Source organism: Corynebacterium sp. HS2168-gen11, from assembly GCF_024834075.1.
In the GTDB taxonomy this organism is placed as follows: Bacteria; Actinomycetota; Actinomycetes; order Mycobacteriales; family Mycobacteriaceae; genus Corynebacterium.
Window position 1 is genome coordinate 115,344 of sequence record NZ_JANUXR010000002.1, and the last position, 115,343, is coordinate 230,686.

Here is a 115,343-nt window from a genome sequence, read left to right on the forward strand (position 1 = left end):
CTAAGCATCGCATTTCCCGCACGGTGCCGTATAGAACGCTGTATAGATCGTAAATGTTGCCAGAGTGCATGGGTGTCATCGTGGATTCTAAGAGAGTTGAGCAGTACTATTGCACATGTGAGCCAGTCAGACCCATCTACACAGCCGCAACGCCGACTGTTGTCGCGCTTTGGAACTCCAGGGCAGCATGCCGCGAGTCTGCATAGCGTTGAAGATGAATTTGGAGATGCATTAAGCCGCTACGATCATGCGTCTGGATGGGTGAAAACTGCTGTTGGTGTCGACCTTCTCACCCCTATCCGCAATGGCGGCATTACCTTGCGTGAATCCGATACAGTTGGCGCGCAAGGTTCATTTACTGGCCATTTTGTACTGCCGACCTTGAGCTATCAGGAATTGCGTCGGTTTGCATTTATTCGTTGGTTAGGCACTTTAGGTGCGGTTATGATTGGGCTTGGAGCACTTGGTGCCGGAGCGCTTCCGGTTGTCGAATCCCCGTATCATTTAAACCCGGTTGGGTCCTTACTTGGCCGAATGCTGCAGACCTCTACAGTGATCTGTTTCGTCGGGGTCGGGCTTTTGGTGTTCGCATGGTTGATTATGGCTCCTTTTACTGGAGTGGCGTTACGACATCAACAATCAAAACATGGCGTGATCAGCATGTCTGTTATCAAGCGCACATTTTTGGCGTGGAGTTTGCCGTTGCTCGTCAGTGCGCCAATGTTTACCCAAGATATCTATTCATATCTTGCCAACGGTGCATTAATTCTCCAGGGTCATGACCCGTACAGTGCTGGTCCTGTGGATTTATTAGGTACTGAACATGCGTTAGCGCGCTCAGTGCCTTTTATTTGGGCGCACTCCCCTTCTCCCTATGGTCCTGTGGCGCTAGGTCTTGCCGCAACGATTGCGAAAATCACATCCAATAACATTGTGCTCAGCGTCATTATGCACCGATTATTTGCAATATTAGGTGTCGCATTAGCTGGCTGGGCGGTGGTGCATCTGTCGCGACGCTGCTACGTGATCCCACAAGCCTCATTGTGGCTTGGAGTTTTAAATCCGTTGACAATTTTGCACCTTATTGGCGGTATTCATAATGAATCGATTTTATTGGGATTGTTGCTTGCTGGTGTGGAATTAGGGTTGCGTAGCGTTGATTATCTCAATGTTTTTGCGCGTCGACGCGCTGTGCTGTATCTCACTGCCAGTAGTTTCTTGATTAGTTGTGCAGGTATGGTCAAAGTGACGGGCTTTTTAGGGCTTGGATTTACTGGTATCGCTATTGCCCATGCGCTGCGTAATCTTGGCAGATCGCATATTATTGCCTGGCTCATAGCTATCGTGGCGCAAGTTGTTCTGTTGGTGGTCTCGGTCTTGATGATGACTTGGTTTACCGGCATTTCGCTTGGCTGGTTGACCGTGCAAGGCGGTGCTGTCACCATTCGATCATGGATGTCGTTTTCCACCGCCGTCGGTGTAATTTTCGGGTGGTTCGGCATGCAGCTTCAACTTGGTGACCATACTGATGCTCTGCTCGTCGTCACACGCACTCTTGGCGTAGCCATTACTCTATCGTTTATAGTTCGCATGTTATTTGCGACTTATCGCGGTAGTATTCATCCAGTCGGTGCACTGGGTGTATCTTCACTTGTAATGGTGGTCTTTTTCCCCGTGGTACATCCTTGGTACGTACTCTGGGCAATTTTGCCACTCGCAGCATGGGCGAATCGACCATTCTTTCGGTCTGCAGTAATCCTCTATTCCACACTGTTAAGTTTCTTCATTTTGCCACGTGGTCTTGGATTGCCGCCCGACACTATACTTTCTATTTATCTTGCATCGATCCTTGGATGGATACTGATTATGGTGTTCTCGTATGTCATATTACGAAAACGGGGAATAGTTGGCCTACACTAGACCACTGTGACTTCTTCAACACCTACCGTGCCTGTCCTCGAGCTTCACGACGTCGTCAAAGCCTTTCACTCAAAGGTAGCCGTGAACCATGTCAGCTTGAGTGTGCAGTCAGGCACTATCGTTGCCTTATTGGGGCCAAATGGCGCTGGTAAGACCACCACCATTGAAATGTGTGAGGGTTTTCAAAAACCTACCAGTGGTACTATCTCTGTCCTTGGGCTTAACCCAGTTACAGAACCAGATAAGGTACGCGCCCAAGTCGGCATCATGCTGCAGGATTCTGGTTCGTATTCAGGTATCAGAGTTGAAGAAATGCTGCGGCTATCTGCTTCATATTCTGCAGATCCACTGGATCCAGAGTGGTTAATGGAGTTACTTGGGCTAACGAACGTTCGCAGCACCACCTACCGCAGACTTTCTGGTGGTCAGCGTCAGCGCTTAAGTCTAGGACTGGCGATTATTACGCGGCCAAAGCTGGTGTTTTTAGATGAACCAACCGCAGGTATGGATGCACAATCGCGCCTGTTGGTATGGACGCTGATTCGCCAGCTGCGAGCCGATGGTGTGACTGTCATTTTGACGACTCATCTCATGGATGAAGCACAAAGTCTTGCAGATGAGGTCATTATTATGGATCACGGCAAGATCGTGATGCAAGGCCCACCAGCTCAATTACGACGCGGTCATGATCCACATATGCAGTTTGAAACTGATAAAGATCTCGATCTTGCTACCTCAGGCATGCAAGCATTGGAGGTACGCGCTGTTCGGCCTAACACCTATACCTTAGGTGTTGGTATTACACCAGCAGCAATTGCGCAATTAAGTGCAGAACTTGCGGTGCAAGGAGTATTGATTCTGAGTTTGAATACACATACTCGAAGTCTTGAAGATGTCTTTTTAGAAATTACTGGTCGCTCACTCAGAAGCTAGATTGCAGTTAAGGAATACTATGACTTCATTTGATCCATCTTCCGCGTTTGCGTCTGGTACCTTTCGTCCCCATCCGCATCCAGCACCCATTCTGGCGATGTTACGTTCTCAAGGACGTATTGAAGCCACGTTGTTTTTGCGGCATGGAGAACAACTCCTCCTGAGTTTTATCATTCCACTGTGTATGCTGCTGGCAGCAGCTACATTGCCGTTGCTACCAGATCCAAAATCCTTACAGGCAGCATTTCCCGTGATTCTTGCGGTTGCTGCAATGAGCTCTGGGTTTACCGGTCAAGCGATTGCGCTTGCCTTTGATCGTCGATACGGTGCATTAAAACGCATTGGGGCTTCTGGCGTGCCTGCAAAGGTAATTATCATTGGCAAAATTATTGGTCTGCTCATCGTAGCTACCTTCCAAGTTTGTGTGCTCTCATTGGTGGCCTACGGTTTAGGATGGCATGTTGCTATGCCTGGATTCCTATTAGGATTAGGCGTCTTTTTCGTTGGAGTCGCCAGTTTCACCTCTCTGGGTATGTTTATGGGCGGCACCCTACCATCAGAACTCGTATTAGGCTTAGCCAATTTGATTTGGGTGGTCTTCGTCGGTGCTGCCAGCTACGTTGTTTTTTCTATTAGCGCCTACCCTGCTTGGTTGATCACAATTCCGTCAGTCGCCTTAGCAGAAGGTATTCATGGTGCTTTTCAAGGTTCCATACCGCTATCATCATTTATCAGCTTAGGACTGTGGATGCTCGTAGGAGTGGTATGTGCATCGCGTTGGTTCAAATTTGCTGATTAGCTTTATAAAAGTTCCATAACGTGGGATATCCCACAAACTTAGATGTTTCTGGTGTGCAATCGTCATCCTGACGCCAAGATTACTATGATCAATAATCGTGACTACTACATCATCGAAGCAATCCCAGCGGTTTCTTCCCACCATTGCTTTACAGAAAAAACTTGCCCTTGTGCTGTTAATTGCACAAGGAGGAATTACTGTTACCGGTTCGATCGTTCGTGTCACCGGTTCTGGTCTCGGCTGTAATACATGGCCACAATGCCATGAGGGCTCACTGGTCCCAGTCCAAGGTGCCGCACCTTGGATCCATCAAGCCATTGAGTTCGGCAATCGACTCCTCACCTTCGTGTTGGTGGGGTTTGTTATTGCACTGTTTGTGACAGTCACCAAAGCACATCGACGCAAAGAAATCCGCGTGCACAGCTTGATTCAAGGCTTAGGCGTTGTGGTACAAGCTGTCATTGGCGGTGTGTCTGTGTTATTGGATCTGAAATGGTGGGCAGTAGCGCTACACTTCTTGCCTTCTACACTGTTAGTTTGGATGGCTGCAATGTTGTATTTGCGTATTCAAGAGCCTGACGACGTTCCATCCAAGCGCAGCTATCCAAGCTCATTACGCGCCTTAGCTGTTTTTTGTGGACTCTTGCTCTCAGCAGTGTTGGTTACCGGCACAATGGTCACTGGTGCAGGCCCACACTCAGGCGACAAAGGCGTCGGTATGGACGGTCGTTTACAGGTTGATCTTGAATGGATTGCCCATGTTCATGCCTACACGATGTACACCTACTTAGGATTTTTGCTCTTGCTGTTGTTGTCCTTGGTGCTGCAATCGGCTCCAGCTCGTGTTCGTAAATTCGGTATAGTACTTGTGGTCGTTACGATTCTGCAGGCACTTATTGGCGTGATCCAATTCCGAATGGGAGTACCACGCTGGACCGTTCCAGTACATATCGGCTTGAGCTCCTGCGTGGTTGCTTTCTGTTCGTTTGTGTATACATTGGGTATCTGGCGTGTGCATCAAACCGATCCAACTACCACCACTGGTTCTCTCGAAGGTGATAAGCGCTATCACCTTGTTCAAGAATCGTCCTAATTTATCTGCGTCTACATGTTTGTGCCTGTTCGTGTGTCCTGATGTGCTACACACGAACAGGCACATTGTATTTGACTACCTTGCAACTGTATATGCAACGCACATGGTCACGACGCGTACAAATACGGCGCATCTCGAAGACTTGCAACGTTCAATGAAAACAATTCACACAACCCACAGGTGTGGATCGAGCGGAGACTTTTTGAACATTTAAGCAATCCCTGTAATCGTTCGTGTCAATAAGTCGGAGATTAAGCTCGTGGAGACGATTGCATATGACCTATATTCAATACTTGCGTCCGCATCAAACAGCGTTAATAGTCAAGCTGGAACATTGTGTGTACATTAATTCCACCGCATTTGCGAACAGCATGTGATGACTTTTGGTACGAAGCATGTATCTCTTTGCGGCACGAACAACGCTCGATGCTCAATGCACAATAAAAACTTCAAGCAACCACTCTCACCTGACAGTGGTTGCTTGTTGTGAAATACGGTATCGGAATAGTGAAGGATGATGCCTGGAGACCTTAACCGAGCGCAAACATTGATCCGATGGTTTCAAGTCCCATGACGGCGTCGATTGACAGACCAACGAACAATAACGCGAGATAGTTATTGGACAGAATAAACAGTTTCAGTGGCTTGACTTCTGCGCCGCGAAGTACGCCGCGATGCAACATAATCGCCATTATCAAAAACCAGATACCAGTGGTGATCGAAACAGCTGCGTAGATCCATCCGGCTGCTGGGATTAAGGCAAACGTCGTCAAGACCGTTGCAACTGTATACCATACGATTTGCCAGGTTACTTGAGCTTCGGTACGAACTACAGGCAACATTGGTACACCAGCTGCAGCGTAATCAGCCTTGTATTTCATTGCTAATGCCCATGTATGTGGTGGGGTCCAGAAGAAGATTACCAAGAATAGGACGATTGCTTGCCACCATTGTTCCGGACCAGGCGTTGTCAAGTTGTCCTTAATGACAGCCCACCCAACTAAGACCGGCATACATCCTGCAGCGCCACCCCAGACAATATTCATGTGGGTGCGTCGCTTTAGATATTTCGTGTAGACGAAAATGTAGAACATGATCGTGATCATGACGAACACAGCAGCCAGTAATGAGTCACAGAGCAGCCATAAGAATAAGAAGCTGGTAATCGTTAAAATCCACGCAAAAATTGTGGCATTCCTATTACTCACCGTATGGCGGACTAATGGACGTGCACGAGTACGGCCCATTTTTTGATCAATGTCGGAATCAGCAACCATATTAAAAGTGTTTGCTGCCGCAGCACCCATCCAGCCACCAATGACCGTTAATAAGATCAACGCAATATTGTTTTCACCGCGTTCAGCTTGCAGCATAGCGGGAATGGTGGCTACCAAGAGGAGCTCAATGACCCGGGGTTTCGTCAACGCGATGTAAGCCTTGATCGTCTCCAAGGGTTTCTCCTCCATTAATTCTTGTCTAGCTATCTGTTGCATCATACGCGAGGGTGCGCATAACCATCACTGTCGAACATGAACACCCATAGCAACCATGATAGTGGTTCAAGCCACACGTAAGTGCAACAATGCTGTTTGTGGACCTAGTCTAAGGAAGAAGGGTTGTGACTAAAAAATACATATCCGACTCCACCATGTTAGCCGCCAACGCGCTTTTTCCACATTTCGACACCCTACGTTAGGGAGATTTCCTCCTATAAATGACCATTTCTTTAGCTATAAAGCAAGGTTGTTGCCCCCAAAAGTGATGCGATTGATTTCTCTAGTTTTGTAGCACGAAACCGTAAAAAACAGGCTAAACTGTCTACTGTTAGTAACTATCAACATGTTCGTATGATTCTCGCTTCAACCAGTACATCATTACCTATAAAGGAAGGTTCACCCATGGTGACTCTTAGCCCAGAGCTTGCAAAGTACACTGTTCGCAACTATCCAGCAGACTGGAGTGAGCTTGATACTTTAGCTGTTGACACAGCTCGCGTACTTGCAGCTGATGCGGTACAAAAAGCTGGCCATGGACACCCAGGCACTGCCATGTCATTAGCGCCGTTGGCCTATACCCTATTCCAGCGAGTGATCAATCATGATCCATCTGATACCCGCTGGGTTGGTCGTGACCGTTTCGTATTGTCACCTGGCCATACCTCTTTGACCCTCTATATTCAACTGTTCTTTGGCGGTTTTGGCCTCGAACTTGATGACATTAAGGCATTGCGTACCTGGAACTCTTTGACTCCAGGGCATCCTGAATATGGTCATACCAATGGTGTTGAGATCACCACTGGCCCACTGGGTCAAGGTTTGGCATCTGCAGTAGGTATGGCAATGGCATCGCGTCGTGAGCGCCATTTATTTGATCCGAATACTCCAGCAGGTGAATCGCCATTTGATCACTATGTGTATGTTATTGCTTCTGATGGTGATCTAGAAGAAGGCGTGACAGCAGAAGCTTGTTCTCTTGCTGGCACCCAACAACTCGGCAATCTGATCGTATTCTGGGACGACAATAAGATTTCGATCGAAGAAGACACTACCATCGCATTTACGGAAGACGTCCTTGCACGGTACCGTGCCTATGGCTGGCAAGTATTGGAAGTCAATGGTGGCGAAGATGTAGTCGCATTTGAAAAGGCTGTGGCTGAAGCGCAGGCTGATACCACCCGTCCAACTTTCATCCGGATGCGTTCGATCATCGGCTTCCCTGCTCCAACGATGATGAATAGTGGTGCGGTTCATGGTGCAGCGCTTGGTGCAGAAGAAATTGCTGCGACGAAGCGTGAACTTGGCTTTGATCCAGAAGTTGCGTTCCCAGTCAGTGATGAGTTGTTGGCACATACGCGTCAGTTGGTTGCGCGTGGTGCTGTAAAGCATGCTGCGTGGCAAGAAAAATTCGATGCTTGGGCTGCTGCAAATCCCGAACAAAAAGCATTATTCGATCGTATGGAACGTCGTGAGTTACCTACAGATTTCGATGCTGATCTCCCACTATGGGAAGCTGGCGAGTCAGTTGCGACCCGCAAAGCTTCGGAAGCAGCAATTCAGGCGTTAGCAAAGAGACTTCCAGAGTTCTGGGGTGGTTCAGCAGACCTTGCTGGCTCGAATAATACGATCATCAAGGGCGAATCTTCATTTGGTCCAGCAGCTATTAGCACCGATCACTGGACCACTGAACCAGGTGGTCGTAACTTGCACTTTGGTATTCGTGAACATGCCATGGGTGCAATTGTCAATGGTATTTCCTTGCATGGTGGTACTCGCCCATACTGCGCAACCTTCTTGATTTTCTCTGATTACATGCGCCCAGCAGTCCGTCTCGCTGCCTTGATGGGTACGGATGCCTACTATGTTTGGACGCACGATTCTATTGGTCTTGGCGAAGACGGCCCAACCCACCAACCAGTTGAACAGCTTGCAACCTTACGTGCAGTGCCAAATATGTCAGTACTGCGACCAGCAGATGCAAATGAAACCTCTGCTGCATGGCGTGCAGCTTTGCTGTACAAGGCTAGCCCGAAAGGCATTGCGCTGACCCGTCAAAATATTCCAGTGCTTCCAGGTACGCGCGAAAAAGCTACTGAAGGTGTGGTTCGCGGTGCATACGTACTGGTTGAAGCTTCCAAGGAAGTTCCAGATGTTATCTTGCTGGGTACTGGTTCGGAAGTGCAGTTGGCTGTTGAAGCTGCCAGGATTCTGGAAGCTGAAGGCATTGCAACACGCGTTGTCTCTGTTCCTTGCTTGGATTGGTTTGAGCAACAAGATGCCGCGTACCAGCAAGAAGTACTCCCTGCAGAAGTAACTGCCCGTGTATCTGTAGAAGCTGGTATCGCAATGCCTTGGTATCGCCATCTCGGCAGCCGTGGACGTGCCGTATCCTTAGAACAATTCGGCGCTTCAGCTCCTTATGAGAAGCTTTTCGACGAGTTTGGCATCACTGTTGACGCCGTCGTCGCAGCAGCGAAAGAATCGCTGCAAAGCTAATTTGTTTCACTATGTGTGAGTCACGAGGGCTTTGGAATTTCACCAGCCACTGGTGCGTTGTTTCTAAAGCCCTTGTTTCTTTACACCCAAACTTGTTTCACCATATATCTAAAGGAATCTTATGAACGCCATTGAAAAACTGAAAACAGCCGGCACTTCCACCTGGTTAGATGATTTGAGCCGTGATCGCATTAATTCCGGCAACTTAGCAGCAGTGATCGCAGAAAAAAATATTGTTGGTGTGACCACTAATCCAGCCATTTTCGCAGCAGCTATGAGCCACGGTCATGCCTATGATGAACAGATCGCTCAGTTGAAGGAACAAGGTGTCAATGCTGATACGGCTGTATATGCCATGAGCATTGCTGATGTGCAAGCAGCCTGTGATATTTTTTATGATCTTTACCAAGCTTCTGACGGCGAAGATGGTCGGGTTTCTATCGAGGTAGATCCACGTATTTCAGATGATGCCGAAGCAACCTTAGCGCAGGCACGCGAACTGTGGAAGAGCGTTGATCGCGAAAACGTGATGATTAAGATCCCTGCGACTGTTGGATCATTGCCAGCCATTACCGCTGCTTTGGCTGAAGGTATTAGTGTCAATGTCACTTTGATCTTCTCTGTAGCCCGCTACCGCGAGGTGGTACTGGCATGGGCAGAAGGCTTGCGTCAAGCACACGCTGCTGGTGTCGATGTGACAAAAATTCACTCAGTCGCATCATTTTTTGTGTCCCGTGTTGATACCGAAATCGATGTGCGCCTTGATGCTATCGGTACTCCAGAAGCCTTGGCACTGCGCGGTCAAGCAGGTGTTGCAAATGCACGTCTAGCGTATGAAGTATTCGAGCAGCTTCGCACTACCTTGGAGCTTCCAGCAGGTACTCACATGCAGCGTCCATTGTGGGCATCAACTGGTGTGAAGAATCCGGCCTATCCGGCAACTTTGTATGTTTCTGAACTCGCTGGACCACAAACTGTCAATACCATGCCAGAATCAACGATCGACGCTGTTCTTGCTGCTGACGATATTCATGGTGATACCTTAACGAATACTGCTGCAGATGCGCATGAAGTATTTGAGAAGTTGGTTGCAGTAGGCATTGACCTCGATGATGTTTTCGATGTACTCGAGACTGAAGGTGTAGAGAAATTCGTGGCTGCTTGGTCAGAACTATTGACCAGTATGTCAGCAAAATTGGCGTAAGTTCGCAGCACTTGAATGCAATGCGACGGTGATACAGCGATGCTGTTTGCCATCTGTGTGTCACCACAATTCATTAGAGGTCGATAGGCTCAACGAAACTTCTTAAGGCGCTATAGTCATAGGAAAATAGTTAGGCGAATACGCTCAAGCAAAGGTAAAATTTAACAACGTGAATCATAGCGATACCAACTCATCCGGTTTTTCAACCGCTTCCTTCGAGCATTGGGCGAATCCTTTACGCAATAGTGCTGATAAACGACTCCCCCAGATTGCTGGCCCTTCTGGCATGGTGATCTTTGGTGTGACTGGCGATTTAGCCCGCAAGAAATTGCTGCCAGCTATTTATGACCTCGCATCTCGTGGTCTCTTACCAGCAGGATTTCCATTAGTTGGATACGGTCGTCGCGACTGGTCGAAGCAAGAGTTCGAAAATTACGTCCTGGAAGCCGTAAAAGCTGGCGCTCGCACAAAGTTCCAGGAAAATGTATGGCAACGCCTTGCCGAAGGCATGCATTTTGTTAAAGGCAACTTCGATGATGACCAGGCATTCGATAATTTAGCAGCCAAGCTACTCGAATTAGATCATAGTCGCGGAACAGCCGGAAACTGGGCGTTCTATCTTTCAGTGCCGCCAGATTATTTCTCCGATGTTATCCATCAGCTGCAGCGTTCTGGAATGGCGACAGCTGAAAATGGTGCTTGGCGACGTGTCATCGTCGAAAAGCCATTCGGGCATGATCAGCAAACTGCACGTGAACTGAACAGCTTGATTAATTCTGTGTTCCCAGAGCGTTCCGTGTTCCGCATCGATCATTATTTGGGCAAAGAAACCGTCCAAAATATTATGGCGTTGCGGTTTGCGAATCAGCTGTTCGATCCATTGTGGAACTCTCATTATGTAGATCATGTACAGATCACCATGGCCGAAGATATTGGGCTGGGTGGTCGTGCTGGTTATTATGATGGCATCGGCGCGGCTCGTGACGTGATTCAGAATCACTTGATTCAGCTTTTAGCGTTAATTGCGATGGAAGAACCAATCGATTTCACGCCAGAGCAATTGCAAGCTGAAAAAATCAAGGTTTTGCGTGCCACCCAAGCCGTTGAGCCATTTGCGAAGACTACAGCTCGTGGACAATATGCTGCCGGTTGGCAAGGTTCAGAGTACGTCAAAGGCTTGCGGGAAGAAGATGGCTTTGATCCAGAATCGACTACTGAGACTTATGCGGCTTGTACCCTGCAGATTAATTCACGTAGGTGGGCTGGCGTGCCATTTTATTTGCGCACCGGTAAACGCCTTGGTCGACGCGTGACTGAAATTGCGTTGGTATTTAAAGACGCACCTCATCAGCCATTCAGCGAAGGTTCTAGGCATGCGCAAGGCCAAAATGTGGTCGTGATTCGAGTGCAGCCAGACGAAGGCATGCTGATGCGTTTTGGTTCGAAGGTACCAGGCTCGGGTATGGAAGTCCGCGATGTCAATATGGACTTTTCGTATGCTGAAGCATTTACCGAGGAATCGCCAGAAGCCTACGAACGTCTGATTCTTGATGCGTTGCTGGATGAAGCTTCATTATTCCCAACCAATGAAGAAGTTGAATTGTCATGGAAGATTCTTGATCCAGTCTTAGAGTACTGGTCTCAACGTGGCCAACCAGAAGAATATCCAGCAGGAACATGGGGCCCTGCATCTGCTGATCGCATGCTCTCACGTGATCAGCGTACTTGGCGTCGTCCATAATCAATTCAACAGTACGAACAGGGATACCATGATTTTTCCACTCCATAACACAAGTACCCGCGATATTGTGAAAACGTTGGTGACGCTTCGCGACACTGGTTCGCAAGGCACGACCTCACGTGTGTTGACGCTTATTGCGGTGTTGCACGCCTCCGATGATATCGACACGGTTATTCGAGCAACCACCGAGGCCTCTCGTGAACATCCATCACGTGTAATCGTACTTGTCACCGGTGATGCTCAGGCGGAAGTCCGCCTTGATGCTGAAGTTCGTGTTGGCGGTGATGCTGGTGCTTCTGAGATCATTATCATCCACCTTGAAGGTAGTGTGGTTGAGAATCTCGTGCATGTCGTTACACCACTGCTGCTACCGGATACTCCAATTGTTGCATGGTGGCCATATACTGCACCAGTAAATCCAGCTGAAGATCCACTTGGTGTTATTGCACAACGTCGTATTACTGATGCTGAATATGATTCGCTGGTAGATGCACTCTACAACCGCCGCAATGCTTATACACCAGGTGATTCAGATATTGCCTGGGCACGTCTGACACCATGGCGCGGCGTACTCGCTTCGGCACTTGATCAACCACCACATGAGCCAATTATTTCAGCAAAGGTTTATGGAGCAGCAGAATCTTCCTCAGTTGATCTTGCTGCGGGTTGGTTGGTTGATCGTCTTGCAGTTCCAGTGATGCGGTTGGCGGAAGAACGCGAGCAAGTTCTTGCAACAGCACATGCTATTCCAGTGACCAAAATTGAACTGGAACGTGCATCTGGCACTGTTGTGTTAGAAACTCAAGATAATCCGCATACCATTGCTGTGACATTCCCGAATCGTCCAACTGCCATGGTGGCCATTAATGTGCGAACTCCTGCGGATTGCTTGGCTGAGGAGCTGCGCCATCTTGATCCAGATGCAGCTTATCGAAGTGCGCTTGAAGGACTGACCAAAGTGCACTATCCGGTGGTATAGCCAATCCAACCACGGCTGCTATACTTTTGGGCACTTGGTATTTATTCATCGCTATAAGGAGTGAAAACTTTTTTCATGTTAGAAGTGCTACGCCTCGATTCTCTCGAGCAGGTTTGCCAACAAGCAGCAAGCAAATTTGCGAAGCTGGTTCGTGATGTCAACAAAAATGGTGGTGTCCACGGAGATGGCATTGCTCGTATTGTAGTAACCGGAGGCGGCGCTGGTATTGGCACACTCGCAGCTCTGCGCAATGCTGATATCAACTGGGAACTGGTACATATTTTCTTTGGCGATGAACGCAACGTTGCGGTAACAGAACCAGATTCTAACGAAGGCCAAGCTCGCGCTGCCCTTTTTGATCACGTCGATATTCCAGAAGCCAATATTCATGGCTATGGTCTCGGTGGCGTTGATATGGCAGACGCAGCAGCGGCCTACACTGCAGTATTAGAAGATTTTGCCCCATCTGGTTTCGATCTGCACTTGCTTGGTATGGGCGGCGAAGGCCATATCAACTCGTTATTCCCACACACCACAGCAGTGGCAGAAACTGAACACCTGGTTGTCGCGATTTATGATTCTCCAAAACCACCAAGTGAGCGTGTCAGTTTAACGTTGCCGGCTATTCGACGCGCGGATCAAGTGTGGCTACTGGTAGCAGGTGCTGAAAAAGCAGAAGCTGCAGCACAAGTCGTCAATGATGCTGCTCCCCTCGACTGGCCAGCAGCTGGTGCCAAAGGAATCCAACACACGGTATTATTCCTCGCAGAAGATGCAGCAGTGAATCTGGATACTGACGCATAAGAAAGTACGAACCATATAAATGTGCTGTTGCTTTTGCATACAGCACATTTATTATGTTCAAGGGCAATTCAGCCTTTGCACAAGACTGGTTAGCAGTTTGATCAAGTCTTTCTAGCCTCGCGGAAAGATACATCAGCTACTATCGTGTGTGGGGGATCGTCTTCTCATGTGCTTCACCAACACTCTGCCGCATAATGGGTGTCTGCTTTGACTATCTACTATGCTAGCGCTTCAGAGCATGGTTGAGAATGATTCGTGCGTGCGAGCAGCGATATACCTGCGGCGATAGCTATCGATCACAGTGTCTGAGTAGTGCTTATATAATATCGCGAGTGATCTTCGTTGTCATTGGCGTTGAAACAAATACAAAAGAGATAGAAAAAATGCGTTCAAGTTCAGTACTTGAACGCATTTTTTCTATGGTGCCTCTGAAATATTTAAGAACTGTAGGTTTGCAACAGATTCAGCGCAACGATACAAACGATCCAGATAATACCGGTAATAATGGTAAAGCGGTCTAAGTTTTTTTCAACCACAGTAGAACCAGAAAGGTTGGATTGGACACCGCCACCGAAAAGGCTGGACAAGCCGCCGCCCTTACCACGGTGCAAGAGCACGAAGAGGATCAACAGAATACTGGAAATTACCAGTGTAATCTGGAGGGCGAGAAGAACCATCGAGTTTTAACCTTACATTTCTAAAATTGAAAAAGCTTCTGCTGCACCAAGGACTTCAAACTCCTGACAAAGGTGCGCACAGTGCTTGCTTACATCGTTCTTATACTACTACAGATCTAAATTGTGGGGGAATAACACACAACCATTCCCCCACGCATCGATCGTAGCGACTGTTAACCAGAGTTACGCAAGGCGGTTGCCAAACCATTCATAGTTAAACGAATACCGTAGCCAACATGGGTATCTTCTGAATTTTCGCGGTAACGACGCAGTAATTCAATCTGAATAACGTTCAAAGGCAACAGATACGGATATCGACGGCGTACTGAACGTGCTAGCTGTGGGTTATCCTCAAGCAATGTTTGAGCACCGGTTACAGCATGGAACATTTTCATGGTCAATTCGAATTCTGCCTTAATATCAGCGTAAATTCGTTCAGCTGCTGTTGTATCTGGTACTAACTGTGCATAACGCTCAGCTAAGGTGATCTCAACTTTCGACATGACCTGTGCCATATTTGACAACATTGAGTTGAAAAATGGCCATTGGCGGTAGAGTTCTTGCAGTTGGTGTAAGCGTTCTTCAGGATTGTCTCCTGCTTGGATCCACTGTTGTACGGCCGTTCCAACACCATACCAACCTGGCAGCATGACACGAGATTGTGCCCAGCTTAACACCCACGGAATAGCACGCAGATCGGAAATCGCTTTGGTTTGCTTACGTGATGCAGGTCGTGAACCGATATTCAACGAACCAATTTCCTCCAAAGGCGTGGAGTACTTGAAGTAATCAATAAAGCCTGGATCCTCATGCGCCAAAGAAGAATATTTCTTTTGGCTTAGTGCTGAAAGTTCACGCATGATCTCGTAGGCATCAGCCTGCAGTTCCTGCTCACCTTCTGGTTGCAACAGGCTTGCTTCAAGGGTTGCAGCAACCAGTGCCTCTAAGTTGCGGCGTGCAGTATCAAGGGAACCATATTTCGCAGAAATGATTTCACCTTGTTCGGTAATGCGTACACTACCTTGTACGGCACCTTGCGGTTGCGCCAAAATTGCATCATAGGAAGGTCCGCCACCACGGCCAACTGTGCCACCACGACCATGGAACAGTCGAAGATGAATTGCGTGAGCATGTGAAACCTGAACGAGATCCAGTTCTGCGTCGTAAAGCGCCCAGTTTGCAGCGAAATAGCCGCCGTCTTTGTTCGAGTCGGAATAACCCAACATCACTTCTTGAATATTATTTCGCTGGGTGAGGTAATTGCGATACAGCGGAATAGTCCACAGTTCCTGCAAAATACTTGCGCCAGCTTGCAGGTCATCGATGGTTTCAAACAGCGGAATGATATCGATGGTGCCAATTGGGTATTCGCCATTGGCTTGAATAATGCCGAATTCTTTCAGCAAAACCATTGCTTCGAGCACGTCAGAGACCGACTGTGCCATGGAAATGATGCTGTGCGGAATCATGCGAGCACCGAAATTATCAATCGCTCGCTTTGCTTCTTGGAGCAGTTTGAGTTCGCGGACGGTTGCTTCGGAATAATCCCACTCATAACGTGGCAATAATGGGCGTGGCGACGCTAATTCGCGCAGCAATAACTCGCGTTTTTCAGCCTCGGAAAGCTGCTTATAGTTTTCGGAAACCTGAGCTCGTGCAAAAATTTCGGTGAGCATATCTTCGTAGCTCTCTGAATTTTGACGCAAATCCATTGAGTACAAGTGGAATCCAAACGTGGCAAGTGCTGTCCGAATTCGAGCGAGACGGTCATCGGCAATAATATCGTCATAATGTGCGCGCAATGAGCGATCAATAATGGCGAGATCTGCATCAACTTCAGCGATGTCATGGTATGGTTCATGGGCTAAGAACCAGGTACCTTCAACAGTTTCTTCACCGATTAAATGCGCCAAGGTTTTTAACATACGTCCGCGAATACCGTGGACGGCACGACGATATGGCTCATCGACGCGGCTTGGAATATCATTCAGGCCTTTGTCGGCAAGCTCGAGGAGTTCCTCGGTCACTGGTGTCAAACGATCTGACAAGCTGAGTTCATGCTCGAGGGTATGCAGTTCGCGGGCATAGTACTTTAAAACAGTTTCCGCAGCACGCGTGGTCGCATAGTGCAATGTGTCTGCGGTGACGTATGGGTTACCGTCGTGGTCGCCGCCGATCCAGGATCCAGGCTTGACAATTGCGGAACAATCCAGCGTAATACCGTATTCGCGAGCCAAATGCTCATCGACGGTACGGTTAATTTCTGGAATGGCTTGTAAAAGCGAAAGCTTGTAGTAGCGCAAACCAACTTCGATCTCATCTTCAATGCGTGGTCGAGCAACGCGAATTAAGGCCGTTTGCCACAGCACTGTCATTGCGCGGGTAATTGCAGCATCAATTGCTTGGAGTCGTGTTTCGGTAAGAGCATTGCGCTGTGCACGCAAAATTGCATGGCGTTGTTTGAGCTGCTCGGAAATACGTGTCTGGGAGTCGAATACTGTGCGACGACGCGTTTCAGTTGGATGGGCAGTTAATACTGGTGCGACTTCTGCTTCTTGTAAGCGGTAGGAAATCTGTTCACCTTTGATTTCTGACTCTTGCAACTTCTTCCAGGTAGAAGCTAGTGAAGAGTCTGGTGCAGGCAGGCCTGCTTCCCTATCAGCCAGATAGGATTCATTATCGTGAAGGTCTTCTACCAGGTTTGCTAAAAGCGCAAAGTGGTAAAACCCTCGGGCGATTGGGACGAATTCTTCAGATGGGAGATCTTGAAACAGATTGACAAGTGTCTCTAATTCTTGTTCACCGGTGGCGACGTCGAATGCAGTTAAACGTGCTTGTTCAATTTGCTGATAGACCTTCTCACCTTCTTGTTCTAAGATCACATTGCCTAACAGGCGGCCTAAATAGCGAATATCATCTTTGACATGCGTACTCATCGTTGCGATTCAACCTCTTTCTCCAACGGGAAGACTGTACTGTCATCGTGTTGTGCTATAAAACACAATATAGGACAACATGTCTTGGTTCCTATTTCAAGCAAAAGGTGCTTGTTAGTTCCAGTGTTTGAAACCAACAAGCACCTTTAGCAATTAACTTTCTTTAGAATGCGCCGCCAGCAGCGTTTGCTGCCAACTTTGCAAATGCTTCACCGTCGAGGGATGCGCCACCAACGAGGCCACCATCGACATCTGGCTGACCAACGATTTCAGCAACAGTCTCAGCTTTCACAGAGCCGCCATAGAGAATACGCAGACCAGCAGCGATATCTGCACCAGCCAGCTCAACGATCAGTTCACGAATTGCAGCACATACTTCTTGTGCATCGGCAGCGGAAGCAACCTTACCAGTACCAATTGCCCAAACTGGTTCGTAAGCGATAACAGTCTTTTCCAATTCTGCAGCGGACAGACCTTGCAATGAACCACGAGTTTGCTCAACCACATAAGCCACATGGGTACCTGCTTCGCGAATTTCCAGTGGCTCACCAACACACACAATTGGGCTGATGTTGTGGTCCAAAGCAGCCTTTGCCTTAGCAGCTACCAAAGCATCGGTCTCACCGTGATACTCGCGGCGCTCAGAGTGGCCAACAACGACCCACGTGCAACCAAGCTTCTCGAGCATGGAAGCGGAGATTTCACCGGTATACGCGCCGGACTCATGCTTGGAAACATCCTGTGCACCGTAGGTGATCTGCAGCTTGTCACCATCAACTAAGGTTTGAACTGAGCGCAGGTCGGTGAACGGAACGGTCACTGCGACGTCTACTTTGTCGTAGTATTCCTTTGGCAGTGCAAACGCAAGTTTTTGCACGCACACCGTTGCTTCGAGGTGATTGAGATTCATCTTCCAGTTGCCGGCGATAAGTGGCTTACGTGCCATGGTGAAAGTGGTCCTTTCGTAGGTTCATCCAACGATGAACAAATATGATTAAAGATAGTGATGTGTTGAGACAGTGGTGGTTGACATAGTGCCGAAGATATCGGTCGCTATGTCAACAATAAGCATTTAAGCTTCGAGGATTGCAACGCCTGGGAGTTGCTTACCTTCGAGGAATTCCAAGGAAGCGCCGCCACCAGTTGAAATATGGCTGAAGCCATCTTCTGGCAGACCGAGCAGGCGAACAGCAGCTGCAGAGTCGCCACCGCCGACGACTGAGAATGCGCCAGCTGAGGTTGCAGCGATAATTGCTTCGGCAACACCGCGGGTGCCAGCAGAGAATGCTTCAAACTCGAATACACCCATTGGGCCGTTCCAGAATACGGTCTTTGCAGAGTGCAGAACCTCTGAATAGAGTTTGACAGTCTCAGGTCCGATGTCGAGGGACATCCAATCCGTTGGGATTTCATCAAGTGCAACAACCTTGTTTTCAGCATCTGCGCTGAATTCGGTTGCGGCAACCAAATCTACTGGCAATACAAGCTTGTCACCGAAGGTTTCGAGCAGGCCACGGCACTTTTCAATCTGCTCTTCCTGGAGCAAAGACTTTTGCACATTGATGCCTTGTGCTGCCAAGAAGGTGTAGCACATGCCGCCACCGATAATCACCTTGTCAGCTTTTGCTGCCAGTGCCTCAATAACACCGAGCTTGTCGGAAACCTTTGCACCACCAAGCACAACTGCGTATGGGCGATCAGGATTTTCGACCATCTTCTTCAAAACGTCGATTTCTTTTTGTACCAAGCCACCGGCATAATGTGGCAGACGCTGTGCAACATCATAAACAGAAGCTTGTGCTCGGTGGACAACACCAAAGCCATCGGAGACGAATGCGCCGTTTTCGGAGGCTAACGATACCAGCTGATCGGCAAAGGTAGCACGCTCTGCTGCGTCTTTACTGGTTTCGCGTGGATCGAAACGAACGTTTTCAAGCAACAGTACGTCGCCGTCGTTCAAACCATTTGCTCGCTCGTGTGCATCTTCACCGACGACATCGCCGGCAAGTGCGACATACTGGCCGAGTGCTTCTGAAAGCGCTTCAGCAACTGGCGCGAGTGAAAATTTAGGGTTTACTTCACCCTTTGGACGACCCAGATGAGCCATCAAGATCACGCGAGCTCCAGCTTCGGACAAAGCCTTGATAGTTGGGAGCGATGCGGTGATACGTCCGCTGTCGGTGATTTCACGATTCTCGTTCAAAGGAACGTTGAAATCAGAACGTACCAAGATGTGACGACCTGCGACGCCTTCTTGGATAAGGTCAGCGAGAGTTTTAACGGCCATGGAGATGAAGCCTTTCAGTAGCGATTGAACACAATTAAGGTATCGAAATATTTCACATGTAGTCTGCACGAAAAGAATCTGTAGTAGTCAAGCGCGTGTAGAGTCCCTGTAACTGTGGTCCCTACACCTGCGAGAACATGCAGATCTGTGAAGTGAAATATTGGAGTTTTGAGAAATAAAGCCCCAAAGTATAGGACGAAGTCGTACACTCTGGGGCTTGAATGCTTTGGAATGATTGGTTTTCAAGCGCAATCACTGCAAAGTGACGGCGGCAAGTAGCCTACCTATCGTATTAGAGGCGCTCGCCTACATACTCGGTGATGGTAACGAGCTGGTTGGAGTAACCCCACTCGTTGTCGTACCAAGAAACAACCTTGACCTGGTCGCCCATAACCTTGGTCAGACCAGCATCGAAGATGGAAGGACGTGGGTCGGTAACGATGTCGGTGGATACCAATGGATCCTCGCTGTAAGCAAGAATGCCCTTCAGTGGACCTTCTTCAGCAGCCTTCTTGATGATTGCGTTGACTTCTTCAACGGTGGTCTCGCGAGAAGCGGTGAAGGTCAAGTCGGTTGCAGAACCGGTGATTACTGGAACGCGCATTGCGTAACCATCGAGCTTGCCCTTGAGCTCTGGGAGAACCAAAGCAACGGCCTTAGCAGCACCGGTGGAGGTTGGAACCATGTTCACTGCAGCTGCGCGTGCACGGCGCATATCACGGTGAGGAGCATCGTGCAGACGCTGGTCGCCAGTGTAAGCGTGAACAGTGGTCATCAAGCCCTTCTCAATGCCAAGGCCGTCATTCAGAGCCTTTGCAAGTGGAGCCAAGCAGTTGGTGGTGCAAGATGCGTTGGAGATGATGTTGTGGTTAGCCGGATCATAGTCCTCATGGTTAACACCAAAGACGAAGGTTGCATCCTCATTCTTTGCAGGAGCAGAAATGATAACCTTCTTTGCGCCGGCCTCGATGTGAGCTGCAGCAGCGGTTGCATCGGTGAAGAAACCAGTGGATTCGATCACGATATCAACGTTCAGCTCGCCCCACTTAAGGTTCTTTGGGTCACGCTCAGCGGTAACTACGATCTTGTGGCCGTCAACGGTGATGGACTCGTCGTCGAATTCAACTTCCTTGCCCAGGCGACCCAAGATGGAGTCATACTTAAGCAGGTGAGCCAAGGTCTTGTTGTCGGTCAAATCGTTGACTGCTACAACCTCAAGGTCAGCATTGCGCTCGATGATTGCGCGGAAGAAGTTACGACCGATACGACCGAAGCCGTTAATACCTACACGAATTGTCACTTTATATCTCCTCTAAAGTAGAAGTGCTCGTTGGTAAGGCAGCTATCGAGCCGTTGAATATCGGCAGATGTTTAGGAAATCTAGGTTCCGACCAGCTCGGTGTGCCTACATGTAATAGTGTAGCGCTGATTCCTGCAACGTGCATACACATTGAAGCAAGTTTTTCGAGATATACTCCTGTGAATCTCCCACTTTTAGGGGCATTTTTACGCACTTATATTTACTTGTGTTGTTTTAGATGAAATGCTGAGCAGGCGTAATGAGAATACCTACCCCCAAGGGGGTAGGTATGAATTAGGAGAGCTAACATTTACCTTTCCGTGACTATCAATATAAGTTTCAGAAGTGAAGCTTGTCACAGTTAGGAAATGATGTGAATAATCAAAAGCTACTTATTGAAATATCTTTTAGTTCACAGTTCACATCAGGTTATAACTCATCCAAAAGCTCATCGGTGACTGCTGTTTGGGTATCTGGAATACCTAGTTCTTCAGCACGTTTATCAGCCATCGACAATAATCGACGAATCCGTCCTGCAACCGCATCTTTGGTCATTTGCGGATCAGCCAGGCGTCCTAATTCCTCTAATGATGCTTGTCGATGCGCAACACGCAATTGGCCAGCTTCTGCTAAATGATCTGGTACATCATCGCCCAAAATAATCATTGCTCGCTCAACTCTGGCAGCTGCAGCAACCGCAGCACGCGCAGAGCGTCGTAAATTTGCATCATCAAAATTCGCTAACCGGTTCCCTGTTGGGCGTGCCTCGCGGCGCTGACGTTTCTGATCCCACTCCAATCGTGTGGTGTGTGCACCCATTCGAGCAAGTAATGCCCCAACAGCATCGCCGTCACGAATTGATACTTTTTCGACTCCGCGAGTTTCTTTAGATTTTGCCACCACACCGATCCTACGAGCACAACCAACCAGTGCTAATGCTGCTTCTTGACACGGACATACTACTTCTAATCCGCTCGATCGCCCTGGATCACCTAAAATACCTGCAGCAATAAATGCTCCTCGCCAGGCGGCTTCCGCATCTGCAACAGTGCCACCAATGACTTGTGGCGGTAAGCCCAATACGCGATGGTGCGAGCGGGTGACCAGGCCGAGCCGGCGAACAATCTTCTCAGCACCATCAGTAATACGTAACAAATGCTTCGCAGCTTTATTTGATGCTGAAGCGCCAAGTTTTAACAACGTTACTTCGGTACCAAAAATGTCTTCAATTGCGTATTTCAGATATTCAGCAGTTTCTTGCTCATCAAGTTCAACTTCGATGACAAGATTATTGGCAACCACATTGAAATCACCGGCAAACCGAATAATCGCAGCAATCTCAGCAAGTCGTCCGCTTTGCCGGGTCACTGGCACTACACAGAGTTCGCGCTTGACTTGAGCAGTGAGATTCGTCATGAAGATACCTTTACAAATAGTCTCGGAGCAATCAATACTACTGAAAATTACCTGCTACGCTCGCTAGGCTAAAGTATCACCAGTGTAGAAATGCTTGGATTTTAATGATACTCATTTTCTAATCGATACAACTTTACTCAGCAGTCTGAATGAAGCAAGTATTTCAATCATACAGAAACAACCATATTTCAAACTACGACTGTATATCGATGCTCTTCACTGACGTAGCTGAGTACGTTGGTGTGCCCACTCATTATTCACGGTGAAAATCCGATTTCTACCTGCAGACATAGCCTGGCAGTATGAACAACTGAATTCTTAATACCAGCACAGCGGATCGAGTGCTTGTCGACGCTGAAACCACCAGGTCTACGCTCGCGCGAGACACACATGATGCTCTGCATGCAATCTTAACTTTTCTCTACAAACCTGCAATGCATGCGAGCTACCTGCGCAAAATATACATGTTAGGCTTTCCCTTGCTGATATACCTCGTGTAAGGCAGCTGCCAGTTTTGCAGGATCATGTCGCGAAGTATGGAAGCCATCCACATCTTCTTCACGTACGTCACAGAATTTCACCCACGCGCCTAAACCAGCGACAGCTCGTTCAATATGACCGCGTTCGGAAGCCGATCCAAGTTGCGTGTCATCAACAATGACTGCATCAGCACTAAACGATGCACAGTGTTGTTGCAAGATATGAATATGTCGCTCAGCAGTAAAACCAGCAGTCTCCCCTGGCTCAGCATCAAGATTGAGCACCACAACTTTCATTGCATCTACTGTTGCTAATGTTTCCACTACTTCTGGAACTAATAGGTGCGGCAGCACAGAAGAAAACCAAGAGCCCGGCCCTAAGGTAATCAAATCTGCGTTCCGTAATGCCTGCAAAGCCTCAGCACACGCTGGTGGTTGGTCGGGATGAATACGTACGCGACGAACTTGGCCAACGGTTGATGCAACGGCAACTTGACCTCGTACTTCTCGAATAATACGAGGATCTTCATCAAGTCCTGCAACTTCAGCAGCGATTTGCAAGGGTTGCTCGCATAATGGCAACACGCGGCCTTCAGCTCGAATCATCTGGGCGACTTGATCTAATGCGGCTACTTCACTGCCCAAAACATCATAAAGCCCAGCAATGAGCATATTCCCCACTGCGTGACCAGCCAACGCGCCGTGACCACCATAGCGATGCTGAAGGGTTTGTTCCCAGATATGACCCTGTTCATCAAAAGGCGCCAGCGCTGCTAGTGCCATACGCAGGTCACCTGGAGGAATCTGACCAAGTTCACGGCGAATACGTCCGGAGGAACCGCCATCATCAGCAACAGTGACAATTGCAGTAATCTCTCGAGGTGCTAAGTGACGAACTGCTCGCAACGTTTGAAATAATCCGTGGCCACCACCAAAACATGCCACAGAAATTGGTGGTGTGAGCGCTAAATCATGATCAAGAAAAGACATAATTACCTGACTGTCGAAGCCTGCAAACTAATGGCGCTGAATATCGCGATGGCTCACGCTCACATCAAGATCTTCTTGAGCCGCTAAACGATGACCAATTTCTTCAGCAATTGCAACTGATCGATGGTGTCCACCGGTACAACCGATTGAAACAGTAATGAATCGCTTACCCTCATGCTTAAAGCCGTCACGCATATCCAGCAGCATCTTTTCGAAATTATCTAAGAAATCTTGGGCTGCAGGTGAGGCGAGTACATAGTCCGATACTGGCTTATCGATGCCACGGAATGGACGCAATTCTGGCACCCAGAATGGATTTGGCAAGAAGCGAACATCTACCATGATATCGGTATCACGTGGAGTTCCGTGCTTAAAGCCGAAGGATTGGACAGTCACATGCTGGTGTTTTGCGGCCAAATTGACGAAGTTTGGCTCAATGGCACGGCGTAAATCATGAATCGATAAATCAGAAGTGTCGATCACCACGTCAGCAGATTCTTTAATTGTGGCAATTAATTCACGTTCCCGCTCGATGCCAACCGATAAGGTTCCTGAGCCTTGTAATGGATGGGTGCGACGTAAGTTGTCAAAGCGTTTGATCAACACGTCGTCACGCGCGTCCATGAAGAGCACTAAAGGTTTGAGGTCTTGCGCATCCAGAGCTTGAATAACTGAGGATAAGCTAAAGGAAAAATCTAAGGAGCGCATGTCAGAGACGAGCGCAACCTTATCAACAGGTGAATTTTCTGCTGCACAGAATTCAAAAAATGAAGACACTAACTGTGGCGGTAAGTTCTGAGTGACATACCAGCCCATGTCTTCTAGGACACGAGCAGCAGATGATAAGCCAGCACCAGACATGCCGGTAATAATCACTGGTGGAAATTCGGTTGAGTCGTGATGCTTGCCAAGGGCATTGTGAATATTCATAGGCTTTATTGTAGCCGTCTTATGGTTTTGAAGTCTGCTCTTGTTGCAATTTTTCCACGATAGTACGCGCTAATTGCGGCCCGAATCCTGGTACTGCTTCAATCTCAGCTGCAGTCGCGGCCTTCAGCTTTTTCACGCTGCCGAAAAATTTCACTAATTCTTGACGCCGCTTTGGTCCGAGTCCTGGAATATCGTCAAGCACACTGCGTTTCATGCGTTGTGAGCGTTGTGAGCGGTGGAAATTAATAGCAAAGCGGTGTGCCTCGTCACGAATATGTTGTATTAAAAACATTCCCGGCGAATTGCGCGAGAGAATCACTGGAAATTCCTCGTTCGGCAGCCACAACTCCTCTAAACGTTTTGCAATACCAACGAGAACGACATCGGTAATGCCCAGCTCATCGAATACTTCTTGAGCCGCATTTACCTGCGGTAATCCTCCATCAACAATAAATAATTGTGGCGGATACGCGAACTTCCGCCCAAGTGCGCTATCAGCCTCACACAGCATTTCAGGAGTTTCGATGGCTTCGTCCTCAAATACCTCATCCTCATCATCAGTGCTTGATGGGACAAAACTGGCATTCACATTATGATGCAGAAACCTACGACGCACGACCTCTGCGATACTGGCAACATCATTGGAATGACCATCACCCGCAGCTTCTTTAATTTTGTAGCGTCGATAATCAGATTTTTTCGGCAATCCATCTTCAAACACCACCAACGATGCCACCACATCAGTGCCCTGAATATGGGAAATATCAGTACATTCAATCCTTAATGGGGCATCTGCCATATAGAGTGCGTCTTGAATGTCTTTCAGCGCTGCAGAACGCGTGGTGAGATCTCCTGCACGTTTCAGCTTGTGCTGTCTTAGCGCATCGACTGCATTTTTCCACACAGTTTCCATTAAGGCTTTTTTATCACCGCGCTGCGGGACTCGAATATCTACTGTACTGCCTCGCAACAGCGATAATGCCTGTTGTGTATGCGTCAATGCAGACGGTTCAATGCTGATCAGTACTTCTCGCGGAACAATTTCGGTTGCTTTTTGCTGGAACCCAGCATCAGTAACATTATCGACACCGCGTCGAATAATCTTGCGCTCAGAGGCAAGCATATAGTTTTCTTGCTCCAAAGCATCGGAATAGAACTTGATGAGAAAATTTTGCAGCAATTCGGCAAGTTCTTGTTCAGAGGAATCATTGCGCTCAACAATCCAACCTCGCTGACCACGAATGCGTCCACCGCGCACATGGAACATCTGCACTGACGCCTCAAGTTCGTCAGCTTCTACTGCAATCACATCAGCATCCGTGCCATCACCGAAGACCACAGCTTGCTGTTCGGTAATCTTGCGCACTGCGGCCAAATTATCACGCAAGCGGGCAGCCTTTTCAAAATCTAAGCTTTCCGCTGCTTGAAGCATGTCGCGTTCTAATCCACGGATAACATCATCAGTCTTTCCAGCCATAAAATGGCAGAGCTTATCGACGATCTCCCGATGCTCAACTTCACTTACCCTGCCGACACACGGTGCGGCACATTTGTCAATATAGCCTAATAAACACGGACGTTTGAGTGCTTCATGTCGATGAAACACTGTTTGTGAGCATGTTCGCATGGGAAAAATACGAATCAGCACGTCAAGGGTTTCACGCACTGCCCAAGCATGGGAGTACGGCCCAAAATACCGAATACCTTTGCGTTGCGGACCTCGATAAAAATATGCACGCGGGTACCGCTGACCTACGGAAACAGCTAGAACTGGATAGGTTTTATCATCGCGATATTTAACATTAAAACGAGGATCAAATTTCTTAATCCAGGTATATTCCAGCTGCAGTGCTTCCACTTCCGTAGCCACAACCGTCCATTCCACCCTTGATGCGGTGGTGACCATTTGTTGGGTGCGTGGATGCAGCAGTGACAAGTGCTGGAAATAGCTCATTAACCGGCTGCGTAGGTTTTTGGCTTTGCCAACGTAAACGACGCGTTCGGAAGGGTCGAGAAATTTATAAACGCCCGGTTCTGTTGGGATAGTACCGGGCGCTGGACGATATGATGCAGGATCAGTTGCCATAATTATTGTGACCAACCATAAATGGTGGCATTATTCCTCAGGAAGATATTTAGCTTCAAGTTTGCGGAAAGCTTCAATAGCAGCCACACTCGCTGCGCCATCACCAGCATTAATGGCCCATACTGGGGTGTATTCAAACTCTGGCAATTCCAAGCGTGGCCACATTGCGCCTTCTGGAAAGTTCAAGCCATAAATCACTGCCCATGGATAAAAATGTGAGCCTAAGAAATTGCGCACATCTACCCCATCTTCATTCACCCGAAGACGGGGACGCGATAATGCCACATAGGCCGCAACTGCAAAGATCACGCCGACGAGGAAATACCCCCACTGGTCAATTCTGGTCACTGCAGCACCAGTATCACCAACAGCCACGATGAGTGCTAAGAAAGTGTGCAAAGCAATGATAATGGCAGCAGCTACTATCGCATACAAGCGCATCCGTTTGCTGCTAATCACCAATTCCCACGGTTTTGTGGTGGTCAGTGCAGCTTCGGCTGCGACATATACGTGAATCTCTTGTTCACTCAGCGTTGGTTTTTCTGCCTTATCCACTTCTACGTCCAAACTTTCCATACCTGCACTTCAGGTGTTGCGTGGTGCCCATCGCGTCGATAAGCATCGCTACAGATTGTAGCGAATTTTTAGTAACATGCCAGTTTTACACAACTCATGTACCCCTTGCCATAACGCATCAGCATGCATGCGTGCGTGCAGCTTGCGCGAGGCTGCGCAGATTTTCAATTTCAGCGTGTGGATCATCAGCACCAAACACAGCAGAACCCGCCACGAAACTATCGCAACCAGCTGCTGCTGCTTGGGCGATGGTGCGAGAACTAATACCGCCATCAATTTCGATAATCGTCGAGAGTTGGTGTTGATCGATATACTCACGTAGCACTTTTACCTTTGCAAGCTGCTCAGGCATAAACGATTGTCCACCGAAGCCAGGTTCCACGCTCATGACCAGCACTACATCAATATGCTCGAGATCAGCTAAATACGGATCAATCGATGTACCAGGCTTGACCGAAATACCAGCCTTCACATTCTGGCTACGTAAGTATTTCGCAAGTTCCACATGATCAGGAGTTGCTTCAACATGGAAAATAATTGAAGCAGCGCCAGCGCGAATATACTCATCAACCCAACGTGCAGGATCTTCGATCATCAGGTGCACATCCAATGGCAAATCGGTGCTGCGGAACGTCGCAGCTGTCAGATCTGCACCAAAGGAAAGATTCGGCACGAAATGACCGTCCATAATATCGACATGGATCAGATCAGCATTGGCGACTTTATCCAAATCGCGAGCAAGATGCGCGAAATCGGCAGCTAAGATTGAAGGCGCGATTAAGCAAGGTGGTTGAGCATCATTCATGCTGTTCATTCTACTCAAGATTGTTGATCATGGTGCAGCCATAGCCGCATGCCGAGAAAACAGACGGGTGCTGCGCTCGAGACTTTCACAGCACCCTCGTGACGATTTCGGTGGAAATTATGCTTGACGACGCAATGCTGTGAAGAACATCGCGTCGGTGCCATGACGATGTGGCCACATTTGTACCGATGCATACTCGCCGGTATTTTCCATTCCTGGCACTAATTGAGCAGCATCTAATTCAACAATGTCAGCATGGTGTGCTAACGCGTAATCTACGACTTCTCGAGTTTCTCGCAAATCTGGTGAACAGGTGGAATAGATGACCACGCCACCAGGACGGACCAATTTCAGTGCTGAGTCGAGAAGTTCGCGTTGCAGCTGGGATAGCTCAGCAATGTCGGATTCTTGTTTCCGCCAGCGCGCTTCTGGACGACGTCGCAACGCACCTAAGCCCGAACAAGGTGCATCGACAAGCACACGGTCGTAGCCAGCAGTTACTCCAGGCTCACGACCGTCAGCAGTAATCACCGTTACTGGTAGGTCTTTCACAGCCTTTTGAATCAGTTGAGCACGATGTGGCTGAATTTCAATGGCGTCCACGTGTGCGCCGTCGATACGAGCCAACGCACCCATGAGTGTGGCTTTGCCACCAGGACCAGCGCAGAGATCAAGCCATCGGCCTTGATCTTTACCTTCGAGTGGAGCTTCTACCACTGCGCGGGCGATGAGCTGTGAGCCTTCATCTTGCACACCTGCCATGCCTTCTCGAATGGCATCAATCTGGCCTGGATCACCACTGGGTAAATACACTGCATATGGTGAATATTTACCTTCATCACCACCGGTAATCGCGGCCAGTTCCTCTTGTGAGATCTCACCAGGATGGGCAACCAAATGGACAATCGGTCGTAAAGAGTCAGCTTCTAAGACATCGTCAAGTTCAGCCAATCCGACAACTTTGGCAAAACTATTTGCGATCCATTCTGGATGCGAGTGGCGAAACGCCTTGGCTGCAATTTCACCATGTGGTTCCAATTCTTTCATCCACTGTGCGGGAGCTTTGCGGGAAATAGTACGCAAAATGCCATTGACAAATCCCTTGACATGCTCTTGGCCAATAGCTTCAACTAGACGGACTGATGAGTCAACTGCTGCATAGGGATCAACCCGTGTGTACAGCAATTGGTAGGCTCCCAAGCGTAGTGTTGTGCGCACACCAGGATCCATATCAGCAAGTGGGCGTGAAGAGCACTTGCCAAGGACTTTGTCAATCACACCTTGGTTGCGCAGGCAACCATAGGTGATTTCTGTGGCAAATGCGGAATCACGTCGTTTCAGGTTGTATTGACGCAACATGGCAGGAAGCACCAAGTTTGCATAAGCACTTTCATTATCAACTCGGTAGATCACATCGAAACTCACAGCACGTGCAATATCGACGTTGAGTAATAAACGTGGGTCTTGACCTGGGCGATATCCGGTATGGGAACCATGATTGCTTCGAGTATGTTGCTGCCCACGAGCTCGATTCGAGTGATTGGCAGTAGGTGATTGTGAACCACGCTTCGATTGTCGCTGTGAGCGTTGCGATGCACCATTGCCGCGGCGGTTTTCACCATCGCTAGCGTTGTCACGACGTGACTGACCACGAGAGTCTTGGCTTCGCCATCCACCACTAGTGCTGGTTTGAGGTTGCGCCGCATTGGTGTGTGTGCGGCGTGATCGGGAACGGAATCCGCCGGTTGATTCTAGGCTCATGAAAATAGTAATCCTTCGGTTGTGTGACGGCCTCTTGCCCAGTCGATCGCGTTCATCATTTTTTTGCCAGGAACTTGGATCGTCGTTAAGGCAACGTCCTGGGTAGCTGTTGCGACGACAACGCGGGTTTTCTCAATGCGGATCGTTCCTGGTGCATCTTGCGAGGTTTCCGCTAATGGTAGAACTTTGCCAAGTTTCACCCGGTCAGAGTCTAATGTAGTCCAGGCACCTGGTGCTGGGGTGACCGCGCGAATATTTCGATCAATTTCAGCGGCAGGTGTATTCCACTGAATTTGAGCATCGCTACTTAAGATTTTTGCAGCATGGGTAGATTCACCAACTTGTGGTTGCAAGGTTGCAGTACCTGCAGCAAGCTGATTCATAGTTGCAACCAACAAATCACTTCCTGCATATGCTAAACGGGTTAACAAATCATCTGCAGTATCTTCAGGCATGATCGGCTCGGTCAAACTTGCCAGAATTGGACCTGTATCTAAACCTTCATCAATCCTGAACGTCGTCGCGCCTGTGGTGGTATCACCAGCAGCAATAGCAGCTTGGACTGGTGCTGCACCGCGCCAGCGTGGTAACAGCGAAAAGTGCAGATTGACCCATCCATGCGGCACTGCATCTAAGAGGTCTGCAGGAATAAGATTGCCATAGGCAACCACCGGTGCACAGTCAATATTTAACGCTGCAAGATCACTGCGAAATTGATCACCATCAGGGGTACCAGCCCGCAATGTGCTTGGGGTAAATACTGGAATGCCATGTGTTTGCGCGAGTGCTTTTACCGGAGACGGATACAGACTGCGTCCACGCCCTTTCCTGGCATCTGGCCGAGTTAAGACCGCCACGATTTCATGATCTGAGGCCAAAAGGCGTTCCAAGGCAGCAACAGCTGGCTCAGGAGTACCTGCAAACATCAGGCGCATAGAACTTCTCGTACTTTCTTTTCTAGTGATCAGCTTGGAACCAGGCTGCTTGTCGGATTTCTTTCATGGCTTGCTTGCGCAACTCTGGACGCAATCGACGCAGGAACAATACCCCATCAAGATGGTCAGTTTCATGCTGAATACAACGAGCCATCAAACCTGATGCAACCATTGCAACTGGATTACCATGCATATCGACACCGGCAACACTGACAGTTTCATAGCGTTCGGTTTCAATCGACATTCCTGGGATAGACAGGCACCCTTCAGTGCCGCTTTGCAACGCTTCACCAATTGGTTCCCATACTGGGTTGATAATATGGCCGCGCAGCCCATCTTCGACCTTCGTGCAGTCGAAGACAAAGATACGCTTTAACACACCAATTTGATTTGCAGCAAGGCCCACACCACCACTTGCATCCATAGTTTCGAGCATGTCTTGGACCAGCAGTTCTAGATCATGATCAAAGTTCGTTATTTCTGTGGCACGAGTGGTTAATACTGGATCACCGAACAAACGGATCTCACGAATTGTCACTGTGGTTGTGCTCCTTACCTTACTGTTAAAAGTTATACGCACATTTGATTCCGCGTATTTTCACTCATGCAACTTGCATAAGCGCGGTATATCTATCGGTATATCCATCGTAGTGTCTGAACAAGGAATCTTGCCACTATACAACACATCGTTTCCGTGACCGCCAGTTTTTAACCAATGTGAATTGGGTTAATTTGGATGCGCAACGGTAAAGAGTCACGACGCGCTAACCGCGCTGTTTGAGCTGCGCGAAGTGCCGCACCTAATTGATTGCGCGGTCCCAGCGGGGTGCGAACCAAAATGCGTTGCGGTGGACCAAATTCTTGCTGATCATAATCCCCGGGCAATTTCATACCCAGCGGTAAATCAACTGGCCCTAAAATATCAGATCCTGCAGGTAGTTCGAGCAATTCCATAAACTGATGCAAAGCACGTGCCGGAGCATCCACTGCTGCCATATGTACAGCAGGTGGGAATCCTACTTCGCGTCGGCTCGCTAATTCTTGCTGCGCCATGCCGATCACATCCCAGCGAATGAAGCGCTGGACGACGGCAAGACTGGCATCTGCCACAACAATGACTTCCCCACCTTGCTCGTGTGAAACCACCAAACTTGCGGCGTGCGTCCATTTCGCAAAAGTATCTTCAGTAGCTCGTAAATCTTGTCGATTCAGCAGCGCCCAAGAATCCAATAATACCGCTGCACCGTATGTTGGCCCATCGGTAATAATCGGCTCAGCTCCCGGTGTTGCAACCACAATTCCCGGCCTCGAAGGCAATGTCTCATAGATGCGATTGCCACCTGATGCCACAATCGGGGTTTGTGGAAATGCCACACCAAATTCTTCCAAAGTCCGACGATGTCCTTGTACTACTGCCCGTAATTGGCGATTGCCGCACTGTCCGCAAGAAAAATGGGTATCTGGCGTACCGCACCAACCACAGGTTGGAACATACGCACCAGCGTGTGCTGGTGGCAGAGCTTGAGATTGTCGTTGAGGACCAAGTAAGACTGGCTGTGCACCACTATTGATTGTCTCAGACTGTGGAGGTATGCCAAGTGGGCCATTACAGGCACGACAGCGTGCTGGTGAGGAGCATTTTTTACAGGCTAGCGTTGGTACGTACCCTTTGCGAGGCACTTGTACAAGTGCTGGCCGTCCTTGTTCCAGTGAGCGTCGAATAGCCTGAAAGGCTCGGCTCGGAAGTCGTGAATTCTTCGCAAAGCGATCGCGTTCGAGTTCAAATTCATGTTCACCGGTGGCATGAATGCGCGGCATCCGCTTACGAATCGTGTCACGGTTCGCAGCGAGGCTATACACCCAACCAGCTTCGACTAACACTTGCACTTCAGCTGTACGAGTCAGCCCTGCCAAAATAATCGAGGCGTGTTCTAAAGAGCTACGAGTTGTTAAAACCTCGCGAGCATGGATATACGGTGCTCGTGGATCCACCAAATTATCGTCGCCATCATCTTTGATCACGACTAATCCTAAGTTCGCAACTGGTGCAAACGCTGCACTACGAGTACCGATCACCAAGCGCCCTTGACCATGCAATACACTCAAAAAACGCCGGTAGCGGGCCTGTGGACCTTGTTGCGAATTTAGAACCGTAATCTGTTTCGGACTGACATATTGGCTACATGCTGCTACGAGTTGTTCAATATCTTTCTGGTTCGGCACAATCAACAATGCACCTTTGCCCTGTAACACAACCTTTACCGCCAGCGCAGCAAGCGCATCGGCCCAAGGTTCTTGAGGAGTCATCTGCCAGGCAACCCGTGCAACTTTGCCAGCTAATACAGCATCAACAAACGCTTCCCCATGTTCATAGGCTGACCAGGGGCTTAAATCTGGTTCACTCGTCTTGCCAAGCTCCTCCCATGCAGTTGTAGTATCGGTTTGTTCGGCTTGGGCATGTCGCGATGGAATTGCTGCCCGAATCACGTCTGAGGTAATCGCCCCGTAGCGCAGCGCCAAAGATTCGATTAACGCACGAGTCGCAGGTGAGTAGATAATTTCCGGCGAGATCACACGATCCAGCCAGCGCAGATCGCCTTGATGAATAGGCTCTGCTACTCGCTCCAATAAAATCCCGTTAACCAGCCTGCCGGCAAACCGAATACGCACCAATACGCCCGGTTGAGCATCAGCATCTTGGTCGGTATCAATTTTGTACTCAAAAATTCGATCCAGTTGCGAAACACCCAGCAACGGCAATATTTGTGCAATCGGTGCATGTGGTGCAAGGGTGCGAGTGGTCGGCATACTTTGCAATATACTAAAGAACGCAATGAAGCGTCGAAAAGCAAGCTTGACGACGCCTCATTGCCAACTACGATGATGCTGCTGAGCTTTACAGCCCTAATGCTGCTTTAAGTTCAGTGACTTTATTGAGCTTTTCCCATGGCAGATCAAGATCATCGCGACCAAAGTGACCATAGGTGGCAGTCTGTGCATAAATTGGACGCAACAAATCAAGTTCCTTGATAATAGCCGCAGGACGTAAATCAAATACAGCTGCAACAGCCTGCTGGATGTCGGCATCCGTGAAACCGTGATGCGCTGTACCGAAAGTTTCAACGTACAGGCCAACTGGCTTTGCACGGCCAATGGCATACGCAACCTGGACTTCTGCACGATCAGCCAAGCCTGCAGCGACGATATTCTTTGCGACCCAACGCATTGCATATGCGGCAGAACGATCGACCTTACTTGGATCTTTACCAGAAAACGCGCCACCACCGTGACGGGCCATACCACCATAGGTATCGACAATGATTTTACGACCTGTCAAGCCTGCATCGCCCATTGGGCCACCAAGAATGAAGGAGCCAGAAGGATTCACCAACAACGTAAAGTTGGAAACATCCAAGGTTGCAGCAAGATTGGCATCATCGATCACCCACTGCACGACGTGTTCACGGATTTGCTCAGCAAGCCATGCTTGAGTGATATCTGGCGAATGTTGGGTTGATACCACAACCGTATCGAGTGCTACAGGTACACCATTGCTATCGTAAGCCAGAGTAACCTGAGTTTTACCATCTGGACGCAAGTTTTCGACGATGCCGTTTTTGCGCACGAAGGTCAAACGGCGTGCAAGACGATGTGCCAACGAAATTGGCAGTGGCATATATTCTGAAGTTTCGTTCGAGGCGTAACCAAACATCAAGCCTTGATCGCCAGCACCAGCTTGATCATTATCGTCGCTCTGGGCACCCTCGCGAACTTCTTGGGACACCGAGACTGAGTCACCAATCTCAGCAGATTGTTCACCAATTGCGACATTCACTGCGCAAGTACGACCATCAAAGCCGACAATTGATGAAGTAAAACCAATATTTAACAAGGTGTTGCGGGCAATTGATGCAATATCAACATAAGAAGATGTACGAACCTCGCCAACAACATGCACTTGGCCAGTTGTGACTAACGTTTCGACAGCCACTCGGGCTGCTGGATCTTGGGCCAGCATTGCGTCAAGAATGGCGTCAGAAATGGCATCGCAAATTTTATCTGGGTGGCCTTCGGTGACAGACTCGCTGGTAAAGAGGCGAAGTGCTCCGCCATGAGCGTGAGACATGAATAAATCCTTTATCAATAAAAATTCTGGTTACTCATTACAACTATCATGTTTGAGCACCGTAAATGCTGATATTTCAAACGTGTGTAGACTTGCGCGCACGGAAATATTAGAAACGAACTATCCTCAAAGGATAGACCAAGCTGTCTAAAAAGACAACTTTAGTCCTCACGATTCCACACGTGTTGAATCTTTCATAACAGTGTCAAAGATTTGTTGTGCAACTTCTAGTTTGGAACCATGATGGATCTGGACGACGTGACCATCTCTGGCAAGAAGCCATCCTTGATTGTCAGACCGCCCGAACACTTTCGATTCACCAACCTCATTACACATAAGATAATCGCACTGCTTTTTCTGCAGTTTCGCCTGCGCGTATTCGAGTGCCGTGTGGTGTTTATCGCCAGTTTCTGCAGCAAATCCAATAATCTGCAGAGTTTCCGGCAGTTTATGATCTCTACGATGCTGCACAAGTGTGGCCAAAATATCCGGATTTTCCACCATAGCAATATTCGTAAGTCCAGCTTCAGAAGTGGTGCCCTTTTTCATTTTTGCATCACCTGGTTGTGCTGGACGGAAATCAGCAACCGCAGCCGCCATAATCACTATATCCATTTCCGGAGCAAGGCGCATGACTTCGCCATACAAGTCTTGAGCCGAGCCAATACGAATAACCTCTGCCCCACTTGGCGTCGGTAACGCATCGACTGCCCCTGCCACAATAAAAACCTTTGCGCCCATTTGGCTGGCAGCTTCTGCTAAAGCGAATCCTTGCCGACCAGAAGAATGGTTCCCGATAAAGCGTACTGGATCGAGAGCTTCACGCGTACCACCTGCAGTAATTAAAATATTCTTTCCTGCAAGATCTTGCTTGACTGGCCCATGCGAAACAATCATCTCGGCATACTCGACAATTTGTTCTGGATCTAATAATCTACCAGCGCCAGTATCACTACCGGTAAGTCTGCCATGTGCTGGCTCAAGAACGGTGATACCACGTGAACGCAACGTTGCAACATTTGCTTGAGTAGCTGCGTTATACCACATCTCAGTATGCATAGCTGGGGCAATCACGATTGGGCACGTTGCAACGAGAACCGTGGCAGTCAACAAATCATCAGCACGCCCCATGGCGATACGAGCAATCAGATCCGCAGTTGCAGGTGCGATAACAATCAGATCTGCTTCTTTTCCAACTCGCACGTGACGAACTTCGTCGACAGCATCAAAAACTGAACTAGACACAGGGCTGCCGCTGAGCGCTTCGAAGGTCGGTTTACCCACAAATGCAAGCGCATGTGCTGTTGGAACTGCAATAACATTGTCACCTTGTTCCTTAAACAAGCGGATGATCTGACAGGCTTTATACGCTGCGATACCTCCACCAATGCCAACGACGATATTTCGACCTGTGGAAACCATACTTTGCGACAACTTTCTGTGGAACAATTGCTCAGATGCACTACCAGCTTACATAACAAAAACCTCGGTCTGCATAGTTGCAAGAAACTATGCAGGTACCGAGGATACTTGCAAGCAAAAAGCTTTAGCCTTCTTCGTGGTCGAGAAGACCAGACTCAATTTCGCGCAGTGCGATTGACAACGGCTTTTCTTGAGACTCTGGGGTCACAAGTGGACCAACGAACTCGAACACGCCTTCATCTTCCTGCTGAAAATAAGAGTTAATTTGGCGGGCACGTTTCGCGGCAAAAATCACCAAAGCATATTTCGACGACACGCGAGTGAGCAACTCATCAATTGGAGGAGCTGTGGTGCCGGTTGGCTTGTCATAGACGCCTCTGTTGCTTTCAAGGATTTCGTTCACGTTGGTCACTTCACACCTTAATTCTTTTACTCAAAACATATATACTAGCACACCAGCGTTGTTGCCCTGCATCTATGATACGTGAGAAACAGCGAAGCAACTACTGGTAATACTCATCGGTTCTACACGCGCGGGGTGTTTCCTAATAAGATTTCGCGAATCTCAGCCACTGCACGATCAAGGTCATCATTGACAATAATATGATCGAATTCATCCTGAGCGTCAAGCTCAGTGCGCGCGGTTTGAAGACGACGTTCAATAACTTCTTGCGTCTCCGTTCCTCGACCGGTTAACCGTTCAACTAAGGTTTCCCAACTTGGCGGAGCAACAAACACTGTGCGAGCCTCTGGCATTAACGCGGCGACATTACGTGCACCTACAAGGTCGACCTCTACCAAAACTGGGCGACCAGCGGCAAGTGCGGCTTCAACTGGTTCGGCAGGCGTACCAGAGCGTTGTAAACCTCCGTGAATATCTGCCCATTCCAGCATCTCTCCAGCATCGATACGACGCTGGAATTCTTCAGCTGAGACGAAGAAATAGTCCTGACCATCAACCTCACCTGGACGTGGTGCACGTGTAGTCATTGAAACCGAGAAATACAACGAAGGAAGTTCTTCTCGAAGCCGGCTTACCACTGTGGATTTACCCACAGCGGAAGGGCCGAGCAGAACAACAAGTTGACCGCGAGGACGATCGCCACTCATGGATTAATCCTCAGAAAAACCGAAGCGCTCCAGCAAAGCACGACGCTGGCGGTCACCCAAGCCACGCAGACGACGAGTCTGAGCAATCTCGAGCTCTTCCATGATTTCCTTTGCCTTTACCTTGCCAACTTTTGGAAGAGACTCCAGAAGCGCAGAAACCTTGGTCTTACCAATGATTTCATCAGAAGAAGCCTTCTCGAGAACTTCCTTCAGGGTAATATCGCCGCGCTTGAGTTCCTCTTTGAGCTGTGCACGAGCCTTGCGTGCTTCTGCTGCCTTTGCAAGGGCTTCCTTGCGCTGCTCGTCGGTCAACTGTGGAAGTGCCACGTCGGTGCCTCCAATTCAAATAATTTTAACGGATAGTGTAATTGTTAAATCTAGATAGCCTGCAAGAAGCTACATAGTACATGCGAAAATCTACCACATTTTGCCAGCATTACAATGCTGAAACTTATTGAGAAGATTCCGCTTAAGTGTAGCACTGAAATATAAAACTTGAGGTAATCAGTGTTTTAGTAACAAAACCCGCTGGTCAGAGACTTTCTATCCGGCGGGTCTTGTCTACTGTGAGCTGGGGTTATGCAAATTCTTGGCTTGCTTGTATGCAGGCTTGACGTAATGCTGACACGTTTGGTCCCTGCCCGAGAATCTGCCTAGAAATATTTGCAAATCCAAGTTCATCTACCCCCGTCGTCAAGCGTGCAACATCAGCTGATGTCGCACCTTGCGCGCCTACGCCAGGTAGTAACACCGGGCCATTGAGAGCTGCAAGTGTCGGTGCTGTTGCTAAGGTTGCACCCACAACTACGCCAACATTGCCAATACGGCCATTATTTGCAGCTGGCGCATTCCACTTTGCCGCAGCATCCACGATTTGCTGAGAGATCGTGGCTCCAGTTGCATCGCGATGATCTTGCAGATGGCGTGCCTCAGGATTGCTCGTGGCTGCAAGTACGAACACGCCGGTGCCGGTGGCATCAGCAAGCTCTAATGCTGGACGCAACGAGTCAAAACCAAGATATGGTGACAATGTGACGGCATCGCATGCAAGTGGTGATTCAGGATCCAACCATGCAGTCGCATACCCTGCCATGGTAGAGCCAATATCACCACGTTTGGCATCTGCCACAACCAGGGTGCCAGCTGCTCGCAGCGCTGTGATAGCTTCTTCAAGCACTTGATAGCCTTGTGCACCGAATGCTTCGTAGAAGGCTACTTGAGGCTTGACCAGGGCTACATGGCCGGCAAAAGCCTCCACGCAAGTATTGGTGAAGGTTTGCAGCCCTGCCACTGTATATTCCAAGCCCCATTGTTCCAGCAGCTTCTTATGCGGATCAATGCCCACGCATAAACGACCGTGGGTACGGCCTGCGGCTAAGAGTCGATCTCCAAAACTCAGTGGAGTTGTCATCGCGCTTACTTCCCCGCCTTGGTTGCATGATCAAGTTCTTGCAACGCGCGAACGCTCAGTTCACCTGCGCGTTTTGCTTCAATACCTTGCACTGCAGCAGTGACACCTTGCACAGTGGTCACCGATGGCACACCGCCGTCGACTGCGGCAGCACGAATCTCGTAGCCGTCATGACGAGCACCTGCAGAACCTGCTGGGGTGTTCAGAATCAGGTCAACCTCGCCATGCTTGATCATATCCACAATGGATCGTTTGCCAGCGTGCTGTCCTTCTTGGACTTCTGAGCGCTTAAAGACAGTCTCACACTCAACACCATTACGACGCAGCATTGCAGCAGTACCAGATGTTGCAAGCATCTTGAACCCTAAAGAAGCTAAGCGCTGAATTGGGAAGATCAAGGTACGTTTATCGCGGTTTGCAACCGACACGAATACTGTGCCGCTAGTTGGCAGGTTACTAAACGAACCTTGTTCTGCCTTGGCGTAGGCAGCACCGAAATTATCTGCCAAGCCCATAACCTCACCGGTGGACTTCATCTCTGGAGACAATAAGGTATCCAGCATCGTACCGTCTGGACGACGGAAACGATTAAATGGCAGCACAGCTTCTTTTACCGCGATTGGAGCATCCAATGGCAAAGAACCACCATCATATTCGGTTGGAATTAAGCCTTCTGCCTGTAGTTCTGCAATCGTCGCACCTGTCATGATACGCGAAGCAGCCTTCGCCAAGTGCACGCCAGTTGCCTTGGATACAAACGGTACGGTACGCGATGCGCGAGGATTTGCCTCGATCACATACAAGATGTCATCTTTCAGCGCGAACTGAACGTTCATCAAGCCTTTCACGCCAATGCCATGGGCCAATGCGGCAGTCGATTGACGCACTTTTTCAATATCCTCAGGCCCTAAGGTCATTGGAGGAAGCGCACATGCAGAGTCACCAGAGTGAATACCGGCTTCTTCGATATGCTCCATCACACCTGCAAGGTAAACATCAGTACCATCACAAAGCGCATCGACGTCGATTTCAATCGCATTATCAAGGAAGCGGTCTACCAACACTGGATGATCGGAAGTAATTTCCGTTGCGCGCTCAATATAGTCTGCTAAGGAAGCTTCGTCATAGACGATTTCCATGCCGCGACCACCAAGCACATAACTTGGACGAACCAGGACTGGATAGCCAATTTCTTGGGCGACAGCTTTGGCTTCAGCAAAGGAGGTAGCAGTACCAAATGCTGGTGCTGGCAATTGTGCCTTGCGAAGAACTTCGCCAAATTCACCACGATCTTCTGCTAGGTCAATAGCTTCAGGTGAGGTACCAATGACCGGTACACCTGCGTCGCGAAGCTTTGCAGCCAAACCAAGTGGTGTTTGTCCGCCGAGTTGGACGATCACACCAGCAACTGTGCCGGACTGGCATTCTGCATGGTAGACCTCCATGACGTCTTCGAAGGTCAGTGGCTCGAAGTACAAGCGATCAGCGGTGTCATAGTCGGTCGAAACTGTTTCTGGGTTGCAGTTGACCATCACTGTTTCATAACCCACGCGAGAAAGCTCAAGTGCGGCATGAACACAGGAGTAGTCAAACTCAATACCTTGGCCAATGCGGTTTGGTCCAGAGCCTAAGATGATGATCTTTTCTTTTTCAGTCTGTGGACGAACCTCTGATTCAGCAGCTGGATCGAGCTCATAGGATGAGTAGTGGTATGGAGTCAAAGCTTCGAATTCTGCAGCACAGGTATCAACTGTCTTAAATACTGGACGGATACCAAGTGACCAGCGCAGGCGACGAATGCCATCTTCACCTGCAAATTCTGGACGCAGTTTCGCGATTTGAAGGTCGGACAAACCATAGAATTTTGCTCGACGCAGCAAATCTTCACTTAAGGTTGGAGCGTCGAGAAGCTCTTGCCTAAAGGCAACTAAGTGCTCGAGTTCTGCCAAGAACCAAGGATCGATACCAGAAGCCTCATGAACTTGTTCAACAGTCGCGCCAAGGCGCAGCGCAAGTTCTGCATCATACATACGGCCTTCGGTTGGGCGACGTAAATCTTCAAGCACGAGATTGACATCGTTGGCGCGTTCTCCCGCAAATACTTCATCTGGAACAGTCCAGAAACCAGCTTGTTTGTTTTCCAACGAACGCATGACCTTGCCCAAAGCAGCAATATAATTGCGACCTAAGGACATTGCCTCGCCTACGGATTTCATAGTAGTGGTCAAGGTATCATCCGAACCCGTAAACTTCTCAAAAGCAAAACGTGGGGCCTTGACTACAACATAGTCCAGGGTTGGTTCGAATGCTGCTGGGGTTACACCGGTGATGTCGTTCGTGATCTCATCTAAGGTGTAGCCGATAGCCAGTTTGGCGGCGATCTTCGCAATTGGGAAACCAGTTGCCTTTGATGCCAAAGCCGAGGAACGGGAAACACGTGGGTTCATTTCAATGGTGATCAAGCGACCATCAACTGGGTTTTGCGCGAACTGAATATTACAGCCACCAGTATCCACGCCGACTTCACGGATAATTGCGATACCTTGGTCGCGCATCTTTTGATACTCACGGTCGGTGAGCGTCATTGCTGGTGCAACGGTGACAGAGTCACCAGTGTGTACGCCCAGTGCGTCGACATTTTCAATCGAGCAAATAACCACAACGTTATCTGCCCCATCGCGCATAAGTTCGAGCTCGTATTCTTTCCAGCCCAAGATTGATTCTTCGATCAGCACATTTGCTTCAGGAGAAGCTGCTAAGCCGCCACCTGCAATGCGTTCGAGATCTTCATCGTTAAACGCTAGGCCGGAACCTAGACCACCCATGGTAAAGGATGGGCGGACAACTACTGGTAGGCCAAGTTCTGCGACAGTTTCGCGAACTTCTTCCATGCTGTGACACACGCGGGATCGAGCAGATTCGCCACCGATTTTCGCAACAATATCTTTAAACTTTTGACGATCTTCACCGCGCTCAATGGCGTCAATATCGGCACCGATGAGTTCAACACCATACTTTGCCAAAGAACCACGACGATCGAGCTGGATTGCAGCATTCAGTGCAGTTTGACCACCAAGGGTTGCCAAGACTGCATCAATTGGATGTCCTTGCGCAATCTCTTTTTCGAAGATCTTTTCAATATATTCAGGTTCGATTGGCTCGACATAGGTATGATCAGCAAACTCTGGATCGGTCATAATTGTGGCCGGATTGGAGTTGATCAGGGTAACGCGTAGACCTTCTTCTTTCAGGACACGGCAGGCCTGGGTACCGGAATAGTCAAACTCACAGGCTTGTCCAATAACAATCGGGCCAGAACCGATCACCAGGACGTGATTAATATCGCTACGTTTAGGCATTATCTTCCTTCTTACTTCTTTCTGTATTCCTGGTGACTTAGTTCTTTTGGCTTTCCATCAATGCGATGAACTGATCAAACAATGGATTCGCATCCGTTGGGCCAGCTGCTGCCTCTGGGTGATACTGCACGGAATATGCCAAGCCGTTTTGCAGCGCGACACCTTCCACGGTGCCGTCATTTAAGCAGGTGTGGGTTACTTGTGCTGGACCAAATGGAGTGTCGAAAACCTCTCCTGCATTGCCTTTGAGCGCAAAGCCATGGTTTTGGGAAGTGATGTCGATCTTGCCAGTAACGTGATTGAGCACTGGGACGTTGATGCCTCGGTGACCAAACTTCAGCTTGTAGGTTTCTAAGCCGAGGGCGCGACCTAAGATCTGATTGCCGAAGCAGATACCAAACAGTGGCAATTTTGCGGCCAGAATTTCTTGGGTAATGCCAACCATCACATCAGCGGTTGCTGGATCGCCTGGACCATTCGAAATGAAGACGCCGTCTGGGTTGTACTGCAAAATATCCTTAAATGGAGTATTTGCTGGTACAACTACTGTGCGGATACCGCGACGTGCGAAGTTACGTGGAGTATTTGTCTTAATGCCCATGTCATAGGCAACAACAGTAAACGTATGTGCGGTTTCTGGCTCTACAACATAGACCTCATCGGTCGAAACTTCTTGAGCCAAGTCCAAACCAGCCATGCTTGGTTGTGCTTTGACGATTTCAAGTAATTCTGCAACTGGCTTGGCTGCATCTTCACCAGAGAAAATACCGCCTGATACTGAGCCAAAGTTGCGCAAGTGGCGCACAATCGCGCGGGTATCGACACCTGCAATACCAACAATATTTTGGGCAACCATTTCGTCTTCTAGGCTACGGTTTGCTCGCCAGTTTGAAACACGATTGGACAAATCACGAATGACCAGGCCAGAAACCCAAATGTGATCATTATGGGATTCTCCATCTTCGTCGTTCCAGCCGGTATTGCCGATTTGTGGCGCCGTTGCGACGACGATCTGACCACGATACGACGGGTCGGTCATAGTTTCTTGGTAGCCGGTCATGGCGGTGGTAAATACTACTTCGCCAAGTGTGGCGCCCTGTGCACCGAAGCTTTCACCTTGGAATACGCGTCCATCTGCTAATACCAGCAAAGCTTTGGCGCGAGAGGTGTAGGAAGAAGTCACGATAATACCTTTCGAGTATGTACTTCGAAGTTTGAAGCGAATAAGTAATGGATATTAAGAAGCAGCGTCTACGCGAGTAGGTATTTCTCCATGTTCACAGGTCACATGGCCACGCAACAACGTGGTTGCCACTTTCGCATGGAATTCCATGCCTTCATATGGGGTGTTATTGGCCTTCGAAGCAAGTGCTTCGCCATCGACGGTCCATGGTGCATGCTCTTCAACAATCGTGAGGTTGGCTGGTTCACCCACAGCAATTGGACGGCCATGTCCTGGCAGTTTCACAATCTCAGCTGGACGTTCCGACATTACCTTGGCCACAAATCGCCAGTCAGCCAGACCAGATTCGACGAAGATCTTTGCCACGATTGCCAAAGAGGTTTCCAGCCCAAGCATGCCAGGCTTCGCCAATTCAAATTCACAGCATTTATCTTCGGAACCATGTGGTGCATGGTCAGTCGCAATGCAGTCCAAGGTGCCATCAAGCAAGGCATCGCGCAAGGCGATAGTGTCTTTGGTTTCACGCAAAGGTGGATTCACGCGGTTGACACCGTCATAGGTGTGCAAACGCTCGTCGGTCAGCAGTAGGTGGTGCGGGGTTACTTCGGCAGTCAAAGGAATATTTTGTGCCTTTGCCCAGCGGACTAACTCAACGGTACCTTCCGTAGAAGCATGGCAAATATGGACACGACTACCGTAGTCACGAGCCAGCAACGCATCGCGAGCAACCACAGATTCTTCGGCAACCCGTGGCCAACCACGCAAGCCTAAACGTGCTGCAGTTTCACCTTCATGGGCACATGCACCTTCAGTCAGACGTGGATCTTCACAATGCTGAGAAAGCAGCACATCAAGGCCCTTGGCATATTCCAAGGCGCGGCGCATAATCAATGGATTATCTACGCATTTTCCGTCATCAGAGAACATGCGAACTTTTGCGGCGCTATTGGCCATCATGCCAAATTCGGTGATTTCCTTACCTGCCAGGCCTTTGGTGATCGAGCCTACCGGATGAACATCGCACAGGCCGATGCTTTGACCTTTCATCCAAACCGATTCTGCAATAATTGGCTGATCAAGTACAGGTGTGGTGTTTGCCATTGTGAACACGGCGGTGAAGCCACCGCGGGCAGCTGCTGCCGAACCAGTTGCAATAGTTTCGGTATCTTCCCGGCCTGGTTCGCGAAGGTGTACGTGAATGTCGACCAAACCAGGCAACAGCACGCCATGATTGCCTTCCACAATGCGATCAGCTTCAGTGACAGCGGTATCAAGCTCAGTGATGACACCATCGGTAATCAACACATTCACAGATTCGCCTTCACCGTATGGGCGTACGTTTTTCACCAAGACGGTGCCAGCAGCAGCTGGCGCCAATGTACCAGTGACTGGGTATTCAGGAGTATGAGACATCTGAGTATTCCTTTATGAGTTTTGCTTGATTGACCACTAGAAACCAGGGGTTTCAGTGCCGGCGATGAGGGTAAACAGAACTGCCATACGGGTATGTACACCGTTATTGACCTGCTGTAATACTGCTGTTCGAGGAGCATCAGCGACTGCATAGTTAATTTCCATGCCACGCAACATTGGTCCAGGATGCATCACGATAGTGTGATCTTGTAGAGCTGCAGCGCGCTGCTGACTCATACCGTAAAGAGTGGCGTATTCGCGGTGTGATGGGAAGAATCCACCATGCATGCGCTCTTGCTGGACACGCAGCATCATGACGACGTCAGCATCATAAATCTCTTGATCCATGTCATACGACACACGCACTGGCCAGTTTTCGACACCAGTTGGCAACAACGTTGGTGGAGCAACTAAAACAACTTCTGCTCCGAGCTTTGACAAGAGATCAACATTCGACCGCACCACGCGAGAATGCAGGCAATCGCCTACGATCACGATCTTACGACCAGTAATCGAACCAAGCCGTTGCCGCATTGTTACGGCATCTAATAATGCTTGGGTTGGATGCTGATGCGCACCATCGCCGGCATTGATCACAGATGGACCATCACCATTTGGAGCAACCCACTCAGCAAGTTGCTGGGCAGCACCTGAAGATGGATGACGAATGATCAAAGCGTCGGCACCAATTGCGGTTAAGGTCAGGCCGGTATCTTTCAAAGATTCGCCTTTTTTCACCGAGGACGATGATGCAGAAATATTGATCACATCAGCGCTCATCCATTTACCAGCGGTTTCAAAAGAAGAGCGAGTACGAGTGGAATTCTCATAAAAAAGCGTAAAGATGGTGCGTCCGCGCAGGGTCGGCAGCTTTTTTAATTCTCTGCCTTCCAGTGCCTCGCGGAAGCGATCGGCTTCATCCATAATTCCAATGATCTCGTCTCGAGACAGATCAGCAATAGAAAGCAAGTGCTTCATGGTGGTTAAGCATCCCCTCGGATAAGCATGACGGCGTCGCGACCGTCGATTTCTTGTAGTAGGACGGTGATGTCTTCAGAGCGTGCAGTAGGAAGATTTTTTCCTACATAATCTGCCCGAATTGGTAATTGGCGATGACCACGATCAAGCAATACCGCAAGCTGTACAGTTTCAGGGCGTCCAAGATCGCGCAAGGCATCAAGGGCTGCGCGAATACTGCGCCCAGAGAACAGTACGTCGTCGACAAGCACAATATGTGCCCCGTCAATGCCGCATGTAGGGATAGTGGTTGGTTGTAATGCGCGATGTGGCTTCGAGCGCAAATCATCGCGATATAAGGTGATGTCAAGGCTGCCGACTGGCACTTGCACACCAGTGAATTGCTCAATTTTAGATTGCAGCCGAGCGGCTAATGGGACGCCACCTGATGGGATACCCAGTAAAATCACTGGTGGAGCATCGGTGGAATCAAGAGCCGTTTTCTCAATAATCTGGTGCGCGATGCGTGCAATTGTACGTGCCACATCCTCTGCACTAAGCAGCTCGATTGTAGCAGTTGCATTTTCACTCATCGTGACCTCCTTCCCCGCCTCTCTGTGCGGTCCGTTAAAGGATGTCGAGCTGGCCGAAACCAGCACTTTCTGAGATGTCATGATTCTTGTTCAGAAACAGGTACCAATACTTTGCATGACCTGGGATTTCTAGTATGAAAACTCTGCTAGAAGTAGACCAATCAAATATGGCGACCTATGTCTGGAACCATTACCGACTAACTCTATCAAATTGTCAATCCATTTTCATCACTTTTCCAAAATGAAGTGTCGAAGGTTGCTGACCTGCTTTCTAAGGTGTGCGATACATACTTTCCAGGCGCGACTATTGCCAACGCTCTCCTACCGTTTTCGCTCGGTAAACTCCTGCAGCTACAGCCTGACACGCTCGCGCCGCTACGACTAAGCGCATGAACAACCAACACGCAAGAACCCTAGTAGCAAATATGCTGCATGCGACCAGCACATCCATGCGTTAAAGCGCCTCACAAACCCAATTTCGGAGTGGAAACACTACCGAAGCATCACTATCGCGTAATATTTCCTATACAAAACTATTATTGGTTGCGGCAACAAGACTTTTTGTTAAAGTTGCTACTACAGTTGGCATACGCCAGCGTCAAACGTGATGTTTATCGGATAAGGACTGCCCATGAGTTTAAGCTCATCCCATATTGTGCCAGGTCGTAGAGAAGATGTTTGGGACTGGCACACTCGTCCTGGCGCGGTCCAAAGGCTGACACCACCGTTTATCCCACTAACACCAATCCAACAGGCACACAGTTTGAAAGATGGCACTACTATTTTCAGCCTGCCAGCTGGCTTACGGTGGGAAGCACGCCATGATTTATCTGGCTATGTCAAAGGTTTTAGCTTTACCGACGTTTGCCTCAATGCCCCAATCAAGGCACTTTCCTATTGGCGACACACCCATAGTTTCTTGGATGCTTCGACTCCCCATGCTGTTGCTACAAAAATAACCGACAATGTACACACTCGTGTGCCAGCAAGCACGCTGGCACCAATGTTTGCCTATCGGCAACAGCAACTCATCGGTGACCTCAGCTTTGCTCAACGCCTTCAGGCGCTGAATGCTGCAAAACTTACGGTTGCGATCACTGGCAGTTCTGGATTAATTGGCACAGCACTGCGAGCACAGCTTACGACTTTAGGACACAAGGTTATTCAGTTTGTGCGGCCTGGTAATCAGCCAGCCAAGATCGATCCTGAGACTATGCGGATATGGGATCCGCTGCAGCCAAACCCGGATTTATTACATGACGTGGACGTCGTTGTGCACTTAGCAGGTGCACCAATTTTTGGCCGCTTTACCGAAGCCCATAAGCAATCTTTGTGGCAATCTCGAATTACCCCAACCCAGCAGCTTGCCAATTTAATCGCGGAACATGATCAACCGATAACGTTTATTGCGGGTTCTAGTATTGGCTACTACGGCCATGATCGGACTGATGAGGTCTTAACTGAAACTGCCGCATCTGGGAGAGGTTTTCTTGCAGACTTAACCAAGCAGTGGGAAGCTGCGGCTAACTTGGCACAAGCTGGGCATGCACGTGTGGTTAATCTTCGCACCGGCATTGTACTATCTGGCCGAGGTGGTTTCTTACCTGTGTTACGCACATTATTTTCCGCTGGTCTTGGTGGCCACTTGAGCACTGGTGAGCAGGGATTTTCGTGGATTGCACTGGATGATCTCACCGATATCATCATCACCGCTGCGCTCGATGATGCTCTGGAAGGCCCATTGAATGCAACTGCCCCAGCGCCGGTGACAAATGCTCAAATGGCACAAGATTTAGGTGCACAACTGAATCGACCGGCTTGGTTCCCGATCCCAACCATCGGGGCAAAAGCAATCTTGGGAAGCCAAGGCACTGAAGAATTCGCACTTGCGGATCAACATGTGATCCCTGATGTACTCTTAAAGCGAAAGCATTATTTCAGATACCCAACATTATCAGCAGCCTTTGCACATGAACTCGGCAATGAAACGCTTTTCGACGCACCTGTGCAACCAACCTCAGATCCAACAACACAGCCATATGGAACTTCCTGGCTGCGACTTCCCAAATTCTTCTAACCCAGATACCAATTATGTCCTCACTCCCACCAACAGCAGACCAAACCATCGATCATGTCACGCTTGACCAGGTGGCCATGGTTCTTCGCGAAAATTTACAAACTCTCAACGTTGTCCCGCCTGCGGTGCATTTTAGCCTGGACGCGCTGTTTTGCACTGTCACTGTTGAAGAGCACCGTCTTCGCTGCGAGGCATTATTGTCGCGATCATTTCACGCGACTGAACTTGCATCGGTAGTAGAACTGCTGAATACCTGGAATAGCACCACTACTTGGGTCACGTTGTATTTCACCGTCGAGCAGCAAAATATCGTGCGAATGTATGCTCAAGCTGTATTTGAAACTGGGTGTGGGCTTTCGCATAACCAGTTAGGTTATATGGTGACTTCGCAACTTGAAGCTATGCTGCAGGCTGACGAATTTCTTGCTTCATCATCAGTACCAGCATTTGAGCAGGAGTCTTGATCGCATGTCACAGCATCTCCCACAAGTGACAGGTTTCAGTGTACTTGCAGCATTAGGGCAACTTGGCATACTTGGCGTGCCAACTGCGACACCACATGTCGTCGAGGTTGAGCAAGAAAAAACTCTCGTGACCATCACAGCTTTGCCGATGAGTTTGATCTGCAGCACCACGGTGCCGCTGAAGCATACTGAAGATGAGCGTTTTGTGGCATCACTTGCTGCAGCAATCTTTCATCAACGCAGGCCTGGTGTGCGAGTCAGTGTCCATCATGACACGACCACCTCGTGGTATCGTCTTGAAACTATCTATCCGATTGCAGCTGGGGCAACAGTTGCGCAGCAGTCTCATATTTTGCAATCGAATATCGCAGCACTTGTTGCAGCGGTTCCTCAGGTACTGGCTCAGCTAGAAGCAGCACACGCGTTGCACCGAATGATGACACAATAAATGCCTTGCTGGTATAGATCAGCAAGGCAGAAATTGAGAATATTTTTTAGCGTTGTGGAGAAGAGAACAACGTTGTTTGTGCCTTCTCTTGTAATGCCAGGGTTGGGGCGACAAATGCTGCAGCAGCATCTGGTGCGGTAAAGGTGACATCAATATCGCGCAGCTGGCTTGGGGCTACTTTTAATGCCAGAACGCCTGCATCAATTTTTTTGGCGGTAGGTACTCGCAGTTTTTCTACATCCACACCATTAATGGTGCCTTTCCAGGTACCTTCTTTGTGTGGAGTAATTTCCGTTCCATTGCGTTCCACGAAGCTAAAAATCACCGGTTGTGGTTCATCATTGCCGGTTATTTGGGGGAAATTCGCAACAAGAAAACGAGGAGTGTCTGGGATAGCGTTCAGCGGCGTGCCATTTGGCACAACTGGTGGCGCAACTTGTGGCTCAGCAGATTGCGCAACCTCCGGTGCAGTCGCAGGAGTTGCCTCAACTGCTGGTGCTGGAGCTGGTGTTGCAGTTGCTGGGTCTTGCTGAAGAGTGACAATATCACCATCGCTAATTGTCGAAGGAGCCAATACTTCAGATACTCCGAGAAGTGGTGCTAACGTATCCAACGCTTTTGGTTCAATGCCGTGATCGGCAAGCAATTTTCCACCTACTGTTTTCGCTAATGAAGCAACGCTAGCTGGAACTTCAGGAAGATCACGCTGTTCAGTCAGCCCAACCATACCTCCTACCGCGACAATGACCGATAATAAAAGTTTGGCAATCTGCAGCAACGTGGAGGAATCTACAGCTACTCCTTGAACGCCTGGAATGTTGAACTTCATAATGGTCTTTCGTCCTATCTGTGCGTGGTACAACTGAATAAATATCACGGGTATCTACCAATATTCACATAAACCCCATCAGTCACATAAGTTCATAATAATCCCAAATTTCACAATAGTCTAGGGCAATAAAAAATACCGGTTGTTCATGCTTGTATGAAAAAGCATGAACAACCGGTATTACTTAGTACCAGAGAAACATTCGAGAAATTTTCATCTGAAAGATCTCGCGAATCTCACAGACTATACAGATCATGAAGATCCCAAAGACCTCTGCAGTCCTTAATAGTCTACGTGGTCATGAACCAACGCATCGTCACTGCTATCTGAGATACCAGTGCCATCAAAATCCTCATCTTCATCTGTTGCAAGATCAACACCATCTTCAGCTTCAGCAGCCTCAAGTGCCTCGGCAAATGATTCAGTTGCAGACGCAAACAACTTAGCGTCTTCTTCCTCAGATACCGCAGATTCTAGTTCTAGGACTAGACCTTGTTCGGCTTGTACCTTAATCTCGTCAAGATTATTCATCACTGCATCTAGAACTGCATTGATATAGGTTGGTGAATGGTCTGTTGAATAATGAGCAGCCAACTCAATTGCTTCAGAAACAGCAGTCTTCATCGGAATATCCTCATTGAACATCAGTTCCCAGATCGCAAGACGCAAAATCGCGCGATCAACCGCTGCGATACGATGCAACTCCCAATCCTCAGACAGATAGCGCGCAATCACCGCATCAAGCACATCAAGTTGTTCAGCAACACCATTGACAATCTCTTTGGTGTAGTGATTGACAGGAGCAACATTGCTTTCCTGATGCAGTGCTAAGACAGTGCGATCTTGTACCACAGCAACTGGATCAACGTCACGAATTTCTGCTTCATAAAGCATATCCACGGCACGACGACGTGCGCGAAAGCGCGAGCCGTGACGCTTCCAGCGCTTCTCTACTTCGAGCTCTCCGTCATGTTTTGGCATATCCTTTGCATCACTCACAATTAGTTATTCACGCGAGAAAGGTAAGATCCGTCGCGAGTATCAACCTTGACAACATTGCCGGTTTCGATAAACAGTGGAACCTGAATCTCTGCACCGGTTTCCAAGGTTGCAGGCTTGGTGCCGCCAGAAGAACGGTCACCTTGCAGGCCTGGCTCGGTATGTGCAATGGTCAGATCCAAAGAAATTGGCAGTTCAGCAAACAGTGGCTCGCCCTCATGGAAAGAAACCTGCACAGTGGTGTTTTCCAACAGGAACTTCGCGCCGGAACCAATAATATGTTCTGCCAGTTCGACCTGTTCAAAGGTCTTTTCATCCATGACAACAAAAGAAGTGCCATCATGATACAGGTAGGTCATATCACGGCGATCAACGGTTGCAGTCTCAACTTTCACACCAGCGTTAAAGGTCTTGTCGGTCACCTTGCCAGAAACAACATCCTTGAGCTTGGTACGCACAAAAGCTGGACCTTTACCTGGCTTCACATGCTGGAACTCGATGATCTGCTGGAGCTTGTTTTCGATCTTGAGGACAAGACCATTCTTAAAATCAGCGGTAGTAGCCACGCCGCACTTCCTTTTTTGAGGTGATTGACTTCAATTAACTGTTTGATAATACATGAAAACTCACCCAAAACACAGTAAGGACCACGGCGCGCACAACAAACGGCCATGGTCCTTATAACTCAACGCATGTGTTACACGATGCGAAGTTCCTTTGGAATACGAGTCAGATTCAACGGTTCACCTGTGGTAACCACCAAGGTGTCTTCAATTCGCACACCACCTTTGCCTGGCACATAAATACCTGGCTCGATAGTCACGGTCATATTTTCTTCCAAGACACCCTGACCGGTAGTTGCGGCATACGGTGGCTCATGCAAGTCAAGACCCACGCCATGACCAGTGGAATGCACAAAATATTCCCCATAGCCTGCTTCGGTAATAATATCGCGGCATGCTTTATCAACATCTTGCAAGGTTGCACCTGGAACTGCAGCACGGCAACCAGCAAGCTGTGCTTCGAGCACGATATTATAAATCTCCGTACTAAACGCATCTGCTTCACCCACAATGACCGTACGCGTGGTATCGGAATTATAGCCAAGCAAATGAGCACCGAAGTCGATAGTCACAATATCGCCATGCTCAACTACCCGATCAGCAGCGCCATGGTGCGGCTTCGCTGAATTCGGACCAGAGGCAACAATGGTGTCAAAGCTTGGTTTTTCAGCACCTTTCATACGCATCTTGTATTCCAGATCTGCAGCAATCTCGAATTCTTTGCGACCAGCGCGAATCAAACCTTCGTCGACAAGCTCACGGAATGCGCTGTTGGCAATTTCCGCAACCTCGTCAAGACGACTGAGTTCATAGGCGTCTTTCCTTAAACGAATTTCCTCAATGACGCCACGAACTGGCACCAATACGACACCTTCACCAGCGGCTTCCTTGAGACGCTCGAGCTCAGAAACCGTGACATAGTCTGCTTCGTAGCCAACAGTTGCTGGCCCTGCAATTTCGGCTAACAGATGGGTGGCAACTGCACGAGCGTTCACCGCCTCAATATCTGGAACTTCTTCTGCGATCTGGGTGGTATAACGGCCGTCGGTTGCAATTGATGCTTGTTCATCAGCTGCGATGGTAAGTGCACCGTTTGAGCCAGAAAATCCTGCAAGGTAACGCACATGAAGTAGATGAGTCACCAGCAAGACATCGATCTGCTGATTCGCAAGTGCTGCTGCTACCCTACGACGACGCAACTGGAACCTGGTAGGTTGGGTTGACATAGAACACCGTTCCTTTTCTTTCCATCAAATGATATGCAATTGTGCGGTTGAACACATGATAGTTTTACATCTGCGCAACGCAATAGTCTAGTGCAAGCAAATAGCCTTGAACGCCTAATCCTGCGATCACGCCTTTTGCAATCGGCGAAAGATACGAATGTGCCCGAAATGGTTCGCGGGCATGGATATTCGAAATATGCACCTCAATAAAACCAGCTTGATCACTAATTTCTGCCAATGCATCGCGCAACGCGACTGAAGTATGTGTCAGCCCGCCTGGATTAATAATCACAGGTTGGCCCTTATCAGCTGCTTCATGAATCCATTCAATCAGCTGACCTTCATAATTCGACTGCTTACAACATACGGTAATGCCATATTCGTTGGCTCTGGCATGCAGTAACAGCTCTAGATCCGCCAGTGTAGTCTTGCCATATACCTCTGGCTGCCGTTTGCCTAACCTATCAAGATTCGGCCCATTGAGCACCAAAACACTGCGCGCACCTGCGACGTCATGCTCGCGAATCACAGGCAAGCCGCTGATAGGCATGTTGGAGTTGCGCATAGGTTGCATCCTCGATTCGTGTAGGGTTTCCAGCACTCGTCAGTGCCACAAAGCGAATATTACCGTTTCGGTTTTTCTTATCCCGAGTCATTGCACCATACAAGGCGGCAAAGTCACTGCCAGCATAGGTCGTCGGCAATCCAACTGAGCGAAGAATATTCCGATGTCGTTGCACAAAGGCTTCATCAATAAGTCCTCGTTCCTGACTTAGATACGCAACGAACATCATTCCAACGGCCACCGCATTTCCATGTCTCCAGGAATAGTCCTCTACAAGTTCGACCGCATGCCCAAACGTATGCCCATAATTTAAGATTTCGCGCAGCCCCGACTCTTTCAAATCTTGGCTGACAACACTTGCCTTTACGGCCACGCTACGCGCAATCAATTCCGGCAAATACCCCGAAACATCAAGGCAGGAAGCTGGATTTTCCTCATATCGTGCCAAAATTTCCGTATCAGCAATCAACCCAGTTTTAATAATCTCCGCACTACCAGCAACCAATTCAGCGTGTGGCAGCGTGCGTAAATATGCGACATCGATAAACACCGCTGCTGGCTCATGAAAAGCACCAACCAAATTTTTCCCCTGCGCAGTATTAATACCGGTTTTCCCGCCCACAGCCGCATCAACCGCCGCAAGCAAACTGGTTGGAATATGCACAACTTTCATGCCACGCATCCACGTCGCAGCAACAAATCCCGCTAAATCCGTTGCAGCGCCACCACCAAAACCAATGAGCAAATCATGCCTGGTAAACCCAGCTTCGCCCAGTTCGCCCCAGAGACGTTCACAAACAGCAAATGTTTTGCCCTGTTCAGCATCTGGAATCATAAGCTTGACGACGCTCATACCTAGTGATTCAATCGCTGCAATCAACGTCGCGACCTGTGATTCAAGGCTTGGTTGCACCACAATACCGACGGATGCTACACCTGCATGTTGAATCCATGTGGTGATTTCAGCGGAAAGATTCTCACCAATGACAACATCATAAGGTTGAGCACCGGTTACTGAGATCGTAGAAAAAACTGTCATGTTCAACCTTTAGTACTTGTATGCCAACAGTCAGAAAATACGAGGGCTGCTTGAGACCACTCTTGTCGCATCAACTTTTAATGGGATCTCGCCGCCGTGCAAACTCTTGTTGTGTATCAATAGCAGCTAACACAGCGGTAGCAATTTGTTGCGGAGTACGGCCGTCAGTACGCACGCGCCATGTTGAAACCTCTTGATACAGCGGCAATCGTGGTTGTACCAGGTCTGCATAGCTGGTATCCCGTAACAGTGGTCGATGCGAATCAGCTTGCGTCCGGCGCTGGCCTTCTTCCATACTCACATCCAGCCACACCACAGCATGGCATCGCAAAAGCTCTCTAATCGAAGCAGTTTCCACAGCTCCACCGCCTAAACTTACCACCGCCGTGGTTTCAAGCAGTTCTTCCACCGCGATAGCTTCCAGTTCACGGAATTTTTCAATGCCGTCTTCGTCGATAAGCTCTTGGCAACTACGCCCTTCCTGGAGCTCCAAAAACTCATCAGTATCAACGAATTTCCGATTCAATGCACTGGCGAGGCGCTTGCCGATAGTGGTTTTCCCCGCTCCGGGAGGTCCGACTAAAATGATGACAGGTGCCATTATTACTCCTTAAACGTGAGCTTACGTGCAACATATTCGCGATATGCTTCAATATTACGTTGAGTTTCAGCCAAGCTATCGCCACCGAATTTTTGCAAAACAGCACGAGCTAATACTAACGCAACCATAGCTTCTGCCACGACACCAGCTGCTGGCACCGCACAAACATCCGAGCGTTGATGGATTCCGACTGCAGGTGCACCGGTTTGCATATCTACACTGCGAAGTGCGCGCGGAACCGTGGAAATAGGCTTCATTGCAGCCCGAACCCGCAAGGTTTCACCATTGGTCATACCACCTTCAAGCCCACCGGCACGATTCGTGAGACGCTGGAAACGCTGCTGTTCATAAACTATTTCATCATGGGCTTGGGTTCCTCGGCGACGCGCAAGGTCAAAGCCATCGCCAATCTCAACACCCTTGATGGCTTGGATACTCATCAACGCTGCGGCAAGTTGGGCATCAAGACGATCATCTTCGCTAATATGCGAACCCAATCCAATTGGCAAACCTTCGACAATCACTTCGACGATACCGCCTAAGGTATCCCCTTGTTTTTTCGCAGCCTCGATTTCTGCAATCATGCTGGCTTCGGCATCCGGATGCGCGGCACGCACTGGAGAAGCATCAATGCGCTCAAGATCGGCAAACGTTGGATGAACATCAGCAACAACTTCCGAAGCGCCGATTGAAATCACATGGCTAAAAACCTCAACTCCGAGCGTTTCCCTTAAGAAATTACGGGCAACTGTTGCTGCGGCCACACGAGCTGCAGTTTCACGAGCTGAGGCACGCTCAAGCACTGGACGAGCCTCATCAAAGTCGTACTTAATCATACCGGCAAAATCTGCATGACCTGGTCGTGGTCGCGTCAGTGCTGCCCCACGGCCAGAAGCCATGGCAACCTGAGTCTCTGCATCATCAAGATCAAGTGGATCAGCAGACATAATAGTGGTCCATTTTGGCCACTCAGTATTGCCGATCATAATTGCAATTGGACTGCCCAAGGTCAGGCCATGACGAATACCGGTTAATAACGTGACTTCATCAGCCTCAAATTTCATTCGGGCTCCGCGGCCATACCCCAGACGACGGCGTGCCAGTTGTATGCCAATATCTTCGCGTGTGATCGGAACGCCGCTTGGCATATGTTCAATCATGGCGACGAGCGCTTGGCCGTGCGATTCTCCAGAAGTTGTCCATCTGAGCATTCCGTTATTATCTCATGAGAATGCGCAATTCTGAGAGTTTTTACCCCCATAATATCCATCGGTACGTAAGTGTTATGGCAACCAGACAGTCGCGATCGCTGCTGCGAGCATGGCAGGACCATGTGCAACATGCGTCGTTTTTTTCATAATTATCGCAGCTAAGGTAAATATTTGAGCCCCGATTATCGCAATCAGCACATCATCACCAACCAAGAGTCCCAAGCTGATCGCAAGTTTATAATCACCACCACCGAGCCGAACACGTTTCATGAATGTTGTCGAAGCAATCCTGTTTATCTGATTGACCAAAACATACAGCAACGGCCATGCCAGCCCAAAGACATGCACTGAAACCAATGGCAAACATACGACTGCCGCTGGATACGTAAGCAGATTCGGGATCCGATGAAACCGCAGGTCATAATAGCAAATAGCGCCAGACCAGAGCAGAAATAACCCCTCCATAAATAGGGAGCCTAACAAGAAACAAATAGTTTGTCTTGAGAAACTATTATTGGATCTAGTGCATCACCCTCAGCCGTCCAATGCTAGCTTTTCGACGCACACACGCACACTCAACAGGCCACTGACATTCCCAATTACCAGCATCTGGCTTCACGCATGCAACCTACTGGCGGCTTGCGTGAAGGTTTATAAATATTGAGATGGAAGCTCTAACGCTTGGTACATAACATCGAAACTTGTTGCTTGACCGGTAAATTGAAGAAACTGTCCAAGCGCTTGGTGTACCAGCATGTGGTAGCCATGTGCCACCGGGAAACCGCGTTGCGCTGCAGTTTGCATCAATGGAGTTGGAAACGGATCGTAGATCACATCGAAGACCGGTGCTTGTGCGAGGATATCGGTATATGCCGCAATACCTGCAGCTGGCACAGTGTTTACCACAACGCTACTTTGCTCAATTAAGGCCGGCACCGTGGCGTCGTCAAAGCTTGTGCAATCAACAGTCACCCCTAACGCGTGGGCAAGTTCAATGAATTCAGCGCGTCGATCGGAACGATTCACAATCGTAATTTTGCTAAATCCAAGTTGTGCTAATGCCCAGAACACTGGACGAGCGGTGCCACCTGCACCAATAATGACCGCTGAGCTGTTGGTTGAAGGTAGCGCAAGCTCTAAGGTTTGAAGTGCACCGAGTGCGCCTTCACAGTCAGTATTATCGGCAAACCATCCATCGGCCGTCCGTACCAAAGTGTTGGCGCTACCAATCAGCGCTGCTTTATCTGACACAGTATCTGCGAAGGCAAGCGCTGCAAATTTTGCCGGCATGGTTACCGAAAAGCCACGATAGGTTTCTGGTGCTTGCCGCACAAATGCAGGTAGTTGCTCGGCGGTACACTCATGTGCTGTATACGACCAATCATCAAGCCCGAGTGCGCGGTAACCAGCTGTATGAATAAGCGGTGAACGCGAGTGCGCAATCGGCGAACCTAAAACAGCAGCTTGCGGCATAGAAATCCTTACGATAAATCAGTGCTCAATAATGAAATAATGCCGGACTTTCACACTGCATACACCCGCGATGCACGTGTGATCAGATTATACTCACTGCTCATGTTCGAGGCTTGCCGCAGGGTCATAGCAGCGATCACAAGACTAGGTGTATGCAGTTTCAATGTCAGGAGTCGAACGACCCACCAGCATTGCGCATCAAGCTTAGTGCTACACCTGCCAACCGACAAGCTTGCAAGCAATCCCGCGAAAGGTGAATCCAGCAACGCAAACAGTCACACGCATTGGCAATCAAAACTATAGTCTAGTGCCACGTGGGACTGTCTTACGACGAATGCCTGGCACGTGACTCCACGTTGCCAGGCATTATGCCGATATTTAACGATTCGAATCCAACACGCCATTGGCGATTGATTCTTCAACTGCTATGAGATGATCCTCATGCGTCGAGGTAAATACTGTACGACCGTCTTTGTCGATTGTCACGAAAAACAGCCAGTCACCTTCAGCTGGATGTTCCATCGCAGAAATGGCTTCCATCGATGGCGAAGCAATTGGGGTCTCTGGTAGACCATCTTTTTGGTAGGTATTCCACGCGGTTGGACGTGCACGGTCTTCGTCCGTGGTTGCAATCTCAACTTCAAGTAAGTCGTAATTTACCGTGGAATCGAACTCAAGGCGCATTGGTAGCGCGAGACGATTCAAAATCACGCGGGCAACCTTGTCGAAGTCTCCTGCTGGTGATTCGCGTTCCACCAATGAGGCTGCGGTTAAGAGATCATACGGGTGAAGGTTCAGTTGTGCTGCGCGAGTAGTAAGGTTCTCACGCAGCAGTGCCGTTTCAGAACGCGTGATCAAATTGCGTAAAATTGTGACGGCATCATGTCCTGGCACCACCACATATTGACCTGGAACAATCAAACCTTCTAATCTGCGTGGATCTTCACCTCGTGCCAGCACACGTTCTCGTGCCCATTCTGGCACTCCGAGTTCGTCCATGCTTGCAGTAGCAGCAACGTGTTGCAACTCTGCAACATCTAAGCATTTTGGACTTCCTTCACCACAACTAATCTTGGAAATTTCGCTATAAATACCTGCTCGCGTTGGACCTCCCACCACGGTGACGTCCATCAATGTGGATCCACCAGGAATCTCCAAACGATCGACCATATTGGTTGTATCTAATAACGCCTCGACAGCTGCCGCAGCACTTATATGTGTATGCAAACGATACACACCAGGCTGGAGTTGCACGGAACGCTCATCTGCTGCAGCTATCTGATTGAACGTTTCAACAGATGCCACGATTTCTGCATCCACTAATGCGGAACCAAGAGAAAGCATAGTAGCGCCATCTTCGACCACAACTAATGCAATGTCTTCCCCCTGACCTTTATAGTCATCGTCAGGTCGGTTGATCACAGATACGCCGATATGGATCAAAGCACCGATGAGTAACACCAGCGCGGTAATCACCACTGCTGCTGCTCGTTGACGTCGCTTCACATACAATGGTTCCATGCGCATGCGAATCAGCTCTCCTTTATTGTTCGGATGACTCCTCAGTCATACTACTGTGTGCACTCGCATCTGTCTGAAGAAACACGCGTCGCTCGTCTAGCCACGACTGTAGAATCTCAACCGCAGCAATTTGGTCAATCATCGTTCGATGATGTCTCGAGTTTACGCCAGCTTCTCGTAACGCGTGAGTAGCAATCACTGTTGTAAGACGTTCATCGGCATATTTCACAGGAATATGCGGCAAGCGGCGACGAATGCGGAAACCAATATCCTTGGCATGTTTGACACTTTTCGAACCATTGCCTTGTAAATCGCGTGGCAAGCCAACGACAACTTCTACCACATTGTTTTCGTTAATTACTGCCACCAAGCGATCGATATCAGCTTGATCACGGTCTTTTAGTCCGGTTTCACGCTTGATTGTCTCCAGTGGCATCGCCATCGTTGCATCACTGCCAGATAAGGCAAGCCCAATGCGCACAGTACCAACATCAACGCCAAGCCGACGACCATAGCCTGGGTCATCTTCACCTGGTCGATCTGGGGTAACTTTTGCCATATGTTGGATGTTCCTTTCGTATATCTGCGGCAATGCAATAAATCAGCATAAAAGGCCTAAAGTCAGTAACCAACTTCAGGCCTTTTGATGCTGTGCGCCTTATCCTAACGTGCGCACAATATCTTCTACTGCAGCAAATGCATTTGGCAAACCAGCTGCATCGCTACCGGAGCCTTGTGCCATGTCAGGTTTACCGCCACCGCGGCCTGCAACATAGGTGCCGATTTCTTTCACTAAATCGCCAGACTTCACACCTTGTGCAACTGCAGTCTTAGTAGCTGCAACCACGAATGGAACCTTTTGATCGGCTTCGCTCGCAAGCACAACAACTGCTGGCTGTTCACCGTACTGATTCTTCAGGTCCGTTGCGAGGGTACGCAAGTCTTGCGCACTGGTACCTTCTGGCAAGGTTGCTGTCAGCACTGCAAATTCGCCAATACGTGTAGCACTGTTCTTCAGTTCAGCGCTACGCGCCAATAATTGAGCTTGACGGAGATCTTCGATGCGCTTTTCTGCTTCTTTGAGCTTTGCCACCAATTGTTCCACGCGATCTGGAACTTCCTGAGAAGGTGCTTTCAACGCAGTTGCCAAGCCGTTGAGCGTTGCACGCTCCTTGGAAAGATAATTGAAGGAGTTCAAACCAGAATATGCTTCAATGCGGCGCACACCAGAACCAACTGACGATTCACCTAGGATCGCAATTGGGCCGATTTGCGATGAATGAGCAACGTGGGTACCACCACACAGCTCCATCGAGAATGGTCCGCCGATTTCCACAACGCGAACTTCAGAACCATAGTTTTCACCGAACAGTGCCATTGCTCCCATTGCTTTCGCTTCGTCCAATGAAGTTTCAATGGTATTGACTTTCCAGTCTGTATCGACTGCTTCATTGGTGATCGCCTCAATACGAGCAAGCTGATCAGCGGTTAATGATTCAGTGTAATTGAAATCGAATCGTAGGTATCCTGGCTTGTTCATCGAACCAGCCTGTACTGCCGTAGGACCAAGCACCTCGCGCAATGCTGCGTGGATTAGGTGAGTACCAGAGTGTGCTTGGCGTGCTGCATGGCGCCATGCTGCATCAACCTGTGCGGCAACAGTGTCACCAAGACCCAGACCACCGGATTCCACAGTGGCACGATGTACCCACAGCTTTTTACCGATCTTTTGCACATCATTGACGCGCAACACAGTATCACCCATCACAATTTGACCACGGTCACCAATTTGACCACCGGCTTCTGCGTAGAGTGGAGAAGCATCCAAAATTACTTCAACAGTCTGGCCAGCGTGAACTTCATTGACTTTCTGTCCATCAGCAATCAGGCCAATAACTGTGGAATCGGATTCCAGGGAGTCATATCCTAAGAATTCGGTTGGTTTATTATCCACCCAATCACGATAAATCGAAAGGTCAGCATGTCCATGCTTCTTGGCTTGGGAATCAGCCTTTGCACGGGAACGCTGCTGCGCCATCAAAGTATCGAAACCAGCAGTATCAACCTCTAAGCCAGCCTCAGCTGCCATTTCTAAGGTCAGATCAATTGGGAAACCGTAGGTATCGTGCAGGGCAAATGCATCAGCACCAACCAACGTGGTTTGACCACCTGCCTTGACCTTTGCTGCGGCTTCTTCAAACAACTGGGTGCCAGATTCGAGAGTCTTTAAGAAAGCCTTTTCCTCTGTCACTGCAACACGCAAAATACGTTCACGGTTCTCTGCAATTTCAGGGTACGAAGGCGTCATGGTGTCCATAATCGTATTGATGAAGACTTCCATGGTCTGACCAGTTGCACCGAGCAAACGTGCAGAACGAATGATACGACGCAATAGGCGACGCAAAATGTAACCACGGCCTTCATTACCTGGGGTCACACCGTCGAGAATCAGCATCATGGCTGTACGTGAGTGGTCTGCAATCACGCGGAAACGAATATCATCTTCGCGAGTCTTGCCATACACCGCACCAGTTTGTTCTTGAGCTGCATCAATGACTGGACGCAACAGGTCAGTCTCGTAAACGTTATCCACGCCTTGGAGCAAACATGCGACACGCTCGACACCCATGCCGGTATCGATATTCTTCTTTGGCAGTGGACCAATGATTTCGAAATTATCTTTACCGATACCTTCACCGCGCTCATTTTGCATGAACACCAGGTTCCAGATTTCTAGGTAACGGGAATCATCAGCAGCTGGGCCGCCTTCGTTGCCGTATTCTGGGCCACGGTCATAATAAATTTCACTCGATGGGCCACATGGTCCTGGAACACCCATAGACCAGTAGTTATCAGCCATGCCAAGACGCTGAATGCGCTCAAGTGGCAAACCAATTTGGTTATGCCAAATATCCGCGGCCTCATCATCGTCGAGGTAAACAGTTACCCATAGCTTTTCTGGATCGAACCCATAACCGCCATCTTCAATGGAATCAGTGAGCAGACTCCATGCGTGCTTAATTGCACCTTCTTTAAAATATTGACCGAAGGAGAAATTACCTGCCATTTGGAAGAACGTATTATGGCGGGTGGTAATGCCAACTTCTTCAATATCAAGCGTACGCACACACTTTTGAATACTGGTAGCAGTTCCATTGGCAAATGGTGGGTTTTGTTGACCAAGAAAGTATGGCTTGAATGGCACCATACCTGCGTTGACAAACAACAGGTTAGGATCATCAAGAATCAACGACGCACTTGGTACAGCTTGGTGTCCAGCTTTAACAAAGTGGTTCGTGAAACGCTCGCGGATTTCGTGAGTTTGCATTCTTCCTCTTTCTTATTTGCGCTTGCACACTTTTGACAGCGCACATACAACTTGCTTACTTTAGCACTTTCCCGCGCGTAAGTTGTTTCAGTTTCTCTAACACCTCAGAAATTCGTGACTCTTGGCCACGTGAGGTGGGTTTATAATAGTTTGCTTGTGCCAGATTATCAGGTAAGTACTGTTGTGCAACAACTCCAGATGGATAATCATGCGGATACAAATATCCTTGGGCATTCCCTAATTTTTTTGCCCCGGAATAATGGCCATCCCGAAGATGCGCTGGCACAGTGCCGGTCTTGCCTTGGTGAACATCTTCTAATGCATCTGAAATTGCTCGATACACCGCGTTTGATTTTGGTGCCGTCGCTAAGTGAATCGTTGCTTGTGCCAAGCTTAACCGCGCTTCTGGCATACCAATCAACTGTACCGCTTGAGCTGCAGCAACCGCAGTTTGCAATGCCGTGGGATCCGCCATCCCAATATCTTCACTGGCATGTACAACTAATCTTCGCGCAATAAATCGTGGATCTTCACCAGCAGCAATCATCCGAGCGAGATAATGCAGCGCAGCATCAACATCAGAACCGCGAATAGACTTAATAAACGCACTGGTCACATCATAATGTTGATCACCATCACGGTCATAGCGCACCGCAGCACGATCAATCGTTGCCCCAACTAGTTCCGCAGTCAGTACTTGTCCATCCGCAACTGCTTCGGCTGCGGCCTCTAAATAGGTTAAGCTCCTGCGTGCATCCCCTGCAGCGAGTTGCACGAGCAGATCAAGTGCTGGCTTTTCGACGCGAATCCTTTCCCCTAACCCTCGTGAGTCGGCAATTGCCCTGGTTAATACCGTCGCGATTTCATCGTCGGTTAAAGGAGTCAAAGATAACAATAAGGAACGCGATAATAGCGGCGATACCACAGAAAAACTTGGGTTTTCGGTAGTAGCTGCAACTAACAACACCACGCGATTTTCTACAGCCGCCAGAAGTGCATCTTGCTGAGTTTTTGAGAACCTGTGCACCTCATCGATAAACAACACTGTTTTACTGCCGTGAATAAGATCACGTCGTGCTTGATCGATCACTGCGCGAACTTCTTTGACACCAGAGTTCAAGGCAGACAACCCAACAAACTTCTGCCCTGTTGCCGTGGAAAGTAACGACGCAAGGGTGGTCTTGCCGGTTCCAGGGGGACCATACAAGATGACCGATGATTCTCCTGAGCCTTCCAACAATCGTCGCAATGGACGCCCTGGCGCTAACAAGTGCTGTTGCCCAATGACCTCATCGATGCTACGCGGTCGCATCCTAGCAGCAAGCGGCTGATCTGGAGTATTCGATGGTTGCACATCTACAGCAGTGTCAAACAACATCTACGTTCAGCGCAACCTTTCAACCATTTCGAGTGCAAAGCTGGCAACGCTGCGAGCAGCTTCTTCATCGCTTCGACGAGCAAATCGGTACAGTGCCTCGTAAGTTTCTAATAAATCCAGTCGAATGAGCCGTAAATCTTCATCAATGGAATCGGTATTCGCAAATAATTCATGCGCCCACGGTGCTGATCGTTCTAGAAGGTCTTCAATAAAGATTTCTGACTCGTAATCGGCATCATTTGGAGTTTCAATATGATCCAGTGTGATATCAAAATGTAGCAACGCGATCGAGGAAAACGTCCAACCCACCAAAGCCGTAATAATGCGGTTATGCAAGCGCTGACGATTGTTCACATTTGGCCAGATCTCACCGGTTTCGTGCACCCACGCATCAATAAAAGCATCAGCTTCTTCATCTGAGATCTCTCGTGGCGCTAAAAATTGCGGGAATCCTGCGATCACGCAAGCCACATCGAAAGTCGCATCCCGGTAGCCAGCCCATTCATAGTCCAGGAAGTGAGTTTTGCGATCAGTCATCAAAATATTATCTGGGCTTAAATCAAATGGAGTAAACGCTCGATGCTGGCCACGCACTAATCGTCGTGTAGCTTCTGCAGCGTAATCGTGAACCTCTGCTGGAATTGCAATACCAACGCTACTTAAAATTTTCTCTGCAAATGGGATACCCACTGCAACCAAACGTTCACGATGCTCATGAAACTTTTTCACCAGTGGCTGTTTTTGCAGCATTCGGTTTTGCAAGATAAGAAATTGCTCCTCTTTCCCTGCAGTACCTTTATGCATTTTGCCAAGCGCACGCCCTAAATCGCGTAATAATGCGATCCTGCGCGCGGGGTCTTTATCAACCAGCAAATCAGCAACAGTATCGCCATCACCGGCATCGGTAATGACAATCAGTTTCTTCTCTAGATCGTACGCTAACAGCACGGGACCTGGGCGGACATCTTCATTCAAACTAGTGGTGAACTGGTAGCCAATAACCTCACGCACTAAGGCAACTTTATCTTCAATGTTGTCGGTACCTGGAATGTATTTAATAACGACACTTTTGAATTGGACAAACGGTGAAGGCTCCACTTTGGCACGTAACACAATACCGCTACCCGAACCACCGAGCTGCGCTGCGCCAAAAAGATGTTGATCTCCACCAAAGCGTTCGGTAAGCAATGCTTCAGCGGTGCGAATGATTGTATCGTTAAGAACTTGCTGAGGGGAGGTCGTCATAATTCACCTTGTCCGATATAGGGAAAAGAGGCCCAACCACAGTACATGCGATTAGGCCTCCTAGTTTACCTTGTGCTACTTCTTTTCTGCTTTAGGTTTGAAGTCAACACCGGTTTCTTTACGTTGTTGCAACGGAATTGGTGCTGGTGCATCGGTCAGTGGATCGACGCCGCCACCAGACTTCGGGAAGGCAATGACATCACGAATGGAGTCAAAACCGCCGAGTAGAGACACGATACGGTCCCAACCGAATGCCAATCCACCGTGTGGTGGTGCACCATAGGAGAAGGCTTCAAGCAAGAAGCCGAACTTCTCTTGTGCTTCTTCTTCGGTGATACCCATAACAGCAAAAACACGCTCTTGAATATCGCGACGGTGAATACGAATGGAACCGCCGCCGATTTCATTGCCGTTACATACAATATCGTATGCATATGCCAACGCCTCGCCTGGATTTGTATCGAAGGTATCGAGGCATTCAGGCTTTGGCGAGGTAAAGGCGTGGTGAACAGCTGTCCATGCGGAGTGGCCCAATGCAACATCGCCGGAAGCAGTTGCATCTGCAGAAGGCTCGAACATTGGCGCGTCGACAACCCAGGTAAACGCCCAGTCGCCTTCCTTGATCAAGTCAAGCTTCTTTGCAATTTCACCACGAGCTGCACCAAGCAATGCACGTGAGCTCTTGGTATCACCTGCTGCGAAGAATACGCAGTCGCCAGGCTTTGCACCAACGTGAGCCGCAATGCCTGCACGCTCCGCATCAGAAAGATTCTTCGCAACTGGACCAGCAAGCTCACCGTTTTCGTCGATAAGAATATAGGCCAGGCCACGTGCACCACGCTGCTTCGCCCACTCCTGCCATGCATCAAGCTGACGACGTGGCTGAGATGCGCCACCTTCCATGACAACTGCACCGACGTATTCGTTCTGGAACACGCGGAATGGGGTGTCTTTGAAGAATTCAGTACATTCCACCAGCTGAATATCAAAGCGCAAGTCCGGCTTATCAGAGCCGTACAGACGCATCGCATCGTGGTATGTCATACGTGGGATTGGGGTGGAAATCTCATAGCCAATAAGCTTCCAGAGTTCCTTGACGATTTCTTCTGCCAACGCAATCACATCGTCTTGATCCACGAAGCTCATCTCGATATCGAGCTGAGTGAATTCTGGCTGGCGATCGGCGCGGAAATCTTCATCACGGTAGCAACGAGCGATCTGGTAATAGCGCTCCATACCTGCCACCATCAGCAGTTGTTTGAACAACTGTGGAGATTGTGGCAATGCGTACCATGAACCTGGCTTCAAGCGAGCTGGTACCAAGAAGTCGCGCGCACCTTCTGGCGTAGAACGGGTCAGAGTTGGGGTCTCAATTTCGACGAAGTCGTGCTTCTCGAGCACTCGACGTGCTGCTTGGTTTGCCTTTGAACGCAAGCGCAGTGCCCCACCTTGGGATGTACGACGCAAGTCCAAATAGCGATACTTCAAGCGTGCTTCTTCACCGACTTCACCGCCCTTGGCAGCGTCATCGATTTGGAATGGAAGTGGAGCTGCATCGTTTAAGACTTCTAATTCAGTGACGTTGATTTCAACATCGCCAGATGGCAGGTTTGGGTTTTCCGAACCTGCAGGACGCAACTCAACGACACCAGTGACCTTCAAGCAAAACTCGCTCCGTAGGTGATGAGCTCGCTCAGCAACTTCATTGTCACGGAAAACCACCTGTGCCAAACCAGAAGAATCACGCAAATCGATGAAAATAACACCACCGTGATCACGACGGCGGGAAACCCAACCAGTCAAGGTCACAGTCTGGCCAGCGGTCTCCTTGCGGAGTTCTCCCGCGAGATGAGTGCGCAGCACGTGCACCAAATCCTTTCAAAAGGTAGAAAACTATTCTCAAGTCTGTTAATTCTACACCCTTACACCCAGTGTTGGACAATGCGAGAAGAGAAAAACTGTCGATGCGATCTTTTTCTCTCCGTTATTGGTGCCACACTAGGGTTGGGATGTCCCCCAAGTCCAGCTTTGCAACCAAGGTCACACTGGTGTGGTAGCTATGCTCAAAAACCCGCGCGACTTGCCCACCAAGTGTTGCAGTTTTTACGGCTTAATTACGCACGTTATGCAGCTACGGTGTCGGTTCTTCAACTGTTTCAAGTCCCAATCGTTTGCGTTCTGCTGCAATAATTTCTTCCGCTAATTTACCTTCTGAAATATCAACAGCATCAGGGATCTCGCCAGTATCAGATTTACGAGCAAATTGATCAAACACTTCTCGCTTCGTCGCCAGAATCTCAACCAGTCGTTCATCGACAGTTTCATGCCCTAAAATCTTGTGTACCTGCACAATCTGGGTTTGTCCCATGCGATGTGCTCGCGCAATTGCTTGGTCTTCTAACGATGGCTTCACCTGGCTTTCTGCAAGAATAACAACACTCGCCTTTTGAATGTTCAATCCAACGCCACCAGCACCAATTTGCGCAATAAGCACATTGCCGCTCACTCCAAGCTGGTCAACGAGTTCTTGTCGTTGTTTCGGTGGAATACCACCATGAATCACACCAACGAGTTGGTCAGAAAATTCTTGCGCAAGCCGCTCCAACACATCACGAAAATACGAGAAAATCAACACATTTTTCTGCTCGTGCGTAGCCTCATCCACAAGTTCACGGATGCGCTCAACTTTTGCGGAATTCGGAGTCAATGCTTGATACGCAGCACGACGTACATCCATCCAGTTACCGCTGATCAACGCCGCTTTGTAGTGAGTAAGATCTGTTTGGCTTAATTCTACCCAATCCTGCGTGACCACCTTTTCCGGCAACTCATCTAATACATCTTGCTGATTCCTGCGCAGATATGCACCTGCGACGGCGCGTCGAAAAGCTTGCGGAGTTTTCGGCAAATCATCGGTCACGATCTGCGGTTGCACATAGACAAGCAGTTGAATGAATTCATCGACATTATTTTCAATCGGCGTACCAGTCATGACAATCGCATACTTCGCCCGATGAATCAGCTTCTGGCAGGCTTGAGAACGCTGTGCCTGTGGATTTTTAATGAAATGACCTTCATCGATAATCACCAAGCTTGGGGTCAGAATCTCCAACGCTCGCGCACCTGCATATGTCACAATTAAGACACCGCCGTTATCATCCCAAGCACGAACCATCTCATGCTTGACATCACCGTGAGCAATATAAACATCCAAATTGGTAAATTTCTTCACCTCACGACTCCAGTTCACCAGCAAAGAAGCTGGCACAACTGCCACAATCTTATTCGTGTCAGTTGCTGCAACATGAGCCGCTACCGCTAAGGCTTGAATAGTTTTACCCAAACCCATCTCATCACCGATGACCACTTTGCGCTGCACAACACAAAATTTCGCACCAAAATTTTGGTACCCACGCAAATACAAATTCTTCAAATAGGATTCATCAAGCTCGCACGCACGAATCTGCGCCAGGGTATCTGCAGATAAACCATCCGTGCTTGCAGAACTCTTGCTTGCTCCGATGAGACGTTCTAATAAAGCTTGGTAACGTGCTGGATCCTGCTGGTAATCAGCCCAAATATCCTCCGGCACAGCCACGAATTCAGGCGGCAGAAACACCTCAGGAGTAGCATTTGCCCAGGCAATATCATCAAATACGACCTCTAGAGTTTCCGGTGCCTGCGCGACAAGAATCATTGCACCATCCATAGCAGCATGCAGATAGTACTGCCCTGACGTAAGCGGAAAATACCGCATAAGGCGCGTGCGAATTGCGCGTTGTAAGCCTTGCAGTTGGTCAGATTGCTCAAAGGTTACCAACGTGGTGAGCAATTCCAATACCTGTGCATTTGGATCATTGCCGATGGCGTAATCATTGCTGTTCTCAGATTCCGAGGCCAGCGTTTGGGCAGCAGCTTTCATGCGTCTTGCAGTTTGAAGCCCAATGCCGTGAATATTTTCGAGGCGGGAAACGCTTGTCTGCAAAACATCGAACACACTGAAAATGCCATGTTCTTCTACTCCTGAAAAACGTAGGCGCTCGTCTGTGACAGTTTTTAACAGTTCCACCGGCATTTGGCGCAAAAGCACATCACTTCGTTGCTGTTGGATCGTGCGCATCAAACTTGCCGCTGTTTGTGCTAACACAGGTTGTGCATGTGGTGATTGGTGAATCTTTGCGACCAGCCGTGCGGCAGGGATAACGTAGCTGTTGCTTAACGACGTCACTGTGGCATGTGGTGCTTGTAGCTGGGTTCGCAAGAGCTCGATAATAGTTTCGCGATATGGACTGGTTGTCAGTTCGATGCCTTGTTGTTGCAGCTTTGTTGCCAGTTCTGCTCGCTGGATGAGCCTTTGTACTTGGGGTTCGAGTTGGAGCAAGCGTGGATCCGATAAGCGGTGTTTTAATTCTGCGGCGGCTTGTTGCGCACGACTGAGTGTGTCTGTACGCAAGAAACGTTGGAAAAAGCCCATTGCCGATAATGGATACTGATCATAAATCGTAGAAATTGGGAGCAAAAGTTCACGAAAGTCTTGCAGCGGGACCAGTGAAGTCTCATCAAGTTCTGCAACCACATACAACTGTTCAGGCCAGCGAACTTGGTAAGGATCAATGATGATCAAGCTTTCTTGATCGATGCCAGCATTTGCGAAGCGTTCGAGACCAGCGATCGAAAGATCTGGATGCGATAAGATATCGATCAGTCGTGAGACTTTTGGCAACAGGTAGAGCAACGCTGCTGCGCGGTTTCGAAGTGCTTGATACTCGATGCGATCCATGCTTTTATCCTATTACACAACTCGTCACTCACAGTTGACGCAACTTCTGTCATAGCTGGAGCCTCGCCAAGCCCGCCATTGCTGTTCCCGTATGCCAGAAGCTGGCGTTTCTGTATGGCAGAGCTTCCGCAACGATAAACCAGCGTATCCCTCAGCCGTATCCCCACGCATACTATGTACTCGACACGCACGCATTGCATTTTTAAGGTGGCAGTTCGTGCAACTGCCACCTGTCTTTTTCGCTAGACGCTAATTTCTGGTCGTAAGTCTTTCTTCCTCCACACTCGGTTACGCCAAACCGCAACTGAGGAAATCGTGAAAAATAGCACGGCAATGAGCAAAAGATTCACAATCGCTGCACCGGTACGAGGATCACTTCCATAGTCTGGATTAAAAATCATTTCGCGTAAGAGATTCACGCTAAAGGTCATCGGATCAATATGGTGAAATGCTCGAATTGGCAGTGGTTGCGTCTCTGGTGGATACAAGCCACCAGAGCTGACCATCTGTAATGTCATCAGTCCTATGCTTAAGACACGCCCAACTGCAGTGCCAAACACCGTATTTAATCCTTGCGTAATGGTAATAAATACCGCTGAGATAAATATCATCGCAAGCCATAATTTGAATTCATGCACCGCTGTCATACCGATCGCAAAACGTTGTACCAAGAACATCAACGTCGCTTGTGCGATGCCAATTAACACCGCTGGGAAATAATTCGCCAAGATTACTCGAAGTGGTGCCATGCCAGAATCGTTCGCCCGGCGCTGATATGGCTTGAGCAACATAAACATTGCAGTAGCGCCCATAAATAACCCCAGTGAAATAAACATTGGCGCTAATCCTTGACCAAAGAGCCCCATGTGATCTTTAGGTTCAGTCACTGTGACTGGTGCTGCAATGGTGTGCGCAGCTTGATCGCCGAATTGTGGTAAACGCTCACCTGCTTCAGTAAGTTTCAGCGCGAGTTCTCCAGAACCGGCATCAAGACGAACTACGCCTTCGGCGAGTTGTTGCGCTCCTACTGTAAGTTTTGTGGATCCGTTCGTGAGTTTGCTCGTACCATCGACCAGCTTTTCCGTACCAACTACCAGTCGTGTCGATCCATCTGCCAGTTTGTGCACACCGTGGCTGAGTTTTGCCGCAGCTTCTACTGCGGTGTTGAGTCCTTGACGGTATTGTGCTTGAGGATCACTGAGTTGTCGTTGAATTTCTTGTGCACCTGCATCAAGTTGCTGCAGTTTTCCGACAAGTCCTTGATCGCTGAATGGACTACCGGTTTCTATTTGCGTAAGGAATGCTTCTGCTTGCTCTGCCAGTGTGATTGCTTGTGGGATGTGTGTCTGGCGAAGTTGTTCGGTTAAATCATAGAGCGGTTGGAGCGCTTGTTGCTGCGCAGTGGTCAATGTCTGTGCCGAACCAACGATGGTGTGCACGCCTTTGGCAACTTCTGCTGCACCATTGCCAAGTCGATCAGTACCTTGTTGGAGCTTGACGAGGCCTTCTGAAAGCCGTTGTGAGCCATCATCTGCTTGCGCGAGTCCAGTTGCAAGTTGTGTTGCACCATCATGCAATGCAGATGCACCATCGTGGGCACGCGCTAAGCCATCCTCGAGTGTTGTGGCACCATCTGCAAGTTTGGTTGCACCAGTCCCCGCCGCATTGGTCCCGTCGTGAAGCTGCTGGGCACCTGTTGCAGCTTTTCCCAAACCTTCGTCGATGGTAGAAAAGCCAATTACAAGCTTATTGACAATCTCTGTGCCAAATCTTTCATTCATGACTTCCACCACACGTGCAACAGCTTGATTCCCCAACGTGGTAGCAATCAGACCATTGGTGTTGTTATACACCGCTTGTATTTGCGCTTGATGAGGATCCTGTGACGCAGCACTGACTACTGCTTGTGAAAAATCCGTCGGCAACTCAATGGCGAAGTAGTAGGTGCCGTCGCGCACGCCTTCTTGTGCCTGTTGCGCGGTGACAGTACGAAAATCAAGGGCTTTCGTTTGCACAAGCTTTTCGACGATCTGGTCTCCAGCATGAACTTGCTCGTTGTTAACGGTCGCCCCTTGATCTGAATTGACCAACGCTACCGGTAGACGATCAATCCGCCCAATTGGGTCCCAGTAACTCCACACGAATAATCCGCCAAACAGCAATGGCATCAACACGATGACAAGCAGTGCAATTGGTGGGAGTTTACCGTGTCCGAACCTGCGTAGTTCGGTACCGATATAGGCAATAGACATTAGTGTTGCTCCCCTCGCAGATCGATGATCGCGGTTGGATTATCCTCAATATCAGTGTTGACAGTCACTGCGACAACTGGCAATTCTGTGCTTAATTGTTGCAGCGTCGCTAAGAGTTTCTTGCGCAACCGCATGCTGCGTACTTGATCGATATCATCAATAATGAGCAATTTGGCTTGTGGCCTGGCCATAAGCGCAAGCACGATGCGAAACAACAGACGCTGGTACGGATCAAGATCGCCTACTTTTAATTGTCTGGCACGCTGATCGCTAATCGGAGCACCAGTTTCGTCAGTAAAGCCTGTGAGTTGGGCATAATGCATATAGGTTGGGATCTGCTCGATTGATCGTGGCACGCGACGATACCATGGCAGCGCCCATCCGGCTTGTTCGCGAATAATCGAGCGGAGTGGCATATTACGTTCCAAAGAATCAATCTCTGGAACACCAGCAAGCGCAATATGGTGAAAACGCTGCTCACCAAGATCGTCGAAAAGCAGGATGCTGCCTGCGATAGGTTTCATGCGTCCAGCTAAGGTTAGTGAAAGTGTCGTCGCGGCTTGCTCGCGTTGCGTGACAAGCAAACTGAGTCCAGTGGCAGGGACCTTAAAGTCGGGAAAGGCAACATGCGAAATAACGACTAAATCTTTTGTAGCAAGTGCCACGTTTTCGAAGTCTCGACTCATAACATGCCTTCCATCCACTGCGATTGTCCTTATATATTGTTGCGCCCAACGCTAGGATTTGTCACGTTTTGCATCTGTGTGCCAATTAGTGAAAATTTCTTGTTTTTGCTGGCAAAGGCGATACAGTACTACATATGACTTCCACTAATCCCAACCGTGCCACCCAATTTATCGCAGCCTTTAATGACATCGAGCATGCCATTCGGGAGCGCTTTCATGCTCGGCCCGGCACTAGTTTTGCCAGATTGGTCCAGCTTGCCAGAAAAGAAGGCATCTTATTGCCTCACGACGCAGACACCTTGCTAGAATTCACCGAACTTCGCAATGCAATTTCACATGGCACGTATACCAAGGATTTCCAGCCGATTGCCGATCCCACTGTTGCGACAGTACAGGCGATTATTCAATTGCGGCAGAAAGTCTTACACCCGCAGCCGATCTTATCGATCCTTCCGCATCAAATCATTCAACTGTTTACTCCAGAAACCAGCTTAAGAGAAGTTCTTGGACAAACATTTCGAAAATTTCCGATCTACGATGACAAGCAGTTTCTTGCGTTAATCACAGCAGACGATATTTTGCACTGGATGCAAACATGTGGGCCGGAGTACACCTGGGATCTTGAAACTTCTTTAGCCACTATTAAACAAGCTTCACCAAAGGCACATCACTGCGTCTTTTTGCCACGCACTGCTAGTGTCACACAGGTATTGCAAGCATTAACGCAGCCTGTTGATGGAGTTTTGCCAAAAGCTGTGTTTATTACTGAACATGGCCACAACAAACAACGTCCGTTAAGAATTGTGACTGGTTCAGAAATTTCACCACTGATCGTATCTGAATCTCTATACTAGGTTCTCATGACAATTAGCGTCGTTGATCTTTTTAGTATTGGCATCGGCCCTTCCTCATCACATACGGTAGGTCCGATGCGCGCTGCAAAACGATTTCTTGATGAATACGCTCCAACGCCTGCTCACACGCTTGTCATCACCTTGCATGGCTCACTGGCGGCAACAGGTAAAGGCCATGGCACTGACCGGGCGATTATTCTTGGACTTCAAGGATTAGAACCTGATGCGGTACCGGCAAATCACAATCCGAAACCAGGTGATACGATTGCCGCAAATGGAGAAGTACATTCAATTCCCTATCGGATAATTTTTGATCCAGTACCACTGCCAGAGCATCCAAATGCAGTGACCTTTACATGGGGCACGATCACGCAACGATACTTCTCTGTTGGTGGTGGGTTTATTCTCTCAGCCGAAGAACTAGATGCCACAGCCACAAACGATAGCTCACAAAGTAGCTCCAATGAGACTGAGCTGCCATTTGTCTTTCATACTGCTACACAACTGTTACAGCTTTGTAGCGATCAAGGATTAACAATTCCGCTGATCATGCGAGCAAACGAAGAAGCTATTCATGGTGATCTTGAAATCGTCAATCGCCACCTCGATGCAGTGTGGCACACAATGCAACAGTGCGTGACAGCAGGATTAAAAAACACTGGTGTGCTTCCAGGTGGTTTGGAGGTTACGCGCCGGGCTCCTGACCTTTATGATCGTTTATCGAGTCCAAAATCAAAATTTGCAGGCGATCCGCTTTCCGGTATGGAATGGGTGAATCTGTATGCATTAGCTGTTAATGAAGAAAATGCTGCAGGTGGTCGCGTGGTGACAGCACCAACCAACGGTGCAGCCGGTGTAATTCCGGCGGTGATGCACTATATTGCACATTTTTGCCAGCCTGAGAAGAAACTTTGGACGCGAGATTTCTTACTCACCGCTGGTGCAGTCGGAATGATCATTAAGGAAAATGCTTCTATTTCCGGTGCTGAAGTTGGCTGTCAAGGTGAAGTCGGTTCGGCAGCTGCTATGGCTGCTGCCGGTACTTGCCAAGTTCTCGGTGGTACACCAGCACAAATTGAAAATGCTGCAGAAATCGCACTTGAGCACAACTTAGGCCTGACCTGTGATCCGGTTGGTGGTTTAGTGCAAATTCCGTGTATTGAGCGCAATGCTATTGCAAGTGTGCAAGCAATTAATGCTGCTCGATTAGCACTCTTAGGTACTGGTATTCACCGGATTAGCCTTGATGATGCTGTACAAACAATGGCAGAAACTGGCCGCGATATGATGGGCAAATATAAAGAAACTGCCACTGGTGGGCTTGCGATTCGCATTGGCATTCCAGTGGCAATTACTGAGTGCTAACACACAATATACCAGTGATGAGTCAGACATCACTGGCATAGTTTGTTTACCTGCATACGCAGATGATTACGAGCATCATGAATCGCTATTAGGCGTGTTGTTGCAGGTATACGATGACCGTATCTAGCCCAATTTCAATTTGATCATGGCTGCTAAGGTCTTTGAGTGCAACCATATTGCGGGCAAGTTCGTCTTCGCCAAGCACGAGTGCAAACTTTGCACCTGCCCGGTCGGCACCTTTCATTGCACCTTTCAAACCACGATCGCCATAGGCCATATCAGCTGAAAGACCAGCTTGACGCAATTGGTGAATGATTTTGACCATCTCGCGCTTTGCCTCTGCGCCAAGGGCAACGCCATAGATATCGACTCGTCCTGGTGCGGCAGCGGCGCGTTGTTCTGCTTGTAATGCCAACAGGCTACGATCAATGCCTAGACCAAAACCAATACCTGAAAGATCTTGTCCACCAAGTTGGCTCATCAGACCGTCATAGCGGCCACCCCCACCGATACCGGACTGAGCACCAAGTCCATCGTGCACAAATTCAAAACAAGTCTTTGTGTAGTAATCCAAACCACGCACCATACGTGGGTTGATCTGATAGTTCACACCTAAATCAGTCAGCATAGAGGTGACTGTTTCAAAATGCTCGCGGGTTTCTTTCGACAAGTAATCCAGCATCAAAGGAGCGTCTTGGGTCATTTCTTGAACTTCTGGACGCTTATCATCAAGCACTCGCAGTGGATTAATTTCCGCACGGCGACGAGTTTCTTCATCCAATGGCAGCGCGAATAAGAATTCTTGCAGCTTCTGACGATACGCTGGGCGGCAAGTATTATCCCCCAACGACGTCAGCTCTAAGCGATAGTCACGCAAACCAATGGCTTGATAGCACTGATCTGCTAATGCAATAACTTCTGCATCAAGGGCTGGATCATCAACACCAATTGCTTCCACACCAAACTGTTGGAGTTGACGGTAACGGCCAGCTTGTGGTCGCTCATAGCGGAAAAATGGGCCGTGATAGTTCAATTTGATTGGCAGTGCACCGCGATCAAGGTTGTGCTCGATCACTGCACGCATCACACCTGCAGTACCTTCTGGTCGCAGGGTGACCGATCGGCCACCGCGATCCTCAAAGGTATACATTTCCTTTGTGACTACATCTGTAGATTCACCAACGCCACGGGCAAACAACGTCGTATCTTCAAAAATTGGCAGCTCAATATGCTCGTATCCAGCAAGTCGTGCCAATTTTGTATAGGTTTCACGAACTGCAATGAATTCCTTCGATACTGGCGGAACGTATTCTTGCACGCCCTTTGGCGCGGAAATCTTCATCATCTTTTTCTCAGTCACAAGTATCTACCTTAGTTGTTCAGCGAAATTTCGCAAGGAATGGATTTGTGCGCTTTTCGTGGCGCATTGTCGTCACCGCACCATGACCTGGCAGCACTTGCAGCTCATCTGGCAACTGCATGACGACGTTGGCCAGTGTGTGATCCATGTCTGTTGGCGAAGAATCAGGCAAGTCAGTTCGCCCAATAGAACCTTTAAAGAGCACATCACCAGCACAAACAAATTCACGTCCAACCAATAAGCAACTACCAGGTGAATGCCCTGGTGCGTGCTTGACGGTAATTGGCTCCTGATGAATCTTCAGCTGCATATCGTGCTGAAGAAAACGCAAGTCTGCAATTGGTACAAGCCCTTGGGCGTCGAAAAGCACTTTGCTTTCTTCTGAGACCCCATCGCCGTTTTCCAACATAAACGCATCTGCTTGATGGATATACACAGGAATATTGAATTGCTGCGCTAATGTACCAGCATCGCGCATATGGTCGATGTGTCCATGCGTGAGATAAATTGCATCAATTACCCACTGCTTTTCTTCTAATACTGGCAGAAGTGTTGTTGCAACGTGCATACCAGGATCGATGACAACCACATGGTTAGCTTCGACAAAAAGATAACAGTTCGTTTGATACGGTCCGGCTGGAAAACCGTGAATGTCCATGAGAAATACACCTCTGTGAAAAATTATGCTCCCAGCAAGAACTGAGAGCATACGAAGTTACGATACATTGATCGACTTAGGACAATACTGCCAATGCAGCATCGTAATTTGGTTCTGTACCAATTTCTGGGACGAGTTCAACATGCTGAATCGTACCGGTTGCATCTGCCACGATCACGCTGCGGGAAAGCAGACCCTTAATTGGAGAACCTTCCAAGGTCAGGCCATATTGCTGACCGAAATCGGAGCGGAAACTCGAAGCGCTGATAACAGCGTCAATACCTTCAGCACCGCAGAAACGAGCATGCGCAAATGGCAGATCTGCCGAAACGCACACAACGACGGTATTTTCCAAGGAAGCCGCCAACTGGTTGAAGTGACGCACCGATTGGGCACAGATGCCGGTATCAACGGAAGGGAAAATATTTAATACAATGTTTTTGCCAGCGAACTGCTCCAAGCTGATCTCTGACATGTCAGTGCCAACGAGACGGAAGTCTGGAAGCTTCGAACCAACGGTAGGTAGTTCACCAACGGTTGTTACAGGGGTACCACGAAATAAAGTTTGAGCCATACTCTCCGAGACTAGCGAAAAGCATGCGAACTTGCCAGCAGGTTTGTACAAATCGTTGTTTGTTTTTCTATGCCGCTACCGCAATTGCGACCACACACTATAGAATAGGCCTGACCTCAACCGCGGCATTGACGATGCTATGTTTGGCACAAATCGCCAAATCGTGCGATTGTCGTTCCAACTAATTGCCTTGAATACACATGTTCATACGCGCATGATACTCAGGATGTGTATTGGTTTTGGAACCACACCTACGTACGTGCATACGCGTTTGATGAGCTGCATCAGTGTTTTTGAAGACTATATAAGGAAAATATCGAGTGACAAGTAATAAAGATCGCCGCCTAGAGGCAATGCATTCTCTGGAAAAAGAAATCCAAGCACGTGATCGTGCTGAAAAACTCAAGCCAATGAAACTCATTGCAGCAGCAGCTGCTGCAATTGTTGTGATTGTTGGCGGAATTGTTGTTGCTACGAAATACACCAGCGAAGACACCACAACCGATCAGGCAGCAGCAAACGCAACTTCAGCTGCTCCAGCTACAACTCCTGAAGTTCCTAATTTTGAACCGCTGACATTAGCCCGCAAAACCGCACTTCCGAAAACTGTTTCCTGTACCTATGAAGAATCTGGCACTCCTGCGAAAGATGCCGGCAAGCCAGGTACTGAAAATATTTCCGCGACCGGTGAAGTCCGCATTAACTTAGAGACCTCAGCTGGTGTCATTGGCTTGGATCTGGATCGAAGTGTCTCCCCTTGTACGGTCAATGCAATTGAGCATCTGGCAAAGGCTGGCTACTACGATGACACTATCTGCCACCGAATCACCACCAGCGGCATTTCGGTGTTGCAGTGTGGCGATCCAAGTGGAACCGGCGCTGGCGGTCCTGGCTTCCAGTTCGCCAATGAGTACCCAACCGATGAGACCACGGAAGAGACTCAACAACTTCCAGTACTTTACTCACGCGGTACCATTGCAATGGCAAATGCTGGTCCAGGTACCAATGGTTCGCAATTTTTCTTAAATTATGCTGATTCACCATTGCCACCGCAGTACACCTACTTTGGCAAGATCAGCGAAGAAGGCTTGACTGTTTTGGACGCGATCGCTGCGAAGGGCGCCAAAGATGGTGCTTCAGACGGCGAGCCTGCTGAAGAAGTACGCATTAAGCATGCAAAGGTAGCATCCTAAGCGCACCTCGAATATTGTATGACGACGTTGCTGTTGATACTTCAATAACAACAGCAATGCACAATCATCGCGTATAAATTCAGCATTCACAGGAGTCTTTTACAAGAGTTCTTCTTGAGAATGTCTGACCGCATATGAGAAGGCTGCTTGAAGAAACATTTTTATTCAAGCAGCCTTTTTCTATACAGACATAGGATTTGAGCGTAGCGATACTGTTCATGCAGCAGGTCCACGCTCGTGTAAAGTCTGACAAAATCTAAGCTTCAATCAATCGAAAATTGCAGAAAAAACCAATCTTTTCGTTGTACTCTTGAAAAAAACCTTTCAACCGCCTAGATTAGACATATGATTCTCACTCCCAACTTCTGTTGGGTTTTGTGTCAGTCACAATTCACAGCCCGATACTCTGAACGCGTGTTACTGATGCAAAAGCGAATCCGTAGTTGGTAGCAGTACTACCAATGTTTTCATCATTTTAATTTCCCAAAAACAACGGAAAGTAGGCTCACATGAAGCGCACTCTTCGCACTTCCGTAGCAGCAATTGCTGCTGCCGCTACTCTCGCAACTATGACCGCAGCTCCAGCATTTGCTCAAGAAACCACATCAGAAACCAACTCTGACGGCACTTTCTTCGATGGTTTAACTTCATTGTCCACTGACGAAGTTGGAATCATCACCCCAGAACGAATTCGCGATTTCTTAAAATTGATTGAAACCGTTATTCGTACCATGAATTCTCTTGTGACTTTCGCGAACACCGCTTCAAATCTCGGTCGTTAATCATATTTCCTGAAGACTCAGCGCAGTTTGCACAGCTACTGCAAAATACAGCACTATATCAAACACACTGAGAATTACCTTAGGAACTAACAGCATTTATAGTGCTATACTTAAAACTACTGTTTCACACTCCAATACCATAAGGATCTATCTATGCGTATCACCCGTAAAACCCTCGCATCTGTAATCGTTGCGGCAACCCTCTCTACTGGTCTAGCAACTCCAGCATTTGCGGATGTAGCACACGGCGCACACTCTGTTCCGAATTGCCACGAACTAAAGACACAAGAAGAAAAAAACAAATGTAAAGAAGAAATTGCGAAACTGAGCTCCTCTGAACGTGCGGGCTTGGGCTCTCGAGACAAGAATGGTCGTATTTCTCCAAAGGAAATCGGCTCTTGGATCGCAATCATCAGTACAGTGATCACTCTTTTGACCTCTGCACTGACTTTCTTCGCAAAAGTTCCAAACATGTTCAAGAAGTAAGTCTTGCGACATTTTCATGACTAAGGTTTCATGAACAAGCCCGCTGCTAAGTTTGATTTTTCAGTCATGGCAGCGGGTTTTGTTTTTGTACAATCAACAGATATATGTTGCTTTGCCTTCAAAAGTTCATTAGGATTTTGTCCAATAATTAATCTCGACAAAAGGCTTAAATTTTATGTCGCACAATTCTGTTTCACGTATTTGTATCGCAATGCTGACCACTGCGCTGTTCCTTAATAGCATTGCTGTTCCTACATCTTTTGCACAAGAATCTGCAGCTGCACCTGCAGCAAATGAGACTACAACAACTGCTACCCCAACTACGCAAACCCCGGTGCAACCTGCACCAACCCCTTCTGCACCAACGTCTTCGACTACCCCACCAACCGAACAGCCAACCAGTGCTCAAACGGCGACTGCACAGCCTGCGACTCCGGAGAAGCAAGAGCAAGAACAGAAAGATCCATCTAAGAAGGATCCAGAGAAACCCAAAACAGAAAAGCCGACCAAAACCGCAGGCAGTTCTTCTCAAACAGTTCGGGTGATCTTGACTCTTATTAACTTTGTTACTGGTGGATCGCTTCGCCCGTTGCTGGCTTTAATTGATGATCGTTTCAGGCTACACCACAATGATGCAGATGTAGAAGATGTTTCAAAGCTTACTAAAGTCCAACTGGCCACGCGTTGGATCAGTGTATTTGTTGCGGTCTTTAGCACCCTTGCAAGCGTGATTGCTTTTAGCGGTCTGGCTGAAAAGACGCTACGACAAATCTAAGAAGTTCTTCTTCTCAGTTGTGCTGAGTTTGAATTGAAGATTGTCTCCAGCAATCTTCAGTTTCTGGTACTCACAGAGAATCTTGCAGCTATGTCAAAGCGGGGTGATGAAACTTTACTCATCACCCCGTTTTGACGACGCATACATTCTCTAATACGCAGGTCCTGCCAACATCTTTTTAACCGCCAGAGGTAATGCGGTAAACATCAAAGACACCTTCAATATTTCGCAACTGTGTCATTAAGGAACCGAGCTGTTTGGTATCCGAAACTGTGAAGGTAAACCGAACCACAGCAACATGATCTTCAGAAGTATGCGAATTCATCGCGACAACGGCCACTTTTTGCTCATTAATCACTCGCGTAAGTTCCATTAGCAAACCAGTACGATCGAGCGCTTCGAGTTGAAGATTTGCTTGGAAAGCAGTTCCGCTACCTTCTGCCGACCATGCGACATCTACCATGCGTTCTGGTTCTTCACGCAGCTTTCCAGCATTCGTGCAATCAGTTCGGTGTACGCTGACACCTCCACCACGAGTCACAAATCCAAAGATTTGATCACCAGGCACAGGCATACAGCACTTGGCAAGTTTTGCCATAACATCAGGAGAGCCTTCAACCAAAATACCTGTTGAGTCCGAAGTCTGAGCCTTAGAATTAACCAGATCACTAAAAGGTGTTCGCGAAACTAATGTATCTGCAGCAGCTTCTTCATCACCAAAAATTGCAAGCAACCGATGTGCAACATGCTGAGCGGAAATTGAGCTTGAACCAATCGCAGAATACAGTGCATCAACATCGGCATAATGCAGTTCAACGGCCACCGCCTTCATCGACTGTGCTGTAAATAGTCGATGCATTGGCAAACCGCCACGTTGCACTTCAGCAGCTAAAGCATCACGACCAGCTTCGATATATTCTTCACGTCGTTCTTTTGCAAACCACTGACGAATCTTTGCTTTTGCGCGTGGGGTAACCACAAAGTCTTGCCAGTCACGCGATGGACCATCATTTTTATCCTTGGAGACAAAAATTTCAACTCGATCACCATTTTTCAGCGTAGATTCCAAGGCAACAAGCTTGCCGTTGACCTTCGAACCAATACAACGATGACCGATTTCTGTGTGTACAGCGTAGGCAAAATCTACTGGTGTTGCATCAACTGGCAGATTAATAACATCTCCTTTTGGCGTGAACACAAAAATCTGCTTACTAGTGAGATCATATCGCAGCGAATCAAGGAACTCATTTGGATCAGCTGCTTCTTTTTGCCAATCCAATAGTTGTCGCATCCATGCCATCTGATCAAGTTCAGCATCGGATTTGCCGTGATTGCTCTTGGTTTCTTTATATCGCCAGTGTGCCGCAATGCCGTATTCAGCGTTGTAATGCATTTCGTGAGTACGAACTTGCACTTCCAATGGTTTTCCGCCATCACCCATCACGGTAGTATGCAACGACTGATAGACGCCAAACTTTGGTGAAGAAATATAGTCTTTAAACCGCCCTGGCATGGCAGAGAATAACGAGTGTACAACGCCAATTGCCGCGTAACAGTTATTGACCGAATCTACCAGAATACGCAATCCGACAAGATCAAAAATCTCGTTGAATTCTTTCCCTCTCACAATAATCTTCTGATAAATCGACCAGTAGTGTTTTGGACGCCCCATCACTTCAGCATCGATATTATTCTCGCGCAATCCTGCTTGGAGAATGTCCGTAATCTCTTTCAAATATCGATCACGAGAAGGTGCCCGATCTGCCACGAGTCGTACAACTTCTTCATATTTCTTCGGGTACAAAATCGCAAACGCGAGATCTTCCAGCTCCCACTTCACACTTGCCATGCCTAAGCGATGTGCCAAAGGGGCAATAACTTCAAGTGTTTGCCGTGCTTTCTTCGCCTGCTTTTCTGGCGGCAAGAATCGCATGGTCCGCATATTGTGCAGACGATCAGCCACTTTAATTACCAGCACACGCGGATCATGTGCCATCGCAATAATCATCTTGCGAATGGTTTCCGCTTCAGCAGCCGCACCGAGAACAACCTTGTCCAATTTCGTCACGCCATCAACGAGGCGAGCTACTTCTTGGCCAAATTCTTCAGTTAATCGTTCAAGGGTATAGTCTTCACAATCTTCAACGGTGTCATGGAGTAATGCTGCAATTAAGGTAGTGGTATCCATACCAATTTCAGCAGCAATCGTGGCAACTGCAAGCGGATGGGTGATATATGGCTCGCCAGATTTACGGTAAACACCTTCGTGCAAACGCTCAGCTGTCTCATAGGCACGTGACAGGGTTTCGATATCTGCTTTCGGATGAAATTCACGGTGAATGCTCAACAGTGGTTCTAACACTGGATTCACTTTCATCCTGTTACCTGTCAAGCTACGCGCAAGACGTGCAGAAACTTTCCGCATCGTAGTTGGCTGCTTTGCATTATGTGGCAGGTTCATTCAGAATACCCTTTACTTTCTGATGCCAAAATCCCAGAACTTCATGTTCCAGCGAAGGTCACGAAAAGGTGCACTTTTTATGGATGACTCACAACATATACCGGACAGGAATGCAACCGTGACCGGCCTTCAAGCGCCTCAACTTCTAATACCACACCATAACCTGCAACTTGGCCACCAAGCTCATGAATCAGCTCAGTTGCGGCAACTAACGTGCCACCAGTTGCCAGAACATCATCAATTAAGACAACCTTTTTGCCAACCAAATCAATGCCAGATGCTGGAAGTTCCAATGCTGCGGTACCATATTCAAGCTCGTATTCCTTTGTATACACTGGCGGTGGCAGCTTTCCTTTTTTACGAATAGCCAAAATACCCAATCCAAGCTTGTACGCCACAGCTGATCCCAAAAGAAAACCGCGCGCATCCAGACCGCCAATCATATCGGCACCCATATCTTTCGCAGCTGCCGCAAGTTCATCGACCACCATACCAAAGGCTTGTGCGTCGGCAAGCACTGGTGTGAGGTCTTCAAAAATAACACCTTCAACCGGGAAACCTGGAACAAAACGGGTTTTTGCTTTCAATGCTTCGATGGTAGAGGCAAATGCAGGTTGCTCAGCAAGAGACATAATATTGAATACGCTTTCCGATAGTGCGTGCAATGGTGACACGAAATCATGTCAACTAACACTCGACAAGAATCTGTGCTCACGATACTGTAACTCTTTAAATGTAACTGTGTTGCGAAGCCGTTCCAAATTCAATCTCGAACATCACCCCAATGCTAGTGCGGCGCGACGTCCCAACGATCCATATTCCAACCTAAGCCATATAAGTCAGAGTTCTGGAGTACATTGACAACGCGACGATCAATCACAAACACTCGTGGTTCTGGGCTCAGTGGCACGGTACGAACATAATCCCAACTCACAGCTTCTGCTGTCCGAGCAGCTTCAATATCGGTACTTTGATTCGCAGTATACGGGAACAACAACATTGGATCGATTGCATCGAGAATTGCATCAGCTTCACCAGTAGTTTCAATCACCTGTTGTGCTGCATCCATTTTATCGACGGCCAAAGAACCAAGTCCGAATGCGTGAGATGAAACATCTTTCACTTCAATACCAGCAGGTTTACAGCTTTCTGCAATCGCAGCTACCATCGCAGCTTTTCGTTCATCTTTGCCTGTATAACCAATGCGAACAGTTTTACCTCGAAGTTTTTCAGCTGTTTGAAGATCTACACTTTGGCGATGATCAAGGATATCATGCATTTTTTCAATCACTGGATCATGCGGACGTACAGTACGAGCTAATGTCGGCGGCAAGTCCACACCAGCAATCTTCGAACTTACAGCAGCAACTTTTTCCTGATCCACGCATGCAGCAAACGCTGCACGTGCTTCCATATCGGCAAACAGACCACCATATGCAAGAATAAGTTGCTCTGACAACACACCTGCAACTGGTTGAATATCATAGACGTTGTCAACAGCATCACGATCTACCCACGCAGCTGCTTGCTGAGTTGAGACTTCTGCAAGGCGCAGATTGCCAGATTTCTGCAACTGTGCAAGGTCAGTACCTTTGGGCCACATCACAAGCGTATCTAAAGCTGCTTTTTGCCCATAATAACGATCATTACGAACTAAGGTCACTTCCCCATCTGGCCCAACAGAATCAATCACGAATGGTCCGGAACTTACTTGGAGTTCTCGATCGAGCTTTTTCAAACTAAAGCCGTTGTTCCATATTTCAGCAATCGAGGCAAGCTGTGCTTCATCATCTGAATGTAATGTCTCGTTAAATGCTTCAAGACTCATTCCAAGTTTCTTGGCAATTGCATGCGCCGGCAATAATGTACCAGCTGCAAATAATTGACGCCATCGATCACCAAAAGTTGGTTTAAAAATAACGGTGGCTGTTTTCGTTCCGGCGGTACACTCAACACGATCAACCTGATCATGCAATGGCGTGTAGGAATCAAACAACGGCCTGTTATCAGAAGCTACTTGGGCTAATAAAAAGGAATCGCAGGTAATCGGTGCCCCGTCGGAAAATACTGCATCTTCTGCGATAATAAACTGCACTCGCTTTTGTTCACCAGGCAGTACACGTGCTTCTACTAAGTCAGTATTCGGAATGCGTTGGCCTTTCGGGCCGGTGGAGTACACTCCAGGGAACACACGACCAGAAATTTGATGAGCATTAAAAGAGACACCTTGCGTAGATGCCGCATTCGTGGTCACCAGATAATCATCAACTGCATAAGCAAAATACTCGCGAGAGCTTGGCGGTGCCGGCGGTTGATCATTGTTACATGCAACGAGACTCACAGCCAGTGTGCAACCCAACACGGCTTGCCCAATACGCTTGTGATTGGAGCGTAAAGCTGGTTGAACGCCAGTTATGACGTCGTGACACTGGTGATTAATGTTCATGATGTTCCTTTACTACACGTGTACACACTCGTCGCAAAGCAGCTGCACGATCCTGCTGATGCGATGCTGCTTCGATTCTTTACGATATGCAACACTGCATCACAGGTTACAACGCTGATGAAAGATCTACAAAGTAAAAGAAACCATGGATACAGGTTGTACACCCTTGTATCCATGGTTTGTGCAAAGAGATAGCAACGTCTAGAGCCTAGAGCCCTGGCCGCCAAGTTGTCGAGGTTGCTCCCGGTTGTTCTGGTGCTGGCTGGACAATCTCAGCAACTGGTGTCACTTCCACGCCACGTTCAACTGCCTGACGAGCAGCCGCAACACGTGTGTTATGTGCCTTGGTGGATTTGGTTCGATTCTTTAACGACACTAAGAATGGGGTCGCTAAGAAAATCGAGGAGAAAGTACCTTCAATCACACCAATGAGCTGTACTAATGCAAGATCTTTCAGCGTACCGACGCCCATTAGCCAAACAGCGATTACCATCAACGCTAGGATTGGCAATACCGAAATCACAGTGGTCGATATCGAACGCATGACAGTCTGATTGATTGCTAAGTTTGCGTGTTCACCATAGGTCATATTGGTATTGGCAGTATATCCCGCAGTGTTTTCACGCACTTTATCAAACACGATCACTGTGTCATACAGGGAGAATGCGAGCACCGTCAATAAGCCAATCACGGATGCTGGGGTGACTTCAAAGCCAACAAGTGCGTACAGGCCAACGATAAACACCAAGTCAACAAATAGTGCCAGCACTGCAGCAACAGCCATTTCACGCTGCAGACGCAACGCAATATAGATGAACACTGCCAGCAAGAACACGCCCATCGAAATCAGCATGCGATTGGTAATCGTAGAACCCCAGGATTCTGAAACGGTAGAATCACCAATAACATCTGGAGTAGCTTTACCTTGCGCATTTTGTGGCTGGAAGTCTTTGAAAATAGCGGCGCGAGCGGCGTCAATTTGCGACTGATCTAAACGCTCAGCATGAATTTCCAAAATGCGAGTATCACCAGAGCCCACAATTTGTACTAATGCTGGCTCGACGCCAGTTGCTTCTTCAAAAACTTTGGTCACAGCAGCTTTTTCCAAGCTACCAGCTGGCATATTGATCTTGGTACCACCTTGGAAATCAATACCAAGGTTAAAGCCGCGAGCTAAAATGCCGATAATGCAGATCGCCATAATTGCAAGGGTTACCAGATAGCTGACACGACGCTTGCCGACGAAATCCAGGCCACCTTCACCAGTGAAGATTTTCTCCATTGTTGATGTTGAAGAGGTCATTATTGTTCTCCTTCAATCTGGCGAGCATCATTGTGATCAGCTGCGGAAGCTGTCGTGTTTGCTGCCAACGTAAATACCTTCTTCAATCCATTTGCTGCAGGATTCGCAGTCCATGGCTTTCGTGATGCCAAAATTACCATTGGTGCCGTGAACAAGAATGTCACTAGCAAGTCGAACATGGTGGTCAAACCCAAAGTAAATGCGAAGCCCTTGACTTCACCAACAGCCAAGATATAGATCACCACGGCGGCAATAATTGTCACGAAGTTACCAGTCACGATGGTATTCTTCGCACGATCCCATGCATGTGGTACGGCAGAACGGAATGTACGACCATCGCGAATTTCATCCTTGATGCGTTCATACAACACCACAAAGGAGTCAGCGGTGGTACCGATACCAATGATCAAACCAGCGACACCAGCTAGATCCAAGGAATACCCAATCAAGCGACCCAGCAGTACCAAGGAGCCGTAGACCAACAATGCGGACATAGCCAAAGAGATCAACGAGATCACACCGAAGTAGCGATAGAAATACAAGCTAAACAGTGCGACTAATAATAAACCAACCAGACCTGCAATCAAGCCTGCTTTCAAGGATGCAACACCTAAGGATGCTGGAACAGTAATCGCAGTACCACCTTGTTCGCCATTTTCACCGACGAAGCTTAATGGTAGCGCTCCATAGCGCAAGTTATTTGCTAAATCTTGTGCCTGTTGCTGGGTAAAGGAACCTGTGATTGAGGTCATTGATCCGACCGGAGTTGCAGACTGAATCACAGGTGCAGAGATAATCTTAGAGTCAAGAGTAATTGCAACCTGCTGCTGCAGATACGCCTGGGTTAACTGCGCCCAAGTAGCAGAACCTTGGTCATTATCGCCAGATTTGAAGCCAAAGCTAATTTCCATTTGGCCGGTCTGTGTGTTCAAACCACCACTGATGGGACGGTTTGTATCAATTTCTTCACCAGTTAAGCGCTTACCATGTTCCATATCGGTCTCACCAACCAACAGTGGTACAGGACCTAATACATACACTTGGCCAGAATCAGCGTCACAGGCGACTAATGACTCAGCTGGGTCATCGCTGCCTTGCAAAATATCAGGTGTCGTTGGATCGCAGGTTAACAAGATGGAAGCAGCAAGCTGCACAGTTGGATCATTCGATTGACGATCCTTGCGGTAGATCTCCAATGCTTGGTTCCGCTGCTTTGCTGCTTCAATGGAGTTATCAGCTGTTGCAGGAGGATTCGCAGTGACCTTCAGGCTTAGAGCCGCTGGAGTTTCTGCTTTTGCGTCCTTTTTAGCGGCAGCGTTCGCTTCAGATGCTTTTGCAGCTTCTTTATCGTCGCCTTCTTTTGCTTCTTCTTGTTCAGCTGTAGCTGCTGCTTTTTCTGCTTCTTCCAAGCGTTTCGTGGTCTCGGCAAGCTTCTGATTCAAAGTCTCAACATCTGCGAGTCCGTTTTCAACCCAACGGTTTGCCATCTCTTGCAGCACAACAGGAAACACAGCCTGATCGAAATTCGTTGGAGTTGCAACTGGACGGAACAACAGCTGGGAGGTTTGACCCAATGCGCGAGCCTGAGCGGTATCTTCGCCTGGAACCGTAATGACCAAAGTGTTGCCATCAATCACCACACTGGCACCAGATACGCCTAAACCATTCACACGGTTTTCAAGAATACCGCGAGCTTGATTCAGTTGCTCTTGAGTTGCTTCTTCACCTTGTGGAACGAGGGTAACACGCGTACCACCTTGGAGGTCGATGCCAAGTTTTGGAGTGGCAGTCCGATCTCCTGTGAAAAATATTGCCATATATATAGAAACGAGTAGCACGATGAATGCAGCTATAGCCTTTTTCGGCCAAGTCTCCCATCGACTTCCTCCGCTTCGTTGTTTCGAAGCCAATGCACTATCTCCTTGTAAACATAATTTTTAAATATTATCGTTGACCACACATCACCGCGGCTTGCGGCTACGTTTGACGCTCATGCCGGCCCGCTGAAACCTTAATACAAAAGAAATTCGTATACACGTTCCAAGCTGCCAGTTGTAAGCGTTTGATGCAGGCAAGGTAAACCTTTTCCATGGTACGGCAAAAACTCCCTGGTGTGGAGTTCACGTGTAAAAGTCCGCCGGAATCTTTTCCGACATCTGTGTGACTTTAAGGTTCGTCGTGAGTTTCTTCTACCTCTTGAACTGCATGTTCAGTAGCTGCATGTTCAGTACTGAGATTCTTCACGATAACCTGCTTATCCCATGTGGTGACTACCCCACTTGCGATTTCAAGATCGACGGTTGTATCAGAAATTGCAACAACTTTGCCATGAATACCAGCAGTTGTGACCACATGATCAAAGATAGTCAAAGAATCTTGCAGTTGATGAATCTTGGCAATCATTTGTTTTTGCCGACGTTGCGCCATAAAAGTAGGGATCATAACAACGGCTAAAATGCCGAGCAAAAGTAACATTGAATCCATACGTACCAAGTCTGCCAAACCTTGAACAGTTCAAGCAAACCTTCTAATGCAAGCCCAATGTGCCTTCTGGCGGCGTGAGTCCCAAGTGATGCCACGCAGCAGCAGTTGCAACGCGTCCACGACCAGTACGCGCAATCATGCCAGCACGAACTAAATATGGTTCACATACTTCTTCAACCGTTGCTGGTTCCTCGCCAATTGCAACAGCTAAGGTGGTCACGCCTACTGGGCCACCACCATGGCCTTTAATCAGCGCAGACAGTACTGCACGGTCAAGGCGGTCAAGACCTTGTTCATCCACATCAAAGACCACCAGTGCATGTTGAGCAGCACCTAAGTCGATCCGTCCGTCACCGTGTACTTCAGCATAATCACGCACACGCCTTAATAGTCGGTTGGCAATACGAGGTGTGCCACGAGAGCGTGATGCAATCTCAACAGCGGCATCATAGGCAATTTCAACACCCATAATATGAGCAGCACGGGCAACAACTTGCGTTAAGTCTTCCGTATTATAGAACTCCATTTGCGCAGTAAAGCCAAAGCGATCTCGCAACGGCCCAGTCAACATACCCGAGCGTGTGGTTGCACCAACTAAAGTAAATGGCGCGAGTTCTAATGGGATTGAGGTGGCGCCTGGACCTTTACCAACAATCACGTCAATACGAAAGTCCTCCATTGCCATATACAACATTTCTTCAGCAGGACGTGCCATGCGGTGAATCTCATCGATAAAAAGCACATCACCTTCCATCAGATTCGACAGCATTGCTGCTAAATCACCTGCACGTTCTAAGGCAGGTCCGGATGTCATACGCAAAGATGTACCAAGCTCATGGGCAATGATCATTGCCAAGGTGGTTTTGCCAAGACCGGGCGGGCCAGATAACAACACATGATCTGGTGTCAGACCACGATTTTTTGCACCAGTGAGCACCAAGTCCAGCTGGTCACGCACTTTAGGCTGTCCAATAAACTCTTTGAGACTACGCGGACGCAATGATGTTTCAATATCTTGTTCTCCAGCCACAAGTCCTGGAGATACCACAGCATCTACATCACGTTGAGAAGTACCTTGTGGCGGAGTCTGAAACTCAGTTTTTTCCACATTCGCCATTATTCTAAGCCTTTCTTCAACACGCAGCTTGCCTCACAATCGTTAGTCACCACAGCTGGCACTCATCCACATCGAACACTCGCCTTGCACGTAAAATACGCATCATGCCCTCAACGAGGCGTAGTGTTGATACTGCCTACACGATCCAAATTGAAACGCCTCAAAGGACACTACATCATTCGAATTATTTGGCTTGTTGGCCGAGCAAAGACAGAGACATTCGTAACAGCGCTGAGGTTTGCATATCTGGATTATTTTCCACCACAGCAGCTACCACTGGTGCAGCAACCTTTTCACTAAAACCTAATCCTACCAGTGCTTCGACAACAGTCATTGCAATCAAATTACCTTGGGTATTGCCAAGTGGTGCATGATTTGATTCAAGTGGTTCCGCGGCTGCAGTATACGCTGCCACCTTATCTTTTAAGTCGACAATCATTCTTTCTGCCATACGCTTACCAACACCAGGAATCTTTTGCAATGTTTTCACATCTTGATTCGCAATCGCATGCGAAAGTGCTCCGGTGTCGTAGACACTCAGTGCCGCTAAGGCAAGTTTTGGTCCAAGACCAGACACCGACTGCAATAAATGAAACATTTCACGAGTTTCCGCATGGATAAAGCCATACAGCGTTTGGGAGTCTTCTCGCACAATCATCGTGACAAGCACAAACGCTTCTTCCCCACGGACAAGCTCTGCCAAGGTACCAGGTGAGGCGAGAACTTTATAGCCTACGCCAGCGCATTCAAGTACTGCATGATCAAGTCGAATATCAGTGACGATACCTCGTAGTGAAACAATCATTTTCTGCCTCTTATCTTCTCCAAGCGCCACGCGTGCGGGCTTGAGCTTGCAATTGTGCCCTGAGCTGTTCTGAAGTCATCGAAGAACTCGCCTTATGCAAGGATGCTTGTACTGCAGCATGCCCTTGTTGCTTTTGTCCTAATACCTTAACCATGCGCTTGGCTTGTTGCTGACTTGCCTGCACAGTATCTTTATGCCGTACAAGCAGTGGCGCACGCCAACAGTGACATACTGCTAATGCCAGTGCATCGGCAGCGTCGGCAGGCTTTGGTGGTTGCTCTAAACCTAAAATTCTGGTAATCATCGCAGTCATTTGTTTTTTATCTGCTCGACCATTGCCAGAAATAGCTTTTTTCACTTCACTTGGGGTGTACATATGAACGTCAATATCGCGTTGAGCTGCCGCAAGCATTAGCACGCCGACGCCATGGGCTGTATTCATAACAGTTGAGACATTGCCGCGTTCAAAAATGCGCTCAATCGCAACCACATCAGGTTGGTATTCATCCATCCAATCATTCACAGCTTCGGAAAGCTCCAAAAGCCTGTGCGCCAGATCCGCATCTGGTGGTGTTCGTACCACGCCAACTGAGACTGGAATAACTGCACGACCTTTGCCTGCTTGTACAACAGAAAGACCGCAGCGAGTTAATCCTGGGTCGATCCCCATCACGCGTAAGCCATTAAGCGAGACGACACTCACAATCCATGACCCCAAATCTTTCTACCAGCCGACGCTCGTACATACAGCTTGTTACAAATCTTCAATTGCCATAAAATTTAGCACATAATTTCTAATAGCGCTTATACCACTTCGCCACCACAACCGTCGCACATATCCCCATCCCCCAAGAAATGCAGCTTGATACAACAAAACCGTTACATTCACCCATGGAAATGTAACGGTTTTATTAGTCAAGAATCGAACGTTTATTCGTTTTCTAATGCTGCCAGGACCTCATCGGATAAATCCATATTGGTGTACACATTTTGCACATCATCAGAATCTTCCAATGCCTCAATAAGCTTGAAAATCTTCTGTGCTTCAGGCAGCTCCAGCGATACCTCAACTGATGCACGGAAATCAGAATCAGAATCTTCTACTTCAATGCCGGCTTCCGCAAGTGCTTCCTTAATCGCTGGAAGATCACCAGGCGCACACACTACTTCGTAGGTCTCACCAATGGTGTTGACTTCTTCAGCACCCGCGTCAAGCACAGCCAACAAAACGTCATCTTCACTGAGCTCGCCCTTTGCAACAACTACAATGCCTTTACGAGTAAACATATATGACACAGCGCCAGACTCTGCCATATTGCCGCCATTTTTCGTCATTGCGGTACGAACTTCACTGGCTGCACGGTTACGATTATCAGTCAGGCACTCAATCAGCACTGCCACACCTTGCGGACCATAGCCCTCATACATAATGGTTTGCCAGTCAGCGCCACCAGCTTCTTCACCTGAGCCACGCTTGCGAGCACGTTCGATATTATCGTTTGGCACAGATGCTTTCTTAGCCTTGCGGATCATATCATCCAAGGTTGGATTCGCAGCTGGGTCGCCACCACCAGTACGAGCTGCAACTTCGATGTTCTTAATCAGCTTGGCAAATTCTTTACCACGCTTCGCATCGTTCGCTGCCTTCTTATGCTTGGTTGTTGCCCATTTTGAGTGGCCTGACATGTGTTACCTTTCTACTTGGAATCAGGATATGCTTCCACACACCTGATCCCTCTTTTCGGTGTTCAGATTTTCCCATTATACGACAAGAGCGAAAAAGCTATTATTTTTGGCACCACTTTGTGTCTCACTTTTATACTTCGCACCTTTATACTCAAGCATGTGCAATAGGCGCCGAAGAAGCTTTTCGACGCCTATCAGATTGCCTATGGTCAACTTGGCCTTAGTATTCGCGTCGCTTGAATCCAAGCAGACACCCTGCACCAATTACCATTGCAATTACTGCAGTCAAGATGATCCACAGTAATGGCACACCAGTGCGTGCCAGCTCGCGTGCGTGCGGTACCTTTTGCACTCCTTTTGCTGAAGCAGGTGGTACTGGTGATTGTGTAGCAGGTGCAGTATTCTCCGCCTGTTTATCATCTGGCAGAGAGCTGCCCTGCGTATTGATACCAACGACACCGCCAGCAATCAAAATACCGACTCCTACAGCTGGAATAAGCCATGGAAGCGATGGTTCGCTTGATCCAGGCACACCTGGTTGGCTGGTTGTTGTTGGCTGTGACGTCACTGAACTTGTTGGCACACTTGTGACGACCTGAGATGGTGTAGGTTCAGGAGTCTTTGGTGAATCGGTAGGTTTCTGGGACGTTGTGGTTGTACTTGTCGATGTTGTTGAAGTAGTTGAGGTAGTTGAGGTAGTTGGTACCACAGGCTTCTTGACCAGAATCGGCACGATTTTAATCCTGGAAGCGCCATTACCAAACGTGATCTTTACCTTTTGCGTGGTACGACCAGGAACTGAACTATCACCTGGTTCAAGAACTTCGACTGTAGCGTCGTTAGGCACACCGACGAGACCGTCTGTAGGTTGAATTGGATCGCCAACCATAACCACGACTTCCTCGATTGGCACATCCGGGATTTCAAACAGCGGTATCTCTGCTTCTTGCCAAGAAAGCTTGATGGTTGCACACACTGCCGCATCATCAGCCAAAGTTGTACCAGCTTGAGCTGCTGGTTCAAACACAACCCACTTACCATCAAGAGATCCTTCTGGTACCGAAACTGCTCCTGTAGCATTCGGCGTTTGTTGCGCATCACTGCCGAGGTAGAAATTGTTGAATGCATTATTCAAGCTTGTACCTTTAATTAATGTGCGCGTGGCAAGTTTATCTTCCGCAGCTCCTGTCGGCTTTTGATAGTATTCAACATTTACAGTTTGCACCCAAATATGTTTCTTACCATCAGTGTTGGTATTCGAAACTGGATACTCCGGCAAATTACAGCCGCGCGAAATACTATTACCTGTTGCAGAGGTAATTAATTCTGTAACAACCTCACCAGCAGAATTTTTAACGGTATACAACTGAGGCAACGGTGGGATATCAACAGCACCACCATCAATAACTGTTTCAATTCCAAAATCCATCGCGCCGTCTACTGTCAGAGTGCGCGGAATATCAATGAGCGAATCACCTGTGATTGTGATCTTCGAGGTATTTTGTTGTTTTCCATCAATTCCTAAAAACTCGCCTTTAAGTTTGGAATTATTGACAACATAGTTGGCATCTTGAAACTCGAAATCTTTTTTCACTCCACTCGGCGGCAAGATATTCGAAGTAATGGAACTGCCATTTGTAACAGTGATCGTATTATCCTTGGTGTTCACCGACACAAATGGTTTGCGGAAGATAAAAAACCCTTTACTCACAGCATCAGCCGTGGTCGTGAGTGTTACATCCGTATGATCAAAAACGATATCTGCACCAGAAGAAACTGCAGAGAAATTATAATTGCGACTCGTTGTTGAAATTACCTCAGAATTTGTAAAGGTCATTGGCAATTCAGTATAAATTGATGCTTGCCAACCATTTGGATCTTTATTACTGTGTGTAGCTTCGAGTTTGGTGTTTTCAAAACGCACCGGCGAGTTTCCTGGGTTACCATGTTTTGAGAAAATTACTGGACCTTCTGCCGTGGTTTCTCGAGTCGCAACTGTCACAGCAGTATTTTTCACGGTAAACGGACCAGCAATAAACTGCCCATCAATGCCATAGAATTTTGTGTTGGTAATATTTAACGCACTGCCGTCTTTCCCATCACCTTCAATCACAACAGCGCCACCATCATTTTGCCGTACGTGCACACCATATCCGTCAAAATCACGAATATTGACCGTGCCATTATTCTGCAACGTGAATTCTTTATGTACCACAAGGCCACTAGTTGTTAAACCTTCGCCGTGGAAATCCACTGTTACACCATCAGCAACGCGAAATGTGAGCGGCTGATCAATGATCACTCCACCATGAAAACTCACATCTTCATTAAAAATCACTGTTGTGGTTTCTGGATCAGTAATTGCAGCACGTAATTGTTCCAATGTGGTAGTAGTCGTGACTTCAAACTCCGTGGCTGCTTGCGCATACGGCGTTAATGTCAACACCAAGCTACTTACCATCAGTGATGCCAGAATTCGTGTTCGGTTGTGCATATTCACTACCTCTTTTCAACCATTCTTAGCAATCATTCATACAAAGAGATTTATTCGCATGAATAATCATCTATTGTTTCTACACTTATGAAAACAAATGTAAATGTACAATTCTGAAGATTGAAAAACAATAGAAAATCGAAACTATTCGGAATGCATATTTTTATAAATGGATTCACATTATAAACAGTTTCAAGCCATACCACTTTTCCTATATCCGCTTTTCGCAACGTTACATTTCCCCGCAAATAACGCTTAAGAATTTCATCCAGATCACAATTCAATAGATATATGATCGAAGTCATACCACAAACAGGGGTATGCAATACATATTCTGCATAAAGACCACGAGAAGCTCATTCTTGCCTATCGTCTTTCCATATGTTCCGACGAAATCGCTGAGTGTTCGTACAGTCAAGAAGGTGACTCTTGCCTTTTATAATCAATACCGTAGATCATTGCGATCTTTGTTAAACTTTCGAAGTCATTTTCCTGCAACTTGCAAAGGTGCGTGCAACCGTTATGCATTCTTCTGTCCACAAGCCAGCAACTGCTATGCATATCGGTTGGTTAGCGGCTGTGCTTTGGATTGCCACCCGTGTGATTATGCTGGCACTTGCTGCAAAATTTCCCGGAGCAAGCGGGGATGTCACCTATTATTTTGCAGGAATCACGCAACCAGATGGTCAATCGCTCACAGAATATCCTGTACTTGGACTCTTGCCGATTTGGCTTGCAACCCATCTGCCCTTGTTCTATCCAGATCATGCTCTTATTGCATTTGTGTGCGTGATGTTGGCCTATGATGCTGCATTCTTCGCGTTTCTGCTTTCGCGTACCACGTGTATACGCAATCGTATTCTCGCAGCTTCATTTTGGTTAATCTTTCCGCTTACAGTGGGCCCAGTATTTGTCTACCGATTAGATGTCTTTCCAGCAGTCGTTGTTGGTCTTGGGCTTTGGGCATTAGCCACGCATCCACGTATGGCAGGAGCACTGTTTGCAATTGCAACCTGGATCAAACTATGGCCCGGCATCCTTGTAACAACCTGCATCACCTCCTGGCGAAACCTCATATGGTTGAAACGTTTCGTTGCATTCGGACTCACGTTTGTATGTATCGGCATATGCACTGCACTGTTGACGAGTCCAAGTCGAATGTTTTCTCCTCTGGTCTATCAACAAGATCGCGGTTTGCAGATTGAATCACTCGCAGCAACATTCTTGCTCTACCGTGCACACACAACCGCACACGATCGTTATTCGATTACGTACGCAGCATCAAAAAGCTTTGAAATCACAGGCCCAGGTGTTGAATTTGCCTTGCAAATGACATCCATTGGCATGCTGCTGCTAGTAGCGGCTTGTTGTGTGTGGGCGCTAGCGATCTTTGTCAAAGGTGGTAGCCGTTTGCCGGATCCAAGCTATGTCATACTCAGCATCGTGTTACTGCTGATTGTGGTGAATAAAGTTTTTTCCCCACAGTATATTATCTGGCTGGGACCTATTCTTGCCGTCATCTTGCTACGTGCACCACAGCGGATAACATTGGGGCTCGCAATCGCAACACTCATGGTAGCTGGAATCAGCCAACTCATCTATCCGGTGTATTACGATGATCTACTCATCCTAGGCGAGTCACAATCACCAGTAGTGATCCTGCTCGTCGTGCGCAATATCATCATTGTTGGCATGACTATTATCACTGTCATGAATGCATATCGAACGACTCGGGCGTATCTGCAACAACCATAAGCGCTAGATCGGAAGTTCAAAATACGGTGGCAACGCTGCAGTTCCACCTAATCGCAAGGCTTTGACCAACGGACGAACCCGTAAGCTACGAGTGGTCGTCACCGCCTCATTATAAAATCGATGGGCTAGTTGAACGCGCGCTTCGGCGTCGACAAGCGCTGGCGGCAACGGTTGTGGATAGTTACGAATACACTCGGCAACCTTGCGCTCTTGTATCGTTCGCTTTTCAAAACTGTCATAATGCAATGCCACCGCCTCAGTTTCATGCGCTAACCCTGCAAACTGATCGGCATCTAAGGCCGCGAGCACTGCGACTCTTCGATCGAGCGCAAATTGCAGCGCAGCCAACAACGATTCAGTGCGAACATGCAGACGATGCAGTCGCGTTGCAGTCGACGACGCCCACATAATTCCCGAAGTCAGCATCACTGCCACGAGCAATAACGAAAGTGTGGTCACGGTTCCGCCTGTATTTTTGAGCCATCAATAACAATTCGGTACACACGCATAATATCCGTTGCGACCTTCTCCCAGTCGAAAACTGCAGCCCTAGCTAATCCATTTTGTTGCAATGCTTGACGACGCTTTGGATCGCCAATCAAGTCCACCAAAACACGCCGCAAATCATTGCTATTGCCATTTTCAAACAGCACCCCATTCGCAACAGTTTCATCATTGCCAAGTACTGCTTGGAAAGCCTCTAAATCAGAAGCAATCACCGCAGTACCGGCTGCCATTGCTTCTACTAAAATAATGCCGAAAGATTCCCCGCCTGTATTCGGGGCAACATAAATATCACTGGCAGCCAGAATCCGAGCTTTTTCCGCGTCACTGACTTTCCCAACATATCGAACCCCTGGTTGTTCATGATGCTTGCCAGCACCAATCACTACCAGTTCGGCTGTATCTGCAAGGCCTTGGAAAGCTTCGAGTAAAATGCTTAAACCTTTTCGAGGTTCATCAAGCCTGCCAATAAAACAGATTTGTACTTTCTCCTGCGATATCTTGTGTTCTTTGCAATGCAATTCGTAGGCGCGTCGATAAGCATTCGTTGCCACACCATTCGGGATTAGCACAGGATCGGTGCCGAGCTGTTGAACTTGCCAGCGTCGTGCTAATTCGCTCACAGCAATGCCTCCGCGAATTTTCTCTAAATATTTTCGCGTCACGATTAACGCAAGACGCAACAGTATCGAACTACGCGCGGATGCATGATAGGTCGCCACGATTGGCCCTTGCGCCACCATTAAGGCTGCGAGCGAAAAACTTGGTGAGTTCGGCTCGTGAATATGTAGGACATCGAAGTTTCCGGCACGAATAAACTCACGAACGCGACGAAATACTCCACGGTGAAAACTCAATCGCGCAACTGAGCCGTTATACCGAAACGGCAGTGATCGTCCGCCTTTCACAACAAACGGTGGTACTTCGGTGTCAGGTGAACATGGGCCGATGACGGCAACTTCGTGGCCTTGATGTTGATAAAACTGGGCAAGGTCAAGAATGTGAGCTTGTACTCCCCCTGGCTCATCAAAAGAATAAGGGCAGACAAACCCAATGCGAAGACGCTCAAGTTGTGTATCCACGAAGTTCAATGATCCTTGGTTGTTGTGCTGTTTGTTAGCGATTATGCAGAAGTTGGGAACACTATGCAAACAGTCATGACTGTTTAGGCCCACGTGTAGGACGGTCTGCAATCCATAATGGTTGCAAGACATGCCAGTCAGTCGGATGCTGTGCGATATTGCGTTGCATGATCATTGCTTGTTGCTGAAGTGTTGCTTGGATAGTGGTCACTTCTAACGGTGCAGATACTTCCAATGCCCAGCCAGGGCTGCGGCTGGTGCCAGTAAACCAAGTATGTGCCACCAATAGCGTTGCACCGGTATCTTGAGCCAGTTTCACGGCACCGATTGGCATGGTCGTCGTCTCAGAAAAAAACTCCACTTCCATGCCTTTCCCAGTTAAATCGCGTTCGCCTAAAAGGCAGACAACTTCTCCGCGCTGTAAGGCTTCACGCAATTTTGGGAATGGGGAATGTCCGTGTTCATCTTTGTGAGGGTAAACTTTAAAGCCCAAGGAGGTCCGAAACTTTACAAAGGCATCAAAGATTCGGGTTGGTTCAAGGCGTTCGGCAACAGTTACAAACGAACCAATGCGCTGGGTAAGAAAATAACCGGCCATATCCCAATTGCCGCTATGGGTTAAAACAATCACCACGCCATTGCCCTTGGCATAGGCGGTATCAAGATGTTCAAGTCCATGCGATTGTCGTTCAATACTTGTGTAGAGTGCAGGATCTTGAATCAGATTTTGTAAGCGAAATGCTTCTGCCCAGTACCGAGCATAACTGCGCATCGAGTCTTGTACGAGTTGACGCGTGACATGTTCTGGACCAACCACGCGTTGGAGGTTTTTCCGTAACTGTTCCATGCCTTTACCGGAATGGGAAACTCTATCGGCACCGAATTCAAAAATTCTCGTCACGACCGCATGTGGCAAGATTTTCAAAATTTTCCAACCAACGCTATAGCCCGTGGCAATCAGCTCTTGTCGAATATTCATCATCCAGTTATGCTTTCAAATCTTTATGCCCGCGCATTTGCAAGATAGCTCCATCAGGCGCAGCAATCGGTTCTGCAGCACGGACGTCACGAGCTGCGATCCATAAACGCTGTACCACAGTAATAATTGATCCGACGGCCAAGATGATCAATGCGATCACCACTGCAGAGTCCACGCCGAAACCCTCCAGCCCGATCCCGCCTAACCCAATAATCAGTCGCTCAGGACGTTCAATCAGGCCACCTTTCATGGCCAAACCGCTAGCTTCACCACGAGCTTTCACATAAGAAATCACCTGAGAGCTGACCAAAACGATAAAACCGCTAAGAATAACGCTGTGTGCAGCAGCTTGGGTGTAGATCAGCCACCATAATAATGCACTGAAAATAACGCCATCAGTAATACGATCGCAGCTCGCATCAAGCGTGGCACCAAATCGACTGCCGGAGCCTAGCATCCGTGCCATCGTCCCATCGACCATATCCAGCACGCTTAATACACCACAAAGCAGCGCTGCTTGCCATAAATACCCTTGCGGAATCAAAATGGCTGCGGCGGCAGATGTGAGCGTTGCACCTAAAATGGTGACCATATTTGGAGTCAGACCAATGCGTAGCATCAGTTTGGCTAATGGTTCCATGACAATTGCGGCAGGTTTTCTACCCTTGACACTAAGCACGAGCAATTCCTGGAAAATCTGGGTCTTGGGCAGCAAGTTCTTGCCACTTTGCGGCTAATAAACGACGCGTATCTTGGAGCAATTGTGGTAAAACTTTGGTGCCGTGAATCACGGTCATAAAGTTTGCATCGCCACTCCAGCGTGGAACGATATGCAGATGCAAGTGCTCCCCTACGCTACCACCAGCAGCTCTTCCTAAATTGAATCCAACATTGCAAGCATCTGGCTGGGAAACTTGCTTTAAGACTCGAATCGCAGCTTGTGCAAAAGCCATAAGCTCATGCGATTCTGCAAGAGTTAAATTCTCAAGTTCAGATTCTTGACGATATGGAATCACCATCATATGCCCGGCATTATACGGGTAAAGATTCAACACACAATAAACGTGTTCGCCGCGTGCAATGATTAAGGCTTCAGCGTCGTCAAGCTGTGGAAGGGTAATAAATGGGTTGCTGTGCTTTGAGGAGGCTTGTTTATCAGCACCTTTGGTCACAATATAATTCATGCGATACGGAGCCCATAACCGCAGTAAGCGATCGCTGACGCCCACGCCATTATCGTGATACGTTTCCACCACACACTCCTTTTCACACCCACGACCACAGGCAAGCGCCACAGATAGTCGAACTAGGCTTTGATTGTTCTCTTTATTCTAGCCAGAGGTCAAACGTTACGACCCAAGACATGCAGCGAGGATACAAAACCATTTTCTATGCTTACATGCAAAAGCCGTCTTGTACCTACCATTTTGTAGCTACAAGACGGCTTGCCAGAACAGCGGATTAGCCTAATGCAGCTTCCACATTTGCCTGGGTTGGTTGCTCATTCACTCGCGTTTGAATCCATTGTTGGATCAATGCAACAGCTTTGTCGACTGGTACACCGTTGACTTGGGTACCATCAAGGAAACGGAATGAGACTGCATTGGATTCCACATCACGTGCGCCGGCAAGGAGCATAAATGGCACCTTTGCTTGGGTGTGATTACGAATCTTCTTTTGCATACGATCATCAGAAGTATCAACATTGGCACGAATATCGCAGGCACGCAGCTGATCGGTGATCTGCTCAAGATGCTCCGAGAAGGCTTCTGCCACTGGGATACCAACAACCTGGTATGGCGCCAACCATGCTGGGAATGCACCCGCATAGTGTTCGACAAGCACGCCGAAGAAACGCTCGATAGAACCGAATAATGCACGGTGAATCATAATTGGGCGTTTCTTGGTGCCATCGGATGCGGTGTATTCCAAATCGAAGCGCTCTGGCAGGTTGAAATCGAGCTGTACTGTGGACATCTGCCAGGTACGACCAATTGCGTCACGTGCCTGAACCGAAATCTTTGGACCATAGAACGCAGCACCTGCTGGGTCTGGAACTAACTCAAGACCAGAAGCATCTGCAACTCGCTGCAAGATTGCAGTTGACTTTTCCCAAATTTCATCGGAGCCAACAAACTTCTTTGGATCCTTCGTGGAAAGCTCCAAGTAGAAATCATCCAGGCCGTAGTCACGCAGCAAGGAAATGATGAAGTCGAGAACTGACGTTAATTCTTTCTCGAGCTGATCCTCAGTACAGTAAATATGAGCATCGTCTTGGGTAAACCCACGTGCACGGGTCAAACCATGAACCACACCGGACTTCTCATAACGGTATACAGTACCGAATTCAAACAAGCGCAGTGGCAGTTCACGATAGGAACGACCGCGTGATGCGAAAATGAGGTTGTGCATCGGGCAGTTCATTGGCTTTGCATAGTAGTCTTGCGCAGGCTTGGTGACTTCGCCTGCCTCATTGACTTCACCGTCGAGCTGCATCGGTGGGAACATGCCATCGGCATAGAAATCGAGGTGACCGGACTTTTGGAACAGATCACCTTTCGTAATATGCGGAGTGTTCACGAAGGAGTAGCCAGCTGCAATGTGGCGACGACGGGAGTGCTCTTCCATTTCCAAACGAATGATGCCACCATTGGGGTGGAATACTGGGAAACCAGAACCAATTTCATCTGGGAAAGAGAACAAGTCCAGCTCAGCACCGAGACGACGGTGATCGCGCTTTTCTGCTTCTTCCAGCTTATGCTGATATTCTTCCAGAGCTTCTGCGGATTCCCACGCAGTACCGTAAATACGCTGCATGCCAGCCTTGGATTGATCACCACGCCAATACGCTGCTGAAGAACGAGTCAATGCAAATGCAGGAATGTACTTTGTCGTCGGAATATGTGGTCCACGGCAAAGGTCGAACCATTCAACTTCACCAGTCCGAGGATTCAGGTTGTAGTAACCGGTGAGTTCACCAGCACCAACTTCGGTTGCCTCGTCAGAATTTGGATCGACAGAACCTTTATCGTGAATAAGCTCAAGCTTATATGGCTCATGTGCCAATGCAGCTGCAGCTTCTTCTTGGTCGGCATAAATGCGACGCTCAAATTTCTGGCCCTGCTTAATGATTTTCTTCATTCGCTTTTCTAAGCGACGCAGGTCTTCTGGGGTAAATGGTTCTGCAACATCGAAATCATAGTAAAAACCGTTTTCGATGGCTGGACCAATACCAAGCTTGGTACCTGGGAATTCAGCTTGTACAGCTTGTGCTAATACGTGAGTTGCCGAGTGGCGAATCACAGCACGTCCAGCTTCTGTATTAGCCGGCACAGGGGTGACGTCGGTGTCTGTTTCTGGAACGAAGGACAAATCTTTCAGCTGACCTTCAGCGTCCATAATACAAACAATTGCCTCAGGACCTTTATTTGGTAATTCGAGTTCGCGCATTGCCGCGCCCGCTGCCACACCGGCAGGTACCGTAAAAGGTTGATGTGGATTAACGGCAGCATCAGTTAACTGTGCCATAGTTGAGTGCGCTCCTTTATGAGCTCAGGCATTCACGCGTCAGACCTGGACGCGAAATGCAACGTAAAGTATTGACGCCACCCACTGACACCGAAGCTAGCAGCAACAATGAGTCGTTGCTGGGAAAATATCACAGCTGCGTTGTGGGTAACATCATAATACTAGCCAAAACCCACCTAGGTTTCCAACAGCGCTTGTCCCCAATACAGATCTCGATTTTCACCGGTTGGATCTGTTCCAGGAGGAATCACGAATACAGCTGAACCAATATGCGTAATCCATTCATTCATGCGGTCAGCGTCATTCAGCCGCTGCTGGATTGGAACAAACTGGCGAAGTGGATCTTGCTGGAAACATACGAACACTAAACCAGAATTTGATGATTCTCCACTGCCAGGGACTGGCGGCAGATCATAGTTATAAGCGCGTCGACGAATCCTTTGTAATGGAAGATCACTTGGTGGCGCAGCAAGTGCCATGTGGCATCTCGGATCAATAATTGGTAAGCCGTATTCATCGCGAGCATGAAAATCTGCCACATCATGTTCTTCCTGGCCAGTCAGTGGCGCACCGTTTGACAGATAGCGTCCCATTGCTAGCTCACGTGAGCTGCGATCAAGTGTTTCCCAGGTGTCGAGATGCATCTCGATACGTCGCACCACCATACAGCTTCCGCCATGTGCCCATTCTGGAGCATCGCTCAGTGGCGGTATCCAAACATAGGAATCATAATCATCATCGGTGGCTGGATTAATGGTGCCATCGATCTGACCAAAAAGATTACGTGGTGTTTCATTGATTTTTTTAGCACCATAGGCATTCAAGAAGCCTTGTTGCATCCACACCACAGTTGCAAAATCAACTGCCGCACGTTGCATGTGCCTCGAAGCGAATGCAAGAGTGACAGGATCATCAGCACAAATCTGCAACACTACATCGGCTTCAGCCCACTGTGGATCAAGCTTGTCCTCGCTAAAGACTGGCAGTGGAGCCAACCACGATGGCCGCTGATCTCGACGATCAATAATATCAAACAGCCGTGGTCCAAACCCACAGGTAATCGTGAGGTTGGCAGGCTTCATCGTCATTTCTGGCTCGAGGGAGCCTAAAGGATTTTGACCATTTGTTAGTCTGCGAGCATCTTCGGTCCATAATTTCAGCAATCGCCTGACCGATTCGCGATCATTTCCAGCATGTAAATTAAATGCGAGGATGTTCAAATGCGCTTGGCCTGGTGTTGCGATTCCCGCTTGATGCGGCCCATCAAAGGCCACCAACGCAGTAGTCAGTGCCGGCTCAGATGCTTCGTGTAACTGCTGAGATTCTGCAGCTATTGGAGCATGTGGACTCTGGCATGCAGTCAATGCTGCGGATGCGCCAACTGTGGATGCACCGAGTAAAAAAGTCCGCCGTGAAAGGTTAGGTCCGTGTGCATTCGATTCGAAATGCGGACACATCGGGACATCATTCATGATTCATCACCACTGACTGCCATTGTTGTGTGTTGGACAGTGCGCGTATGCGACATGGTTTACATACGCGCACTGAATACAGTATGGGTATTGGGCTCAGGAATATTGCATCAAACACTCAGTCCAAATACCCATAGAGGTATAGGTGTCACTATACCTTAATTGACATGATAGTTACTTCTTATCACTGTCTTAGTGCTTGTGATCATGGCCATGCTTGTGGTCGTGGCCACCTGCATACTCTTCTTCACCAGCACCGATGGTGCGAGCTTCGATGTCACCGAAGTCGAGGGTACGACCGTCGCTGAGGTTCACCGTCAAATGAACAGATTCACCAGCTTGAATTGGGGTTTTGACACCAAGCAGCATGAAGTGCTCATGACCTGGCTCAAGCATGAAGTGCTCACCCGCTGGAACGGTCAAGCCGTTCTCTTTCATCTTCATCTTGCCATCCACGACTTCGTGGATTTCAAACTTTTCAGCATCCACATCTGTGGTGAAACCGGTGATGGTGATGTCTTCATCAGTGTGATTGTGAATCAGACCAAAGATAGCGGTCATCTCTGCTTCTGGCTCCATTGCCTTGACGAAAGCATCGGTGAACATGATGCCTTCATGCATTGCATGATCATCCATCTTTTCCATCATTGCTGCGGTGGTCTCTTCGGTCATCGCTGGAGCTGCAGAAGTAGCGGTGTCCATTTTCATCATGGAATCTTCTTCAGAGGTGGTGCAGGCAGTCAATGCAACTGCGGATACTGAGAAAACTGCGAGAGCTGTACGAATTTTACGAGACATAAACATAACGAGATGATCCTTTAAATACTTGTAAGAATGTACATAGCGCGAATAACTAGACAAGCTTGAGGCATATGTACATGAAAAACTTTGATGGCGAAGATTACTTATTCTTCTTGGTAAGTCGCAAAATAACAACGCCTGCGACCGCAAAGATTCCAATAATACCAGCTAAATAAGCCCAGTATCGAGAGAAACCAGCTGCTTCTAATCCTTGTTCCAATGCCGTTGTAGGTGCTTGAGTTTCCATCGCACCTTCCTCAGCTTCAGAATGGGTTTCCATTGTAGCCGAAGCAGCCGCATCGCTGATTGTAAACGTTGTCTTTCCACGGGTGGCATGTCCATCCGAGGAAGTTATTTGGAAACCGATTGTATATTCGCCAGATTTCAAAGTGACATCTTGAGGGACATCAAAAAGGAGATTTCGACCTTCCACACGAGGCTCACCAGAGAAGATCACCGCTTTATCAGCGTCTGTAACCGCAATGGTATTGAACCCGTCTTTTGGTTGTGCCGAAAACTCGAGTACCAGAGTCTCAGGAAGCTTATCAATGACAGCACCATCAGCAGGATTACCGCCAACAACCACATCATGCGCACGAGCAACAATTGGCTGCAAACCGACAATTGGCGCAAAACCGAATGTCGACGTTGCAACGAGGCTACCAGCTACGATCCAAGCTCGGACGCTACGCTTGAATATACTTCCTGATTGTTGTGTCAAAACACATACTCCTTTTTGTTCAAACCACAGCAAGCAACATATCTACATTACTTGCAAAATGCCACTAAAAACCTACCACCGGCATCACGTGTTCGTCCACGAGGCGCCGGTGCACATCATAAGTATGAGCATGATTTTTTTCACACTCACATTAATTAGTCGAATATTCCGGCACAAAAGTTCCCACAGAACATAATTTTTTTATTTTCTTCACTTCTGCACTCGCTGCCATCTGTTATAAGAACATCTCATCAACACTCATACGTACCACACAGCCAAATCGTGAACCCGTGCCTTGACGACGCAGACAGTGATACCTTTATCAGCAATACTGCTTTTCGCTGTTCTCGCGTTGTCTTGTATCGCTTCCATACGATCCACATAACTTGTGCGGTGTCCTTGTAGGCGAACGAAACTTGTTTCATCAAGCCCGATTGCGTGAGTTTTGTTCAAACGTTTATGGTCTGCTTCTAGCAACGCCTGACCGTATAAGGTGACTGCATCATTGACTGTATGCCACGAACACCCAAGTTCAGCTGCGACTTCGCTAATGGTTCGTCCCATGCCTACTTGGTGGGTCGCCCATTTACTTGCCCTGGTTGTCATCTGGCAACGAACCGCTGCAATACGTTTATCCTGGCTTGTCCATGAACCAACATCACAAGCAACGTTTGGGCAATACAAGCGGTGTTTACGCCACAGCAAGTTCATAGGACGGCCATAGACAGGTAAATCTATGTATCGAACTTTTGGTCTTTCTTTCACACGTGCAGACATATTGCAACGCGGGCATGTTGGCGTTTTTAGGACTTGTTCGATTTCGATTTCCTGTTGTGCACCATGACGGTGATACGCAAGGACGCGAATATCTTTCAAACTTACAAGTCGAGCAAGAATTGCGCTAGGATCATAAGCGGTGAAGGTATTTTCATTCTTTTGGTTCACACTCTAAGCATGAATTACCTTCGCCGTTTTTTATAATTCCCCGCTGAAACGCGAAGAGCCCCTTAACCCGTACATGACATCTAGATAAGACAAAAGCTCCGAGAAAAATCTCGGAGCTTAATCCTGAGCGGATGACGAGACTCGAACTCGCGACCCTAACCTTGGCAAGGTTATGCGCTACCAACTGCGCTACATCCGCATATATTAAACAGAGCTTGAAGCTCTGGTGCACGATACTGGGATTGAACCAGTGACCTCTTCCGTGTGAAGGAAGCGCTCTCCCGCTGAGCTAATCGCGCCGTGAGAGAACTTGGAGGTGGAAACGGGAATCGAACCCGTGTGCACGGTTTTGCAGACCGTTGCCTCACCACTCGGCCATTCCACCGTGGCATTCCTGCCTCGGAGATACTCGAAAGTATCAGAGCGGATGACGAGACTCGAACTCGCGACCCTAACCTTGGCAAGGTTATGCGCTACCAACTGCGCTACATCCGCATTATTTTTTAAAGAGCTTTTCATGCTCTGGTGCGCGATACTGGGATTGAACCAGTGACCTCTTCCGTGTCAGGGAAGCGCTCTCCCGCTGAGCTAATCGCGCTTAGCTTATATACATAAGCTTGGAGCGGATGACGAGACTCGAACTCGCGACCCTAACCTTGGCAAGGTTATGCGCTACCAACTGCGCTACATCCGCATGTCACTCACTAACAGTTAATATCTGTTGTGCCGTGCGAGGAAAACTCTAATACGCCACCTACCTTGTTGGCAAATCAGCTGGTTAATGCTTGTTCTTTAATAACTTTTTTGGGTCTCTGAAAATTACATTGCTGCGATTCCTTCTCAACTCTGGTCTGCACTCATATCGTCGCCAAGCGAGCATTGTTGATTAATTCTCGAAGCATAGACACGACAACGCTGTCTCAAGCACATGGTAAAAATCGCCTGCCACCGCTTCCAAAGTTCTTATCAACGCCAGGCTTTCGGTATTGTCATGCCTAAGAGATACGTTGCGGGCAAGCTTGAAGGATGATCAACAGTATGCTCAAATCACTGCAAGAAACATGCGATCGCATATGGACAGAAAATCCAACGACCTGCCCATCACAAGATGCACATCAGCGCATTCTTGAGCGCCGCATAGGATACGGACTGTGGCCATTGGCGATTATGCTAGTCATCCACCGCGTTGGCATCTTGGCTTTGAACGGCTCTGTGACCGACGATTATTCCACGGTGTATTTAGCTTTGCGACGTTTCTGGGATGGCGTGCCAGTCTATAACGAGCATTACAGTTTCGTTGATCCACATTATCTCTATAATCCCGGCGCGACATTGTTATTATCACCGCTGGCATTAGTAGAGAATTTTGCCATTGCGCGCATGGTGTTTATCTGCGTGAATGCTACGGCAATTATTCTTGCACTCATATTGTTGCTTCGCCAGACCAATTGGCCACGCAAGGCGTGGATATTACCGCTGGCGATCAGCCTTGCGTTTGTAACAGAAGCTGTGCAAAACACGTTGATATTTTCCAATATTAACGGCATCTTATTGCTCCTGCTTGTGGTGTTCTTAATCAGTGAGCAGCAAAATGCACAACTACGTTCTGGGCTAAGTATCGGATTAGCAATTGTAATCAAGCCGATCTTTTTGCCACTTCTATTTCTCCCAGCTGTGCGCATCAGAATAATTTCAGTTGGTGTCGCGCTTGCGGTTCCCACAGTGCTCAATGTACTTGCCTGGTCGATTGTGCCTGAAGCTTCAGAGTATCTATCACGTACAGTTCCGTATTTAAGTATCGTGCGCGACTATGCCAATGCTTCATTGCCTGGCATGACTACCTATTTTCAGATCTATCCTCTGATAGCACGAGCTGTGTGGTTGACATTTGCAGTGCTTATCGCCTTCGGCATTCTTGCCTTATTACGAATCAGGGTCACCGATTCGTGGAACTGGCTCATTCTTAGTACCAGCCTAATTTTAAGCGGCGTCTTTTTATTGTCCTCCCTTGGACAAATGTATTATTCCCTGTTTTTACTACCGTTGTTTTTCACACTGGCGGCCGCACGCAGCCCATTTACGTTCATCTCGCTATGGATTGGCTTACTGCTGTGCTTAAACCCCTTGCGCTTCCAATTGTCATTCAATCCAGTGCTTGGAGAGTGGCTAACTACATTTCAAGCAACACTTGGATGGGCACTAATCGTAACCACATTAGCTACAGATGCCATCCTGCGCGCACGATCTACCACAAACACCCCACAACCGCACTAAGCAAACACGCAGCTAAAGATATTTTATGCAGAGTAACTTTTCCTGGGAATAGTACTTCTTATAGTCTTGTTGCACATAATGCTAAGCGCGAAGCGATTACCGTCTACAACGGCTGTCTCGTGCGCACGATTATTGAAGGAGAATCCCATGACAAACTACATCGATTTCACCGATCAGCAATGGCGCGAGCGCCTTACCGCCGAGGAATACCATGTTCTTCGTGAAGCTGGCACTGAGCCACCACACGTTGGCGAATACACCAATACCAAAACTGAAGGCGTCTATTCCTGCCGCGCATGCGAGACTGAGTTATTCCGTTCAACCGAGAAGTTTGATTCGCACTGTGGTTGGCCGTCATTTTTCTCACCACTTGCAGGCGATAAAATTATTGAACGTCCTGACTACTCCCTCAGCCGTGTTCGTACTGAAGTACTGTGCGCAAACTGCCATTCTCACCTTGGCCACGTATTTGCAGGTGAAGGCTACGACACGCCAACGGATTTACGTTACTGCATTAATTCCATTTCGCTAAGGTTTCAAGAACAGCCAGTTGCTGAATAGATAGCTTCCCCACCAGCATGGTGATGTTTTAATTCACAACTCACAGAGCACATAGCCCGTTACCTTGAGATGGATTATCCCACAAGGTAACGGGCTATAGTTGTGTGTGATTCTTTCACACCACACCGATGTTCAAGACTCCGATAAGTGCGTCGACAAGCTAAAGTGCAGGCCGAAAGGCTACTGCAACATGGCTATGGCAGCGCTGTAATGACCTCTGCAATATCTGCTACGCGACGACCTGAGAAGAATGGAGTTTCTTCACGCACATGCAAACGTGCTTCGGTATAACGCATCTGATGCATCAAATCAACGATTCGATCAAGCGCTGGAGCTTCAAAACCGAGTAACCATTCGTAGTCACCGAGTGCAAAGGCAGTAACCGTATTCGCACGAACATCTGGATATTCACGTGCTTGCATGCCGTGTTCAGCGAGAATACGACGACGTTCTTTCGGATCAAGTAGATACCAATCATAGGAACGCACGAATGGATACACTGTGAGCCAATTTCCTGGCGCTTCACCCATGATAAAACTTGGTAAATGTGACTTATTAAATTCACTTGGACGGTGCAGACCATTACCAACCCAAGCAACTTCAGTGAGCTGACCAAGTACAGTCTCGCGGCGGAAGTCGTTATACACTTTTTGCAAGTCGGTGAACTCCGTAGCATGCCACCAGATCATGAAATCAGCGTCAGCGCGACAACCGCTTATGTCATAAATCCCGCGAACCGTCACGACACCGGCTTTGGCTACTGCTTCGAAAAACTCTCGAGCTTGGGCGATAATCTCAGCGCGCTCAGTACCAAGTGCGCCTGGGATTGCACGAAATACCGCATACTGGATGTACTGCTGCTTATTATTCAGCTCTTCAAAATTAACTTTGGACATGGTTTACCTTTTCTCGTCCTGATACTTGTGTAACAGCGATCCACACGACTGTGCGATAGTAGCGCTGTCCCAACACTCCCGATTATCCATCATTAGTTTGATAATTTCAACTATTCGAAAGATGTTGCGTTTTATCAAACTTACTAAGGATTGGCAAACCTTTTAACCCTAAAAACGCTGGTCTAAACAAAGATTCAGGCAAAATGCTCAATTCAACGCGATGCAATTACAATCTCGAGAACCTACTATTGCTGCGCCATGTTCCCAACTATCGTTGCAACCTTCTCACTTCTCACTTCTCACCGGACAACAGCCTTCGCTATTTGCAAGATATTTCCATGCCAACAAGCATCAACGCAGATCGCAGGAAATCGGTAAAGCTTGCTTGACTGCACAGCATACTTGAGTACTTCAAGGCAACTTCCAACACCACAGAGCTTCTTACCACCTCCTTATTATCTCCTCTCCAGCATACTTTTGACGCCTTTACCTGTTGGGATTAATTATTTGACCGTGGCTCAAGTTGAACGCAAATATTTTGTTTTACGGCGTGGCATTGCCCTCGTAGCGATTGACTCGGATAGCGTTTCTTTTCGTGACCGAATCTTCTATCTCTCCACACGCAGTCTCGCTCAATCAGCCTGCCGAAGAGGTTGTTCCAGAAGCCTTTTCCAGCGCAGTTGAGTCTATGCACCAAGCACGCCTGCGTCCCGAGATTTCACTTGGAACAATTCGCCCACCACAGCGCTTAGCACCTTTTAGCCATGCGATTGGACTCGAGATTTCTCGCGGCGATTTAGACCTTCCATTCGACACCAGCGCAGAAAGCGATGCTTTTGGTCGCCTTATTCTGCTGTATGATCCGCAATCCGAAGAAGCCTGGGATGGCGATATGCGTTTGGTGGCATATATCCAAGCTGATTTGGATCATGCAGTGGCATCTGATCCACTGCTTCCTGAAGTGGCATGGCAATGGCTCACCGAAGGCCTCGACGATGCAGCTGTGGGCTACAACAACCTCGGTGGCACTGTCACTTCAACTGCATCAGTGCGTTTTGGCGATCTTGGTGGCCCTCCATCGTCACATCAACTTGAGATGCGTGCATCATGGACTGCTGAAGGTCACGATTTGCATCAACATGTAGTCGCGTTTGCACAGGTCCTCGCTAATGTTGCAGGTTTACCACCAGAAGGCATTGCAACCATCGATCGTTAATATACCAAGTGTTGATTCAAGTACCAGTGACAGTCACAAACACTGACCAGTACCAACTATGTTTCAGCCGCTAGGATAGCTCTTTTGACTCCTTTATCCACTGCTTCGGATTCTTCTCACACGGTCTATGCTAACGCAAGCGAAATTCAAGATGCATGCAATCATCTGCGAGAAGGTACTGGTGCATTCGCGCTCGATACTGAACGAGCAAGTGGATTTTACTACGATGAGCGAGCATTTTTAATACAGATTTGTCGAGACAACGCTGGAACGTTCTTAATTGATCCGCGATTTGATCCTCCAGCTGCACGCCGTGAATTGCAGGCGTTGCTGAATGATCAAGACTGGATTTTGCATGCTGGGTATTCCGACCAATATGCGTTGAAACATTTAAAGCTTCAACCTGCCCACATTTTTGATACGGAATTGGCCTCTCGATTGCTTGGACATCCAAGAGTTAATCTCGCAGCAATGGTGGAGCACTATCTTGGCGTCACGCTGAAAAAAGGCCATGGCAGCGAAGATTGGTCTACTCGCCCACTTCCGCAAGCTTGGTTGCGTTACGCAGCATTAGATGTGGAGTATTTATTGCCACTGCAGGATGCCCTGTTGGCTGATCTAGACGCTCATGACAAACGTCACTGGGCTGAGCAAGAATTCGAACACATGGTGCACTCCTTTGCGACCTACCAATACGTACCTAAAACGTGGTTGCATCTCAAGGGACTTTCAAATTTGCGCCACCCTATGCAACTTGCGGTCGCCAATGCGTTATGGAGTCGCCGTGATGAGATTGCACGTGCTGAACACCGTGCCGTTCACCGACTTTTGCCTGATAAAACGCTTGTGGCGTTGGCTCAAGCCTTGCCGCGAAGTTATAAACAGATCACTGCGATTCGAGGTATTCGCATTCCGAATCGCAAATACCTACCTGTTTGGCTCAAGATTATACGCACTGTTACCACACAATCACCTCAATGCTGGCCTAATGTTAATGAAACTTTGCGACGCCGCCGGCAATTATCAAACGCGCCTTCGAAACACTGCCTCGAACATGAATATCCAGCTGCCTACGAGCTATTCCAACGCTTTGTCGCTGAACTCGATATGCTTGCCACACAGCTGTCTACCCCGCGAGAAAATTTGTGCGCTGCATCCATATGTCGCATACTCGCCAAACACTTTATCCAGCAACCGCCGCACAGTATTGAGGAGATTTCCCAAGTACTCACAGCGCAACACTTACGCCCGTGGCAATGCGCGTTGCTTGTGCCACTACTCGAAACTCTTGTCCTGCACTAACGCCCTTGGTATTACGCTCAATGCAGGCCCCATACCTGCAAAGATGGGTGCCACTAAGTGCCCACAATACGCATGAACTCAATAAAACCATGCCTCAATAGACGTCACAGGTAGCTGATCAATGCAAAGAGCTATTGTTGAGGCTCTGTTTCCGCATCACTTGGAAAGAGTTCTTCGACCCATCCTAGGACAGTCGCTGTTACTCCAGGAGTGTCCAGTCCATATTCAGCGAACACTTCTTGGCGAGTTGCATGTTCTGGGAACACTTCTGGGAAAGCAATATGCCGAATTGGAGTGTCGATCTCAGCAGCACTCATTGCCTCCGATAGTAGGGATCCAACACCACCATGCATCATGGCATCTTCAAACGTGATAATGAGATCATGATCTTCGGCAAGACCCAGTAGTGATGGCGCCACTGGAATAACCCAACGTGGATCCACCACAGTCACGTTCACACCAGCAGTTTCTAATACTTCAGCAACGACCAACACAGTTGGTACGTATGCGCCGACTGCAACGAGCAGAACACTTGGTGCTAGATCATCTTCATCTTGATCGACAATATCGGTATATCGCAATACCTCAACACCATCGTCGAATCGTGAAATGGCTGGAATTTCTGGGCCTAAATCACCCTTTGGGAATCGAACAACAGTAGGCGTGGTAATCTCAAGGGCCTCGTCGAAAAGCTCGCGCAATTGTGCGCCATCACGAGGAGCAGCCACGTGCATGCCAGGAATTAAGCCGGTTAAAGCAAAATCCCACAAACCATTATGACTTGCACCATCGCTGCCAGTGATACCTGCACGATCAAGCACAATAGTAATCGGCAATTGTAACAACGCTGCATCCATTAAAAGCTGGTCAAAAGCACGATTCAAAAATGTTGCATATACAGCTACAACTGGGTGTAAACCGCCAAGAGCTAAACCAGCAGCTGAGGTAATGGCATGTTGCTCGGCAATGCCAACATCAAAGAAACGATCAGGAAATTCTTGGCTAAATGGCACCAAACCAGTCGGACCGGCCATTGCTGCAGTAATAGCAACGATATCATCGCGCTTGCGCCCTGCATCCACCAACGCTGCACTAAATACAGCTGTCCAGTCTGGTTTACAAACCTTCAACGGCAACCCAGTTTCCGGATTAATTGCACCTGTAGAGTGCATTAACTCTGCTGCATCATTCTCAGCAGGCGCATAGCCACGTCCCTTTTCCGTAGCGACGTGGACAATAATTGGACCTTCAAACTCATGCGCATAACTCAAGGCTTCTTCTAAGGCTACCGAATCATGCCCATTAACCGGACCAATATATTTAATCCCCAGCTCGGTAAACATCTCAGTTGGAATAATGCTGGATTTCACGCCTTCTTTGAATGCATGCAATGCCTCGAAGGTGCGCTCACCTACCCAACCAAGCGATTTCAAAGTGTTTTTACCTTGTTGCATGACCTTGTCATAGGTCGTACGCATACGCAGGCGCTTTAAGTTTTCTGCAAAACCGCCAATCGTTGGCGAATAGCTGCGACCATTATCGTTGACAACAATAACAACTTT

The 115,343-nt window shown here is 48.3% G+C and carries 95 protein-coding genes and 6 tRNA genes (1 of these 101 only partly in view); 23 read left to right on the forward strand and 78 right to left on the reverse strand.

Going from position 1 to position 115,343, the window contains the following annotated elements:
* Positions 1-117 precede the first annotated feature (117 nt).
* From mptB to NXS99_RS01885, 4 genes are all read left to right on the forward strand, one after another.
* Positions 118-1,920 (forward strand): polyprenol phosphomannose-dependent alpha 1,6 mannosyltransferase MptB, encoded by a 1,803-nt coding sequence (gene mptB / locus NXS99_RS01870; protein ID WP_259286979.1) that lies wholly within the window; start codon positions 118-120, stop codon positions 1,918-1,920.
* A gap of 6 nt (positions 1,921-1,926) precedes the next feature.
* Positions 1,927-2,853: an ABC transporter ATP-binding protein gene (locus NXS99_RS01875; protein WP_259286980.1), complete on the forward strand. Its 927-nt coding sequence runs from the start codon at positions 1,927-1,929 to the stop codon at positions 2,851-2,853.
* Positions 2,854-2,872: 19 nt separating this feature from the next.
* The gene (locus NXS99_RS01880; RefSeq protein WP_259286981.1) at positions 2,873-3,652 is read left to right on the forward strand and encodes an ABC transporter permease; all 780 of its coding nucleotides are present in this window, start codon (positions 2,873-2,875) and stop codon (positions 3,650-3,652) included.
* A 94-nt stretch (positions 3,653-3,746) separates the two neighbouring features.
* Complete coding sequence (locus NXS99_RS01885) at positions 3,747-4,745, forward strand: heme A synthase (protein ID WP_259287111.1); 999 nt, start codon at positions 3,747-3,749, stop codon at positions 4,743-4,745.
* A gap of 530 nt (positions 4,746-5,275) precedes the next feature.
* Here NXS99_RS01885 and NXS99_RS01890 read toward each other — a convergent pair.
* Positions 5,276-6,238, reverse strand: a complete 963-nt coding sequence (locus NXS99_RS01890; protein WP_259286982.1) for a heme o synthase — start codon at positions 6,236-6,238, stop codon at positions 5,276-5,278.
* A gap of 408 nt (positions 6,239-6,646) precedes the next feature.
* Between NXS99_RS01890 and tkt the strand changes: the two genes are divergently transcribed.
* The 5 genes from tkt (at position 6,647) to pgl (ending at position 13,465) form a co-directional block, all read left to right on the forward strand.
* Positions 6,647-8,737 carry a transketolase gene (tkt, locus tag NXS99_RS01895; protein WP_259287112.1) on the forward strand — a complete coding sequence of 697 codons (2,091 nt, stop codon included), beginning with the start codon at positions 6,647-6,649 and terminating at the stop codon, positions 8,735-8,737.
* A gap of 121 nt (positions 8,738-8,858) precedes the next feature.
* Positions 8,859-9,941, forward strand: coding sequence for a transaldolase (gene tal / locus NXS99_RS01900; RefSeq protein ID WP_259286983.1), 1,083 nt, complete (start codon positions 8,859-8,861; stop codon positions 9,939-9,941).
* A 169-nt stretch (positions 9,942-10,110) separates the two neighbouring features.
* Positions 10,111-11,682: a glucose-6-phosphate dehydrogenase gene (gene zwf / locus NXS99_RS01905; protein ID WP_259286984.1), complete on the forward strand. Its 1,572-nt coding sequence runs from the start codon at positions 10,111-10,113 to the stop codon at positions 11,680-11,682.
* 28 nt (positions 11,683-11,710) lie between these two features.
* The gene (locus tag NXS99_RS01910) at positions 11,711-12,661 is read left to right on the forward strand and encodes a glucose-6-phosphate dehydrogenase assembly protein OpcA (protein WP_259286985.1); all 951 of its coding nucleotides are present in this window, start codon (positions 11,711-11,713) and stop codon (positions 12,659-12,661) included.
* A 75-nt stretch (positions 12,662-12,736) separates the two neighbouring features.
* Entirely contained in the window at positions 12,737-13,465 is a 729-nt protein-coding gene (gene pgl / locus NXS99_RS01915; RefSeq protein ID WP_259286986.1) for a 6-phosphogluconolactonase, read from the forward strand.
* A gap of 437 nt (positions 13,466-13,902) precedes the next feature.
* On the opposite strand, the gene secG is transcribed toward pgl, so the two are convergent.
* The 26 genes from secG to pyrR form a co-directional block, all read right to left on the reverse strand.
* Entirely contained in the window at positions 13,903-14,142 is a 240-nt protein-coding gene (gene secG / locus NXS99_RS01920) for a preprotein translocase subunit SecG (RefSeq protein ID WP_259286987.1), read from the reverse strand.
* Between the two features lie 173 nt (positions 14,143-14,315).
* Positions 14,316-17,078, reverse strand: coding sequence for a phosphoenolpyruvate carboxylase (gene ppc, locus NXS99_RS01925; protein WP_259286988.1), 2,763 nt, complete (start codon positions 17,076-17,078; stop codon positions 14,316-14,318).
* A gap of 163 nt (positions 17,079-17,241) precedes the next feature.
* The gene (gene tpiA, locus NXS99_RS01930; RefSeq protein ID WP_259286989.1) at positions 17,242-18,024 is read right to left on the reverse strand and encodes a triose-phosphate isomerase; all 783 of its coding nucleotides are present in this window, start codon (positions 18,022-18,024) and stop codon (positions 17,242-17,244) included.
* 126 nt (positions 18,025-18,150) lie between these two features.
* Positions 18,151-19,365: a phosphoglycerate kinase gene (locus NXS99_RS01935; RefSeq protein WP_259286990.1), complete on the reverse strand. Its 1,215-nt coding sequence runs from the start codon at positions 19,363-19,365 to the stop codon at positions 18,151-18,153.
* A gap of 292 nt (positions 19,366-19,657) precedes the next feature.
* Complete coding sequence (gene gap / locus NXS99_RS01940; protein ID WP_259286991.1) at positions 19,658-20,665, reverse strand: type I glyceraldehyde-3-phosphate dehydrogenase; 1,008 nt, start codon at positions 20,663-20,665, stop codon at positions 19,658-19,660.
* Between the two features lie 429 nt (positions 20,666-21,094).
* The gene (gene whiA / locus NXS99_RS01945; RefSeq protein WP_259286992.1) at positions 21,095-22,081 is read right to left on the reverse strand and encodes a DNA-binding protein WhiA; all 987 of its coding nucleotides are present in this window, start codon (positions 22,079-22,081) and stop codon (positions 21,095-21,097) included.
* Positions 22,082-22,548: 467 nt separating this feature from the next.
* Positions 22,549-23,550, reverse strand: coding sequence for a uridine diphosphate-N-acetylglucosamine-binding protein YvcK (yvcK, locus tag NXS99_RS01950; RefSeq protein WP_259286993.1), 1,002 nt, complete (start codon positions 23,548-23,550; stop codon positions 22,549-22,551).
* A gap of 27 nt (positions 23,551-23,577) precedes the next feature.
* Positions 23,578-24,480 carry an RNase adapter RapZ gene (rapZ, locus tag NXS99_RS01955; RefSeq protein ID WP_259286994.1) on the reverse strand — a complete coding sequence of 301 codons (903 nt, stop codon included), beginning with the start codon at positions 24,478-24,480 and terminating at the stop codon, positions 23,578-23,580.
* Positions 24,481-24,499: 19 nt separating this feature from the next.
* A complete protein-coding gene (gene uvrC / locus NXS99_RS01960; protein ID WP_259286995.1) occupies positions 24,500-26,566 on the reverse strand; it encodes an excinuclease ABC subunit UvrC in 2,067 nt (688 codons plus the stop codon).
* Between the two features lie 30 nt (positions 26,567-26,596).
* Positions 26,597-27,142 (reverse strand): PH domain-containing protein, encoded by a 546-nt coding sequence (locus tag NXS99_RS01965; RefSeq protein ID WP_259286996.1) that lies wholly within the window; start codon positions 27,140-27,142, stop codon positions 26,597-26,599.
* Positions 27,143-27,260: 118 nt separating this feature from the next.
* On the reverse strand, positions 27,261-27,947 hold the full coding sequence (gene rpe / locus NXS99_RS01970) for a ribulose-phosphate 3-epimerase (RefSeq protein WP_259286997.1): 687 nt from the start codon (positions 27,945-27,947) through the stop codon (positions 27,261-27,263).
* Between the two features lie 117 nt (positions 27,948-28,064).
* Complete coding sequence (rsmB, locus tag NXS99_RS01975) at positions 28,065-29,708, reverse strand: 16S rRNA (cytosine(967)-C(5))-methyltransferase RsmB (RefSeq protein ID WP_259286998.1); 1,644 nt, start codon at positions 29,706-29,708, stop codon at positions 28,065-28,067.
* Positions 29,705-30,643 carry a methionyl-tRNA formyltransferase gene (gene fmt, locus NXS99_RS01980; protein WP_259286999.1) on the reverse strand — a complete coding sequence of 313 codons (939 nt, stop codon included), beginning with the start codon at positions 30,641-30,643 and terminating at the stop codon, positions 29,705-29,707. Before fmt ends, rsmB begins: the two co-directional genes overlap by 4 nt.
* A gap of 22 nt (positions 30,644-30,665) precedes the next feature.
* Positions 30,666-31,181: a peptide deformylase gene (gene def, locus NXS99_RS01985; protein ID WP_259287000.1), complete on the reverse strand. Its 516-nt coding sequence runs from the start codon at positions 31,179-31,181 to the stop codon at positions 30,666-30,668.
* A 170-nt stretch (positions 31,182-31,351) separates the two neighbouring features.
* Entirely contained in the window at positions 31,352-33,451 is a 2,100-nt protein-coding gene (locus NXS99_RS01990) for a primosomal protein N' (protein WP_259287001.1), read from the reverse strand.
* An 88-nt stretch (positions 33,452-33,539) separates the two neighbouring features.
* Positions 33,540-34,769 (reverse strand): methionine adenosyltransferase, encoded by a 1,230-nt coding sequence (gene metK, locus NXS99_RS01995; protein WP_259287002.1) that lies wholly within the window; start codon positions 34,767-34,769, stop codon positions 33,540-33,542.
* Positions 34,770-34,937: 168 nt separating this feature from the next.
* Positions 34,938-36,191, reverse strand: coding sequence for a bifunctional phosphopantothenoylcysteine decarboxylase/phosphopantothenate--cysteine ligase CoaBC (gene coaBC, locus NXS99_RS02000; protein ID WP_259287003.1), 1,254 nt, complete (start codon positions 36,189-36,191; stop codon positions 34,938-34,940).
* 124 nt (positions 36,192-36,315) lie between these two features.
* Complete coding sequence (gene rpoZ / locus NXS99_RS02005; RefSeq protein ID WP_259287113.1) at positions 36,316-36,594, reverse strand: DNA-directed RNA polymerase subunit omega; 279 nt, start codon at positions 36,592-36,594, stop codon at positions 36,316-36,318.
* Between the two features lie 122 nt (positions 36,595-36,716).
* Positions 36,717-37,301: a guanylate kinase gene (gene gmk, locus NXS99_RS02010; RefSeq protein WP_259287004.1), complete on the reverse strand. Its 585-nt coding sequence runs from the start codon at positions 37,299-37,301 to the stop codon at positions 36,717-36,719.
* 3 nt (positions 37,302-37,304) lie between these two features.
* Positions 37,305-37,628 (reverse strand): integration host factor, actinobacterial type, encoded by a 324-nt coding sequence (gene mihF / locus NXS99_RS02015; protein ID WP_259287005.1) that lies wholly within the window; start codon positions 37,626-37,628, stop codon positions 37,305-37,307.
* A gap of 250 nt (positions 37,629-37,878) precedes the next feature.
* Complete coding sequence (gene pyrF, locus NXS99_RS02020) at positions 37,879-38,712, reverse strand: orotidine-5'-phosphate decarboxylase (protein ID WP_259287006.1); 834 nt, start codon at positions 38,710-38,712, stop codon at positions 37,879-37,881.
* A gap of 5 nt (positions 38,713-38,717) precedes the next feature.
* Positions 38,718-42,071: a carbamoyl-phosphate synthase large subunit gene (carB, locus tag NXS99_RS02025; RefSeq protein ID WP_259287007.1), complete on the reverse strand. Its 3,354-nt coding sequence runs from the start codon at positions 42,069-42,071 to the stop codon at positions 38,718-38,720.
* A gap of 37 nt (positions 42,072-42,108) precedes the next feature.
* Positions 42,109-43,254 (reverse strand): glutamine-hydrolyzing carbamoyl-phosphate synthase small subunit, encoded by a 1,146-nt coding sequence (gene carA / locus NXS99_RS02030; protein WP_259287008.1) that lies wholly within the window; start codon positions 43,252-43,254, stop codon positions 42,109-42,111.
* Between the two features lie 54 nt (positions 43,255-43,308).
* On the reverse strand, positions 43,309-44,667 hold the full coding sequence (locus NXS99_RS02035) for a dihydroorotase (protein WP_259287009.1): 1,359 nt from the start codon (positions 44,665-44,667) through the stop codon (positions 43,309-43,311).
* A 36-nt stretch (positions 44,668-44,703) separates the two neighbouring features.
* Positions 44,704-45,645 (reverse strand): aspartate carbamoyltransferase catalytic subunit, encoded by a 942-nt coding sequence (locus NXS99_RS02040; RefSeq protein WP_259287010.1) that lies wholly within the window; start codon positions 45,643-45,645, stop codon positions 44,704-44,706.
* Positions 45,646-45,650: 5 nt separating this feature from the next.
* Entirely contained in the window at positions 45,651-46,217 is a 567-nt protein-coding gene (pyrR, locus tag NXS99_RS02045; protein WP_259287011.1) for a bifunctional pyr operon transcriptional regulator/uracil phosphoribosyltransferase PyrR, read from the reverse strand.
* Positions 46,218-46,848: 631 nt separating this feature from the next.
* On the opposite strand from pyrR, the gene NXS99_RS02050 reads away from it, so the two are divergent.
* From NXS99_RS02050 to NXS99_RS02060, 3 genes are read left to right on the forward strand one after another with little or no spacing between them, the layout of a single operon-like run.
* Positions 46,849-48,294 carry a TIGR01777 family oxidoreductase gene (locus tag NXS99_RS02050; protein ID WP_259287012.1) on the forward strand — a complete coding sequence of 482 codons (1,446 nt, stop codon included), beginning with the start codon at positions 46,849-46,851 and terminating at the stop codon, positions 48,292-48,294.
* Between the two features lie 14 nt (positions 48,295-48,308).
* The gene (locus NXS99_RS02055) at positions 48,309-48,758 is read left to right on the forward strand and encodes a YbjN domain-containing protein (protein ID WP_259287013.1); all 450 of its coding nucleotides are present in this window, start codon (positions 48,309-48,311) and stop codon (positions 48,756-48,758) included.
* Between the two features lie 4 nt (positions 48,759-48,762).
* On the forward strand, positions 48,763-49,206 hold the full coding sequence (locus NXS99_RS02060; protein WP_259287014.1) for a hypothetical protein: 444 nt from the start codon (positions 48,763-48,765) through the stop codon (positions 49,204-49,206).
* A 46-nt stretch (positions 49,207-49,252) separates the two neighbouring features.
* Here the strand turns inward: NXS99_RS02060 and NXS99_RS02065 are convergent, their stop codons facing one another.
* From NXS99_RS02065 to NXS99_RS02155, 19 genes are all read right to left on the reverse strand, one after another.
* Complete coding sequence (locus NXS99_RS02065) at positions 49,253-50,035, reverse strand: hypothetical protein (protein ID WP_259287015.1); 783 nt, start codon at positions 50,033-50,035, stop codon at positions 49,253-49,255.
* A 282-nt stretch (positions 50,036-50,317) separates the two neighbouring features.
* Positions 50,318-51,016, reverse strand: a complete 699-nt coding sequence (gene nusB / locus NXS99_RS02070) for a transcription antitermination factor NusB (RefSeq protein ID WP_259287016.1) — start codon at positions 51,014-51,016, stop codon at positions 50,318-50,320.
* A 20-nt stretch (positions 51,017-51,036) separates the two neighbouring features.
* Positions 51,037-51,600: an elongation factor P gene (gene efp / locus NXS99_RS02075; RefSeq protein ID WP_259287017.1), complete on the reverse strand. Its 564-nt coding sequence runs from the start codon at positions 51,598-51,600 to the stop codon at positions 51,037-51,039.
* Between the two features lie 131 nt (positions 51,601-51,731).
* Positions 51,732-52,823, reverse strand: coding sequence for an aminopeptidase P family protein (locus NXS99_RS02080; RefSeq protein WP_259287018.1), 1,092 nt, complete (start codon positions 52,821-52,823; stop codon positions 51,732-51,734).
* 64 nt (positions 52,824-52,887) lie between these two features.
* A complete protein-coding gene (aroQ, locus tag NXS99_RS02085; protein WP_259287114.1) occupies positions 52,888-53,373 on the reverse strand; it encodes a type II 3-dehydroquinate dehydratase in 486 nt (161 codons plus the stop codon).
* Entirely contained in the window at positions 53,336-54,427 is a 1,092-nt protein-coding gene (aroB, locus tag NXS99_RS02090; RefSeq protein WP_396124796.1) for a 3-dehydroquinate synthase, read from the reverse strand. Before aroB ends, aroQ begins: the two co-directional genes overlap by 38 nt.
* Before the next feature lie 70 nt (positions 54,428-54,497).
* On the reverse strand, positions 54,498-55,028 hold the full coding sequence (locus NXS99_RS02095) for a shikimate kinase (RefSeq protein WP_259287020.1): 531 nt from the start codon (positions 55,026-55,028) through the stop codon (positions 54,498-54,500).
* Positions 55,029-55,030: 2 nt separating this feature from the next.
* Positions 55,031-56,239 carry a chorismate synthase gene (gene aroC, locus NXS99_RS02100; RefSeq protein ID WP_259287021.1) on the reverse strand — a complete coding sequence of 403 codons (1,209 nt, stop codon included), beginning with the start codon at positions 56,237-56,239 and terminating at the stop codon, positions 55,031-55,033.
* Between the two features lie 72 nt (positions 56,240-56,311).
* On the reverse strand, positions 56,312-56,704 hold the full coding sequence (locus NXS99_RS02105; RefSeq protein WP_259287022.1) for an A24 family peptidase: 393 nt from the start codon (positions 56,702-56,704) through the stop codon (positions 56,312-56,314).
* Positions 56,705-56,890: 186 nt separating this feature from the next.
* The gene (locus tag NXS99_RS02110) at positions 56,891-57,712 is read right to left on the reverse strand and encodes a shikimate dehydrogenase (protein ID WP_259287023.1); all 822 of its coding nucleotides are present in this window, start codon (positions 57,710-57,712) and stop codon (positions 56,891-56,893) included.
* Between the two features lie 378 nt (positions 57,713-58,090).
* Positions 58,091-59,239, reverse strand: coding sequence for an endolytic transglycosylase MltG (gene mltG / locus NXS99_RS02115; RefSeq protein ID WP_259287024.1), 1,149 nt, complete (start codon positions 59,237-59,239; stop codon positions 58,091-58,093).
* 16 nt (positions 59,240-59,255) lie between these two features.
* Entirely contained in the window at positions 59,256-59,792 is a 537-nt protein-coding gene (gene ruvX, locus NXS99_RS02120; RefSeq protein WP_259287025.1) for a Holliday junction resolvase RuvX, read from the reverse strand.
* A 99-nt stretch (positions 59,793-59,891) separates the two neighbouring features.
* Positions 59,892-62,561 carry an alanine--tRNA ligase gene (alaS, locus tag NXS99_RS02125; RefSeq protein ID WP_259287026.1) on the reverse strand — a complete coding sequence of 890 codons (2,670 nt, stop codon included), beginning with the start codon at positions 62,559-62,561 and terminating at the stop codon, positions 59,892-59,894.
* A 55-nt stretch (positions 62,562-62,616) separates the two neighbouring features.
* Positions 62,617-63,939: a replication-associated recombination protein A gene (locus NXS99_RS02130; RefSeq protein ID WP_259287027.1), complete on the reverse strand. Its 1,323-nt coding sequence runs from the start codon at positions 63,937-63,939 to the stop codon at positions 62,617-62,619.
* A 6-nt stretch (positions 63,940-63,945) separates the two neighbouring features.
* The gene (locus tag NXS99_RS02135; protein WP_259287028.1) at positions 63,946-65,184 is read right to left on the reverse strand and encodes a phosphotransferase; all 1,239 of its coding nucleotides are present in this window, start codon (positions 65,182-65,184) and stop codon (positions 63,946-63,948) included.
* A 75-nt stretch (positions 65,185-65,259) separates the two neighbouring features.
* Positions 65,260-67,047, reverse strand: a complete 1,788-nt coding sequence (gene aspS, locus NXS99_RS02140; protein ID WP_259287029.1) for an aspartate--tRNA ligase — start codon at positions 67,045-67,047, stop codon at positions 65,260-65,262.
* Positions 67,048-67,315: 268 nt separating this feature from the next.
* The gene (locus tag NXS99_RS02145; protein ID WP_259287030.1) at positions 67,316-69,964 is read right to left on the reverse strand and encodes an SNF2-related protein; all 2,649 of its coding nucleotides are present in this window, start codon (positions 69,962-69,964) and stop codon (positions 67,316-67,318) included.
* Between the two features lie 242 nt (positions 69,965-70,206).
* Complete coding sequence (locus NXS99_RS02150) at positions 70,207-72,216, reverse strand: YhgE/Pip domain-containing protein (RefSeq protein ID WP_259287031.1); 2,010 nt, start codon at positions 72,214-72,216, stop codon at positions 70,207-70,209.
* Positions 72,216-72,902: a hypothetical protein gene (locus NXS99_RS02155; protein WP_259287032.1), complete on the reverse strand. Its 687-nt coding sequence runs from the start codon at positions 72,900-72,902 to the stop codon at positions 72,216-72,218. Before NXS99_RS02155 ends, NXS99_RS02150 begins: the two co-directional genes overlap by 1 nt.
* Positions 72,903-73,036: 134 nt before the next feature.
* Between NXS99_RS02155 and NXS99_RS02160 the strand changes: the two genes are divergently transcribed.
* Both NXS99_RS02160 and NXS99_RS02165 read left to right on the forward strand, forming a co-directional pair.
* On the forward strand, positions 73,037-73,756 hold the full coding sequence (locus NXS99_RS02160; RefSeq protein WP_259287033.1) for a hypothetical protein: 720 nt from the start codon (positions 73,037-73,039) through the stop codon (positions 73,754-73,756).
* Positions 73,757-73,762: 6 nt separating this feature from the next.
* Complete coding sequence (locus NXS99_RS02165) at positions 73,763-75,121, forward strand: L-serine ammonia-lyase (protein WP_259287034.1); 1,359 nt, start codon at positions 73,763-73,765, stop codon at positions 75,119-75,121.
* 88 nt (positions 75,122-75,209) lie between these two features.
* Here NXS99_RS02165 and hisS read toward each other — a convergent pair whose 3' ends face one another.
* The 3 genes from hisS to tpx all read right to left on the reverse strand — a co-directional run bounded on the left by hisS (position 75,210) and on the right by tpx (position 77,713).
* Positions 75,210-76,466 (reverse strand): histidine--tRNA ligase, encoded by a 1,257-nt coding sequence (hisS, locus tag NXS99_RS02170; RefSeq protein WP_396124800.1) that lies wholly within the window; start codon positions 76,464-76,466, stop codon positions 75,210-75,212.
* Between the two features lie 34 nt (positions 76,467-76,500).
* Positions 76,501-77,139 (reverse strand): MBL fold metallo-hydrolase, encoded by a 639-nt coding sequence (locus tag NXS99_RS02175; RefSeq protein WP_259287036.1) that lies wholly within the window; start codon positions 77,137-77,139, stop codon positions 76,501-76,503.
* Positions 77,140-77,215: 76 nt separating this feature from the next.
* Positions 77,216-77,713 (reverse strand): thiol peroxidase, encoded by a 498-nt coding sequence (tpx, locus tag NXS99_RS02180; RefSeq protein WP_259287037.1) that lies wholly within the window; start codon positions 77,711-77,713, stop codon positions 77,216-77,218.
* 320 nt (positions 77,714-78,033) lie between these two features.
* On the opposite strand from tpx, the gene NXS99_RS02185 reads away from it, so the two are divergent.
* The 4 genes from NXS99_RS02185 (at position 78,034) to NXS99_RS02200 (ending at position 80,949) form a co-directional block, all read left to right on the forward strand.
* Positions 78,034-78,906 (forward strand): peptidylprolyl isomerase, encoded by an 873-nt coding sequence (locus NXS99_RS02185; protein ID WP_259287038.1) that lies wholly within the window; start codon positions 78,034-78,036, stop codon positions 78,904-78,906.
* A gap of 509 nt (positions 78,907-79,415) precedes the next feature.
* The gene (locus tag NXS99_RS02190) at positions 79,416-79,688 is read left to right on the forward strand and encodes a hypothetical protein (RefSeq protein ID WP_259287039.1); all 273 of its coding nucleotides are present in this window, start codon (positions 79,416-79,418) and stop codon (positions 79,686-79,688) included.
* A gap of 153 nt (positions 79,689-79,841) precedes the next feature.
* Positions 79,842-80,174: a hypothetical protein gene (locus tag NXS99_RS02195; protein ID WP_259287040.1), complete on the forward strand. Its 333-nt coding sequence runs from the start codon at positions 79,842-79,844 to the stop codon at positions 80,172-80,174.
* 175 nt (positions 80,175-80,349) lie between these two features.
* Positions 80,350-80,949, forward strand: coding sequence for a hypothetical protein (locus tag NXS99_RS02200; RefSeq protein WP_259287041.1), 600 nt, complete (start codon positions 80,350-80,352; stop codon positions 80,947-80,949).
* Between the two features lie 178 nt (positions 80,950-81,127).
* Here NXS99_RS02200 and NXS99_RS02205 read toward each other — a convergent pair whose 3' ends face one another.
* From NXS99_RS02205 to NXS99_RS02255, 11 genes are all read right to left on the reverse strand, one after another.
* A complete protein-coding gene (locus NXS99_RS02205) occupies positions 81,128-83,410 on the reverse strand; it encodes a bifunctional (p)ppGpp synthetase/guanosine-3',5'-bis(diphosphate) 3'-pyrophosphohydrolase (RefSeq protein WP_310593298.1) in 2,283 nt (760 codons plus the stop codon).
* Between the two features lie 77 nt (positions 83,411-83,487).
* A complete protein-coding gene (locus NXS99_RS02210; RefSeq protein ID WP_259287042.1) occupies positions 83,488-84,042 on the reverse strand; it encodes an adenine phosphoribosyltransferase in 555 nt (184 codons plus the stop codon).
* A gap of 155 nt (positions 84,043-84,197) precedes the next feature.
* Entirely contained in the window at positions 84,198-85,856 is a 1,659-nt protein-coding gene (locus tag NXS99_RS02215) for an ABC transporter substrate-binding protein (RefSeq protein WP_259287043.1), read from the reverse strand.
* Positions 85,857-86,064: 208 nt separating this feature from the next.
* Positions 86,065-87,159, reverse strand: coding sequence for a protein translocase subunit SecF (gene secF / locus NXS99_RS02220; RefSeq protein ID WP_259287044.1), 1,095 nt, complete (start codon positions 87,157-87,159; stop codon positions 86,065-86,067).
* On the reverse strand, positions 87,159-89,069 hold the full coding sequence (secD, locus tag NXS99_RS02225) for a protein translocase subunit SecD (RefSeq protein ID WP_396124798.1): 1,911 nt from the start codon (positions 89,067-89,069) through the stop codon (positions 87,159-87,161). The genes secF and secD overlap by 1 nt, the downstream gene beginning before the upstream one ends.
* A 256-nt stretch (positions 89,070-89,325) precedes the next feature.
* Positions 89,326-89,643 carry a preprotein translocase subunit YajC gene (gene yajC, locus NXS99_RS02230; protein ID WP_259287046.1) on the reverse strand — a complete coding sequence of 106 codons (318 nt, stop codon included), beginning with the start codon at positions 89,641-89,643 and terminating at the stop codon, positions 89,326-89,328.
* Between the two features lie 43 nt (positions 89,644-89,686).
* Positions 89,687-90,760 carry a Holliday junction branch migration DNA helicase RuvB gene (gene ruvB / locus NXS99_RS02235; protein WP_259287047.1) on the reverse strand — a complete coding sequence of 358 codons (1,074 nt, stop codon included), beginning with the start codon at positions 90,758-90,760 and terminating at the stop codon, positions 89,687-89,689.
* 184 nt (positions 90,761-90,944) lie between these two features.
* The gene (gene ruvA / locus NXS99_RS02240) at positions 90,945-91,565 is read right to left on the reverse strand and encodes a Holliday junction branch migration protein RuvA (RefSeq protein WP_259287048.1); all 621 of its coding nucleotides are present in this window, start codon (positions 91,563-91,565) and stop codon (positions 90,945-90,947) included.
* Positions 91,566-91,575: 10 nt separating this feature from the next.
* A complete protein-coding gene (gene ruvC / locus NXS99_RS02245) occupies positions 91,576-92,235 on the reverse strand; it encodes a crossover junction endodeoxyribonuclease RuvC (protein WP_259287116.1) in 660 nt (219 codons plus the stop codon).
* A 260-nt stretch (positions 92,236-92,495) separates the two neighbouring features.
* Complete coding sequence (locus tag NXS99_RS02250) at positions 92,496-93,251, reverse strand: YebC/PmpR family DNA-binding transcriptional regulator (protein WP_259287049.1); 756 nt, start codon at positions 93,249-93,251, stop codon at positions 92,496-92,498.
* Positions 93,252-93,471: 220 nt separating this feature from the next.
* Positions 93,472-95,745: a hypothetical protein gene (locus NXS99_RS02255; protein ID WP_259287050.1), complete on the reverse strand. Its 2,274-nt coding sequence runs from the start codon at positions 95,743-95,745 to the stop codon at positions 93,472-93,474.
* A 522-nt stretch (positions 95,746-96,267) separates the two neighbouring features.
* On the opposite strand from NXS99_RS02255, the gene NXS99_RS02260 reads away from it, so the two are divergent.
* Positions 96,268-97,500, forward strand: a complete 1,233-nt coding sequence (locus NXS99_RS02260) for a DUF2029 domain-containing protein (RefSeq protein ID WP_259287051.1) — start codon at positions 96,268-96,270, stop codon at positions 97,498-97,500.
* 3 nt (positions 97,501-97,503) lie between these two features.
* Here NXS99_RS02260 and NXS99_RS02265 read toward each other — a convergent pair whose 3' ends face one another.
* The 16 genes from NXS99_RS02265 to NXS99_RS02340 form a co-directional block, all read right to left on the reverse strand.
* Positions 97,504-97,926, reverse strand: a complete 423-nt coding sequence (locus tag NXS99_RS02265) for a hypothetical protein (RefSeq protein WP_396124801.1) — start codon at positions 97,924-97,926, stop codon at positions 97,504-97,506.
* Positions 97,927-97,955: 29 nt separating this feature from the next.
* Positions 97,956-99,086 carry a glycosyltransferase family 4 protein gene (locus NXS99_RS02270; protein ID WP_259287053.1) on the reverse strand — a complete coding sequence of 377 codons (1,131 nt, stop codon included), beginning with the start codon at positions 99,084-99,086 and terminating at the stop codon, positions 97,956-97,958.
* A 73-nt stretch (positions 99,087-99,159) separates the two neighbouring features.
* The gene (locus tag NXS99_RS02275) at positions 99,160-100,068 is read right to left on the reverse strand and encodes a phosphatidylinositol mannoside acyltransferase (RefSeq protein ID WP_259287054.1); all 909 of its coding nucleotides are present in this window, start codon (positions 100,066-100,068) and stop codon (positions 99,160-99,162) included.
* Between the two features lie 4 nt (positions 100,069-100,072).
* Complete coding sequence (pgsA, locus tag NXS99_RS02280; protein WP_259287055.1) at positions 100,073-100,744, reverse strand: phosphatidylinositol phosphate synthase; 672 nt, start codon at positions 100,742-100,744, stop codon at positions 100,073-100,075.
* Positions 100,737-101,318, reverse strand: coding sequence for an HIT domain-containing protein (locus NXS99_RS02285; RefSeq protein WP_259287056.1), 582 nt, complete (start codon positions 101,316-101,318; stop codon positions 100,737-100,739). The genes pgsA and NXS99_RS02285 overlap by 8 nt, the downstream gene beginning before the upstream one ends.
* 208 nt (positions 101,319-101,526) lie before the next feature.
* Positions 101,527-103,593, reverse strand: coding sequence for a threonine--tRNA ligase (gene thrS / locus NXS99_RS02290; protein WP_259287057.1), 2,067 nt, complete (start codon positions 103,591-103,593; stop codon positions 101,527-101,529).
* A gap of 176 nt (positions 103,594-103,769) precedes the next feature.
* The gene (locus NXS99_RS02295) at positions 103,770-105,065 is read right to left on the reverse strand and encodes a Dyp-type peroxidase (RefSeq protein WP_259287058.1); all 1,296 of its coding nucleotides are present in this window, start codon (positions 105,063-105,065) and stop codon (positions 103,770-103,772) included.
* Positions 105,066-105,257: 192 nt separating this feature from the next.
* Positions 105,258-105,869 (reverse strand): copper chaperone PCu(A)C, encoded by a 612-nt coding sequence (locus tag NXS99_RS02300; protein WP_259287059.1) that lies wholly within the window; start codon positions 105,867-105,869, stop codon positions 105,258-105,260.
* A 97-nt stretch (positions 105,870-105,966) separates the two neighbouring features.
* A complete protein-coding gene (locus NXS99_RS02305) occupies positions 105,967-106,587 on the reverse strand; it encodes a copper resistance CopC family protein (protein WP_259287060.1) in 621 nt (206 codons plus the stop codon).
* 258 nt (positions 106,588-106,845) lie between these two features.
* A complete protein-coding gene (locus tag NXS99_RS02310; protein ID WP_259287061.1) occupies positions 106,846-107,532 on the reverse strand; it encodes a helix-turn-helix domain-containing protein in 687 nt (228 codons plus the stop codon).
* A 126-nt stretch (positions 107,533-107,658) separates the two neighbouring features.
* A tRNA-Gly gene (locus NXS99_RS02315) sits at positions 107,659-107,731 on the reverse strand.
* A gap of 25 nt (positions 107,732-107,756) precedes the next feature.
* Positions 107,757-107,831, reverse strand: a tRNA-Val gene (locus NXS99_RS02320).
* A 12-nt stretch (positions 107,832-107,843) separates the two neighbouring features.
* Positions 107,844-107,917, reverse strand: a tRNA-Cys gene (locus NXS99_RS02325).
* Positions 107,918-107,954: 37 nt separating this feature from the next.
* Positions 107,955-108,027 (reverse strand) — tRNA-Gly (locus tag NXS99_RS02330).
* A gap of 28 nt (positions 108,028-108,055) precedes the next feature.
* Positions 108,056-108,130, reverse strand: a tRNA-Val gene (locus tag NXS99_RS02335).
* A gap of 20 nt (positions 108,131-108,150) precedes the next feature.
* A tRNA-Gly gene (locus NXS99_RS02340) sits at positions 108,151-108,226 on the reverse strand.
* A gap of 518 nt (positions 108,227-108,744) precedes the next feature.
* Between NXS99_RS02340 and NXS99_RS02345 the strand changes: the two genes are divergently transcribed.
* On the forward strand, positions 108,745-109,806 hold the full coding sequence (locus NXS99_RS02345) for a glycosyltransferase family 87 protein (protein ID WP_259287062.1): 1,062 nt from the start codon (positions 108,745-108,747) through the stop codon (positions 109,804-109,806).
* Positions 109,807-109,953: 147 nt separating this feature from the next.
* Positions 109,954-110,367 (forward strand): peptide-methionine (R)-S-oxide reductase MsrB, encoded by a 414-nt coding sequence (gene msrB / locus NXS99_RS02350; protein ID WP_259287063.1) that lies wholly within the window; start codon positions 109,954-109,956, stop codon positions 110,365-110,367.
* Positions 110,368-110,561: 194 nt separating this feature from the next.
* Here msrB and hemQ read toward each other — a convergent pair whose 3' ends face one another.
* Positions 110,562-111,263 carry a hydrogen peroxide-dependent heme synthase gene (hemQ, locus tag NXS99_RS02355; RefSeq protein WP_259287064.1) on the reverse strand — a complete coding sequence of 234 codons (702 nt, stop codon included), beginning with the start codon at positions 111,261-111,263 and terminating at the stop codon, positions 110,562-110,564.
* A gap of 595 nt (positions 111,264-111,858) precedes the next feature.
* Between hemQ and NXS99_RS02360 the strand changes: the two genes are divergently transcribed.
* Together NXS99_RS02360 and NXS99_RS02365 are read left to right on the forward strand one after the other, a co-directional pair.
* The gene (locus tag NXS99_RS02360; RefSeq protein WP_396124799.1) at positions 111,859-112,479 is read left to right on the forward strand and encodes a DUF3000 domain-containing protein; all 621 of its coding nucleotides are present in this window, start codon (positions 111,859-111,861) and stop codon (positions 112,477-112,479) included.
* Positions 112,480-112,563: 84 nt separating this feature from the next.
* Positions 112,564-113,781, forward strand: a complete 1,218-nt coding sequence (locus NXS99_RS02365) for an HRDC domain-containing protein (protein WP_259287065.1) — start codon at positions 112,564-112,566, stop codon at positions 113,779-113,781.
* Between the two features lie 131 nt (positions 113,782-113,912).
* Here the strand turns inward: NXS99_RS02365 and dxs are convergent, their stop codons facing one another.
* Positions 113,913-115,343, reverse strand: the 3' portion of a protein-coding gene (dxs, locus tag NXS99_RS02370; protein ID WP_259287066.1) for a 1-deoxy-D-xylulose-5-phosphate synthase. 501 nt of this gene lie beyond the right edge of the window; only the last 1,431 of its 1,932 coding nucleotides appear in the window; its start codon lies beyond the right edge, outside the window; the stop codon is at positions 113,913-113,915.

Coding starts and splice junctions, on each gene's coding strand:
- ruvC (WP_259287116.1), bottom strand. CDS start 92,235: ATGGGGATCGACCCAGGATTAACTCGCTGCGGTCTTTCTGTTGTACAA.
- NXS99_RS02065 (WP_259287015.1), bottom strand. CDS start 50,035: ATGAAGTTCAACATTCCAGGCGTTCAAGGAGTAGCTGTAGATTCCTCC.
- NXS99_RS02210 (WP_259287042.1), bottom strand. CDS start 84,042: ATGTCTCTTGCTGAGCAACCTGCATTTGCCTCTACCATCGAAGCATTG.
- pyrF (WP_259287006.1), bottom strand. CDS start 38,712: ATGACAACTCCACTGAGTTTTGGAGATCGACTCTTAGCCGCAGGCCGT.
- NXS99_RS02105 (WP_259287022.1), bottom strand. CDS start 56,704: ATGGAGGGGTTATTTCTGCTCTGGTCTGGCGCTATTTGCTATTATGAC.
- aroB (WP_396124796.1), bottom strand. CDS start 54,427: ATGACAGTTTTTTCTACGATCTCAGTAACCGGTGCTCAACCTTATGAT.
- thrS (WP_259287057.1), bottom strand. CDS start 103,593: ATGGCACAGTTAACTGATGCTGCCGTTAATCCACATCAACCTTTTACG.
- NXS99_RS02165 (WP_259287034.1), top strand. CDS start 73,763: ATGACAATTAGCGTCGTTGATCTTTTTAGTATTGGCATCGGCCCTTCC.
- NXS99_RS01965 (WP_259286996.1), bottom strand. CDS start 27,142: ATGGAAAGTTTGGACGTAGAAGTGGATAAGGCAGAAAAACCAACGCTG.
- aroC (WP_259287021.1), bottom strand. CDS start 56,239: ATGCTCAGATGGACAACTTCTGGAGAATCGCACGGCCAAGCGCTCGTC.
- secG (WP_259286987.1), bottom strand. CDS start 14,142: ATGGTTCTTCTCGCCCTCCAGATTACACTGGTAATTTCCAGTATTCTG.
- NXS99_RS02215 (WP_259287043.1), bottom strand. CDS start 85,856: ATGAACATTAATCACCAGTGTCACGACGTCATAACTGGCGTTCAACCA.
- NXS99_RS02265 (WP_396124801.1), bottom strand. CDS start 97,926: ATGCTGACTTCGGGAATTATGTGGGCGTCGTCGACTGCAACGCGACTG.
- NXS99_RS01880 (WP_259286981.1), top strand. CDS start 2,873: ATGACTTCATTTGATCCATCTTCCGCGTTTGCGTCTGGTACCTTTCGT.
- mltG (WP_259287024.1), bottom strand. CDS start 59,239: ATGCGCATGGAACCATTGTATGTGAAGCGACGTCAACGAGCAGCAGCA.
- yajC (WP_259287046.1), bottom strand. CDS start 89,643: ATGGATTCAATGTTACTTTTGCTCGGCATTTTAGCCGTTGTTATGATC.
- coaBC (WP_259287003.1), bottom strand. CDS start 36,191: ATGGTTTCCACAGGTCGAAATATCGTCGTTGGCATTGGTGGAGGTATC.
- NXS99_RS02275 (WP_259287054.1), bottom strand. CDS start 100,068: ATGATGAATATTCGACAAGAGCTGATTGCCACGGGCTATAGCGTTGGT.
- rpe (WP_259286997.1), bottom strand. CDS start 27,947: ATGAATGATGCTCAACCACCTTGCTTAATCGCGCCTTCAATCTTAGCT.
- uvrC (WP_259286995.1), bottom strand. CDS start 26,566: ATGGCAACTGATCCTGCATCATATCGTCCAGCGCCCGGTACTATCCCA.
- hemQ (WP_259287064.1), bottom strand. CDS start 111,263: ATGTCCAAAGTTAATTTTGAAGAGCTGAATAATAAGCAGCAGTACATC.
- tpx (WP_259287037.1), bottom strand. CDS start 77,713: ATGGCTCAAACTTTATTTCGTGGTACCCCTGTAACAACCGTTGGTGAA.
- pyrR (WP_259287011.1), bottom strand. CDS start 46,217: ATGAGTGAAAATGCAACTGCTACAATCGAGCTGCTTAGTGCAGAGGAT.
- NXS99_RS02110 (WP_259287023.1), bottom strand. CDS start 57,712: ATGCCGCAAGCTGCTGTTTTAGGTTCGCCGATTGCGCACTCGCGTTCA.
- yvcK (WP_259286993.1), bottom strand. CDS start 23,550: ATGTCTTTTCTTGATCATGATTTAGCGCTCACACCACCAATTTCTGTG.
- NXS99_RS02130 (WP_259287027.1), bottom strand. CDS start 63,939: ATGTTGTTTGACACTGCTGTAGATGTGCAACCATCGAATACTCCAGAT.
- metK (WP_259287002.1), bottom strand. CDS start 34,769: ATGTCTCACGCTCATGGCGGAGCACTTCGCCTCTTTACCAGCGAGTCT.
- NXS99_RS01990 (WP_259287001.1), bottom strand. CDS start 33,451: ATGCCGACCACTCGCACCCTTGCACCACATGCACCGATTGCACAAATA.
- tpiA (WP_259286989.1), bottom strand. CDS start 18,024: ATGGCACGTAAGCCACTTATCGCCGGCAACTGGAAGATGAATCTCAAT.
- tal (WP_259286983.1), top strand. CDS start 8,859: ATGAACGCCATTGAAAAACTGAAAACAGCCGGCACTTCCACCTGGTTA.
- ruvB (WP_259287047.1), bottom strand. CDS start 90,760: ATGGCGAATGTGGAAAAAACTGAGTTTCAGACTCCGCCACAAGGTACT.
- rapZ (WP_259286994.1), bottom strand. CDS start 24,480: ATGAATATTCACAATGCCCTTGGCAAGCATCACGACTCAACCGAATTT.
- ruvX (WP_259287025.1), bottom strand. CDS start 59,792: ATGGCAAAAGTTACCCCAGATCGACCAGGTGAAGATGACCCAGGCTAT.
- NXS99_RS02035 (WP_259287009.1), bottom strand. CDS start 44,667: ATGTCTCATACTCCTGAATACCCAGTCACTGGTACATTGGCGCCAGCT.
- NXS99_RS02260 (WP_259287051.1), top strand. CDS start 96,268: ATGCATTCTTCTGTCCACAAGCCAGCAACTGCTATGCATATCGGTTGG.
- NXS99_RS02055 (WP_259287013.1), top strand. CDS start 48,309: ATGTCCTCACTCCCACCAACAGCAGACCAAACCATCGATCATGTCACG.
- NXS99_RS02060 (WP_259287014.1), top strand. CDS start 48,763: ATGTCACAGCATCTCCCACAAGTGACAGGTTTCAGTGTACTTGCAGCA.
- NXS99_RS01935 (WP_259286990.1), bottom strand. CDS start 19,365: ATGGCCGTTAAAACTCTCGCTGACCTTATCCAAGAAGGCGTCGCAGGT.
- NXS99_RS02080 (WP_259287018.1), bottom strand. CDS start 52,823: ATGTCAACCCAACCTACCAGGTTCCAGTTGCGTCGTCGTAGGGTAGCA.
- NXS99_RS02195 (WP_259287040.1), top strand. CDS start 79,842: ATGCGTATCACCCGTAAAACCCTCGCATCTGTAATCGTTGCGGCAACC.
- NXS99_RS02255 (WP_259287050.1), bottom strand. CDS start 95,745: ATGCACAACCGAACACGAATTCTGGCATCACTGATGGTAAGTAGCTTG.
- secF (WP_259287044.1), bottom strand. CDS start 87,159: ATGACCTCTTCAACATCAACAATGGAGAAAATCTTCACTGGTGAAGGT.
- whiA (WP_259286992.1), bottom strand. CDS start 22,081: ATGACGAATCTCACTGCTCAAGTCAAGCGCGAACTCTGTGTAGTGCCA.
- NXS99_RS01910 (WP_259286985.1), top strand. CDS start 11,711: ATGATTTTTCCACTCCATAACACAAGTACCCGCGATATTGTGAAAACG.
- NXS99_RS02160 (WP_259287033.1), top strand. CDS start 73,037: ATGACTTCCACTAATCCCAACCGTGCCACCCAATTTATCGCAGCCTTT.
- fmt (WP_259286999.1), bottom strand. CDS start 30,643: ATGCGCCTGATGTTTGCAGGTACTCCTGAGCCAGCTGTTGCTGCCTTG.
- NXS99_RS02205 (WP_310593298.1), bottom strand. CDS start 83,410: ATGAACCTGCCACATAATGCAAAGCAGCCAACTACGATGCGGAAAGTT.
- NXS99_RS02190 (WP_259287039.1), top strand. CDS start 79,416: ATGAAGCGCACTCTTCGCACTTCCGTAGCAGCAATTGCTGCTGCCGCT.
- NXS99_RS02250 (WP_259287049.1), bottom strand. CDS start 93,251: ATGTCAGGCCACTCAAAATGGGCAACAACCAAGCATAAGAAGGCAGCG.
- NXS99_RS02050 (WP_259287012.1), top strand. CDS start 46,849: ATGAGTTTAAGCTCATCCCATATTGTGCCAGGTCGTAGAGAAGATGTT.
- NXS99_RS02095 (WP_259287020.1), bottom strand. CDS start 55,028: ATGGCACCTGTCATCATTTTAGTCGGACCTCCCGGAGCGGGGAAAACC.
- NXS99_RS02040 (WP_259287010.1), bottom strand. CDS start 45,645: ATGAAGCACTTGCTTTCTATTGCTGATCTGTCTCGAGACGAGATCATT.
- gmk (WP_259287004.1), bottom strand. CDS start 37,301: ATGAGTGGCGATCGTCCTCGCGGTCAACTTGTTGTTCTGCTCGGCCCT.
- NXS99_RS02200 (WP_259287041.1), top strand. CDS start 80,350: ATGTCGCACAATTCTGTTTCACGTATTTGTATCGCAATGCTGACCACT.
- NXS99_RS01890 (WP_259286982.1), bottom strand. CDS start 6,238: ATGCAACAGATAGCTAGACAAGAATTAATGGAGGAGAAACCCTTGGAG.
- NXS99_RS02135 (WP_259287028.1), bottom strand. CDS start 65,184: ATGACGACCTCCCCTCAGCAAGTTCTTAACGATACAATCATTCGCACC.
- nusB (WP_259287016.1), bottom strand. CDS start 51,016: ATGCCAAAACATGACGGAGAGCTCGAAGTAGAGAAGCGCTGGAAGCGT.
- msrB (WP_259287063.1), top strand. CDS start 109,954: ATGACAAACTACATCGATTTCACCGATCAGCAATGGCGCGAGCGCCTT.
- NXS99_RS02300 (WP_259287059.1), bottom strand. CDS start 105,869: ATGTTTATGTCTCGTAAAATTCGTACAGCTCTCGCAGTTTTCTCAGTA.
- NXS99_RS02155 (WP_259287032.1), bottom strand. CDS start 72,902: ATGAGTCGAGACTTCGAAAACGTGGCACTTGCTACAAAAGATTTAGTC.
- NXS99_RS02150 (WP_259287031.1), bottom strand. CDS start 72,216: ATGTCTATTGCCTATATCGGTACCGAACTACGCAGGTTCGGACACGGT.
- NXS99_RS02295 (WP_259287058.1), bottom strand. CDS start 105,065: ATGAATGATGTCCCGATGTGTCCGCATTTCGAATCGAATGCACACGGA.
- rsmB (WP_259286998.1), bottom strand. CDS start 29,708: ATGAGCCTAGAATCAACCGGCGGATTCCGTTCCCGATCACGCCGCACA.
- ppc (WP_259286988.1), bottom strand. CDS start 17,078: ATGAGTACGCATGTCAAAGATGATATTCGCTATTTAGGCCGCCTGTTA.
- NXS99_RS02145 (WP_259287030.1), bottom strand. CDS start 69,964: ATGGATCGCATCGAGTATCAAGCACTTCGAAACCGCGCAGCAGCGTTG.
- aroQ (WP_259287114.1), bottom strand. CDS start 53,373: ATGCCTATCAGCGGCTTGCCTGTGATTCGCGAGCATGACGTCGCAGGT.
- pgl (WP_259286986.1), top strand. CDS start 12,737: ATGTTAGAAGTGCTACGCCTCGATTCTCTCGAGCAGGTTTGCCAACAA.
- ruvA (WP_259287048.1), bottom strand. CDS start 91,565: ATGATTGTTTCACTACGAGGTATCGTCACTGATATTCGACTTGATCAT.
- carB (WP_259287007.1), bottom strand. CDS start 42,071: ATGCCTAAACGTAGCGATATTAATCACGTCCTGGTGATCGGTTCTGGC.
- alaS (WP_259287026.1), bottom strand. CDS start 62,561: ATGCAAACTCACGAAATCCGCGAGCGTTTCACGAACCACTTTGTTAAA.
- NXS99_RS02175 (WP_259287036.1), bottom strand. CDS start 77,139: ATGGACATTCACGGTTTTCCAGCCGGACCGTATCAAACGAACTGTTAT.
- hisS (WP_396124800.1), bottom strand. CDS start 76,466: ATGATGAAGATTTCCGCGCCAAAGGGCGTGCAAGAATACGTTCCGCCA.